The sequence below is a fragment of the Heyndrickxia camelliae genome (genome assembly GCF_002844575.1).
GTDB classification, from domain to species: Bacteria; Bacillota; Bacilli; order Bacillales; family Bacillaceae_C; genus Margalitia; species Margalitia camelliae.
In genome coordinates this window covers 173,014-288,356 of sequence record NZ_PIQO01000001.1, presented here as the reverse complement: position 1 = coordinate 288,356, position 115,343 = coordinate 173,014, and the positions used below count along the sequence as shown (strand labels likewise).

General features: G+C 36.2%; 114 protein-coding genes, 1 pseudogene and 1 riboswitch (1 of these 116 running past the window's edge). Of the genes and pseudogenes, 41 read left to right on the top strand and 74 right to left on the bottom strand.

The annotated features are described in order from the left end of the window. The first annotated feature begins 68 nt into the window (after positions 1 to 68). Together CWO92_RS25185 and CWO92_RS01400 are read left to right on the top strand one after the other, a co-directional pair. Positions 69 to 224 (top strand): hypothetical protein, encoded by a 156-nt coding sequence (locus CWO92_RS25185; protein ID WP_165786588.1) that lies wholly within the window; start codon positions 69 to 71, stop codon positions 222 to 224. Beyond that, complete coding sequence (locus CWO92_RS01400; protein WP_101352394.1) at positions 224 to 403, top strand: DUF3813 domain-containing protein; 180 nt, start codon at positions 224 to 226, stop codon at positions 401 to 403. The genes CWO92_RS25185 and CWO92_RS01400 overlap by 1 nt, the downstream gene beginning before the upstream one ends. A 16-nt stretch (positions 404 to 419) precedes the next feature. On the opposite strand, the gene CWO92_RS01395 is transcribed toward CWO92_RS01400, so the two are convergent. After that, complete coding sequence (locus CWO92_RS01395; protein ID WP_101352393.1) at positions 420 to 1,136, bottom strand: BsuPI-related putative proteinase inhibitor; 717 nt, start codon at positions 1,134 to 1,136, stop codon at positions 420 to 422. A 63-nt stretch (positions 1,137 to 1,199) separates the two neighbouring features. Then, positions 1,200 to 2,054, bottom strand: a complete 855-nt coding sequence (locus tag CWO92_RS01390) for a YitT family protein (protein WP_101352392.1) — start codon at positions 2,052 to 2,054, stop codon at positions 1,200 to 1,202. A gap of 130 nt (positions 2,055 to 2,184) precedes the next feature. On the opposite strand from CWO92_RS01390, the gene CWO92_RS01385 reads away from it, so the two are divergent. From CWO92_RS01385 to CWO92_RS01370, 4 genes are all read left to right on the top strand, one after another. Next, a complete protein-coding gene (locus tag CWO92_RS01385) occupies positions 2,185 to 3,045 on the top strand; it encodes a DegV family protein (protein WP_101352391.1) in 861 nt (286 codons plus the stop codon). 61 nt (positions 3,046 to 3,106) lie between these two features. Further along, positions 3,107 to 3,238, top strand: coding sequence for a DUF3941 domain-containing protein (locus CWO92_RS01380; protein WP_101352390.1), 132 nt, complete (start codon positions 3,107 to 3,109; stop codon positions 3,236 to 3,238). A gap of 314 nt (positions 3,239 to 3,552) precedes the next feature. Next, positions 3,553 to 4,044, top strand: a complete 492-nt coding sequence (locus CWO92_RS01375) for a YajQ family cyclic di-GMP-binding protein (RefSeq protein ID WP_101352389.1) — start codon at positions 3,553 to 3,555, stop codon at positions 4,042 to 4,044. Between the two features lie 104 nt (positions 4,045 to 4,148). After that, entirely contained in the window at positions 4,149 to 5,021 is an 873-nt protein-coding gene (locus CWO92_RS01370; protein WP_101352388.1) for an SDR family oxidoreductase, read from the top strand. A 96-nt stretch (positions 5,022 to 5,117) separates the two neighbouring features. On the opposite strand, the gene CWO92_RS01365 is transcribed toward CWO92_RS01370, so the two are convergent. Together CWO92_RS01365 and CWO92_RS01360 are read right to left on the bottom strand one after the other, a co-directional pair. Then, complete coding sequence (locus CWO92_RS01365) at positions 5,118 to 5,819, bottom strand: ABC transporter ATP-binding protein (RefSeq protein ID WP_101352387.1); 702 nt, start codon at positions 5,817 to 5,819, stop codon at positions 5,118 to 5,120. A 149-nt stretch (positions 5,820 to 5,968) separates the two neighbouring features. Beyond that, entirely contained in the window at positions 5,969 to 7,459 is a 1,491-nt protein-coding gene (locus CWO92_RS01360; RefSeq protein WP_101352386.1) for an alpha-amylase family glycosyl hydrolase, read from the bottom strand. Positions 7,460 to 7,672: 213 nt separating this feature from the next. On the opposite strand from CWO92_RS01360, the gene CWO92_RS01355 reads away from it, so the two are divergent. After that, positions 7,673 to 8,239 carry a DUF2777 family protein gene (locus tag CWO92_RS01355; protein WP_101352385.1) on the top strand — a complete coding sequence of 189 codons (567 nt, stop codon included), beginning with the start codon at positions 7,673 to 7,675 and terminating at the stop codon, positions 8,237 to 8,239. Positions 8,240 to 8,275: 36 nt separating this feature from the next. On the opposite strand, the gene CWO92_RS01350 is transcribed toward CWO92_RS01355, so the two are convergent. From CWO92_RS01350 to CWO92_RS01335, 4 genes are all read right to left on the bottom strand, one after another. Then, positions 8,276 to 11,173 (bottom strand): EAL domain-containing protein, encoded by a 2,898-nt coding sequence (locus CWO92_RS01350; RefSeq protein ID WP_101352384.1) that lies wholly within the window; start codon positions 11,171 to 11,173, stop codon positions 8,276 to 8,278. A 126-nt stretch (positions 11,174 to 11,299) separates the two neighbouring features. Then, on the bottom strand, positions 11,300 to 11,674 hold the full coding sequence (locus tag CWO92_RS01345; protein WP_101352383.1) for a YisL family protein: 375 nt from the start codon (positions 11,672 to 11,674) through the stop codon (positions 11,300 to 11,302). Positions 11,675 to 11,764: 90 nt separating this feature from the next. Further along, entirely contained in the window at positions 11,765 to 12,652 is an 888-nt protein-coding gene (locus CWO92_RS01340; protein ID WP_101352382.1) for a fumarylacetoacetate hydrolase family protein, read from the bottom strand. A gap of 30 nt (positions 12,653 to 12,682) precedes the next feature. After that, on the bottom strand, positions 12,683 to 13,879 hold the full coding sequence (locus tag CWO92_RS01335; protein WP_101352381.1) for a DUF418 domain-containing protein: 1,197 nt from the start codon (positions 13,877 to 13,879) through the stop codon (positions 12,683 to 12,685). Positions 13,880 to 14,041: 162 nt separating this feature from the next. Here CWO92_RS01335 and CWO92_RS01330 point away from each other — a divergent pair, with 162 nt between their 5' ends. The 6 genes from CWO92_RS01330 to CWO92_RS01305 all read left to right on the top strand — a co-directional run bounded on the left by CWO92_RS01330 (position 14,042) and on the right by CWO92_RS01305 (position 16,136). Continuing rightward, a complete protein-coding gene (locus tag CWO92_RS01330) occupies positions 14,042 to 14,263 on the top strand; it encodes a spore germination protein (RefSeq protein ID WP_101352380.1) in 222 nt (73 codons plus the stop codon). A gap of 92 nt (positions 14,264 to 14,355) precedes the next feature. Further along, complete coding sequence (locus CWO92_RS01325; protein WP_101352379.1) at positions 14,356 to 14,583, top strand: spore germination protein GerPB; 228 nt, start codon at positions 14,356 to 14,358, stop codon at positions 14,581 to 14,583. 96 nt (positions 14,584 to 14,679) lie between these two features. Then, positions 14,680 to 15,300: a spore germination protein GerPC gene (gene gerPC, locus CWO92_RS01320; protein WP_101352378.1), complete on the top strand. Its 621-nt coding sequence runs from the start codon at positions 14,680 to 14,682 to the stop codon at positions 15,298 to 15,300. Next, on the top strand, positions 15,290 to 15,469 hold the full coding sequence (locus tag CWO92_RS01315) for a spore germination protein GerPD (protein WP_101352377.1): 180 nt from the start codon (positions 15,290 to 15,292) through the stop codon (positions 15,467 to 15,469). Before gerPC ends, CWO92_RS01315 begins: the two co-directional genes overlap by 11 nt. A 3-nt stretch (positions 15,470 to 15,472) precedes the next feature. After that, positions 15,473 to 15,853 carry a spore germination protein GerPE gene (locus CWO92_RS01310; RefSeq protein ID WP_101352376.1) on the top strand — a complete coding sequence of 127 codons (381 nt, stop codon included), beginning with the start codon at positions 15,473 to 15,475 and terminating at the stop codon, positions 15,851 to 15,853. A 64-nt stretch (positions 15,854 to 15,917) separates the two neighbouring features. Continuing rightward, positions 15,918 to 16,136 (top strand): spore germination protein, encoded by a 219-nt coding sequence (locus CWO92_RS01305; RefSeq protein ID WP_101352375.1) that lies wholly within the window; start codon positions 15,918 to 15,920, stop codon positions 16,134 to 16,136. 271 nt (positions 16,137 to 16,407) lie between these two features. Here CWO92_RS01305 and addA read toward each other — a convergent pair whose 3' ends face one another. From addA to CWO92_RS01270, 7 genes are all read right to left on the bottom strand, one after another. Continuing rightward, complete coding sequence (gene addA / locus CWO92_RS01300; RefSeq protein ID WP_235851544.1) at positions 16,408 to 20,157, bottom strand: helicase-exonuclease AddAB subunit AddA; 3,750 nt, start codon at positions 20,155 to 20,157, stop codon at positions 16,408 to 16,410. Continuing rightward, positions 20,123 to 23,623 (bottom strand): helicase-exonuclease AddAB subunit AddB, encoded by a 3,501-nt coding sequence (gene addB / locus CWO92_RS01295; RefSeq protein ID WP_101352374.1) that lies wholly within the window; start codon positions 23,621 to 23,623, stop codon positions 20,123 to 20,125. Before addB ends, addA begins: the two co-directional genes overlap by 35 nt. 386 nt (positions 23,624 to 24,009) lie before the next feature. Beyond that, positions 24,010 to 25,434 carry a sigma-54 interaction domain-containing protein gene (locus CWO92_RS01290; protein WP_101352373.1) on the bottom strand — a complete coding sequence of 475 codons (1,425 nt, stop codon included), beginning with the start codon at positions 25,432 to 25,434 and terminating at the stop codon, positions 24,010 to 24,012. 75 nt (positions 25,435 to 25,509) lie between these two features. Next, positions 25,510 to 26,295, bottom strand: coding sequence for a 3-hydroxybutyrate dehydrogenase (locus tag CWO92_RS01285; RefSeq protein WP_101352372.1), 786 nt, complete (start codon positions 26,293 to 26,295; stop codon positions 25,510 to 25,512). Between the two features lie 43 nt (positions 26,296 to 26,338). After that, positions 26,339 to 27,787 carry a GntP family permease gene (locus tag CWO92_RS01280; RefSeq protein WP_101352371.1) on the bottom strand — a complete coding sequence of 483 codons (1,449 nt, stop codon included), beginning with the start codon at positions 27,785 to 27,787 and terminating at the stop codon, positions 26,339 to 26,341. Positions 27,788 to 28,084: 297 nt separating this feature from the next. Then, entirely contained in the window at positions 28,085 to 28,873 is a 789-nt protein-coding gene (locus CWO92_RS01275) for a TIGR00266 family protein (RefSeq protein WP_101352370.1), read from the bottom strand. 156 nt (positions 28,874 to 29,029) lie between these two features. Continuing rightward, a complete protein-coding gene (locus tag CWO92_RS01270) occupies positions 29,030 to 30,523 on the bottom strand; it encodes an acyl-CoA synthetase (protein WP_268877572.1) in 1,494 nt (497 codons plus the stop codon). 359 nt (positions 30,524 to 30,882) lie between these two features. Here CWO92_RS01270 and CWO92_RS01265 point away from each other — a divergent pair, with 359 nt between their 5' ends. Next, the gene (locus CWO92_RS01265; protein WP_101352369.1) at positions 30,883 to 31,347 is read left to right on the top strand and encodes an NUDIX hydrolase; all 465 of its coding nucleotides are present in this window, start codon (positions 30,883 to 30,885) and stop codon (positions 31,345 to 31,347) included. Positions 31,348 to 31,601: 254 nt separating this feature from the next. On the opposite strand, the gene fabG is transcribed toward CWO92_RS01265, so the two are convergent. The 12 genes from fabG to CWO92_RS01205 all read right to left on the bottom strand — a co-directional run bounded on the left by fabG (position 31,602) and on the right by CWO92_RS01205 (position 45,393). Further along, complete coding sequence (fabG, locus tag CWO92_RS01260; RefSeq protein ID WP_101352368.1) at positions 31,602 to 32,342, bottom strand: 3-oxoacyl-ACP reductase FabG; 741 nt, start codon at positions 32,340 to 32,342, stop codon at positions 31,602 to 31,604. Positions 32,343 to 32,353: 11 nt separating this feature from the next. Continuing rightward, complete coding sequence (phaZ, locus tag CWO92_RS01255; protein WP_101352367.1) at positions 32,354 to 33,247, bottom strand: intracellular short-chain-length polyhydroxyalkanoate depolymerase; 894 nt, start codon at positions 33,245 to 33,247, stop codon at positions 32,354 to 32,356. Positions 33,248 to 33,259: 12 nt separating this feature from the next. Then, entirely contained in the window at positions 33,260 to 34,276 is a 1,017-nt protein-coding gene (locus CWO92_RS01250; protein ID WP_101352366.1) for a 3-oxoacyl-ACP synthase, read from the bottom strand. Between the two features lie 14 nt (positions 34,277 to 34,290). Further along, positions 34,291 to 35,235, bottom strand: coding sequence for a branched-chain amino acid ABC transporter permease (locus CWO92_RS01245; protein ID WP_101352771.1), 945 nt, complete (start codon positions 35,233 to 35,235; stop codon positions 34,291 to 34,293). Between the two features lie 63 nt (positions 35,236 to 35,298). Beyond that, positions 35,299 to 36,159, bottom strand: coding sequence for a branched-chain amino acid ABC transporter permease (locus tag CWO92_RS01240; RefSeq protein WP_101352365.1), 861 nt, complete (start codon positions 36,157 to 36,159; stop codon positions 35,299 to 35,301). A 17-nt stretch (positions 36,160 to 36,176) separates the two neighbouring features. Beyond that, positions 36,177 to 36,884, bottom strand: a complete 708-nt coding sequence (locus tag CWO92_RS01235; protein ID WP_101352364.1) for an ABC transporter ATP-binding protein — start codon at positions 36,882 to 36,884, stop codon at positions 36,177 to 36,179. Next, positions 36,868 to 37,635, bottom strand: a complete 768-nt coding sequence (locus CWO92_RS01230) for an ABC transporter ATP-binding protein (protein WP_101352363.1) — start codon at positions 37,633 to 37,635, stop codon at positions 36,868 to 36,870. Before CWO92_RS01230 ends, CWO92_RS01235 begins: the two co-directional genes overlap by 17 nt. 239 nt (positions 37,636 to 37,874) lie before the next feature. Next, a complete protein-coding gene (locus CWO92_RS01225; RefSeq protein WP_437177493.1) occupies positions 37,875 to 39,092 on the bottom strand; it encodes a substrate-binding domain-containing protein in 1,218 nt (405 codons plus the stop codon). Positions 39,093 to 39,269: 177 nt separating this feature from the next. Beyond that, complete coding sequence (locus CWO92_RS01220) at positions 39,270 to 41,354, bottom strand: AfsR/SARP family transcriptional regulator (RefSeq protein WP_101352361.1); 2,085 nt, start codon at positions 41,352 to 41,354, stop codon at positions 39,270 to 39,272. A 24-nt stretch (positions 41,355 to 41,378) separates the two neighbouring features. After that, entirely contained in the window at positions 41,379 to 42,509 is a 1,131-nt protein-coding gene (locus tag CWO92_RS01215; RefSeq protein ID WP_101352360.1) for a winged helix-turn-helix domain-containing protein, read from the bottom strand. Positions 42,510 to 42,630: 121 nt separating this feature from the next. Then, positions 42,631 to 43,248, bottom strand: coding sequence for a TVP38/TMEM64 family protein (locus CWO92_RS01210; protein ID WP_101352359.1), 618 nt, complete (start codon positions 43,246 to 43,248; stop codon positions 42,631 to 42,633). A gap of 159 nt (positions 43,249 to 43,407) precedes the next feature. After that, positions 43,408 to 45,393 (bottom strand): S9 family peptidase, encoded by a 1,986-nt coding sequence (locus CWO92_RS01205; RefSeq protein ID WP_101352358.1) that lies wholly within the window; start codon positions 45,391 to 45,393, stop codon positions 43,408 to 43,410. A gap of 354 nt (positions 45,394 to 45,747) precedes the next feature. Here CWO92_RS01205 and CWO92_RS01200 point away from each other — a divergent pair, with 354 nt between their 5' ends. Next, a complete protein-coding gene (locus tag CWO92_RS01200) occupies positions 45,748 to 46,137 on the top strand; it encodes a YhjD family protein (protein WP_101352357.1) in 390 nt (129 codons plus the stop codon). A 31-nt stretch (positions 46,138 to 46,168) separates the two neighbouring features. Here CWO92_RS01200 and CWO92_RS01195 read toward each other — a convergent pair whose 3' ends face one another. After that, the gene (locus CWO92_RS01195) at positions 46,169 to 46,747 is read right to left on the bottom strand and encodes a competence protein ComK (protein ID WP_233269824.1); all 579 of its coding nucleotides are present in this window, start codon (positions 46,745 to 46,747) and stop codon (positions 46,169 to 46,171) included. A 237-nt stretch (positions 46,748 to 46,984) separates the two neighbouring features. Here CWO92_RS01195 and CWO92_RS01190 point away from each other — a divergent pair, with 237 nt between their 5' ends. Then, a complete protein-coding gene (locus CWO92_RS01190) occupies positions 46,985 to 47,221 on the top strand; it encodes an IDEAL domain-containing protein (protein ID WP_101352355.1) in 237 nt (78 codons plus the stop codon). 82 nt (positions 47,222 to 47,303) lie between these two features. On the opposite strand, the gene CWO92_RS01185 is transcribed toward CWO92_RS01190, so the two are convergent. The 5 genes from CWO92_RS01185 to CWO92_RS01165 all read right to left on the bottom strand — a co-directional run bounded on the left by CWO92_RS01185 (position 47,304) and on the right by CWO92_RS01165 (position 51,425). Then, on the bottom strand, positions 47,304 to 48,572 hold the full coding sequence (locus CWO92_RS01185; protein ID WP_101352354.1) for a M48 family metallopeptidase: 1,269 nt from the start codon (positions 48,570 to 48,572) through the stop codon (positions 47,304 to 47,306). Positions 48,573 to 48,739: 167 nt separating this feature from the next. After that, positions 48,740 to 49,399 (bottom strand): GDSL-type esterase/lipase family protein, encoded by a 660-nt coding sequence (locus tag CWO92_RS01180; RefSeq protein ID WP_101352353.1) that lies wholly within the window; start codon positions 49,397 to 49,399, stop codon positions 48,740 to 48,742. Positions 49,400 to 49,467: 68 nt separating this feature from the next. After that, positions 49,468 to 49,773: an AzlD domain-containing protein gene (locus CWO92_RS01175; RefSeq protein ID WP_101352352.1), complete on the bottom strand. Its 306-nt coding sequence runs from the start codon at positions 49,771 to 49,773 to the stop codon at positions 49,468 to 49,470. Next, positions 49,766 to 50,488, bottom strand: a complete 723-nt coding sequence (locus tag CWO92_RS01170) for an AzlC family ABC transporter permease (RefSeq protein ID WP_101352351.1) — start codon at positions 50,486 to 50,488, stop codon at positions 49,766 to 49,768. Before CWO92_RS01170 ends, CWO92_RS01175 begins: the two co-directional genes overlap by 8 nt. Positions 50,489 to 50,648: 160 nt before the next feature. Continuing rightward, positions 50,649 to 51,425 carry an enoyl-CoA hydratase-related protein gene (locus tag CWO92_RS01165; protein ID WP_101352350.1) on the bottom strand — a complete coding sequence of 259 codons (777 nt, stop codon included), beginning with the start codon at positions 51,423 to 51,425 and terminating at the stop codon, positions 50,649 to 50,651. Positions 51,426 to 51,575: 150 nt separating this feature from the next. Between CWO92_RS01165 and CWO92_RS01160 the strand changes: the two genes are divergently transcribed. Further along, positions 51,576 to 51,875 (top strand): hypothetical protein, encoded by a 300-nt coding sequence (locus tag CWO92_RS01160; RefSeq protein ID WP_235851543.1) that lies wholly within the window; start codon positions 51,576 to 51,578, stop codon positions 51,873 to 51,875. 57 nt (positions 51,876 to 51,932) lie between these two features. Here the strand turns inward: CWO92_RS01160 and CWO92_RS01155 are convergent, their stop codons facing one another. The 8 genes from CWO92_RS01155 to CWO92_RS01120 form a co-directional block, all read right to left on the bottom strand. Further along, entirely contained in the window at positions 51,933 to 53,471 is a 1,539-nt protein-coding gene (locus tag CWO92_RS01155) for a fatty acid--CoA ligase family protein (RefSeq protein ID WP_101352349.1), read from the bottom strand. A gap of 617 nt (positions 53,472 to 54,088) precedes the next feature. Then, entirely contained in the window at positions 54,089 to 55,990 is a 1,902-nt protein-coding gene (locus CWO92_RS01150; RefSeq protein ID WP_101352348.1) for an ABC transporter permease, read from the bottom strand. Continuing rightward, complete coding sequence (locus CWO92_RS01145) at positions 55,965 to 56,735, bottom strand: ABC transporter ATP-binding protein (RefSeq protein WP_101352347.1); 771 nt, start codon at positions 56,733 to 56,735, stop codon at positions 55,965 to 55,967. The genes CWO92_RS01150 and CWO92_RS01145 overlap by 26 nt, the downstream gene beginning before the upstream one ends. 145 nt (positions 56,736 to 56,880) lie before the next feature. Continuing rightward, positions 56,881 to 57,852 (bottom strand): sensor histidine kinase, encoded by a 972-nt coding sequence (locus CWO92_RS01140; protein WP_101352346.1) that lies wholly within the window; start codon positions 57,850 to 57,852, stop codon positions 56,881 to 56,883. After that, a complete protein-coding gene (locus CWO92_RS01135) occupies positions 57,849 to 58,550 on the bottom strand; it encodes a response regulator transcription factor (protein ID WP_101352345.1) in 702 nt (233 codons plus the stop codon). The genes CWO92_RS01140 and CWO92_RS01135 overlap by 4 nt, the downstream gene beginning before the upstream one ends. A 220-nt stretch (positions 58,551 to 58,770) precedes the next feature. After that, a complete protein-coding gene (gene lplA / locus CWO92_RS01130) occupies positions 58,771 to 59,760 on the bottom strand; it encodes a lipoate--protein ligase (protein ID WP_101352344.1) in 990 nt (329 codons plus the stop codon). Between the two features lie 29 nt (positions 59,761 to 59,789). Continuing rightward, entirely contained in the window at positions 59,790 to 60,524 is a 735-nt protein-coding gene (locus tag CWO92_RS01125) for an MBL fold metallo-hydrolase (RefSeq protein ID WP_101352343.1), read from the bottom strand. Between the two features lie 152 nt (positions 60,525 to 60,676). Beyond that, the gene (locus CWO92_RS01120) at positions 60,677 to 61,078 is read right to left on the bottom strand and encodes a FixH family protein (protein ID WP_165786587.1); all 402 of its coding nucleotides are present in this window, start codon (positions 61,076 to 61,078) and stop codon (positions 60,677 to 60,679) included. A 216-nt stretch (positions 61,079 to 61,294) separates the two neighbouring features. On the opposite strand from CWO92_RS01120, the gene CWO92_RS01115 reads away from it, so the two are divergent. Next, positions 61,295 to 61,873 carry an SCO family protein gene (locus CWO92_RS01115; RefSeq protein ID WP_233269818.1) on the top strand — a complete coding sequence of 193 codons (579 nt, stop codon included), beginning with the start codon at positions 61,295 to 61,297 and terminating at the stop codon, positions 61,871 to 61,873. A gap of 32 nt (positions 61,874 to 61,905) precedes the next feature. Here the strand turns inward: CWO92_RS01115 and CWO92_RS01110 are convergent, their stop codons facing one another. The 4 genes from CWO92_RS01110 to hemE all read right to left on the bottom strand — a co-directional run bounded on the left by CWO92_RS01110 (position 61,906) and on the right by hemE (position 66,891). Next, positions 61,906 to 64,101: a YhgE/Pip domain-containing protein gene (locus CWO92_RS01110; protein WP_101352341.1), complete on the bottom strand. Its 2,196-nt coding sequence runs from the start codon at positions 64,099 to 64,101 to the stop codon at positions 61,906 to 61,908. A 78-nt stretch (positions 64,102 to 64,179) separates the two neighbouring features. Then, positions 64,180 to 64,752, bottom strand: coding sequence for a TetR/AcrR family transcriptional regulator (locus tag CWO92_RS01105; protein ID WP_101352340.1), 573 nt, complete (start codon positions 64,750 to 64,752; stop codon positions 64,180 to 64,182). Positions 64,753 to 64,903: 151 nt separating this feature from the next. Then, the gene (gene hemH / locus CWO92_RS01100) at positions 64,904 to 65,833 is read right to left on the bottom strand and encodes a ferrochelatase (protein WP_101352339.1); all 930 of its coding nucleotides are present in this window, start codon (positions 65,831 to 65,833) and stop codon (positions 64,904 to 64,906) included. Positions 65,834 to 65,838: 5 nt separating this feature from the next. Beyond that, entirely contained in the window at positions 65,839 to 66,891 is a 1,053-nt protein-coding gene (gene hemE / locus CWO92_RS01095; RefSeq protein ID WP_101352338.1) for a uroporphyrinogen decarboxylase, read from the bottom strand. 298 nt (positions 66,892 to 67,189) lie between these two features. Here hemE and CWO92_RS01090 point away from each other — a divergent pair, with 298 nt between their 5' ends. Next, positions 67,190 to 67,687, top strand: coding sequence for an antibiotic biosynthesis monooxygenase family protein (locus CWO92_RS01090; protein ID WP_101352337.1), 498 nt, complete (start codon positions 67,190 to 67,192; stop codon positions 67,685 to 67,687). Between the two features lie 35 nt (positions 67,688 to 67,722). Here CWO92_RS01090 and CWO92_RS01085 read toward each other — a convergent pair whose 3' ends face one another. The 3 genes from CWO92_RS01085 to liaF all read right to left on the bottom strand — a co-directional run bounded on the left by CWO92_RS01085 (position 67,723) and on the right by liaF (position 70,302). Next, on the bottom strand, positions 67,723 to 68,367 hold the full coding sequence (locus CWO92_RS01085; protein WP_101352336.1) for a response regulator: 645 nt from the start codon (positions 68,365 to 68,367) through the stop codon (positions 67,723 to 67,725). 119 nt (positions 68,368 to 68,486) lie between these two features. Then, complete coding sequence (locus CWO92_RS01080; protein ID WP_233269816.1) at positions 68,487 to 69,515, bottom strand: sensor histidine kinase; 1,029 nt, start codon at positions 69,513 to 69,515, stop codon at positions 68,487 to 68,489. Between the two features lie 16 nt (positions 69,516 to 69,531). Continuing rightward, a complete protein-coding gene (liaF, locus tag CWO92_RS01075) occupies positions 69,532 to 70,302 on the bottom strand; it encodes a cell wall-active antibiotics response protein LiaF (RefSeq protein WP_101352335.1) in 771 nt (256 codons plus the stop codon). A gap of 292 nt (positions 70,303 to 70,594) precedes the next feature. On the opposite strand from liaF, the gene CWO92_RS01070 reads away from it, so the two are divergent. The 3 genes from CWO92_RS01070 (at position 70,595) to CWO92_RS01060 (ending at position 73,677) form a co-directional block, all read left to right on the top strand. Further along, on the top strand, positions 70,595 to 71,989 hold the full coding sequence (locus tag CWO92_RS01070) for a hypothetical protein (RefSeq protein WP_101352334.1): 1,395 nt from the start codon (positions 70,595 to 70,597) through the stop codon (positions 71,987 to 71,989). Between the two features lie 220 nt (positions 71,990 to 72,209). Further along, the gene (locus tag CWO92_RS01065; RefSeq protein ID WP_101352767.1) at positions 72,210 to 73,376 is read left to right on the top strand and encodes a M20 metallopeptidase family protein; all 1,167 of its coding nucleotides are present in this window, start codon (positions 72,210 to 72,212) and stop codon (positions 73,374 to 73,376) included. A gap of 124 nt (positions 73,377 to 73,500) precedes the next feature. Next, positions 73,501 to 73,677, top strand: a complete 177-nt coding sequence (locus CWO92_RS01060) for a sporulation YhaL family protein (protein ID WP_101352333.1) — start codon at positions 73,501 to 73,503, stop codon at positions 73,675 to 73,677. A 63-nt stretch (positions 73,678 to 73,740) separates the two neighbouring features. Here the strand turns inward: CWO92_RS01060 and CWO92_RS01055 are convergent, their stop codons facing one another. Beyond that, positions 73,741 to 74,637, bottom strand: a complete 897-nt coding sequence (locus CWO92_RS01055; RefSeq protein ID WP_101352332.1) for a peptidylprolyl isomerase — start codon at positions 74,635 to 74,637, stop codon at positions 73,741 to 73,743. Positions 74,638 to 75,054: 417 nt separating this feature from the next. On the opposite strand from CWO92_RS01055, the gene CWO92_RS01050 reads away from it, so the two are divergent. After that, positions 75,055 to 75,138, top strand: coding sequence for a YjcZ family sporulation protein (locus CWO92_RS01050; protein WP_101352331.1), 84 nt, complete (start codon positions 75,055 to 75,057; stop codon positions 75,136 to 75,138). A gap of 82 nt (positions 75,139 to 75,220) precedes the next feature. Then, positions 75,221 to 75,310 carry a YjcZ family sporulation protein gene (locus tag CWO92_RS01045; protein WP_101352766.1) on the top strand — a complete coding sequence of 30 codons (90 nt, stop codon included), beginning with the start codon at positions 75,221 to 75,223 and terminating at the stop codon, positions 75,308 to 75,310. 107 nt (positions 75,311 to 75,417) lie between these two features. Here the strand turns inward: CWO92_RS01045 and CWO92_RS01040 are convergent, their stop codons facing one another. After that, on the bottom strand, positions 75,418 to 75,597 hold the full coding sequence (locus CWO92_RS01040) for a hypothetical protein (protein ID WP_101352330.1): 180 nt from the start codon (positions 75,595 to 75,597) through the stop codon (positions 75,418 to 75,420). Between the two features lie 271 nt (positions 75,598 to 75,868). On the opposite strand from CWO92_RS01040, the gene CWO92_RS01035 reads away from it, so the two are divergent. Then, entirely contained in the window at positions 75,869 to 76,201 is a 333-nt protein-coding gene (locus tag CWO92_RS01035) for a DUF1878 family protein (RefSeq protein ID WP_101352329.1), read from the top strand. Here the strand turns inward: CWO92_RS01035 and CWO92_RS01030 are convergent. Together CWO92_RS01030 and CWO92_RS01025 are read right to left on the bottom strand one after the other, a co-directional pair. Continuing rightward, complete coding sequence (locus CWO92_RS01030; RefSeq protein WP_101352328.1) at positions 76,198 to 76,770, bottom strand: HTH-type transcriptional regulator Hpr; 573 nt, start codon at positions 76,768 to 76,770, stop codon at positions 76,198 to 76,200. The two genes, CWO92_RS01035 and CWO92_RS01030, sit on opposite strands and share 4 nt — an antisense overlap. 126 nt (positions 76,771 to 76,896) lie before the next feature. Beyond that, complete coding sequence (locus CWO92_RS01025; protein ID WP_101352327.1) at positions 76,897 to 77,256, bottom strand: YtxH domain-containing protein; 360 nt, start codon at positions 77,254 to 77,256, stop codon at positions 76,897 to 76,899. A 195-nt stretch (positions 77,257 to 77,451) separates the two neighbouring features. On the opposite strand from CWO92_RS01025, the gene yhzF reads away from it, so the two are divergent. Next, entirely contained in the window at positions 77,452 to 77,646 is a 195-nt protein-coding gene (gene yhzF, locus CWO92_RS25815) for a membrane protein YhzF (RefSeq protein WP_101352326.1), read from the top strand. 35 nt (positions 77,647 to 77,681) lie between these two features. On the opposite strand, the gene CWO92_RS01015 is transcribed toward yhzF, so the two are convergent. Continuing rightward, the gene (locus tag CWO92_RS01015; RefSeq protein ID WP_101352325.1) at positions 77,682 to 78,197 is read right to left on the bottom strand and encodes a tryptophan transporter; all 516 of its coding nucleotides are present in this window, start codon (positions 78,195 to 78,197) and stop codon (positions 77,682 to 77,684) included. Positions 78,198 to 78,402: 205 nt separating this feature from the next. After that, a complete protein-coding gene (locus CWO92_RS01010) occupies positions 78,403 to 78,825 on the bottom strand; it encodes an HIT family protein (RefSeq protein ID WP_101352324.1) in 423 nt (140 codons plus the stop codon). Between the two features lie 558 nt (positions 78,826 to 79,383). Here CWO92_RS01010 and CWO92_RS01005 point away from each other — a divergent pair. The 3 genes from CWO92_RS01005 to CWO92_RS00995 are packed head-to-tail and all read left to right on the top strand — an operon-like array spanning position 79,384 to position 82,098. Next, the gene (locus CWO92_RS01005) at positions 79,384 to 80,130 is read left to right on the top strand and encodes an ABC transporter ATP-binding protein (RefSeq protein ID WP_101352323.1); all 747 of its coding nucleotides are present in this window, start codon (positions 79,384 to 79,386) and stop codon (positions 80,128 to 80,130) included. Continuing rightward, complete coding sequence (locus CWO92_RS01000) at positions 80,117 to 81,346, top strand: ABC transporter permease (protein ID WP_101352322.1); 1,230 nt, start codon at positions 80,117 to 80,119, stop codon at positions 81,344 to 81,346. Before CWO92_RS01005 ends, CWO92_RS01000 begins: the two co-directional genes overlap by 14 nt. A 20-nt stretch (positions 81,347 to 81,366) precedes the next feature. Next, the gene (locus tag CWO92_RS00995) at positions 81,367 to 82,098 is read left to right on the top strand and encodes an EcsC family protein (RefSeq protein WP_101352321.1); all 732 of its coding nucleotides are present in this window, start codon (positions 81,367 to 81,369) and stop codon (positions 82,096 to 82,098) included. Between the two features lie 154 nt (positions 82,099 to 82,252). On the opposite strand, the gene yhaM is transcribed toward CWO92_RS00995, so the two are convergent. The 3 genes from yhaM to CWO92_RS00980 form a co-directional block, all read right to left on the bottom strand. Beyond that, positions 82,253 to 83,197, bottom strand: a complete 945-nt coding sequence (gene yhaM, locus CWO92_RS00990) for a 3'-5' exoribonuclease YhaM (protein WP_101352320.1) — start codon at positions 83,195 to 83,197, stop codon at positions 82,253 to 82,255. Positions 83,198 to 83,272: 75 nt separating this feature from the next. Beyond that, positions 83,273 to 86,230, bottom strand: coding sequence for an ATP-binding protein (locus CWO92_RS00985; RefSeq protein ID WP_101352319.1), 2,958 nt, complete (start codon positions 86,228 to 86,230; stop codon positions 83,273 to 83,275). A gap of 15 nt (positions 86,231 to 86,245) precedes the next feature. Further along, positions 86,246 to 87,481: a metallophosphoesterase family protein gene (locus tag CWO92_RS00980; RefSeq protein WP_165786586.1), complete on the bottom strand. Its 1,236-nt coding sequence runs from the start codon at positions 87,479 to 87,481 to the stop codon at positions 86,246 to 86,248. Between the two features lie 180 nt (positions 87,482 to 87,661). Between CWO92_RS00980 and CWO92_RS00975 the strand changes: the two genes are divergently transcribed. Beyond that, positions 87,662 to 87,847, top strand: coding sequence for a YhzD family protein (locus tag CWO92_RS00975; RefSeq protein ID WP_101352318.1), 186 nt, complete (start codon positions 87,662 to 87,664; stop codon positions 87,845 to 87,847). A gap of 22 nt (positions 87,848 to 87,869) precedes the next feature. Here CWO92_RS00975 and CWO92_RS00970 read toward each other — a convergent pair whose 3' ends face one another. From CWO92_RS00970 to CWO92_RS00960, 3 genes are all read right to left on the bottom strand, one after another. Further along, positions 87,870 to 88,652, bottom strand: coding sequence for an enoyl-CoA hydratase (locus CWO92_RS00970; RefSeq protein WP_101352317.1), 783 nt, complete (start codon positions 88,650 to 88,652; stop codon positions 87,870 to 87,872). A gap of 446 nt (positions 88,653 to 89,098) precedes the next feature. Further along, a complete protein-coding gene (locus tag CWO92_RS00965) occupies positions 89,099 to 89,965 on the bottom strand; it encodes a Cof-type HAD-IIB family hydrolase (protein WP_101352316.1) in 867 nt (288 codons plus the stop codon). 197 nt (positions 89,966 to 90,162) lie between these two features. Further along, positions 90,163 to 90,516 (bottom strand): YlbF/YmcA family competence regulator, encoded by a 354-nt coding sequence (locus CWO92_RS00960; protein ID WP_101352315.1) that lies wholly within the window; start codon positions 90,514 to 90,516, stop codon positions 90,163 to 90,165. 277 nt (positions 90,517 to 90,793) lie between these two features. Here CWO92_RS00960 and CWO92_RS00955 point away from each other — a divergent pair, with 277 nt between their 5' ends. From CWO92_RS00955 to CWO92_RS00920, 8 genes are all read left to right on the top strand, one after another. Beyond that, the gene (locus CWO92_RS00955) at positions 90,794 to 92,185 is read left to right on the top strand and encodes a YheC/YheD family endospore coat-associated protein (RefSeq protein ID WP_158175797.1); all 1,392 of its coding nucleotides are present in this window, start codon (positions 90,794 to 90,796) and stop codon (positions 92,183 to 92,185) included. Beyond that, entirely contained in the window at positions 92,148 to 93,233 is a 1,086-nt protein-coding gene (locus CWO92_RS00950) for a YheC/YheD family endospore coat-associated protein (RefSeq protein ID WP_235851542.1), read from the top strand. Before CWO92_RS00955 ends, CWO92_RS00950 begins: the two co-directional genes overlap by 38 nt. A gap of 11 nt (positions 93,234 to 93,244) precedes the next feature. After that, positions 93,245 to 94,606 carry a YheC/YheD family endospore coat-associated protein gene (locus tag CWO92_RS00945; protein ID WP_101352312.1) on the top strand — a complete coding sequence of 454 codons (1,362 nt, stop codon included), beginning with the start codon at positions 93,245 to 93,247 and terminating at the stop codon, positions 94,604 to 94,606. Then, a complete protein-coding gene (locus CWO92_RS00940) occupies positions 94,603 to 95,787 on the top strand; it encodes a YheC/YheD family endospore coat-associated protein (protein ID WP_101352311.1) in 1,185 nt (394 codons plus the stop codon). Before CWO92_RS00945 ends, CWO92_RS00940 begins: the two co-directional genes overlap by 4 nt. Before the next feature lie 46 nt (positions 95,788 to 95,833). Next, positions 95,834 to 96,046: a YheE family protein gene (locus CWO92_RS00935; RefSeq protein ID WP_101352310.1), complete on the top strand. Its 213-nt coding sequence runs from the start codon at positions 95,834 to 95,836 to the stop codon at positions 96,044 to 96,046. Between the two features lie 135 nt (positions 96,047 to 96,181). Next, positions 96,182 to 96,370 carry a hypothetical protein gene (locus tag CWO92_RS00930; protein ID WP_437177491.1) on the top strand — a complete coding sequence of 63 codons (189 nt, stop codon included), beginning with the start codon at positions 96,182 to 96,184 and terminating at the stop codon, positions 96,368 to 96,370. Between the two features lie 119 nt (positions 96,371 to 96,489). Next, entirely contained in the window at positions 96,490 to 97,425 is a 936-nt protein-coding gene (locus CWO92_RS00925) for a PucR family transcriptional regulator (protein WP_101352309.1), read from the top strand. A gap of 83 nt (positions 97,426 to 97,508) precedes the next feature. After that, positions 97,509 to 98,609 (top strand): ABC transporter ATP-binding protein, encoded by a 1,101-nt coding sequence (locus CWO92_RS00920; RefSeq protein WP_101352308.1) that lies wholly within the window; start codon positions 97,509 to 97,511, stop codon positions 98,607 to 98,609. Positions 98,610 to 98,682: 73 nt separating this feature from the next. Here the strand turns inward: CWO92_RS00920 and CWO92_RS00915 are convergent, their stop codons facing one another. Further along, the gene (locus tag CWO92_RS00915) at positions 98,683 to 98,934 is read right to left on the bottom strand and encodes a hypothetical protein (protein WP_101352307.1); all 252 of its coding nucleotides are present in this window, start codon (positions 98,932 to 98,934) and stop codon (positions 98,683 to 98,685) included. A gap of 281 nt (positions 98,935 to 99,215) precedes the next feature. Between CWO92_RS00915 and CWO92_RS00910 the strand changes: the two genes are divergently transcribed. After that, the gene (locus CWO92_RS00910) at positions 99,216 to 99,422 is read left to right on the top strand and encodes an alpha/beta-type small acid-soluble spore protein (RefSeq protein ID WP_101352306.1); all 207 of its coding nucleotides are present in this window, start codon (positions 99,216 to 99,218) and stop codon (positions 99,420 to 99,422) included. A gap of 102 nt (positions 99,423 to 99,524) precedes the next feature. On the opposite strand, the gene fumC is transcribed toward CWO92_RS00910, so the two are convergent. The 4 genes from fumC to thiT all read right to left on the bottom strand — a co-directional run bounded on the left by fumC (position 99,525) and on the right by thiT (position 105,682). Beyond that, a complete protein-coding gene (gene fumC / locus CWO92_RS00905; protein WP_101352305.1) occupies positions 99,525 to 100,910 on the bottom strand; it encodes a class II fumarate hydratase in 1,386 nt (461 codons plus the stop codon). 444 nt (positions 100,911 to 101,354) lie between these two features. Beyond that, positions 101,355 to 102,626, bottom strand: a complete 1,272-nt coding sequence (locus tag CWO92_RS00900; RefSeq protein ID WP_101352304.1) for an MFS transporter — start codon at positions 102,624 to 102,626, stop codon at positions 101,355 to 101,357. 205 nt (positions 102,627 to 102,831) lie between these two features. Then, a complete protein-coding gene (locus CWO92_RS00895; RefSeq protein ID WP_101352303.1) occupies positions 102,832 to 104,898 on the bottom strand; it encodes a transglycosylase domain-containing protein in 2,067 nt (688 codons plus the stop codon). 208 nt (positions 104,899 to 105,106) lie between these two features. Further along, positions 105,107 to 105,682: an energy-coupled thiamine transporter ThiT gene (gene thiT / locus CWO92_RS00890; protein WP_101352302.1), complete on the bottom strand. Its 576-nt coding sequence runs from the start codon at positions 105,680 to 105,682 to the stop codon at positions 105,107 to 105,109. A 130-nt stretch (positions 105,683 to 105,812) separates the two neighbouring features. Then, positions 105,813 to 105,917, bottom strand: a riboswitch (TPP riboswitch). Positions 105,918 to 106,087: 170 nt separating this feature from the next. Here thiT and CWO92_RS00885 point away from each other — a divergent pair. Next, positions 106,088 to 107,197: a histidine kinase N-terminal domain-containing protein gene (locus tag CWO92_RS00885; protein ID WP_101352301.1), complete on the top strand. Its 1,110-nt coding sequence runs from the start codon at positions 106,088 to 106,090 to the stop codon at positions 107,195 to 107,197. A 78-nt stretch (positions 107,198 to 107,275) separates the two neighbouring features. Here CWO92_RS00885 and CWO92_RS00880 read toward each other — a convergent pair whose 3' ends face one another. The 8 genes and pseudogenes from CWO92_RS00880 to CWO92_RS00845 form a co-directional block, all read right to left on the bottom strand. Continuing rightward, a complete protein-coding gene (locus CWO92_RS00880; protein WP_437177501.1) occupies positions 107,276 to 107,530 on the bottom strand; it encodes a hypothetical protein in 255 nt (84 codons plus the stop codon). A 195-nt stretch (positions 107,531 to 107,725) separates the two neighbouring features. Next, a pseudogene (locus tag CWO92_RS26665) lies at positions 107,726 to 107,803 on the bottom strand (YjcZ family sporulation protein); the annotation flags it as partial. 165 nt (positions 107,804 to 107,968) lie between these two features. Then, entirely contained in the window at positions 107,969 to 108,619 is a 651-nt protein-coding gene (locus tag CWO92_RS00870) for an SGNH/GDSL hydrolase family protein (protein WP_101352298.1), read from the bottom strand. A gap of 376 nt (positions 108,620 to 108,995) precedes the next feature. Continuing rightward, the gene (locus tag CWO92_RS00865) at positions 108,996 to 109,964 is read right to left on the bottom strand and encodes an ABC transporter ATP-binding protein (protein ID WP_101352297.1); all 969 of its coding nucleotides are present in this window, start codon (positions 109,962 to 109,964) and stop codon (positions 108,996 to 108,998) included. Next, positions 109,964 to 110,983 (bottom strand): ABC transporter ATP-binding protein, encoded by a 1,020-nt coding sequence (locus tag CWO92_RS00860; RefSeq protein ID WP_101352296.1) that lies wholly within the window; start codon positions 110,981 to 110,983, stop codon positions 109,964 to 109,966. Before CWO92_RS00860 ends, CWO92_RS00865 begins: the two co-directional genes overlap by 1 nt. Positions 110,984 to 110,996: 13 nt before the next feature. Then, positions 110,997 to 112,064 carry an oligopeptide ABC transporter permease gene (gene opp3C / locus CWO92_RS00855; RefSeq protein WP_101352295.1) on the bottom strand — a complete coding sequence of 356 codons (1,068 nt, stop codon included), beginning with the start codon at positions 112,062 to 112,064 and terminating at the stop codon, positions 110,997 to 110,999. After that, positions 112,061 to 112,993 carry an oligopeptide ABC transporter permease gene (opp3b, locus tag CWO92_RS00850; protein ID WP_101352294.1) on the bottom strand — a complete coding sequence of 311 codons (933 nt, stop codon included), beginning with the start codon at positions 112,991 to 112,993 and terminating at the stop codon, positions 112,061 to 112,063. The genes opp3C and opp3b overlap by 4 nt, the downstream gene beginning before the upstream one ends. A gap of 94 nt (positions 112,994 to 113,087) precedes the next feature. After that, positions 113,088 to 114,734 carry a peptide ABC transporter substrate-binding protein gene (locus tag CWO92_RS00845; RefSeq protein WP_101352293.1) on the bottom strand — a complete coding sequence of 549 codons (1,647 nt, stop codon included), beginning with the start codon at positions 114,732 to 114,734 and terminating at the stop codon, positions 113,088 to 113,090. 137 nt (positions 114,735 to 114,871) lie between these two features. On the opposite strand from CWO92_RS00845, the gene CWO92_RS26475 reads away from it, so the two are divergent. Next, positions 114,872 to 115,252, top strand: a complete 381-nt coding sequence (locus CWO92_RS26475) for a DUF3899 domain-containing protein (protein ID WP_101352292.1) — start codon at positions 114,872 to 114,874, stop codon at positions 115,250 to 115,252. Here the strand turns inward: CWO92_RS26475 and CWO92_RS00835 are convergent. After that, positions 115,237 to 115,343, bottom strand: the final stretch of a protein-coding gene (locus CWO92_RS00835) for a dipeptidase (RefSeq protein WP_101352291.1). 823 nt of this gene lie beyond the right edge of the window; 107 of the gene's 930 nt are visible here — the last part of the coding sequence; its start codon lies off the right edge, out of view — the gene reads right to left on this strand; its stop codon occupies positions 115,237 to 115,239. The genes CWO92_RS26475 and CWO92_RS00835 overlap by 16 nt on opposite strands.

Genomic DNA, 115,343 nt, shown 5'->3' with positions numbered 1-115,343 from the left:
GAGGGAAGTTCATACTAAATAAAGAACGAATCTCATTCGTTTAATTCTAGCCAAGGGCGGTGTTTCGTTTGGGTAAAAGAAACAAATCGAAACGTTTTGTTCAGCAGGGAAAAGATGCAGTATCAAAACATGATGAGCGCTTTCCATACCGTTCCACATATGCTGAAGCAGAAGAACGTCAGCTAGAGTTTATGAAGGACTCGTCATTAGGAGGACTAGAATAATGACAAATAGGTTATTTCAACAAGCAAAATTCTTTGTTGAAAGAGCTAAAGGCTCTCCTAATGATGAACAAACTATTCAAAAGGCAAAGAATGCACTTTCCTCTGCATTTGCAAACTCTACCATTGCCGAGCAAAATCAATTAAATAAAATGCAGGATGAGTTAGAACAATTGAAATAGCTGCCGTTTTTGGCAGCTATTTCTTTAAATTTTGGATAAAAATTGGTTCATCCTTTGCATTAAAAATTGTAAATATGACCGACTTGTTTTGGGTAACTATATCATTCGGAAGATGAAATGAAATGTGGAATGCATTCCTTTCAATTGGAATGGCCTTTCTTGCTATTAGGAGATTATGACCGTCATCTACTGAGTAGTAATAATTTTCACTTGAATAATCTGCATCTCCGGAAACTGTATAATTTCCTGCTTTTCCTTCGGTATGAATACCATGCAGTGCAGGAACTTCGAATTCTTGTTTTGTCACCCATTGCTGTGGACTAATGACCCCATTTAATTTACTAGGCAACAATCTTGCTATCAGGGTATACTTTCCAGAAGAAAGTCTTTTTTGATTACTTTTATAATCCCAATTAATGGTCCAGCTTTTTTCTTCCCCGCTTTGAAGTTTAACATATTGAAATGCTTGTAGATAATACTTTCCTTTGCTAAAACGGAAAACCTCTCTCTTTCCATCCAGTATAGAGAAATCATACAATTTACTTGTTGGAAATTCCAACTGGACATTTTGTTCCGAATTATTTCGAACGATTAAATTTATTTCCAGATGATCAGCATATGGTCTAAGTTGAGCATTCCAGGATACCATCGATCCAACATCCTTCCCGGTCGCATTCGCTAATTTAGGAACCAAAAGAATCATCAAACAAAGAAAAATGAGTATTTTTTTCATCGGTGCACTTCCTTCCAAAAATGGAAAAACCTCACCGTTTAGTATGTTCTATCTACTTCGAAATTAATCTTTTCTAAAGAAACCATAAACCGCTGCTGTTTGCACTACATTTGTAAATGCATTAGGGTCTACCTCTTTTATAATACGCTCCATTGCATATAATTCATATCGAGTAATTACAATCATAAGCATTTCTCTATCCTCATTTGAAAATGCCCCTTTAGCAGGGATTAGCGTAATTCCGCGCACTAATCTCGCATGAATTGCCTTCTTCATTTCCGATGGCATTTTCGTAATAATCATGACCGTTAATTTTTGATGACGTGTATGAATGGCATCGATGACTCTTGTTGATGCATATAAGGAAACAAGCGTGTACAATGCCTTATCCCAACCATATACATATCCTGCCGTGATAATAATAATTGCATTTAACACAAAATAGTAAATTCCTACCGGTTTATCCTGAATTCGGGATAAAACCATGGCAATAATATCTAAGCCGCCGGTAGAAGCACCAAATTTTAACGTAATTCCAACTCCAATCGCAGCAATTACACCACCGAATACAGCATATAAGAGAATATCACCTGAAGCTTTATGAACAGGTATAATTTCCAAAAACACAGACATCAAAACGACGGACACAAAACTATACAACGTAAATAGCTTTCCAACCTTTAACCATCCAAGAATGGCAACTGGAATATTTAACACGAGTAAAAGTAATCCCATCGAAATATGTATAGGGGTATACTGGTTAAAAATATTGGACAAAAGCTGTGCTGCCCCAGTAAATCCGCTGGAATAAACATTGGCAGGCTTTAAAAAGTAGTTTATAGCAATGGCATTTAAAAAGGCACCAACTAAAACAACAATGATTTTTTTTACATGTTCGATGATAAGTTCCTTTTTCATAAAAATATCCTCCTCATTCATACTATTCTCTATAACCTAAATACAGGTACTTCATACCAAAAGGATTGTGAAATTTAAGTAAAATAGATAGAATAAAAGGAAATATGAATCGAAAGTATAGGTGAAAAGGATGACTGCTATAAAGTTATTTGCAGATAGTGCGTGTGACCTACCTTTAGAATTTTTTGATAAAAATGATGTAACTTTAATTCCGCTAAACGTTTACTTGGATGAAAAGGAATATCTTGATATTAAAACAATCAATCCAAAACAAGTTTTTGATGGAATTCGTTCCGGAAAAGTACCGAAAACTTCCCAGCCTTCTCCGGAGGTTTTTGAAGAAACCTTTGTTGAGCTTGCTAAATCAAAACAATCCGGAATATATATTGCTTTCTCTTCTGCTTTATCAGGAACGTATCAAACAGCTGAAATGGTACGCGGGCAAGTATTAGAGGAGTATCCGGATTTAGATCTTACCATCATTGATACTAAATGTGCTTCTGTTGGTTATGGTCTAGTTGTGAAAAATGCGGTTAGCCAGTTGAAGGCCAATGCATCTAGAGAAGAAATTATTAAAACAGCGATTTTTAATAGCCAGCATATGGAGCATTTATTTACGGTGGATGACTTAGATTATTTAGCAAAAGGCGGAAGATTATCGAAAGCCTCTGCATTTTTGGGCGGACTATTAAATATCAAACCGCTTCTTCATGTCGAGGACGGAAAGCTGGTTCCTCTTGAAAAAATAAGAGGAAAGAAAAAATTACTTCAACGTATGCTTGATTTAATGGCAGAAAGAGGCGATTCACTCCAAGAGCAATGTATCGGAATTTGCCATGGAGATGACGAAGAAGCTGCCTTGAATTTAAAAAAATTAATTGAAGAACGTTTTGGTGTAAAAGATTTTTATATCAATATTATTGGGTCCGCAGTGGGATCCCATGCTGGTCCTGGCACATTAGCAGTATTCTTTTTGAATCAACGTCAATAATTCATAATTTCCCCCCTCAATGGTGATATTAAGGAGGAACAATTTGAAGGGGGATTATCACATGTCACATACATCTGATAATGATAAGAAAGCAAGAGACAATAATGCTTTAAGACATGAAAAAAATATGATTCGTGAAAAGAATCGCAAGGCTGGAAAACATCAATATTCCAAGAAAACCGATCATTTATAAGACAGGGAAAAGTTCCTTGTCTTTTTTCTATTTATACTATTTGTAAACGGCAATGAACCGAATTTACTTAGCGTTGTTCTATATACACCATGCTAGGGACATGTTGACAGAGATTTTACTTGCGAAATGCCGTCTTATTCCACTATTCTATATTAGGAATAGATTAGTTTCGTTATTTTCAAAACTTGATCAGCTGTTTTTTTATAAGAATTCTGCAGGAATATATTTTATATATTTCAAAATATAAAAAGGTTGTTTCCCTTCATTCGTTTGACTATAATATTGGTAATATTACGTAACGGTGGAGGTTCATGATGGCAAAAGAAAGTTCGTTTGATATTGTGTCACAAGTTGATTTTTCTGAAGTAACCAATGCGATTACCCAAGCGATGAAGGAAATCCAAACCAGATACGATTTTAAAGGAAGCAAAAGCGATATTAAATTGGACAAAGAAGAACTTGTTCTGGTTTCGGATGATGAGTATAAATTGAGTCAAGTGAAGGATGTATTGTTCAGTAAATTGATTAAACGCGGTGTTCCTGTAAAAAATCTAGATTACGGGAAAGTGGAAAATGCTTCAGGCGGTACAGTAAGACAACGCGCAAAGTTAATTCAAGGTATCGATAAGGAAAACGCTAAGAAAATTAATAATATCATTAAAAACAGCGGTGTAAAGGTAAAAAGCCAAGTACAGGATGATCAAGTCCGTGTAACTGGAAAAAGCCGTGATGATTTGCAAAAGATTATCGCAGCAATAAGAGAAGCAGATTTGACTATTGACGTACAATTTGTAAATTACCGTTAAACACAGGTGGATACCACCTGTGTTTTTTGTTCTTCGAAATCACTCATAACATTTTCTAAGATGCAAAGAATAATGGAAGATTATATCTTGGATGGAGTGAAATTATGAGTTCTCAGCAAAATCAACCGAAAAAGACAATGCCGAAGCAGCATCAAAATACACAACCAGGTATCGAATCAAAGATGAATCCATTGCCAAAATCTATTGATCCCGGATATAAAGCAAGCGGAAAATTAACTGGAAAGACAGCCATTATTACTGGTGGAGACAGCGGAATTGGCAAAGCTGTTGCACATTATTTTGCTATGGAAGGTGCTAATGTTGCTATTTGTTATTTAAACGAACATGATGATGCAAATGAAACATTATCGCTTATTCAAAAAGAAAATCGGGAATGTCTCCTTATCCCCGGGGATATCGGTGATGAACAGCATTGTAAGGATGCGGTAAAAAAGGTGGTTGATCAGTTTGGAAAAGTTGACATTCTAGTGAACAATGCTGCTGAACAACACCCTCAACAAAGTATATTAAATATTACAGCTGATCAATTACAAAGAACCTTCCAAACGAATATTTTTTCGTTCTTTTACATGACCAAAGCTGTCCTTCCTCATTTTTCAAAGGGAAGTGTCATCATTAATACTGCCTCCGTTACAGCATATCAAGGAAATGAGCAGCTTCTCGACTATTCCGCTACAAAAGGGGCAGTAGTAACCTTTACTCGTTCCCTAGCTCTATCTTTAGCAAAACAAGGAATTCGTGTGAACGGAGTGGCACCTGGACCTGTATGGACTCCGCTTATTCCTTCAACATTTCCTGAGGACCAGGTAGAAACATTTGGTGGAAATGTGCCTTTTGGTAGACCTGGACAGCCATATGAGCTCGCGCCTGCTTACGTTTATCTAGCTTCGGATGATTCCAGCTATGTGTCAGGGCAGATGATTCATGTTAATGGTGGGTCGATAGTGAATGGTTAATTTTAATAGTAATGGGTGTCGAAAAAATAGATATCCATTACTATATTTTTCATGACAATATTAGTAACCTAGAAGGAAAATTGGTACAAATTATCATTAATTATAACCTATGGATTCCCCTTTTCTATCCGATAATACACTTCCATCTTTCATTGTAATGATTCGATCTGCTTTTGCAGCAAGCTTAGGGTCGTGAGTAACAAAAAAGACCCCGCATCCTTCTTGTTCATTTAACTGCTTCATCAATTCAAATATTCGGTCTCCCGTTTCTGAATCAAGATTTCCGGTAGGTTCATCAGCAAGAAGCCAATCTGGCTTATGGACAATCGCACGTGCAATGGCAATCCTTTGTTGTTGCCCGCCTGATAATTGAGATGGTAATGAATTTTCTTTATCCGCAAGACCCACCTGTTCCAATACTTCCCTTGCTCTTTCTACTTTATTATAAGAAACTTTTCGAGAAAATAAGGGTGAGAGAACATTTTCAAGAGCTGTTAGTGTAGGTAACAAATGGAATTGTTGAAAAATAAATCCTATATTTTCAAAACGAAAATCTGAAATCATTTTTTTACTTTTTTTCATTATTTCTTCGCCATCATATAAAATTTTTCCTGATGTCGGGGAATCCAATGTCCCTAATAAACTAAGCAATGTTGATTTGCCTGAACCCGATGGTCCAACGATAGAGGTAAACTCACCTTTAATAAAAGATAGATTTATATTTGTTACTGCATTTGTACTTACTCCATCCCCATGAAAAGCCCTTCCTACTTGTATGCATTCTATTTTTCCAGTCATTGGTTCTCCTCTCCCCTTTTTTCTGTTTATTCCTAATTTTACCACAAATATTTCATGTATCGTAAACTATAAATTTAAATTGAATTTGTTTTAAATAAAAAACAGCCCAGTAATTTAAAATCAAAAAATACTGGACTGTTTATCAAAACCTATTTATTTTTCTTCGCCTTTCTCTTGGCAGCAAAAATAAATGCAAAGAAAAGTACCCAAACCATAACTAATATGGCAATGAAACCAAAGTTAATTCCAGTTTTATCTACCACTCTGTATATTTCAGAGGATTCCCTTTCTAAAACTAGCTTATATTTACCTTGGTCAGCACGGATAATTCCGCCTTCTAATAGTCCATGGAGTTCTTTATCACCATCGAACTCAGAGACATCTAACGAAACAGCGTGAGTAGCACTTGTGTTATTGATGGCAACGATATTGATATCGCCTTTATATTCTCTCTTATATACCGTCATTCCCTCTTTATTATAAATCGGAATCAGGGAACCGCTTACCAGAGCTTGATTTTTCGCTCTTATTTCGGATATTTGCGTCATATAATCCATAAGATCTTTATCCGCACGAAAATTCATCATTTTGCGATTTTCCGGTGCATTTCCTCCATCAACTGCGATTTCGGATCCGTAATAGATAACCGGTATCTCTGGCTGAGTATAAAAATAGGTTAACGCAAGTTTCCACCTTGTTCCTGGATATTTATTCGCATTCACCATGTCACGTGTAAAACGTGTCGCATATGGATTATCAAAATAAACCGCATTTACTGTAGATGAATTATATGTATGTTTATTCTTTTTGACTATATCAAGCAAAGCCGTTGCAGACTGGTCAATATCGGAAAATGCTTTCCGTAATGGCTGATTTTGCGGACGATCATAAAACCCATCAAATCCAGCCTGCTCATAGTTTTTGATCATATTGGCATTATCTGAATGTACATCGCCAAGCAAATAGAAATCTTTGTCCACTGATTTAACAGCAGAATTGAAATCCTTCCAAAAGTTTATCGGTGCATCTTCAACATCACTTAAGTAGTAACCGTCAATACCTGTTTTTTGAACCCACCATTTTCCCATCTTCATAAAATATTGTTTTACCGCTGGGTTAGTTTGATTTACTTCAACTAATCCATCTTTTGTTTTTCCTTTTAACCATTCGCTCTTTGTCGTATCTTTTACCCATGGATGTTCAGGACTCACTTGATTCGTTTTAAACTGGATTATCACCTTGATATGTTTTTTATGAGCTTCCTTCACAAGCTGTTGAAACTTTTTCAAAGAACCGTAATGTTCGTCAGGCTTGTAGAAGTCCGTTATACGATCACCTGCATACCCCTTTGAATCATTATCAAAAATAGGATTAAGTAAAATAGCTGTAAATCCTAAATCTTTTATGTAGTCCAGTCTGTCGATAATTCCTTGAAAGTCACCGCCTTGAAAACGTAAATCATTTTTTGTATTGATGTTGATATCATTGGAATTATCCCCATTATTGAAACGATCGACGATTAAATAATACACATTTTGACTCCGCCAATCTCGTTGCTCTTTTCCCGCAGCATTCGCTTGCACTGCACAAAAAACGAGCAACGGAATGATGCAACAAAGTGCAAAAACTCTTTTAAGCATTCTCCGTTCCTCCTAAAATTAACCTATGAAATAAGATTATCCCTTCTATACAATGATAGTCAAACAATTCTCACATAAATAGCAAAAGTTCCGCTACATTCTTTGTCTTTTATTTGTCGATTGACAATACGGCAAAAAATTACAGGTATGAAACAAGCTCCCATTGTCAACAAAGAATATATAGATTATGGCCTGCGAATTGGAGGGTAATCGATGGACCAGCAACAAAGAAATCAACTAATCAAAAACCAAAATCGTGCCTTTATTACCGGGAGTATCGAAAACATCAATGATCAATGGGTCTTCTTTGATGACGAAACTGATGAGGCATTCATGTTAGAACAATATTCTATGCAAGAGATAGAAGTCTTCCATAGAAATCAATGGTTAAAGGGCATATTAGAGGATGATGGTAAAATCGCTTTGCAAACTTCCATTCTTTTCCTTCAAGATCAAATGAAAATGAGAATACGCAAACAAATTGCCTTTGCATTGGAAATATTATTAAATGAGCTTATAGATGATGTACTATTCTACTTTATTCATAATCTAAACCAACTAGAATTCTCTATTTATGATTGTTTATATTGTCACAATCAATTATCTTACCTCAGTGAAAGCGAAAATCAATTTGGGGTAAATTTTTTAATATTTGATAATGGAGAAAACATTTGTGCGGTTCAACATCATTTTAAATATGAACAAGAGCATCAGGATCGCTTTGAATTTACCTTAAGTACTGGAAAAAGATTAATCGTTGAGAAAGTCTCTAAAATATAGCAAGAGAAACGTCTATCACTGATGATAGACGTTTTCTTACTGTTGACCAATAAAACGTTTATTTTCTAACCATTCTTTCATGCGAACAGAGTCCATAGGCTTTTCAATTAAATAGCCTTGAATATAATTGCAATTCATACTTTTTAAGATAGCAAACTGTTCATTCGTTTCCACACCTTCCGCAATTACCTCGAGTCCAAGACCTTTCCCCATCGTCATAATCGAATGGACAATAGCATAGTCAGGTGTTTGAACATCTAAGTTTTGGATAAATGATTTATCTATTTTTAATATATGAATCGGCAAATGACGCAAATAGCTAAGGGATGAGTACCCCGTACCAAAATCATCGATGGATATTTTGACTCCAATATTTCTCAAGGCATGCATGGTTTCAATCGTTTTGATAGAATCGTTCAGCATAACCGTCTCCGTCAGTTCTAAATGCAGAAACGTGGAATCCAAATTTGAATAGGCAAGAGCGTTTTTTACCTCTTCAATAAACCATCTATTTTGAAATTGAGAGGCTGAAACATTAATAGAAATACTAGCATCCGTTAAGCCCTCGTCATGCCAAACTTTCATTTGCTTGCAGGCATTCTTTAGAACCCACTTTCCTATTGAATGAATAAGTCCTGTTTCCTCCGCCAAAGGGATAAACTCAAAAGGAGGGATAATTCCTCGTTCTGGGTGCATCCACCTTATTAAAGCTTCACAGGATTTCATTTTACGGTTGGAACTATCAATAATTGGTTGATACATAAGAAATAATTCATTATTTTTTATGGCTCTTCTTAATTGGCTTTCCATCTCCACACGATTAAGTGTTTCCTCATTCATCTCATCAGAAAAAAAGATCATCCCGTTTCCACCTTGTAATTTTACACGGTTAAGAGCTAAGTCAGCATTTTTTAACAGATCCTCACTCTGATCTCCATCATAAGGATACATGCTTACTCCAATACTTGCACTGAGGAAAAATTCTTTCTTCTGGTAAGAGAATGGCTTTTCTATTATTTTTAATAATTGTTTTCCAAACTGAATAATACTCTCAGGATCTGCTTCCTTCGTTAATAAGATACTAAATTTATCACTTGTAAACCTTCCTAAATAAGCGCCTTTGGAAAGGGCATTCTTCATTCTATTTGCAAGTTCTTTTAGCATTAAGTCTCCCGCATAATGTCCTAATGTATCATTGACCATTTTAAATCGATCAATATCTATAAACAATACAGCAAGAGCACGTCGTTTCTTTTTTGCTCTCCTTAGCATTTCCTCTAAAATTTCATTAAATTTTGTCCGGTTCGGCAATCCGGTGCCTTCATCATAATGTGCTAGCTGAGTAATTTTTTCTTCAAACTTAATATTCTCGCTAATATCTCTACCAATTCCCAATACTCCCATACATTTACCATCTACCATCACCGGTATATTTTTGATATGAAAAGACTCTATACTACCATCCTTTGTTTTGATATTCATATTATAATATTGAATTTTTCCATTGATTGATTTGCGAAAATGTCGTTGTGCCTTAGGAATATCATGATCCATCACGAGCTTTAATGAGCTTTTTCCTTTTAATTCATTCAAGGTATACCCAATAGCTTTTACAAATGAGTGATTAACGCTAGTAAAGTTTCCTTTTAAATCCAATGTATAAACGACATCGATATTATTTTCATATAGAGAATGGTAGTAAGCACTTGACTGTCTTATATTTTCTCTAAGAGCATTAACTTCTTTTGCTGCTTCATTTGCCATAGTTGTTAATGCTGATATGAAATGGGAGGGAGCGGGTAATGTACAGTTTTTTTCTGAAACTAGTTTATTCCCTTCTGCTGATTCAGAAAGGGTTATATAGATAGAGGATGGTGATAAAGATTTTGATTGTTTTTTGGAACGACAACTAATTTCACCAAAGCAATTAAAATCTATGATTGGTGTTTGCTGTTCTTCCTCATATTGAAAATAATTGTTTAAACTTTCTTTAATAAATGCACAGTGAAAAGCAAAAATGGTTTCAATATTCTTACTTTTTTGTCTTTTTAAACCTTTTTGGGACAAGGATAATAGCTTCTCCTTATTTGGGATAGCAAGTGATAAAACATCCCCATTTATGACTGGAGCCGATAATTCAAGTGAACTGCCTTCATGAATATCCCGGATAAAGGCTATTTCCTTTCTTTTCTCTCGATGAATGATAAAAGGAATTTGAAAACTAGATTTTGGCAAATATTGAATAAATTCATTACCTAGGAATTGTTTCATAATATGTATAGGCTTCTTTCCATTTAACCCCATTAGTATATTTTCTTTTGCTTTTGAAACGGTAAATGGTAATCCGAGTTCGGACCAGCTGTTATTTTCCATCGTCTCTATAACCATATCTTGATTATCAAATAATATAAGGGCAATTCCATTTTCAACAATTCCTCTTTCTGTAAAAACATAATGAGGACTATCCTTAATGGAGTCTAAAGAATTACATCCTAAAATGACTACATCTGAGTTCCGTTTGTGAAAGCCATCCAATATGGGATTCATATCACCAATTCTTAGATTAGAAAATAACTGAATCATTTTTGTATCAGATGTTACATAGTCTAAAGCTATTGTCTCCCCTAATGTAACTAGATCTTCTGTATTTTCTACGTTAATCATTTCAGAAAATACTTTTGTTTTCTCAAAGGTGACAAAATCAATGAGAGTCTTTTTCCCTATTAACCTGTTCTCTGAAGAGCTACTTCCAACTATTACTACTTGCGGAAGAAGATTCTTTAAAAAGGTTATTAAATTCGTTATTTCTGCTAATTCCATTAGTCCAGCACAAATATAAACACTTAAGGCAGGATATTGAGGAAGTTCGTTTTCTTCAATAAAAGATTGGAGCCGAGATTGACTATCAAATAATGTACGGAACGATTTTATCAAGCTGGTCACCGCCTTGCGTTGCCAATAATTAAAATATTCATACTATAAACAGTGTAATATATTTGTAATATAATGTCGATATTTATCAAAAAAAATTAAGCCACTCATTATGAGCAGCTTAATTTTTTAATCAAATGGATGCCAAGGTCCCAGCGGCAATTTTAATCCAATATAAAGAGCAGCGAGGAATAAAATAATAAACAACAACCATAAAAATCCTGTACCTTTTTTATTAACCGTTCTTACTAGTATCATTTCCATCAATACTACAACAAGAAGGCCTACAAGTAATTTAACTCCGTATAAACCTGGATTTATGGATTGATTACTGAAGAACAATAAAGCCCCAGTAACAATGACTAAGATGTAGAATAAGCGAACAATCATATGAACGATTTTTGCAGCCTTTTCTCTTCCAGCCTTATGTAATAACAGTGCCACGATAAACAAAATAATCGCAATTACCCAAGTAGTAATATGTGCATCTGTACGATGTAACATTATTTAACCCCCTAACCAATTTATAAAACTAACATTTTGTAGCTCATCCCATATTATCATAATGTCCGATCAATAGATATGGTTTGAAGATTATTTTACCACATTTGTCAAAGTTCCTATTCCTTCTACTGTTATATCGATTCTATCTCCAGATACTAGAAATTTTGGCGGATTGAATCCATTTCCTACTCCTGCAGGCGTTCCAGTAGCAATTATATCACCAGGCTCAAGCGTCATTCCCTTAGATAGAACTGAAATAATTTCTTCTATTGGGAAGATAAAGTATTGTGTATTGGAATTTTGACGAATTTCATCATTTACCATTGTTACAACATCTAAATGATTTGGGTCCTCGATTGCAGAATGGTGCACAATCCAAGGTCCCATTGGACATGATCCATCTAAACTTTTACCAATAAAATATTGTTTATGACGTTTTTGAATATCACGAGCGGTAATATCATTTATGATGGTGTAGCCAAAAACATAATCAAGCGCTTCTTCCTTGCTAATATTTTTTCCTTTCTTGCCAATAATTAATGCAAGCTCTCCTTCGTAATCTAGTTGATTCGTAATTTCCGAGTGAGATTCAACCTCTGATAAATGTCCCTTAACTGTAGTAGGTGCTTTCGTAAAGACAATGAGATCTTTAGGAATATCTGCCTCACTGCCCATTTCAATTGCATGATCACGATAGTTTTTCCCCACACACATTATATTCTTTCGAGGTTTCGTAATAGGAGAAAGCCACTCAATCAAATCGATATTTTCATAGAAGGCAGTAAGATCTTCCTTTTCTATTAACTTTTTCATTTCTTCAATAAAGGAATTGCCTGTATCAATTGCTTCAAGCATGGTTGATGGCAAGGATGGATGACCTGCTAATGCAAGTTTTGTAACATTTACGATATCTCCTGTGTTCTCATTTAGGACCCCTAATTGTTCTTTATTATCTTTTGCAAATGATAATAATTTCATCCTACGTTCACCTCTACTATTAGTATACACTTACGTATTCTGTTTTTTTGCAGGAATTCCTCTTTTATTTTTTCCGTATGTCACTATTCTCCACACTTTCTCCAATGGACCATATTGAAACTTCATAAACCAAATTTCCGCTAAAACAACTTGAATAATATATATAAATACACCGATTAAGACACAGGACAGCAAGGTAAGCCCTCCATAAAGTCCTAAACCATAGTGATAGAAAATAAGGGATCCGACAATGGACTGAACTAAATAAATCGTAAGGGACATCCGTCCAGCCGTTGCGATGGGTTTTAAAAGTTTTTCAAAAATACGATTAGTCATTAGCAGTACAATCAATGACACAATCGCAAAGCTAAAAATAGTTCCACCGATTGTTTGTTGAACCAGCTTAAACGCAAGATTAGAATCGATTAATAAAGACAAAGACTTTAAAAAGATTCCTATTACAAATGTAGCAATAAAAAGGACCAGCCATTTTTTCTTATGGATGTTAGCATTTTGTAACCATTTCATTTTAGAAGCTCCTGCTCCTACCATCATTAATGGCAAAATAGAAAATACAGAGAAAAAGAGATTCATTGAACCATTTACTGCAATCCAATCTGTTATTCTTTGCGTTGTTATTTCCAAGTAGCTTCCTGTGGAATAAGCGTTAAATGCTTTATTCACATTCGCGATATCCGCATACATTAATGTCGTATTTGGATCGATAATCGCATTTACCAGTATGTATAATATAAAACATAAATTAGGAATCAGAAAAAGCATAATACCACTAATCAAAAGTACTTCCCCTGATAATTCAAGTAGCACCATTAATAGCATTCCATATATTGCGTAATTTACTAATATATCACCTGACCATATAAAAAAGGCATGAATGAATCCTATCACTAACAAGAATAATAACCTTCTTACATATATATTAGTAAAGGACAACCCCCTATTCCTTATCCTCTCACGTAAAATAACACTCCCATACCCAAACATCAGCGCAAAGATTGGGTAAAAGCTTGATTGAAAAATAAGTTCTACCCACTTATAAACTTCGGCATCGCTATCCTTCCACCATTCATATGGATTATAGTATAGAACAGGTGCATTAAACGAAATCATATTTACAATGACAATGCCTAATAAACTTATCCCTCTTACTACATCTAAAGTAGAAATTCTATTTTCCTTAAGTATAGGTTCCATTCGTAGCTTCATATAAATACCTCATGCACTTAATATTTATTCACCATTCCATTTTACAACGTCAGAGAGATTTAGGCTAATTAATCACATTTTTATTCTTCCCTCATATGATATTGCAGATAAGTGAAATGCCTATTTAAACCATTAATTTTATTCCAAAGGATGTGAACGGTAATGCCTGGATTTGTCGGTGCCGTTCAAATTATGAATATTGGATCGAGCGGTGTATTTAATATTGGTGATGTATTTCAAATTATACCAAATGCATCTGTAAAAACCTTTGCTGGCGCCGGATCGTTTAACACCGGAGAAACATTATCCATACGAAATGAACAATCTTCGACTAATACATTTGATATGGATGGAGTGGATCAAGGTAACTTCTTAAATTTCTAATGATAAAAATAGACTACTTGCCCATTGGTTTACTAATTCTACTATTTTAAATACGAAAATGTTCTTATTCTCTGTACAAAAGGTGGAACCCCATGAAAATTTATTTGCAACAGACCATTCAAATTCGGATGATTAAAATAGGTGGTATTTCCAATTCATCGGTTTTTCAAATAGGTAGTGCCGGAATTATTAAACCCGCCTCCTATTTATATAATACTGGAGGATTTATCAGACCTGCGCCGCGTGTAGGGGCAACGACGGGTGCTGAATCGCAAACAGCATTTCTTGTACCTTTTCAAACATCCCCAGGTCCTAGATAAATCATTGCTTCGAGTCGCACAGCTTCCATCCAATATATTGGATTTTTTAACCATTGCACATAAGGATCTATATTGATAAAAAGAGAGGTTTTTATAATGGTAGATATTCATGCATATATTCAACAACTTTATCAATATATCCATCAACAAGAAAAAAGAATAACAAAATTTGAAAAAATGGTGAAGGAATTAAAAACAGAGGTTGATTCTTTGAAAGAAAAGCCTCCAATAAATGTGGAAAGATTGGAATATAAATTTGATCAATTAAAGATTGAAAGATTGGATGGAACTTTAAACATCGGATTAAACCCTGCAGACTTGTCAGAAAAGATAGAAGATATGGAGATTCCCAATAACAATACTAACTCAGCATCGATGGTTTCAGAACCGGCTTTCAAACAGGAATTAATAAACAGATTAAATCATTATGTTGGAAATGATATTCACACAGTGATATCTGATACAGAACAACAATTGGGAATTACTCTTGATCAACAATATAGGGATTTTATTATGGATGATCTTCATAAACAAATACCTCAAAGAGTTGATCATTATCTTAATATTTTGGCTGGGCAAAATCTCGGAAATATGTCAAAAGAAGAATTATTAAACCAAGTTTATCAAAAGATGAAGACTGATATTGATCAAGCTATCTTCATGTTTATTTCAAAGCTTCCAAACAATATAAACGGAGGAAATACAAATGGAACTTAATGTTATAAATCGGGAATTACATGTTGAAAATATCGAAATAATTGGTATTGCCAGTTCTGCCTTATTTATGATTGGGGACGCAGAAACTATACAGCAGGCATCTACATTTGATACCCCTGCCGAGTCCCTTATTATCGGCCCATTTGTACCATTTGTACCGAGAGGATAAAGAATGGATGGGGTCAGAAATTCAGTCGTTCAAGAAATAAGTATTAACGATGTAGTATTTGGCTCAAATGTTCGAATTGGGGATACCACTCATATTAAGGCTTATTCTAGAGCATTTGCCGTTCAACGTGAGGAAGAATTATATTTTGGATTTGAAGTTTCTTTTGATGACTTTCCCATCTTTAGCGAAGTAATTCCCCTTCCTCCCATTACGGTGAATATTCAATTTCATCGTTATAATCTAGATCCAGTAATAAGAGTAGATCACATTAATATTATAGGGATATCCTCCAGTTCGATTTTTCACGTAGGTTCGATAAAGGATGCTTATCTAGAATCAAGAGTACATCACGTTCGTCAACTAAAAAGTAGGCCAGAGGTATGAACGTCCAGAAAGATTTGTGCATAGAATGTGGAACAAGAAGAATAAATGATAAAGGATGTTTTTTATGCCTGCAATTATTGGGCCATTACAGATTGTAAATATGGGAGGCGGTGTCATGCAGTTTGGCGATTCCGCCTTTACATCACCAAAAACAAGTACAAAAGTCTCATCAGGTGCAGGAGCATTTACAACTGCAGGAATAGTACTGAACAATAATTTTCTTAGCCTAAATAACACATTTAATTACTCCTTAGTTGACCAGCCGACCATTGCGAATAATTAAGAAAAACACTTGCGCGTTGCCCGTCGGCTTGTGGATGAATGAAATTGGAAATGTACTTTTACAAGTAAAAATATTACTTCCATTTTCACCTGATGTTGACTTATCGGAGAGAATAGACGTAGAAATTCGCTAGCCGGAAGCAAGACATAGATTTAAATATTTATGTTATAATAGAACTTTATTATTTTAAAGGCATTGATCCTGCACGAGATCAATGCCTTACTATTTTCTTAAGAATAGTTTTTAGGAAAAGGGACCTGTCCCTTATCCCTCACAACTGTAAGAGATGGCCGCCGTCAAAGAAATAGAGATATTTGCCTTTGACAGGTTTCTGTATAATATCTTGGAGAGCTCTTTCGTAAAAATCGAGCTGCGTTTTATATCTTTTTTCCAAAACGGGCTTCGCTTCTTCAAATCCACCCTTGTAGCGGTCGTGAATTCCATCCGTTTTGTAATCAAGCAAAATAATATGATCCTTCTCTTCTATCAAACAATCGATAACCCCTTGAATCAGGATAGACTCGTCTGTTAATGAATCCTCTTGATACATTTCAGTGGCTGGTATTGCTAAACTGAAAGGTACCTCCCTTTTTACGGCTTTCGATTTTAACATTAACTGTCCTAATTCTGTCTCAAAAAATCGAATAATATTTTCCGGTTGGACCACACTAATTTGCTCACTTGTAAGAAGCTCTTTCTTTACCATATCTTCCAATAATGTTTCAATGCAATCTACTGTTGGCAATTCATTTAGTGGCACATGCTGCATTACCATATGCAAGACTGTTCCCTTTTCGGCGGGAGTTAATTTCTTCTCACTCATAAATCTCGGACGTCCTGATATAGGCTTTTCAAATGCTTTCATTATTTCAGAACTAGAAGCCTCATCTCTTACTTCATACATCCGTTTCACCTCGGAAACAGATTGTTTTGAACGTCTTATTGTAGAAGCCTTATGAGAATAGGACCAATTTAACCATTCAGCTATTTGTCCGTTATTTTCTGTTTCAACGTTCATCACATTACCAGATTTAACCATTTCCTTCCAATTCATTTTTTCCTTCTGAATGTTTTCCATTTGGATAAAATCATTTTTAGAATGAATTTGAATATCCCATTTTGACGGATGGTTCCAAATTTCTTCGGCTATATATTCCCGCCCTTCTGCAAAAGGTGAATCAATGTGGCGAACTAATGCCGGCCCTATCCAATCTATATAGGATGTAGCTCTTGCACGTACGTCATCCCTTAATAACCATTCAAGATGCGAATGATTTTTTTCCCACTTTGCAATCGACTTTTGAACACTTTTTAAAGTACTGACCAAATACAATTTTTCTTTTGCCCTCGTTAATGCAACATAAAGGACACGCATTTCCTCGGACAATGTCTCCAACTTTTTCTTTCTTTTAAAGGCAAGCTGTGGTAATGAAGGATACGTAATTCTTTTGTCCACATTCATATACCTGCATGCAAAACCTAATTCCTTATCAAATAAGTACGAATGCTGAACATCCATCATATTAAATTTTCGCGATAATCCTGCAACAAATACGATTGGAAATTCCAAACCTTTACTAGAGTGAATGGTCATCATCCGCACCACATCTTCTTGTTCACTTATCGCACGCGCTGCACCAAGATCTTTGCCCTTCTCTTGCATTCTTTCAATAAATCGCAAAAAGCGGAATAATCCTCTAAAAGAGGTAGACTCATATTGTCTGGCGCGATCGTATAAAGCCCTCAGATTTGCTTGTCTCTGTTTCCCACCTGGCAAGCCCCCTACAAAGTCATAAAAATGGGTGTCCCGATATATTTGCCATAGTAGTTCTGATAACGCACCTACACGTGCATTATCCCTCCAACTATTTAACTTTTCTGTAAAACACCTTAATTTTTCATATAATTCTTCTTTTTCAGCTGTTGGGCGCTCCTGCAAAAATGAGACTAGAGCTTCGTAAAATGTTCCTTGCTTGTTTTGAATTCGAACGATTGCCAACTGTTCTTCATCCAATCCAACAATTGGGGATCTTAACACCCCTGCAAGCGGGATGTCTTGATATGGATTATCAATGACTTTTAATAAAGACATAATAATATTGACTTCCGTTGCTTCAAAATAGCCGGTTGAAAGGTTGGCATATATAGGAATACCTGCTAATTTAAATTCCTCCATAATTTCCGGAGCCCACGCCATGGAACGAAGTAAAATAACAATATCACGATATTGAATTGGTCTATATGTGCCGGTTTTAGGATTAAATACTTCCTTCTGCTCATTTATTAGTTTTTTTATTTTCTTGGCTATGAAACGTGCTTCAAGCTGTGATTTTTCCAGATCCACTTTATCAAATTGATCATTCAGATCCATACTTTCATCTGTTTCATCGCCTTTTGATTCCTCTAAATCAATGAAAGCTACTTCAATTGGATAAGGTGTGTCTTCTGGATATGACGCGCCTTTCACAAGCTCAGCCTGCGGATCATAATTAATTTCGCCGACCTTTTCACCCATGATTTGTTTAAAGAGGAAGTTCGTTCCCGAAAGTACCTCATGCCGACTTCTAAAGTTCTTTGATAAATCAATCCTTAATCCTGTATTTTCTCCAAGCGGTGAAAATCGGTTATATTTATTTAGGAATAGGTTTGGTTCTGCCAAACGAAAGCGGTAGATCGATTGTTTTACATCTCCAACCATAAATAGATTGCCATTTTCATCGCCATCATGTGTGACAAGTTTTAAAATGGTTTCCTGTACCATATTTGTATCCTGGTACTCGTCCACTAACACTTCTCTAAATTGTTTTCGATAATCAAGTGCGGCCTCAGATGGTTTCATTGTAATACCATCCTCTTTTATTATTCCTAATATGCCAAGACAGTAATGCTCGATATCGGTAAAGTCTACCAAACCTTTTTCCATTTTTATTTGCTCGAACTTTTTGCCAAATTCTTTTACAGTCAACACAAGAGTATCAATAACATCTCTCATTTCACGCATATCTTTTAAGAAATAAGAAGGTTTACGTGAGAAAAGTTCTTCACGTATTTTTTCCAGTGTTTCTTTCGCTTTTTTCCTTAGGGCATCCGCTGCTTTCACTAGATCTTTATTATATTCGTCACCTTTGCATGGCTTAGCCCGACCGAACGTCCAATTATTCATTGCCTCATAAAGTTGATCCCATGGACCGTTAACTTGTTTTAGGACTGTACTAACAACTTCCATATCATCCAGATAGTTTTCCGCTCGTGGTGCCGGTCCTCCTGGCAGTTTTGTCATTTCATATGCTTCTTCCAACAAGCTTTTAGCACCTTCCAGTTGTTGAGAAATATCAAACCTCAGTACATCCATAAACGGCAGTTGATCAATATCCATGTCTTCTGTAACATTGTACATTTCTACCAATTGATCAAGCCATTTATCGGGATTTGGATGGGATCTTGAAAAATCATATAATTTGCTAACTAATTCTTGTAGTGCTGTATCACTGCGGTCATTCGTAAATGTATCTACCAATCGGAAGAAAGCCTCATTATTTTCTTTTCCATATTCCGTTTCAAATAGGTCGTCTAAACACTCATCCAAAAGCACTTCTCTTTCCGTCTCATCTGCAATTCGAAATCCCGGATCAATATCTATTAAATAATAGTATTTACGGATTACTTCCAAACAGAATGAATGAAGGGTAGAAATAGATGCTTTATTTAACAATGTTAGCTGCTTTCTCAGCCTACCTGATGAAGGGTTCATTTCAATTTCTTTTTCTAATGCTTCCCCAATGCGATGACGCATTTCTGCAGCAGATGCGTTAGTAAAAGTTACTACCAATAATTGATCGACATCTATTGGATCGTCTTTAGAAATGATTTTTTGAATAATCCTTTCCACAAGTACAGCAGTTTTTCCTGATCCGGCTGCTGCTGCAACCAATATATTTTGATCCTTTGCCATAATTGCTTTCCATTGATCATCTGTCCATGTGGAATCAGCCGGCTTCATTGGAATGATTGTCTTCACCATTCAAGACCTCCTCTCGTATTAAATTCAGTAAATCGCTTGGCTTCTCTTGTGATAAAATTCTATATTGATTATCTTCTAATGATTGATCAAATTGACAAACCGATTTAAACGAACAAAACTCACATGGGGTGCGTTTTTTCAATTGATATGGATTAATATCTACAATACCAGATGAAATGGCATTCCCTGATTCTTTATAAAGGTTCCGAACGTAACGGTGAAGGATTTTAAAATCCTCCTTCCCGGCAACTTGTGAACGTGCCGATAATGTTCCATCTTTTTTTAACTCCGCTGATACAATTTTAGATGTGCCTGTTTCTAATGACTCATCCATTAATTTAACCACTTGCGCATCGTCTAACATTAATCCCTTCATTTTAAAGCTCTTAAAAATTTCTTCCTCAATTTCTTCCAACGTTAAAATTTTATTGCTCTTGACGATCGGATTATGGAGGTGGAAATATAAGACTCCTGCTGGAACTCCTTCGGTGCCTATTAAAGTTTGAGAATTAGTCACGACAATATCTAAGTAGGTAAGCATTTGTAATGCCAAGCCATAATACACTTCTGTCAAGTCCAAGGTTCTCGCACTAGACTTATAGTCTATCACTCTTAAATAAACACCATTTTCATCCTGTGCCTTATCAACACGGTCAATTCGTCCTTGCAGTTCCATCTTTGTTCCATTCCTCAATGTAAAAGTAAGAGGAGGCAATGCGGACTTGGCTCCGAAATCAAGCTCCATCCCAATGGGTGTAAAACCGCTTTGTTTCGCCTGTTGACTTAACACAAGAGAAGCACGCCCGATTACTTGTTCAAGCTTTCGTCTAATATAATGATGACGATTAGAGCTAAGAAGAATTTGATGCTGCAATTTTGGAGCCAAAAACGCCACTGCCTCTTTCGCTAATGCATTACATTGATCTTTTGTTAAAGACTTCCAAGATAATCCGTGCTTTCCAATTTCATCGGAAATCCATTTTAGTGCACCATGAAATAAATCACCGATATCGGGTGCTTCTAATTTAAATGTCTGTCTTTCTCTTAATTTTAGTCCATGAGATGCAAAGTGTGAAAATGGACAACCATGGAATAGCTCCATCCGGGATACACTTGCCAAGATTTTATCTCCGTATAATTCCGCACTTGTTTCTTCCGTTAACTGTTTTGCTTTATTTTGATAAAAGAGACTTGATAAAATATGAACAGTTTGCTGCTTCCAGTTAGGACTCTTAATATAATAATTATAAACATCCCACCAAAAGTCCGGTACTGGATACCCACGTTTCTTTTGCTGAAGTTGTGAAGTTAAAAAGGCAATCGCTGTATTTGGATGGGAAACATACTCAAGTTGTTCAAGAAAATTTATTTCAGATGGATCGTTTACTACCGTTTTTTCCAATACATTTGGAAATATCTCTCTTATTCTTTTTAAATATGGTGAAGGTAATAATGCCTTCCCTTCTTCATTTGCTAAAGGATAAGACAAGAATAAATGATGGGAAGGTGTTGTAAATGCTTTATATGCAAGAAACTCTTCGTCGAGCAGCCTTGCTTTGCTGCTTGGAGCGATTTTTATTCCGTTTTGTAGCAAGCTTTCTCGATCGGAATCTGCTAATATTCCTTCTTCATTCATTCTTGCTGGCATGATCCCATCATTTAGACCAATCACAAATGCTACTTTGATATCTGAAAGACGCGATAATTCAAGATTTGCAACTAGAACTTGGTCCATTGCGGGCGGAACAAGAGAAAACTTCATTGCCTCTAATCCAGAATCTATTATGAGAGCAAATTCCTTCAAGGATATGATTTCTTGTCCAAATATATCAACAAATTGATCGATTAAATCAATTACAGCGTTCCATGCTTGGTCATGCTCCCTAGCCGAGACGAGATCACCTTTTTCTTCCGCAGAAAGACATAATCTTTCTAATTTTGCAGGGATATCAAGCTCTTCAAGGTAGAGATATAAGGCTTCACAGAGCTCCTGTCCATTTTTAGCATTTTTCAATCGTCGCGATAACCGATTTACAGGAGCAGAGATGAATAGTCGCAATTCATTCAGTTCATGTTCAATTTGTTTTTCTGCATCTGTTTGCGGAAGATTTTCTAATTCTAGGCCTCTAATTCGTCGGTATGTCCATCTTTCCTTATTCACCCACTTATTACCTTTAATTCCATATGCTAATACATAGTTCTCCAGCCGGTCCATTTTCTCGCGGAGCTCATGGCGATTACTATCTAGTGGGAATAGTAAATCTGTTTTTACTGCACGAAACACGGACTCATAACGCCAGTTGCTATTGATAATTTCTAAGGAAGAACGTATTAATTCTATTAAAGGATGATGAAACATTGGCCTTTTCTGGTCAATGAAATAAGGAATTTCATAATCAAAGAATACTGTTTCCATCACATCCTGATAATCCTGCCCGTTTCGAACTAAAATAGCAAAATCCAAATAGCGATAGTTATTTGTCCTGACAAGCCTGCGGATTTCACGTGCAATACCTTCCATTTCTGCTCGGCGGTTAGCAGAATGGAGAATGTTGATGTCCGTTTCCTCCTTGTATGAAGGTACCGGCCGTTTATCAAATACTGACTCTAAGTATTGAATACCCTTATTTTCATACCGATGTGCTTGGGTAAGAATGACGTCGTCCTCTATTACCGCTTGAATATTAACTGCCATCTCATATAAGGTATTATATGTCTCTCCAGTCATCCGAAATAAATGCAATTCATCTGGTGCAGATTCACGAAAAGGTTGATCAAGTGTTAAGGCAATAGAGACCCGTTTACATGATTTCATCAATTGGGCAATTACCATATATTCCTGTGGTGTAAAACTATGAAAACCATCAATAAAAATCTCCGCATTTTGCAAATATGTAGATTTTGCGATTGATTCAGCTAATAGCCTCATATAATCGTCTGTATCTAAATATTTTCCAAACAATGTTTCTTCAAAATGATGAAAAATCAATTCTAAATCATGTAATTTATCCTGCAAGGAATTAGGGGCATCCATGTTTTCCAGCAACAGTTCTTCAGGCTTGATGCAATAACGTTTAAATTCAGTTAACATCTTTTCCATTTGGTCAATGAAACCTGTTTTGTCGGCTGCTCGTCCAAAAATTTTCAAATGGTCTTTTTTATCCTTAATTATTTTGCGAATAAGCATATTAAGGCCAGCACTAGAAATATGCTTTCTGCTTATACCACCTGTCTCTTGTAATATACGCCAGGCTAACCTTGTTAAACTGAATACCTGGGCACGAATCATCCCTTTTAATCCTGGGGTATTGATGAGGCGATATTCAGATAAAAATGTCATCTGATCTGGGACTAAATAAATAAGCGAATCACCGCTAGGAGATTCTTTCAGTTTTTCCGTTATTTCATCAATAAAAAGCTTTGACTTTCCTGTCCCCGTGCGCCCAATTACAAAACGTACAGACATATTCTTCATCTCCTCTCTAAACAAGACCGATCTTTCCATATGTATCTATTATAATATAATCATCCGCAGATTTTCTTATAAAAAAACTGGATATAACAAAAGCTCATCCGCGCAGCTCTTACCGAACGAATTTCGGAGTCTTCGAATGGAGATAATGGAAACCATGCTGAAGCAGTTCATGAACTAGTGAATTGTTGCTTCAATTTCACGGAGGAACCGGAGAAATCCAATAGGGTCTGAAGCTGGTAAGTGACTATATTCAGTAATAATTTATACCTTCTTATTCTCCAAAAATAAGAACATATATTCTTGTTATATACAATACTATTTTCCTTCTAAAATCGCAATTACTAATAAGGTGAAAAGAAAAAAGCAGCACATCTATGCTACTTAATTTGATACAATTTACATTTATCGTATAATTTTGTTTTTCCAATGCCCAATAATTTTGCAGCTTGCTGTTTATTACCGTTTGATATTTTTAAAGCATTCATTATAGCTTGTTTTTCTACAAATGCCAGTGTTTCCTTTAATGGCCGGACTGTGTCTGCCTTATCTATAGTATGTGGATTATTTTCTTTATGTAAAACCTGGTATCCATTCATATAAATCTCATCGTCTTGTAAATATAATGGTAGATGTTTCATTTCTATTTTGCCTGTACCGTCTAACACATTTATTGCACGTTCTAGTACATTTTCTAATTCGCGAATATTACCTGGCCATTTATGATTCATCAATTTATTTAAAACTTCAAAAGACATTTCGATCCCTTGTCTATGGAACTTACTTTCGAGTTTCTTCAAAAGGTTTGCAGCAATGGCAGGAATATCTTCCTTGCGATTTTTCAAAGGAGGAATTTCAATTTTTATCACATTTAACCGATAATATAAATCTTGACGAAATTTACCTTCCTCAACCATTTTTTCTAAATTTCGATGAGTTGCAGCAATAATTCTTACATCAATGAATATTGGAGTTTGGCCTCCTACCCGTTCTATTTCTTTTTCTTGCAGTACTCGCAGAAGTTTACTTTGCATAGCTAAAGGCATATCCCCTATTTCATCTAAAAAAATCGTCCCATGGTTTGCTAGTTCGAACTTCCCCTTTTTTCCTCCTCTCTTCGCGCCAGTAAATGCCCCTTCCTCATATCCAAATAATTCGGACTCCAAGAGATGTTCTGGTATCGATGCACAATTGATTCGGACTAAAGGGAAATGCTGTCTGGGACTATTTTGGTGAATAGCATGGGCAAATAATTCCTTTCCGGTTCCTGATTCTCCTATTAATAATACAGCCGAGTGATGGACAGATATTTTTTCAGCAAGCATTTTAGATTTGACAAATTCAGGGCTTGAACCAATTAAATCTGCGAATGTGTATTTACTAGTTAAACCCTTCTCAAAGTTATTTTTATAATAGTTTAACTCCTCAAGGAGTGGCTGCACTTTCTTCGAATACTCCCACCACTCTTGAGGATTTTTAAACATGACAGTACCAACTGCTCCAACTAATTCTTCCTCTATATAGAGAGGATAGCGATTAGCAATCATTTCACTATTATTAATAGGTTGAATAGCAGCAAGTTCCGCTTGTCCTGTTTTCGCTACAATATGCATTCTCGAGTTTTCGATAATATCCTGCACCGGTTGATCGGTTGCTTTCTCAACCGTAGTGCCAAGAAACTCGCAGTATGCTGGATTGATATAACGAATAATACCATCACGATCCACCACAACAATTCTTTCTGCTGCTAGATTGACAATTTCATCTAACCACTTGAATGGAAGTCTGCCGATTCCTAAATTCATCGTATTTCTCCCCATCTGTTCTAGTTTTTTATCTTTATTATATCAGAGCAGGAGAGAATTTTTTTACTTTTCAAATTACTGTGCAGTATAGCCCCCATCCAGTACAACTGCTTGACCTGTTACGCCTTTTGCTTTTTCGCTTGCTAAGAAAGTTGCATAATCAGCAATTTCCGCAACCTCCAATAATCTTTTTTGCGGCACTAGTGGATAAATGACTTCTTCCATTACTTTTTCAAAAGGAACATTTCTTGTTCTGGCTAAATCCTGCAGCTGATTGCGAACCAACGGTGTATCTACATATCCAGGACACAAGGCATTTACAGTAATTCCATATTCAGCCCCTTCCAAAGCTGCAACCTTTGTAAGTCCAATAACACCATGCTTAGCACTATTGTATGCAGCTTTGCCAGCAAACCCAATTAATCCATTTATCGATGCCATGTTAAGGATTCGTCCGTATTTTTGTTTCTTCATAATTGGAAATACATGTTTAATCGCTGTAAATGGAGCAGTTAACATTATTTTTATCATTAATTCAAATTTTTCGGTTGAAAATTCTTCTATCGGTGATACGTGCTGCAAGCCGGCATTATTGACGAGAATGTCGATTCTTCCAAATTCCTGTACGGTTTCATCAAGTACGGCAGTTAAGTCCTGTTCATTCGTAACGTCACATGGATGGGAGGTAGCTGTATACCCAATTTCTCTTAGTTGGTTAACGGCTATTTCGCTTTTTTGTTCGTTTAAATCCGAAATAACAACTTTAGCACCTTCGCTTGCAAAGGTCTTGGCAATCTCTAAACCAATTCCACTAGCCGAACCAGTAATAAAAGCAACTTTTTCAGATAAATTATTTCCCATAGTAGCTCCTCCTTTAGATGAATTAATTTATTTGAACTATATATTAAACAAGACCTGTAATACTATAAAGTGCGATAATGAAAAATACTGCAAGTGTTTTAATAATCGTAATCGCAAAAATGTCTCGGTACGATTGTTTATGGGTAAGACCTGTAACAGCCAGCAATGTAATTACTGCCCCATTGTGAGGAAGTGTATCCATACCGCCTGATGCCATTGCGATGACACGGTGCATTACTTCTGGGGGAATATGGAACTGGGCAATGGCAGCATTGTATTTATCGGCCATCGCACTTAACGCAATTCCCATTCCTCCTGAGGCAGATCCTGTGATACCTGCTAATGTAGTAGTCGTAACAGCACCATTTACTAAAGGATTCGTAAAGGTATGTGATATTCCGTTACTGATTAAAGTAAACCCTGGTAAAGCTGCAATAATACCTCCAAACCCATACTCTGCACCAGTGTTCATTGTTGCTAATAATGCACCGCCAATGCTGGTGTTAAGCCCTTCTTTAAAATTTGTTTTTACTCTGTTCCAATCGTATAAGATAGTCGTGATAATCCCTACAATGAGAGCCATCTCGACTGCCCATATAGCTGCAACAGACGAAATATCAACTGTTCCAAACGCCTTCAAGCCAATGGTTGAAAAGTCAAATCCATTTGGATACCATTTTGGAATAAAAATCGTAAACACTTTATTCATTACTCCCACAAGTACCAGCGGAACAAAGGCTAGAATTTGACGTGCTACAGAGGTGCTTGAATGTAAATCTGGTAAGGTACTTGTATCGGTTTTTAATAAAGATCCTGAATCATTTGCTGCAGACAATTCTTCATTCTTAAATCCAAAATATCCTTCTCCAGCTTTTTCCGCTTTTTTTCTTCTCGATTCCAAATAGAATAGTCCAAGAACTATGACAAAAATAGATCCGATAATACCAAGGGTTGGAGCAGCATATATATCCGTTTTAAAGAAAGAGGTAGGAATAACATTTTGAATTTGCGGTGTCCCTGGCAATGCATCCATTGTAAAAGCAAACGATCCAAGCGCAATCGTTCCAGGAATTAATCGTTTTGGTATATTTGCTTCCCGGAATAAATGTGCTGCAAATGGATAGATAGCAAAAACCGCAACAAATAGACTAACTCCGCTAAAAGTCAATATAGCTCCTAATAGAACAATCGCAAAGATTGCCCTTTTTGCTCCGACAATCTTGACAATTGTTTTCGCAATAGACTCCGCAAGTCCGGACATTTCGACTACTTTTCCAAAGATAGCGCCAAGTAAAAAGACCGGAAAATAGTTTTTAATAAACCCAACCATTTTTTCCATAAAGACATTGGAAAAGAAAGGAAGAACATGACTAGGATCGGTTAACAATACTGCAAACAGTGCACAAATAGGAGCAAATAAAATAACCGAAAAGCCTCGATACGCAACAAACATTAAAAGGCCGAGTGCCAAAAGAATAATAATAATTTCCATAGATATCCCCTTTTTTGATTGTGATTTCTCCCTAAAACTCCGTTTATTACCTAAAAAGTAAGCGATTGCATTTTTATGTTAATTCCACCTCCTCTGTTAGCTCGCTTCACATTTTACTTTTGCAATTTTTATGCCAACACAGAAATCAAGGAAAAGGATGGAAGGTGCATAATCTTAGAGAAAGAGATATGCGAGTAATTCCGTATATATGGAAAATACCAAAAGAAAATTCCGTAAATCCGGAATTTTTCCAGACTTACGGAATATATAATAATTGGTTCTGACTATTCGTCTTTATCAATCACCATCAAATAAATTAAATAATCCCTTTGCGACACTTCCCTCATCTTTAGATCCCCCTACTTGAGGCATCGCAGCAAATACTCTGCTCGCTAGGCGGCTGAACGGAAGTGATTGTACCCAAACTGTACCTGGTCCTCTTAATGTTGCAAAAAATAAACCTTCTCCACCAAATAAAGCAGTTTTTACCCCTTTTACAAACTCAATGCTGTAATCCACATCCTTCGTCATTGCGACTAAGCATCCTGTATCCACTCGCAGTGATTGACCAGGAGCAAGTTCTTTTTTATGAATTGTGCCTCCTGCGTGAATAAATGCCAAGCCATCACCTTCGAGCTTTTGCATAATGAATCCTTCTCCACCGAAGAATCCAGTTCCAATCTTTTTCTGAAATTCAATTCCTACCGAAACCCCTTTTGCTGCGGCTAAGAAGGCATCCTTTTGACAAACGATTTTCCCGCCTAATTCACTTAAATCCATCGGGATGATTTTTCCCGGATACGGGGCAGCAAATGATACATGTTTTTTATCATAACCTTCGTTTGTAAAGGTGGTCATGAACAAGCTTTCACCTGTAAGCATTCGTTTACCGGCATTTAATAATTTCCCCATAAAGCCGCCTGAACTGCTGGATCCATCACCAAATATCGTTTCCATTTGAATATTATCTTCCATCATCATCAAACTACCGGCTTCTGCAACCACTGTTTCCTGTGGATCCAGTTCCACTTCAACAAATTGCATGTCGTCACCGTAAATTTTGTAATCAATATCGTGGTTGTTCATTGTATACATTACCTCCATCTTTCTCTGGTATATGATAATTTTAATGTACATGGGATAATTAATGTTTATTTTATTAACTATTTATGTGACGGAATTGTTTCATTTTTTTCTATAAAGAAGGAAATAATTTATTTAGATTAAAAAGAACGCATCCATTTATGCGTTCTCCCACCTTGACTCATATTGTTCCCTTAATCGCTTTTTATCAATTTTTCCAATATGTGTTTTTGGCAATTCTTTTAAGAACACAAACTGCTTGGGAATTTTGTATTTTGCTAGTTTATGTGAGCAGTGTATTTTTAACTCTTCCTCCATCCCTATTCGGTCTGATTTAAGGACAATAAATGCGGTCACCCGCTCCCCCCATTTTTCATCTGCAAGACCAACAACACTGGCTTCCTCTACATCCGAGTGCTCACATAACCAATGCTCGATTTCAAGGGGATATACATTCTCTCCCCCAGTGATAATCATATCTTTTTTTCGGCCAACGATGTAATAATATCCATCTTTATCTTTTTTTCCTAAATCTCCTGAACAAAGCCAGCCATCCTTCCATGTAATTGCTGTCTCCACCGGATTATTCCAATATTCCTTAAAGGAGTGTTTCCCTTTAATGAGAATTTCACCAACCTCATCAATATCTGCTTCCGTGCCGTCCGCCTTCACAAGCTTAATTTGATTGAAAACCATTGGTTTTCCGACAGAACCCATTTTCGATGTTGCTTCCTCAGGAGAAATGAAGAAATTATTTGGGCCCGCTTCCGTTAACCCATAACCTTCTTTAAATGGCAACCTCTTCGCAAGAAATTTTTCATAAATAGATAAAGGACATGGTGCAGCACCAGAAAGGAATACTCTCATACTTGGGAATGTTGATGTTTGAAATTCCTTGGTACTGACCATCATATGGTACATAGTAGGTACAAATAAAGCGATAGTACACTTATATTTGTTCAAGTAATAGACAGCCTCATGAGCCTGAAACTGATCACCAATCACTACTGTCCCACCATTCATTAAAATAGGGACAGATAAGGCATTAATACCTCCAGTATGGAACAAAGGAAGATAATTAAGAGTTACCTCATCATTTGATAACCCCCAGCTAATAATCGTATTAATGGCATTCCAGATAATCGATTGATGAGTTAAAATAACTCCTTTAGGTTTACCTGTTGTTCCACCAGTATATATCATCAGCCATGGATCCGTTTCTGTAAGGGAAATAGCATATTGCCGATTCCGCTTTTCTTCCAGCTGATTAGAATCATTTAGTGCTAATTTTTTTGATTCACTTTTTAAATGCAAAATCGTTTCTGAAAATCTTTCGTTGTAAATTAATAGCTTGGGGTTACAATCCTCCAGAATATAATTTAATTCATTTATGGATAATCTCCAATTTAAAGGCACAAAAATGGTTCCGAGCTTGCCGCATGCAAACATTATCTCAAAAACTTCTTTTTGATTAGCAGCAAGCAACGCAACTCTGTCCCCTTTTTCAATCTTTTTTTCTATAAAGAGAGATGCCCACTTTTGCGATTGCTCATTTAATTCGCTATATGTTAATGATGTATTATTCGTCACATCCATTAATGCAACTTTTGTAGGTGTTAATCGTGCACGACTTGAAATCCAATCCAACTCCACCGCTGACTCTCCCTTCTTTCTTTCTTATAATTTTAATTAGAAGCGTTACAAAGTAGTTACAACATGAGATACTAAAACAAATGCGCAAGCGCTGCGTACTAGCGTATGGATGAGTGAAATTGGAAGTGTATTTTTTATCATGAATAGTATTTGTCTACAGGTAAAGGAAACCGTGCAGTGGTAATTCACAAACTAGTGAAAATAGCAGTTTCATTTTTATCTGATATTGACTTATTCTAGAGAGGATACGCAGAAATCTACGAGCCGATAGCACGCTGTAGCTAGATGTAGACGTTTTTTCAAGGTTATCCAATGGGCTTATGAATCATTTCCAAAACAGAAAATAAGGAGAATTCAAGATGGGTTATATTGAAGATTTACGAGCTATTGTTGGTCATCGACCCCTTATATTTGTTGGTGCAGTAGTGATTATTTTGGACGAGCAAAAAAGAATTTTACTGCAGCAGCGTACATTTCCTAATGGGGTATGGGGACTTCCGGGAGGATTAATGGAGCTGGCAGAGTCCGTGGAAGAGACTGCTAGCAGAGAGGTATTCGAAGAAACCGGCTTAAAGGTGCATGATTTAAATCTTATTAATGTTTATTCTGGAGCAAACCACTTTGCTGTGGCACAAAATGGTGATGAATTTTATGTAGTGACAGTTGCATATTTTACAAATAAAGTAGAGGGAGATATAACAGTCGATAAAACGGAATCTATTCAGCTTCAATATTTTGTGCCAGATCAATTTCCGGCTCAAATGGTTGGAAGCCATAGAGAAATATTGAAGGAATTTATAGAAAAACATTATAAAAATATTTAAAATGTAGAAAGGCAAATACATTTTCTTATCAGGACACTGCATCCACTATTCTTATTAAATTACCTGAATTTAATAGCTAAGCTGGCAATGATTTCTCTATATGAAAAAAACACTGAGAAATCACTTTTTTTGGCAGTATAAAGGATTCTGAGTTCGCAAAAGACGATTTAGAGCATATAGCGGAACTGGAGTCCGTTACAATCAATAAAATGCAAAGACCAAATCGTAAAACGACTTGGTCCGCTCAAAATTGCTTACATCATAATCCCACCATCGACATGCAGAACCGTACCATGAACATAATCCGATTCATCCGATGCTAAATAAAGATATGCATTAGCGATATCTTCCGGTTTTCCTAGACGCTGTAAGGGAATCATTGCTTTCATGGAATCAATGACTTTGTCCGGTACAGTTGCAACCATATTGGTCTCTGTAAATCCAGGAGCAACTGCATTCACATTGATTCCTTTGCGGCCAAGTTCTTTTGCCCATGACTTTGTCATCCCGATAATGGCAGCTTTTGCAGCGGCATAATTGGTTTGACCAATATTTCCATACACACCACTTACAGAAGATGTGCTGATAATTTTTCCTTTGCCTTGTTCCACCATAGAAGGAACAACCGCTTGCGTACAATTGAAAACACCTGTTAAATTAACATCCAGTACTTTTTGAAAATCTTCTTGTTTCATTTTAACTAGCATTGAATCTCTTGTAATACCTGCGTTATTTATTAAGATATCCACTTTTCCGTATGTTTCTAACACAGTTGATACCATTTGATTGACACTATCACGATTGGATACATCTACCTGAATAAACTGTACATCATATCCACTTGCCTTTAATTCTTCCACTCTGGCATATCCTTCTGCCTCATTAAAGTCAGCAATAACTACTTTTGCCCCTTCTTTTGCAAACCTTTGTGCAGCAGCAAATCCAATTCCACCCGCTGCACCTGTAATAATGGCTACTTTGTCTTTTAAACGCATGATCATTCCCCCTACTCTTGTAAAAACTTGCCTACGATATCCGTTAATAACTCTAAGTTATCCATTAACGGTGAATGCCCACAATCTTTTAATTCTACAAACCGGCCATTTTCCCCTATGTCCTGAATGATTTCCTTTGTCATTTTTTCACTTACTACATAATCCCTTTCTCCTCTTAAAATCAGCACAGGAATTTGTATGTTTCTCGCCTGATCGGTTCCCTCGTTAACTCCATTATGGAAAGGACTAATATTAAATGTATTTAGGGCTTGATATACGTCCGCTAAATTTCTTTGGGTTCTCATATCATCTACATATTCTTCATACAACGATGGATCCGGTTGATTTTTCGTATAGATCAACATATTCCAAAGTGTTTTTAAAAACTCTCGATCATTGTTATCATAGGCCGCTTGAACCGGAATTGTTTTTCCCGTATCACGCTCAACTTCTTCAATCGTCATTACTCTTCTCTCCAAATCAGGACTGCCATCCTCCTTGCTTCCAAAAAACGGATAGCCGCGTGTAGACGCTGATGCTAACAAAACAAGCTTTTGACAATCATTAGGATAGTCCGCAACATACTGCATCCCAACTGCACCACCTGTTGACCACCCCATTATTGCAAAATCTTTCAGTCCTAATGCATCAACAAATTGCTTGATATCCTCAGAGAAATCCTTAATTCCAGTGATTCGTTTATGATAAGTAGAATCTCCAAACCCCCTAAGATCGACTGCTATAAGTTTATAGCAGGGATCCATTTTATCGATAAACACATCCCAATGCTTAGAAGAGGTCATATTTCCATGAATCAATAAAACTATTTGCTCGCCACCTAAGCGTTCCCGGTAACTTAATGTTTCGCCATTAGGCAATTCAACCTTTTTCATTACAACGGTCATAATTTACTCCCCCTAATTTTGACTATTTCCCCACCTTATTACGTTTGCTCCCCAGGCATAACCAATTCCTGCACTTACGAGAACAACTATATCTCCATCGTGAAGTTTTCCCTCTAATTCCGCTAGTTCTAAAGATAATATTTGATCGATTTGCCCAATATGTCCATAATTCTCAAGATAAATAGATTGCTCCTCTGACAATCCAAGTTCTTTTAATACATTTTGATGGGCAGACCTCTTCATATGGAGCATTGCAACGTATTTTATATCTTTTTCTGTGTATCCGCTTTTATAAAGTGCTGAACGAATTACCTTTAGAAAATTATCCATGGACTTTTGTTCAAGTCTTCGTTTCATCCCTTGTGGATCGAGAACATCAAGTCTATACAAGCCTTTTTCTAGCACTTCATGAGTAATTGGCTGCTTTGTTCCTCCAGCAGTAACAACTACATCTTCCGAAAAGGTACCGTCTGTCATAATCTCAGACTCTAATAAAATATTTTTCTTTAATCCTTTTTGTAACAGGATTGCCCCACCGCCAGCACCTAAATTAAACATAAATCTAGTTCTTTCATTTTCGTAATCTATAAAGTCCCCATTTCGATAGCCACCTGCCAAGAGTACCGTTTGAATAGAAGGATCCGCGATCATCATACTTTTTGCTACTTTCATTGCCATTATGGTTGTTCCACAGCGCAGAGCAACGTCAAAAGCCCACGCATGATAAGCCCCTAACTCCTCCTGCATTTTAATAGCCGCTGTCCATAAAGGATATTCCTTATGTTCTTCACCAATATAGATAATGAGATTAATATCTTTCGGATCAATGCCAGCTCTTTCGATTGCCTGCTTTGCTGCAATAATTCCCATTTGACATGTATGATCCTCGTTACTAGGGACAGGCTTCCTTTTAATTCCCATCTTCATTTCCACAATTTCAAGAGGAATTCCTGCCTTTATAGCAATCTCTTTACCTGTTATAAATTGTTTCGGTATATAAATTCCTGTACTCAGAATACCAATATTCATCTTTATACCTCGCTTTAGCCAGCAATTTTCTTCTCATGTTTTACTTTTACTGCCTTTTTCAACTTCTTACCAGCTTTCCAACCTTGTATAGATCCAACAATCCCTTTTGGAAAAAACATAACGGCTAAAATATAAATAATTCCAAAGAAGATAATCCATCTTTCAAATAATGGATATTTCTCAGCAAGTCCGCTTAACCAATGATGAGCAAATTCAATTAAACCTGCGCCAATTACTGGCCCGAGCAATGTTCCAACTCCGCCGATAATGGTCATCAATAAGGCATCTAGAGTAGTATCCATCGTAAACACACTCGTATTAACAAATCGTAATGAAGCCGCATATAAAGAACCCGCTAGGCAAGCTGTTGCCCCTGCAATAATGCTTGCGATTATCTTATAATGAAGTACCTTATACCCTAGAGATTCAGCCCGCTGTTCATTTTCTCGGATCGCAATTAAAACACTTCCCATGGGTGATTGTGTAAAGCGCTGCAACATAAAATAGAGGATGACCATTAGAATTAGACAAATAAGATAAAAAGTTGACCGGTCAATCAATATTTCTGGAATCCTAAAGGTAAAACCGTCATTCCCGGATGTCAGAGAACGCCACTTTTCAGAAGCAACTTGAAATAGACTGGCAAAAGCCAAGGTTAGCATGGCGTAAAAATGGCTTTTCAGTCGCAATGTCATTAACCCTACGATGTAACTTACTATAACCGATATTATAATCCCAACGATGATGGATAAGATAAAAATGCCCATTGTCGGTTCTTGTCGCTGTAGTAAGATCCCGGTTGTATAGGCACCGATACCGAAAAACATGGCATGACCGAATGAAACGATTCCTGTATATCCCAGCAGTATGTCGTAGCTCATTGCAAAAATAGCAAAAATGAAAATTTGCGTTAGAAGAATGAGGGTACTTCTTGATTCATAGACAAATGGAATCACCATTAAACAAACGGCAATGATGATAAGAGAAATTTGTGAAATACATCCTAGTCTTTTCAATGCTTTTCACCCCCTTGAAATAAATAAGCCTTGTGGCCGGAATATTAAGACAATCGCCATCAATAGCATATTTACAGCTAGAGACAGATCCGGAATAAAATAAGCCATGAATGAACCAGATAATCCAACTAATATAGCTGCAAATAAAGATCCTGAAAAACTTCCCATACCGCCTATAACAACGACGATAAAAGCCAAAATCGCATATTCCATTCCCATCTCTGCATAAACAACCCCAGAGTAAGGAGCGATTAAAGCACCGCCAAGTGCTGCCATGGCTGAACCTACGATAAATACAAACATAAATACTTTTTTGATATTAATGCCCAGTGCCTGCACCATTTCTTTATCCATAACACCTGCTCGTACGATTAACCCTATTTTGGTTTTTTTTAAAGCAATCTGAACCATTGAATATACAATTAAAGCAATAATGATGATAAATACACGATATTTAATAAGGATGACATTTCCCAGTTCCCAACTACCGGTTAAAAATTCCGGGGTTTTTGCGGCCATTTGATTCGGTCCCCAGACTACCTTAATAAATTCTGTTAGAACGAGCATGAACCCTAATGTAATTAAAATTTGTTGAATATGGTTTCCGTAAACAGGTTTAATGATGATTTTTTCCGTAAAAATTCCTAACATAATTCCCGTAGCAATTGCACCTATTATTGCCACAAAAAAGCTTCCGGATAGGGAATAAAGCCAAACAGCACTAAAAGCTCCCCATGCAAAGAAACCGCCATGAGCAAAATTTAATACATCCATTAAACCAAAAATCAACGTCAATCCTGCAGCCAGTAAAAATACAAGCATACCAGTAGCTAGACCATTAATAATCAAATTTAACATTAATTCCATGAATAGAGCCCCCCCTACTATGCAATACCCAAGTATTTTCGCTTCAATTGTTCATCCTCTTTCAATGTAGACATACGTCCTGAATATACAGTTCTACCATCATCGATAATATAAAATTGGTTACCAATCGTACTTGCCATCATAAAATTTTGCTCGACCAATATAATAGTGGTTTCCTTCTTCATTTCTAATATTGAATCCATCACCTTTTCTACCATAATCGGTGCGAGGCCCTTACTCGGTTCATCTATTAACAACAGTTGGATATTATTTAGATACGCCCTTGCAATCGATAACATCTGCTTTTGTCCGCCACTTAATAATCCTCCTGGCTTTTTCCAGAACTTTTTTAAGTCAGGAAATAGTTGAAGTATCCATTCAAGCCTATCTATTGTTTCTGCGTCCTGTTTTTTCATTGCTACTTTCATATTTTCTTCTACGGTTAAATCCTTGAATATTCCTTGGTCCTCCGGAACATACCCAATTCCGAGGTTCGCTATTTTATAGGTTGGCAACCCTTCTATACTTACATTTTGATAATATATTTTTCCTTGTGATGGTGGATTCAAACCCATGATACTTCGCAATGTTGTTGTTTTCCCGGCACCATTTCGCCCCAGCAAAACGGTTACTTCCCCTTTTTTCACCTGAAAGGAAATCCCTTGTAAAATATGATATTGTCCGATATAAGTTTGGAGATTCTCAACCTTAAGCATTGTGTCCATTGTGCAATCCTCCTAAATATGCTGTTTGAACGGTCTCGTTATCCATTATTTCTTTTGGAGTACCATCCGCTAGCAATGTACCATTAAAGAGAACCGTTACTGAATCTGATAAATCAAGGATCATATCCATTTTGTGTTCAATAAGGATGACTGTCCTTTTCCCTTCCCTCTTAATATTGCGAATGACTTCCAAAATGGCTGGAACCTCTTCTAATGACATGCCTGCCGTTGGCTCATCCAGCAGCAATATTTCCGTTTCGAGCGCTAATAACATGGCAATCTCCAGCTTTCTTTTCTCCCCGTGCGCTAAATTTTTTGCCAATGAATTCGCCTTTTCCTCTAAAAAAACTAGTTTAAGCAATTCATATGACTTGTCTAGCACCTTTTTATACTTGTTAAAAGGAAACAGCATTTGGTAGCGTATGGCCATCTGCGATTGAACCGCTAGTCTCACATTCTCTAACACGGTTAAATTGGGGAATACATTCGTAATTTGAAAGGATCTTCCTATCCCTTTTCTTGTTCTCAGCGATGAAGAAAGCGCAGTAATATCTATTCCTTTTAGAAGAATGCATCCTTTTGTTGGGGTTAACTGACCACTAAGTAAATTAAAAAAGGTTGTTTTCCCTGCACCATTTGGCCCAATAATGGATTTAAATTCCTTTTCTTTTACTTTAAAATCAACCTCGTTCACGGCCAGATGCCCTCCAAATTGAATAGTTAACTGCTTTGTTTCTAATATGTTCGTCATTTTTTCACCGTCCTATCTTAAAAGAAGGAACTCCGGATGCCTTTACCCGAAGTTCATTTCATTTTTTAAAAAAAGTATACATTTTATATCATTTTAAGTATTTCATGAGATTAGTTTGTCTGGTGCAAAAGAATTATCCGTTCCTATATCTCGTAAACTACCTCGGTACGGTTTCCTTTATCGAACTCTAAGTCTACGAATATGAGAGTTCACGTCAAATTTCACTCATTGCTTTCTTATTACTTTTTAACCATAATGGGAGGGGCTGTTTCATCAGGTGATAGTTCACGTATTAAGACTGGAACAGGATATGATACCCCATCCTTCTTCTCTAGCTTTATAGCGTACATGCTTTGCAATGCTTGATGATCCTCTTTACGGAACGTCATTTTCCCTTTTGGTGTGTCAAAGCTCATGCCTTCCATTGTTTTGATGAGTTTGTTAGCATCGGTATTTCCGTCTGTTTTCTTTAATGCCTCCACGATGGAAATGGCGGCACTCATTCCTCCAGGTGTGAATAAATCCGGAACTTCTCCGTTAAATCGTTTTTTATTTTCCGCAACAAGCCAGTCATTTATCTTATTATGTGGAAGATCATAGTAATAAACCGAGAACCCTTCCATTCCGACAAGCGGTTCCATTGTAGATAATGCAGCAATATCCGGCGCACCAGTGGAAATCTTGATTCCTTTATCCTGAACCTTCATATCAGCAATTTGCTTCCACGGCGAATTTGCACCTGACCAAATAACAAATAAATAATCCGGTTTGGCATTAATGATTTTTTGAATATTTGAGGTGAAATCTGTTGCCGCTGGATCTGCATATTCTTCATGAATTATTTTTGCACCAAGCTTTTCTGCTGCTTCCTTAAAGGCAGCAACACCATCACGGCCAAAGGCATAATCCGGTGCAAGTGTTGCGACTTTTACACCTTGTTTTGCTATGGCAGCTGCCCCTGCTACGGCATCTTGAGAAGAGTTTCTTGCAGTCCGAAAAATATACTTATTAAAATCAGCACCTGTAATACTATCTGCAACGGCAGGTTCCACAATCATAATTTTTTTATATTCTTCCGCTAAAGGCACAACTGCCAATGTATCTGCCGAGCTGGATGATCCAACTAGAAAATCTACATTATCTTCTTCTAATAGTTTTGTAGCTTTTTTCACGGCCACCTCCGGCTTTGTTTCGGTGTCCTCATACACTACTTTAATCTTCTTACCATTAATCTCTCGCTTCCCATCCGTTGCATAATCAAGACCCATTTCAAATCCATTCTTCGTTTGCTTTCCATAGGATTCCAGTGCACCTGTGAGCGAGGCAAGAACCCCTATCTTAATTATTCCTTTATCCTCCTTTCCACCGCTTGCTTTATTGGAACTGCATGCAGTGGTTAATAATAAGGCAGCTATAACTACACTTATTAAAGCTGAAAATCTTTTTGACCTTCTCAAAATTCTCCCCCCGTTTTAAGAAAAGTAATCATCTTGCGTGTATTGATCGTATATGAAAGGGGTTACAAGACAGTTACAACTATTTGGACTAAGAATTAATAACTGGGACATGGGACCTGTCCCTTCATCCCAGACATAGAAAAACCAGTTGCCTAAATTAGCAACTGGTTTTTCGTTTTATAGTGATGGTATTTCAGATTCCGATAAAATCATTTCATACATCTTTTTGGTTGGCTCCATTGGGGCAACACCTAATTCATGCATTAGTTTTCTCTCACACTTCTTATACCACTTGATCGCTTGCGGCCGATTGTTCTTTTGATAGTAGCAAAACATCATGAGTCGATATGCTTCCTCCCATGTCGAATCGATTTTCAATATCCGCTCACACCATACAATTGCCTCATTAGAATCGTTATTCTGCACACATAATTGCGCCATTTTTTCCGCGCCTCGCAAGAAAATAGTTAATAACCTTTCCCGTTCTGCAGCGAACCATACATCCCGCCTTTCTGATAAAAAATCCCCCTTATAAAGCTCTAACCCTTTTTTCAATATATTTCTTGCCTTTTCAGGATTCTTTTCATCCAGTCCTGCATATATCCATTCTTCAAATTGAATGAAGTCCACATCTATAACAGCTTTGGGATTTAAACTGTATGTGTTATTTTGCCGTTTTATAAAAAAAGGGCTCACTCTTGCCTTGCGATTTGGTTCTAACGCACGATTTAATGCATTTAGGAGCACTTTAAATTCTTGGTCAACGCTTTTTTCATCCGCATCTGGCCAAATCATTTGGTAAATTTCTTCCTTACTCCACCATTTTTGCCGGTGAATTAAAAAGAATTGGAATAACTCCTTCGATTTTTCGCGCTGCCAATCTTTCCCCTCTATTAATCTATCTCCTAACCATACTTTAAACATTCCGAGCGTCTCTACTTTGAGTGTATAGCCAGGATGCGAGTCTAATTCCTCATATCCCATTTCTCTTAATACTCTATACGTAAACGCAGAATGAACTTCCAGTTCCTTTGCTTTTATTAGTAAAGGCATAATAGATTGCAAGTCTTTTGGGCTAAATGGAGCCTGTCTAAAAAAAATAAATTCATAATTTCCAAGTTGCACTTCCTTAAGAAAAGAAGAAATTGCAGTTAAAAACTGGTTGTCATCATTTGTTTCATAAAATAAAAACGCATTCCATAATTCCGTTAGCATTAATCCATATGGATCTCCGCACTGCCTAAAGTTTTCCTTTGCATCTTTTGAAATACTTCTTGCCTCTTCTAGCTCTTTATTGTAAAGGAATGCAATTCCCATGCACAGCTGAATAAAGGATGACAGCCATAAATCATATACCTTTTCTGTCTCCTCTAAGGCCAATTTCCCGAATTCCTTTGCCTTCTCGTATTCACCTATTCGGCTGTATAAAACACATAATCCCATATACGGTTCAGCTTTTCCGCGAGAGATTTTCACTTCCTCCATCATGTGTAAAGAGGTCATATAACATTGTTCCGCTAGCCGCATTTCGTATTGATCAAGTATTTGTACCGCATTACCCATTCTCATCCAACCGCATGCCTCAACAAAGGAGTTTTTATAGCGGATACCCCTTTCAATTCCTCGTTGGGCTAATTCTTTTGCTTTTTCCCCGTTTCCCATACATGCCTCGATAAAAGAAAGCAATATATCCGTTTCCCGATGGGATTTTGGCAAAGTACTCACTTCCGAGCTTAGGCGACCGGAAAGCACTCGATTTGCCATTTCCAGCTTTCCTGTTCGCAAATACAAACGTGCATCTAAATTTCCTTCATGGAGCAGTTTGTTTTTCATTTTTCCTTTCTCATACCACTTCTCTGCTTTTACAGCTTGACCAGAATTGACAAAGTTTTCGGCCATTAGGAAGTATAACTGTTGCTTTTCTGATTCGTCTGCATCAGGATCAGATTCCGTAGCCTCAATGGCTAGTTGCAGAAATCTCTCTGCCTTACCAGGCTGTATCGTATCCAAATAAATTTGGGCAATCCCTGCATACGCTTTTCCAATTAAGTTTAATCGTTCTTGTCCTTGTCCCACATCATCAATTAGATGCTGATAACATCTCTCTGCTTTCTCATAAAAGGATTGATATCTAAGCACCTCTCCTTCGTAAAACCATAATATTTTATACCGATCTTTCATTTCGTCCGGTATTTTTTTCAACTTTTCATATAAGCTTTCTAAGCGTCCGCTTTGCAGCATGTCAATTGCGTTTTTTTCCAACAGATAGCCAATAGGCTCATATTGTTAAATTTGTTCATAATGATAAATAGCCTGTTCCCAGAAATTCTTTTTCTCGTAATACCTCGCACATTGTTCATGGAGCTTCCGATGCAAGGATCCTTGTTCTACTTTTAATTTTTTTTGCAGGGATGCTTTAAACAAAGCATGGAAACGATATTGTTTGCTTCCCCAAATTTTATGGAGAAAAGCATTTCGTTCTGCAAGTTGTTCCAGCATTAATTCTGAGCCTTGGATTCCAAGGATTTCATCACAAACTTGAGGTGTAATATCTTCAAAGATGGAGGCTTGTTCAAGGAAGCTTTGTATAATGGGAGATTGTTTCGAAAATACCTCTATCGCTAAATAGTGAAACAATTCTTCCATAGAAGAATGATGATAGTTTAAAATAGATTGGATAGATGTTCCTTTTTCTATTTGCTCAGCAATCATACTTAATGCAATTGCCCAGCCTTCCGTTAATTGAAAAATAGATTGAAGCTGCGTTTGCTCTAGTTTCAATCCATAAAAATCTTGAAAAAGCAATTCAACCTCTTCCGTGTCCAAGGTTAAATCCTCTTCCAAAATCTCCAATACTTTTCCTGAAACTTTCCACTTAGTTAATAGATTCCATTTAGGTTTGTTTCGAGTAGAAATCACGATATGCAATATTTCCGGTAAATGTTCAATAACCCTTTCTAGCCATTGATTAATGGTAAAAGAATGATCCACTAAATGAAAATCATCGAGGATCATAATTATTTCATCTTGAATGTGGGATATTTCATTAATAAACAATGCACAAAGAGTATATATTTCTTCTTCACGAATGTACTTACCCATTGAGTTCATATATTCCAATAATTCAGCACCAAAAAAAGGATTGCGCTTTCTTAAAGAAAAAACAATATATGTTACAAAAGGAATAATATCATCATCATTGTTTGATATAGTATACCAGCAGAAATTGTGCCTGACATCGTGGATGAACAAACTTAAAGCAGTGCTTTTCCCATAACCAGCACCTGAATGAACAATAGTTAATGGATAATTCACTGCTGTTTTCAACTTTCTCATAAGGCTCGCCCTACGAATATGATTGTTTTTAATCAATGGTGGCATCAATTTTGTATCTACAATGGTAAGTTTCGTATTCAATGTCCTCCCCTCTTTCATCATGGAACCTGCAAAAAGATCTTAGAACGTCTTAATAACAGACTTTTTAAAATATTTTATCACAAATTAGGTTCCATAGGGAGACTGCCTAAAAATTATGATGTTATGCCTGTGTATGTTTCTTTTCCGTTTTTTTGGCCAATTTTTTTTCGAGTCTTTTTCCAATAAACCATAAAAAAAACATAGCAACCAGAACAATAGCGGTTCTTACTGGTTTTTTCACTAATGAGAAAATATCATATCCGACATAACTGATAAAGAATACCATTACCATTTTTCCAGCTAATACAGCTAATATGTATTGAAATACACTTATTCTCGATAAACCCGCTACAATATTGACAACTGCTGAAGGTGTAAACGGAAAACAAATCATTAAAAATATGGGACCGAATCCATGTCTTTCTATCCAGCTCATCACTTTTTGCACTTGACGATTTCTGTATAGAAAAGCAAGTGCTTTGGTTTTTCCGAATTTACGAAGAACTAAAAATACGAGAATCGCCCCTAGACTGCATCCTATCCATGAAATAAGAAAGCCTAACCAAAGGCCGAAAGCATTAGCATTTGCCAGAACGATTAAAAACAAGGGTATAAAGGGGAAAAATGCCTCAAGAACAATTAAAAGAATGCCTGGTAATGGACCTAGTGTACGATATTGTTCCATTAAATGCATAATATTGTCTACTGTTAACCAATCTTTTATAGTATGAAAATCCATCTGATTTCCCCTATCTTTATATATCAGAATATTTTCCTATGTGAAGTATAGCATATTTAATAGGATGGAGTTTAGTTGTAATGTTGAATATTTCCATAGAAAAAAGCAACCTCTTGTAAAAATGAGGTTACTTTTTAGAATCGGTTAAAACCTATTTTTTTAAACGTATTGCAAGAACCAATCTCTGATGTATTCTAGTCGGTTTATACGTAATTGTGGTTTTCCGCTTCTTGAAAGCTCATGATTCGATTCAGGGAAACGAATAAACTTCGTTGTTTTTTCCTGACGTTTTAATGCAATAAATAATTGTTCCCCTTGCTCTATTGGACAACGATAATCCTTTTCACTATGGATGATAAGTAGCGGAGTGTTAATATCTTTTGCATATGCTAATGGTGAATGCTTCCATAATGTTTCGATATCATTTAAATCTGCAAGGATTTGCCACTCAGAAAAGTAATAGCCTATATCACTTACTCCGTAAAAGCTGATCCAGTTGGAAATAGACCGCTGTGTAACAGCTGCTTTAAAGCGATCTGTATGACCTACAATCCAGTTCGTCATAAATCCGCCGTAGCTCCCACCTGTTACACCTAGTCGTTCTTTATCGATGAAATCATATGTTTCCAATACATAATCTACAGCTGCCATTAAATCATTATAATCATTACCGCCATAATCACCACGTACTGCATCGACAAACTTTTGTCCATATCCATGGCTTCCGCGTGGATTCACAAATAAAACGGCAAATCCTTGAGCAGCTAATACTTGGAACTCATTAAAGTACGTATTCGCATACATAGCATGTGGCCCACCGTGGACTTCCAGGACTAATGGATACTTCTTACCTTCTTCAAACCCAACAGGTTTCATCAACCAGCCATGAACTTTCCATCCTTCTGCACTTTCATATTCAATTGGCTCTGCATCAGATAGTTCTCTTTCTTTTAAGAATTCATCATTTGTAAAGGTCAGCTGTTCCAATTCTCCTGTTTGCAAATTAACAAAGAATAGTTCACCAGGAAGCGTCAGTTTACTAATTGCTACTACTGCCTGATGTGTTTTTTTATTTAAACTAAATCCATAGACGTGCTGTTTTTCATGCAAAGCAGGGTAAATTTCTCCTGAAAGATTTCCAAAATAGACATGTGTACTTCCATGATCGGAAACAATGAAGTAAAAGCTTTCATTATCATCCCCCCATTGGACTCCTGGAAGTGTTGCGCCTTGCTGAAAATCACCTGCCACATAGTCGCCAACCGGTGCATCAAGATCACTAGTAACACAATTTAGACTCTTTTCTTCTAAATCATAGATCCAAACTTTTGAATGTGTTGCATTTTTAAATTCCTGTTCACTCCCAAGGAAGGATAGATATCGGCTGTTTGGAGACCAAGAGGTTTGCCAAAATCCACCCGTGCTATTTGTTACCTGCTGCGTCTCTTTTGTCTCGAGATTATATAAAAAGATATCAGAGTTAAAGGAAAAATCCGTGTCCTCCGCTAAATCAGCTGTATATGTAATAAATTTTCCATTTGGCGACCATGAACTTAAGTGGTAGTCTTGATCTCCTGATGTGATTTGTTCCACATCCCCTGTTTTTACATTTACGATACCGATATGTGAATGCTGCTCTAAATCTAAAAATCCGCTTGCATCGGATTTATACTTCATTTTTTCAACAACTAACGGTTTTAACTCTGTCTTTTCCTTTTCTTCTTTTGGATGGTCTTGAATCGTTTCATCCTTGCCAAGCGTAACAGAGAACGCTAATTTTTCCCCACAGGGTGACCAAACCGGATTTCTTGCTCCATTTTTAAGGAACGTTACTTGCTTAGCTTCCCCGCCATTTTTCGGTAAAACATAGATTTGCGGCTTACCATCACGATTCGAAACAAACGCAAGCTTATTACCATCTGGTGACCATCTCGGCGAATTAGTGCGATGATTTCCAAATGTCCATTGGACGGGCTGTTTTTCCTCTACATTTACATAATATAAATTGGAAACATATTCATTTTTTTCTCGGTCCATATGTGTTTGAGTATAAACAACATCTTTTCCATTGGAAGAAAGCTGTGGATCGGTTACTGATTTTAATTCATATAAATCTTCCGTTTGAATTCCTTGTTTCTTCTCCATGCTTTATCACCCTTCACTATAAAATATCGCCGATAAATAATCGGCAAATGTTTTCACTATATTATTTATTTCGACACCCAAAACATTTTCCCTTCAAAAATTTAAAATATTTCTATAATACTGCATAACTATTTTATATTGACTCAAAATAAGTAAAGCTCACCTTATTCATTCACTTACCAACTGACGCTATAGCTAGACTGAGACTTCAGTGGTTAAGAAAGCATACTAATAAATAATTTATTTTTTTTCCTGTTCTTCAACTTAGAATTACTTGAATTCCATCCTGTACATAAGTAATATATATATATATATACGAACAAATGTTCCTAAACAGAAAAGAGGGATTCTTATATGACAAAGATACCTGATCAAGATCGTGATATAATTGAACAGGCAATTTATTTACCAATGGTTTTGACCGTTTTAAATCGTGACTTAACCATTATTGATAAAAGTCCATTTAAATTAAAAAAACCATATCTTGAATGGATTGATGAAACTATGAGACACATCCAAAAAGAACTCGCGGAAGTTAAACGATACATGAGAAAGCATCAAATTAAGGTAGAACGACTGCAATCAGATGATACCTTTACCATGTATATGTTTTTGTACAAAGGATATGAGGAGCATCATAACTATTTTAATCCCCGACTTAGAAATCGCACGGAAGAATTATTAAGATACTACCTTTTTCAACGTTTTTTAACCCCTCCAATAAATACACCAAAAGAGGCTTAAGGAGCAATCTTTACCTGATTGCTCCTTAAGCCTATAAAATAGGATCATTTTTCATTTCATAATTTTGCTTTCTTTCAGATGCTTCCAGTTGCATAATGAAGCTTTGGGTTTGTCCAATCCTTTTCTCCATATGCTGTATGTGTTGGTTAAATCTGATGCGTAAAAGGGAAGTTCTGTATAATTGGTTTTCAAACGAACTAATAGATACTGGGATTGTTAATGTTTGCTTATTACGGAAAGTAACCACTGTAGAATTAGAACTTGCCCTTTTCTGATTGATAACATGGTCATGCGAAATCCAAATACAATGTGGGTTTTTCGGTGATGTCGTAGGGAATAGATAAATGGATGTATGAGGGTCAACAATGATGGGTGCTTTATGTGTAATACCTATAAGACGTTTGGTCCCTTCTTTTCTTCCCAAGTATGACGCCCCAAAGTATTCGCAACTCTTCTTTACAATGTCAATCGGTCTAAATGGTGAGATAAAACGATCCTGCGCTTCCAAAACTTCAGTGTACATTCGCGATCCATATTGTGTAGGAATAATCGCCATCGTATACGGATTAATTTCATATTCTTCTATTAATGAGCTTTTCTCTGCCAACATTCCTCTTCCTTTCTACAATATTTTCCATATTCATCCCTATAATAGCATGTACTTCCATTTTTGTCATTATTTTTTCGAAAAAATCTGAACTTTTAAGGAAGAAATGAAGAAATGAATCGAAACATGTCAATTGTTTTTCGACAATTTCAATAGATTTTATCAGAAAATTACAATTGTTCCGTTGATTAGTGGACTCTTTTCTGCTATAATGTTTAAAAGCAGAAGAGGTGATCATCGATGGAAAAAAAGAAATCTTACACAGAATTGATGAAGGATTATGCGATGACACAGCTACAAAATGAAAAATGGATGTTGCATATTTACTCCGATATGATTTTAAACGAATTAATTTTGAAAAGGCAAAGGGAACAAATCCTTCGCGAAATTGATAACGCATTAGATATAAAAGATAAAAAACAATTTATGAAACTAACAAATGAACTAAAAAATCTTGAAGAGCGATTCGGCTCGTAAAAAAAATTTTTTGAAGTTACCGGTCCACAGATACAAGAAGAAAGACCCCTCTGACGTATTGTCTGAGGGGTCTTTCTTCTGTTTATGGTTTCTTTTTAAACTTATAATCTTCAATCATCTTCATCCGTTCCAACATGGTTGGATGATCATAACGGAAAATTTTCACTAATAATGGTGGATTTACTTGGCTTAATCCTGATTTGGTCAGATCCTGAAACGCTTGGATAGCCGCCTTTTGATTATGTGTCATTTCAATTCCATAACGGTCTGCTCGTGTTTCTTCATAGCGTGAAACCCAATTTGTTAAAGGGCTAGAAGCAAAAAGTAAGACAGATATGATAAGCAGAAACAGAGGCAACGAGCTTAACTCAGAAACCCCGTTTATTTTTAATGTCCGGCCCTTCCTATTTACTATAATGTCCATCAGGATTGAGGTCAGCCATAGCCCCAGTAATGATAATAGTAGATATCCGGCTATTCCAAAATAGATATGTTTTTCAACATAGTGCCCCATCTCGTGAGCCATGATAAAGAGAATTTCTTTGTCATTTAATTGATTAAGGGTTGTATCCCATAAAACAATCCGTGCGTTTGAACCAATTCCGGTCACATACGCATTAAGCGAGCTTGTTTTTTCTGACATATTCACTTCATAAACATGCTTAGCCGGAATATTCGCTTTATCTGCCAGACCCAGTATTTTTGTCTCTAATGCCTTATCTTTAAGTGGGTAAAAGTCGTTATACAGAGGATCAATGACAACGGGCTGAATGAACATCATAAACAGTGTAAAGGGTATCGATAAAAGCCATGCCGGAAGCCACCATCTCTTCTTAAACTTTTTCATTAAGGCATAGAGGACTGTTACCATAATAAACATGATGGCTAGATTCACCCAAAAATCAATAACCTCATCCCTCATCCATCCTGTAAAGGTTTGAGTAGAAATATGGTACATTCTCGAAAACTTATACGAAATAAACTCAAGCGGAAACGTGACTAGATATGCCGATAAGTAGAGTAAAAACAAAAACACTGCAGATTGGATAATATGAAATCTAGATGTATTCTTTGCCCATCTTTCAAATCCCCTTGAAACCCCAAATATTAGTACAAGAAAGTAAAAGAGCCATTCATATGGAGTGGAAAGAAAAAATAACAAATTTCTAATCTTAGAGTATTCTTCGCTTAGCATTAATTCCCTGCTATTTAAAAATGTAGATGGGTCCACGCTTGTCCCTTTTAAATCCGCGGGAATGTTGGTATTTGCTATATAAAATAGATACACATACATCAATATTCCAAAAAGCAAATAAGCAATGACGGCACGAAATGCCCACTTTCTTAACATTATAGCTACTCCTCCCTTCTGTCCTCTAATATAAATGTAGAAAAAATAGCCTCGGAATAGAACAGCTTTTTAAGAAGTTTTTATATCTTACTAAAAATATACCCAATATTTGCCGGATTAATGGGGATATTCTTTAAAATAAAAAAGGAGCAAGATATTTCTTGCCCTTATAATGGATCAACACCAAGTTCAAAAAACGCATCAGCGATAACTTCATATCCTTTGTTATTAGGGTGAACATGATCAATTGCCAATAATTCTTTTGTCTTGCCTTTAAAGCGATCATGAACATTAGCCACCTTTATCATTGGAGGCGAGGAGAGTCGTTCAATCCCCTGATTATACGCTTCTACCCATTTATCGGTCCCGGGGATATTCTCAAACGGATCGTACAGATTCATCATCCGAATAATAAATGGCTCCCCGCCTTTTTTCATGTTTAATATCCTATCCATGATGGATGCAAGGTTCTTTTTCCCTTGATCCACCGCGAGGAAAAAGTCCTTTTCATTTTTATTTTTCAGAAAGAGTTGTGCCGAGTCAATAAGATCATTCCCGCCTGCAGTCAGCGTAATAATACTGGAGCGAATAATCCCTTCCTTTACAAATGGATTGTTCAACATTTTTAAAATATCGGCTGTTGTCGCACCGCTTTTCCCGTAAATATACGGAACTATTGGCTTATTCAGTGATCTTCTTAATAACCACAAATACTTAGTAATAAACCCTTTTACAAAATAGGTGGACCCTATCCCCACTGTTAAAGAATCCCCGATTGCACAATACCTTACTAATTCATTTGATTGGATAAATATAGAAGTATTCATTTGTTCACCCTCAGGATAAAAATGTCATACTTCTTTATATTCAAAACTTCTTCATCTGAGACTTTAATTTAAAATAATAGCGAATAAAGACTTAAAACTCCAATGGATCCAAGTACCACAACAATCACATTTGCTCCTATAAATGCTAAAATTAATGCAGCTATAGCTCCGGTTATTCCAAACCAAATATCATCCTGAATGAGAAATATTTTTGGGAAAATAAGGGCACCTAAAATAGCATAAGGAACATTCCGTAATACCCCTTCTAAAAATGGAGGCATTGACTTTCCACTGAATAATGCAAGCGGCAGCATCCTCGGTATGTATGTTACAATTCCCATCCCTATGATGATTAAAATGATGGAACTACTCATCGCTTATTCCCCTCTTCCTGCGCTTCATCGTCTCTACAAACTCGATAATAACAGCAGACAAAATCGTGGAGGTTACAATTGCCCAACCGTCCTCTAAAGTTTTAGAAAATAAGAAAATACTATTAAAAACAGCAGCTAATATCGCTAGATATACAACTTTCATACTCTTTTTCATAGAAGGCACTAAGAGTCCAATAAACATGGCATACAGCGCAACTGTCATGCTTTCTTGTAAAACTTGGGGCAAACTAGCACCTATTGCAAAACCGATACCGGAACTGATGACCCAACTAGCATATGAAATGCCGACGACTCCAAATGCAAATCCCGTACTGACAGAACCGGCTTTTGTAGCCATAACGGAAAACGTCTCATCTGTTATACCAAACGCATATAAACTTTTAATCAAAGATTTTTCCGGCTCGACCTTTTCACTTAGAGATGCCGACATTAAGAAATGGCGAATATTTACTACAAATGTGGTAAAGATTATGACAAATGCTCCAGCACCTGAAGCAATTAAACTAAGAGACATATATTGACTGGCCCCTGCAAAAACTACTAAACTCATCAATACCGTTTCAAATAATGTTAATCCAGTCGTCTTTGACAGCAGTCCAAAAGCAATCGCAATAGGAAAATATCCGATCGCAATACTAAGTCCTGATTGTATCCCTTCACGAAAACTTGATGCTTTTTCTATAGACGCCTCCAACACACATCACCTCGGAAAAATTTGAAAATAAGGAGCCCTGCTTAAAACAGACAATTTTCAAAATAATATTTCTATTATATATACTCTTATTTCTAATCACAAGAGCAAAATCTTAAGTAATAAAAATACGATACTACCGAAATAGTATCGTATGGATAAATTATTTCCCTTTAAAGTTTGGTTTCCGTTTTTCTGAAAAGGCTCGTAATGCCTCTACGCGATCTTCAGTGGGGATGGTAATTTCATATGCCTTTCTTTCAATTTCTAAGCCGGTTTGAAGGTCTGTATTCATTCCATTTTTAATCGCAAATTTCGCTTGTTGGACCGCAATTGGACCATTAGCGAGAATGTTGGCAGCAAAATCATTAACAGCTTGAGAAAAATATTCCCTTTCTACTGTTTGGGTTACAACACCATACTCGCGAGCTTCATCAGCCGACATTCGTTTCGCTGTTAGAATAAGTTCCATGGCTTTCGCCTCACCAATTAAACGCGGGAGTCTTTGTGTCCCTCCAGCACCAGGGATAATAGCCAGACTTGTTTCCGTTAACCCCATGACTGCCTCTCTGACTGCAATCCGGAAATCACAGGCAAGGGCTAGTTCCATCCCACCGCCGAATGCATAGCCGTTCATGGCAGCAATTGTAGGCTGTGGCAGCCTTTCAATTGCGGAAAAAACTTCCCCGATTTTATATACATTCCTGCGCACATCTTGCTCGGATAGTGTTTTTCTTTCTTTTAAATCTGCCCCGACACTAAATGCTTTATCACCAGCACCTCGAAAAACTACCACACGTATATCAGAATTCGTTCTAATAGACTCTACTACACTGGCAAGTTCGCATAACGTTTCATAATTAAAAGCATTCATGGCTTCTTCCCTATTAAGGGTTACGTATCCAATATTATCTTGCACGCTTAATTCAATATTACTCATTGTTACACCCCTTTTTTAATTCTATAAATGTATTTCAACATATCTGATAAAAAACCTTTTTAATTAAGCTATTTTCTTTTAAATCGTTTGATTTATAGAACCTTGGACATAATGGAAAATGGTAAAGATTAAGATAGGAGGTACACTTAATTGACAAATGAAAACCAATTTAATCATTTTGTAAGTGATCCAACAGTTCAATCAAAAATGGAGAGGGTGTGGGTAGATACATGTGGCTCTTGGCAGAATTGTACCGAAGAAACCATTCAAGCATTCTTAGCTGCTTGTGAGGAATATAGTATCGATCCCCAGTATTGCATGAGTTGGGTGGAGCAGCACCAGGCTCAAATTCCTAATTGGACTAATGTTTCACAACGTTCACTCGATTGGATTAATCAGCATACTTCTACTAGTTCGCCAATATCGAGAAATAACGAAAACCTTCAATAAGAGAACCCATGATAATTGTATGAAAAAATGCAGAATCTTTATTCTGCATTTTTTCACTTATTTCGTTGGAAGTTGGTCCTTTAAAACTCTTCTTAAAATTTTGCCAGTAGTATTTTTCGGAAGTTCCTCAATAAATTCAATAAATTTTGGAAGCTTATATTTTGCTAATCTTTCTTTGCAATAAACCATTAAAGCTTCTTCCGTTAACTCTTTATTTTTTGCTACCACATAACATTTTATTGCTTCTCCTTGTTCCGGATCAGGTATGCCAATTACAGCAGCTTCTACCACGTCTGGATGATCATATAATACCTCTTCTACTTCCCGAGGATAAACATTAAATCCGCCCACTATCACCATATCTTTTTTACGGTCGACAATATAAAAATAACCGTCCTCGTCCATTTTTGCTAAATCCCCAGTATAAAGCCAGCCATCCCGAATCGTTGCAGCAGTTTCCTCCGGCATTTTATAATACCCTTTCATGACGTTTGGTCCCTGTACTATTAGCTCACCTACTTCACCGACTGGAACTTCTTCCCCTAATACGTCTACTACTTTATTTTTCACATTTAAAATGGAAGTGCCGATAGATCCTGGCTTTCTCGGACGATCAAGAGGATTAAAGGCTGTGACTGGAGATGCCTCAGATAAACCATATCCTTCCGATATAAACACATTAAATTTCTTTTCAAAGTTTTTCAGCAGTGCAACCGGAAGTGATGCTCCACCTGAAATACATAGGCGTAAAGATGAAAAATCCTTTGGGTCTCCTTCAGGATATTGGAATAAGAAATTATACATGGTTGGTACTCCTGCAAAAATGGTGGCTTTATATTTTTTGGCAAGCCTAAAAATATCTTTTGGACTGAACTTTGGAGCGATTAATAGAGTTGCCCCGCTAATTAGTGGAGCATTAACTACGACTGTAAGGCTGAAGACATGAAACATTGGTAAGGTAGTAATAACACGATCATCATTGTTCATTTTTAAATACATGCCAGTATCACTTGCATTAGAATACAGATTTTTGTGAGTAAGCATAGCACCCTTTGGTTTGCCCGTTGTTCCAGATGTATAAAGAATGACAGCAACATCATCCTCTGATAGTTGCGGTCCTTGGAAGCTTAGATTTCCTGATGCCACAACCTCTGTAAACGATTTCAATTTATTGTTTGCAGGAAGCTCCACTTTTTTAGTAGGATCCGATTCACAAATAATATAATGTTCGACCTTAGGCAGCATTGCCTCCATTTTTTCAGCTAATGGCATTAGAAGGTCAAGTGCTACTACTGCCTTCACATCCCCGTTCATTAAAATATAGCCTATTTCTTCCGGCGTATAGATTGGATTTACCGGAATAACCGTCACGCCAAGTCTCATTGCACCATAAAGGGCAATAATGAAATGCGGCGAATTTCCAAGAAGAAGTGCGATATGGTCCCCCTTTTTCAACCCCAATTGTTCCAAACCGCTTGCAAATTTTGTCACTGCCGCATCTAACTCAGAGTATGTAGTTGGTTGATCCATAAAATAATAGGCAATCTTGTTAGCGCTCTCTTTTGAAGTGTTGTGAAGTCGTGTTGTTAAATCCATATTCCCTCCCCTTTCTGAATGAATAATCATTCATTTTAATTTTCTAAATATATTATATAAAAAGAATTTTGGGGATACAAGATGTCTGAAGCAAATATCATAAAAAACTTAACACTCTATGGCCAATAAATTAGCGAAAAGATAAAAACTAACCGTACAGGTTCCGTTATCAGTGACAAAAAGGGCATTTGGGAGTACAACGGACTCCGCTATTAAAGCAAAAGACTGTTACTATTAGGGATTTTTATAAGATAGCGGTAGGTAGTTATAAAGACGTTTTGTTTTAAATACCTGCTTCCGCTATAAATTTTTGGCGGACACTAGATTGTTAACTATGACAAAATGCTTGTTTTTAGGCAATGATCGGATCCTCGTTCCGTGATTTACTATATTCTTTGGTAATTTCCACCAAATAACGGAATGGCTGTCCCCCAAAAACGATGAAATATGATTTATTACGGGAATAACGGAAATTCTGTCCTTTAACATTATTTGTCAACGTATCTGATTTCTTTTACGTCTCCGTATGAAGCAAAAAACCGGAATGATCGGCATTCCGGTTTCCATTTAATGATTCATACATTTCAATCTAATTCCAAAAAATTTGATTGAAAGTACTAAATTAAAGATTTCTTTAAGTTTCGCAAATAACGATAACGAATAAGGAAGAAGTATATCAATTGAGCAATAAGGAAGCTTACCAGGACAATAATCATCTCTGATGCAATCGATAATGAGTAATAGCTTTGCAATGCCATGAAAGCAAATGCACTATGAACAAATGCTACGACAATCGGAACAAAGAATAGCAAGGCGAGCTGCCGGGTAACAATTTTATTTAATTCCTGGTCTGTTAGTCCAACCTTTTTAATCGTTAAGTATTGACGTCTGTCATATTCAAGGTCTGCATACAGGCGGAAATATAGGAAACTTCCTGCTGCTATAAAGAAGACCGCACCAATTAGCAATGCGACGAAGAGCATCATCTTGAACATATTCATTTGATTTATATACATCGTACCGCTGACTTGTATTTCATAATGATGATTTTCAGAAGCGTAAGAACTTCCTTCTGGTGCAAGTTTTTTAGCAATTCCTGCTGTTTTCTCAAAGTCTTTTGCAAAGAATCCTGTATAAGTATTCGTTTTTACGGGTTTTAGTTTTTGATAGAGTTCATCACTGACTATTAGGCCGGATCTAAATGGGATTGCAACATTTTTAGATTGCTTTTTTGCCTCTAGTTTAATATTATCCTGTTTTAATATATAAGTTACAGGTTTAAATTCCATTTGAAAATGGGTGGATAACATTGCCATTGCTTCATTTCCGTTTAATGGTTTTTCCGGAACATCAAATCCTGCACTTTTTGCGATGTTTTGATAGTCGGAGAATGAAATAATATCAATATCCTTTATTGGATAACGATAGCCTGTATTTTCCGAAGAAACTTCCACATTTTTGATCACAGCGGTTGATATCGTATAGGGAATGCCTTTCTTGTTTAATTCTGTTTTAATTTCTTGCAAGTTTTGCTGCTGTACTGGTTGATTATCCATTGCTGTGTAGCTTATAGCTGCAGGATAGTCTTCCTCAAATTGCTTGTTCATTACATTCATCGAAGCAAGTGTTCCTACCGCACAGAAGGCAACCGTAGAAACAATGGTAACCATGAAAAACATGCGTGCATTATCCTTTAAGCGATAAGCAAGGCTTGAAATCGTTATGATATTTGTTTTTCTCCAAAAGAGAAAACGATTCTTTTGCATTATTTTTATCACAAAAATCGATAGCTGCGTATAGAAAAAATATGTTCCTACAATGGTCATTCCAATGACTGGAAGAATCCTAATTAAAATGTTCTGCATTGTCGTTGTAGCAGCCAAGTAATAGCTTGCTATAAGTAAAACAGCCGCAAGCAGTGATAAAAGCACCGAGGCCTTCGGTTCTTTCTTAGGTTTTTCACCAGCTTGAAATAAATCTATCAATTTATTTACTCTTAAAAGAATAGTCGTAAACAATGAAATACAAAAGAATAGAATTAAAAACGCACATATTGTTAGCAATAATGCTTTTAGAGAAAGATAAAAGGAAAGTGAGTCAATTCCAATCATCTTTGATCCGATCATTAAAAATAATTTGCCTGTGATAATACCCAATCCAATTCCAACAATAATTGCTCCAATGCCTATTAGCATATTTTCCAAAAAGACCATACGATTCAATTGGCCCCTAGTCATGCCGTGCATCATTAAAATTCCAAATTCACGTTTCCTTGATTTTAGGAAGGTACTGACAGAGTACAGCACGAATAGAAAGGAAAATACGTACATAATTACCTCCGCAGCGGTCATTAGCTGGACTGCAACCGAAGAAGTAACACCTTGTTTGATATCCGGGTGAAAAATAAATAGTGCATATACAAAGAAAATCAACACAGAGAACGCACTGCTTAGAAAATAGGCCGAGTATGTCCGTTTATTACGAACGACATTTCTATACACGAACTGTGGAAAGGTCACTGCTGTCTCCTCCTAGCAAAGCAAGCATATCAATAATCTTTTGGAAGAATGCTTGGCGGTTATCCCCGCGATAAATTTCGTTGTATAGATTTCCATCCTTAATAAAGATCACTCTATGACAGTAGCTTGCTGCAACTGCATCGTGCGTTACCATTAAGGCAGTTGCGCCATCTTCTTGATTTATAGCGGTTAAAGTCTCCATTACATCCTTTGCAGATTTCGAATCTAAGTTACCAGTTGGCTCGTCCGCTAAAATAAGCGATGGGTTGTGAATGATGGCACGTGCAATTGCAGTTCGCTGCATTTGTCCACCAGATATCTCATAGGTTCTTTTCTTTAGGATTTGGTCAATCCCCAGCTTCTTCGTAACATTTTGCAGCTTTTTGTTCATTTCTCTAACACTTTCCCCATCCAATGTAAGAGGAAGCACAATGTTTTCTTCCACCGTTAAAGTATCCAGTAAATTAAAGTGCTGGAACACAAAGCCCAGTTCATGTCGTCTGAACAGTGCAGTTTCTTTTCTGTTTAATACATGTGGATTTTTGCCGTTTATCTTAATCTCACCGGATGTCGGGCGGTCAATGGTGGCAATTAAGTTAAGTAGCGTTGTTTTACCGCTCCCGGATGGACCCATGATCCCGACAAACTCACCTTTTTCAATGGAAAAATTGATATCGTTTAGTGCTTTATGAGCAACTTTTCCCTCATAAATCTTTTCTAAATGTCTGACCTCTAGAATCGACATTATCATCACTCCCTGTTTCATTTGTATCTTCATTTTATCTGGAACTCATCCATACAACCATTTCGCTAGCTTACAGTTATCTTACAAAATTGTAAGGTACAAATTCGACAGGAAGTTTGTTGTCTAGGTGGTGCCAGGCACCCTTTTAAAAGATAATCCGTACTATGGTTCCCTTGTTAATGGTAGATTCTATTTCGATGCGGTGTCCAAGTTTTTCACAAATTTGTTTTGTCAGATATAGACCCATCCCTGTTGATTCCTGAAAATGGCGGCCATTTTCACCAGTAAAATAAGGATCAAAGACACGAGGCAAATCACTTTTCGGGATGCCTACGCCTTCATCTTGTATTTCAAGAACAGAATGTATCCCGCGTGTAAACCCACGAAAATAGATTTTGCGATTTTCATGAATAGTGTAGCGAATTGCATTTGTAATGAGCTGAGTAAGGACAAATGATAGCCATTTTTCATCTGATGTTACTTGAAGATTCTCCGGCACTTCAATCATTGGAAATACATGCTTTCGTATAAATAATCGTTTTTGCGCAGAAGAAACCGATCGAACAATTTTTTCAAGCGATAATGTTTCAACATAAAAATCCCGATCAAAAGTATTCAGTCGCGAAATATAAAGGACCATTTCTAAACCTTTCCTCAACCTCTCCAACTCATCTCCAATTTCCGTATAAGGAGATTCATCCTTATCTTGTATCATTAAATGTATAACCGATATAGGAGTTTTCATTTGATGAACCCACTGATTAATAAATTGAATATGGCCATCAAGTTTCCGACTATAATCTTGCAAGTCAGTTTTGTAATGTCTAAATTGACTTGTTAATAGTTCGTGAAGACTTACAGCTAATGGAGTACTGTGGTCAACATTCATAAATTCATCCATACTGGATAGAGGATTTTCTAAGCGCTTGTAGAAGCTGCGATTTGTTATGTAACGAAAAACTAGATAGCTTATAAGCAAACAGCTGCTAAGTAATGCAGCATATAATGAGATGGTTAAATGTCTATAGCCATCCAGCCAATAAACAATGGTGATGATAAAAAGTTGGACAATATAAAAAAGAATGAGGGGAAACTGTTCTCGTAAGAAAAGCTTCATTCCACATCCCCCCAATTCGGATTAAGCCGATAACCTTGGCCGCGAATAGTTTCAATCGCATCTTCAATTTGTAACGATGCTAATTTCTTTCTTACACGAGTAATATAAACATTTAATGTATTGTCATCTACAAATGCTTGGTCATCCCATATTTTTTCAAGTAAACGGTCACGACTTACCACACATTCCTGTTTCTTCATTAATTCATCTAATATTTTTGCTTCTGTATGACTAAGATCGACCATATTGTCCCTTAAGGAAAGTAAAAGACGCTCAACATCGAGCTTTAATCCATTCACATCCACAGACCGCTCATTGGGAGAACCAGAGTAATCCCCATATGCACGGCGCAGCTGGCTATTAATCTTCGCGATTACAATTTCATAGTCAAATGGTTTTGTGATATAGTCATCTCCTCCATTTTCCAATGCCATTACATGATCCATTTTTCCATCACGGGCCGAAATAAAAAGTATAGGACAAGTGGAGATGTTTCGAATTTGTCTGCACCAATAGTATCCGTCATATTTAGGTAGGTTCACATCCAGTAAAACAAGATGTGGTGAATATTGTTCAAACTCAGACCGTATTGATTCAAAATTTACTACAGATTTAGTATCAAAGCCAAATTTATGTAAATGCTCCTGCAAGAGTTTTACTAACTGTCTATCGTCTTCTATTATGAATATCTTAAACATCCCTATTCCCCTTTACACTTTCTCTTTCATTGATTTTAACAAATATTTCTTTTTTTAATAACTTTAGGTGCAAAAATTCTTTCTGTTTTAACGATAGTTCTGATTCTCCTCCTATTCGTTAGTACCCATTTTTGGCACTCCTCTTGTAGGTGTACTTGCTTTAAAGAGCTCCTATCAAACGAACAAAAAACCCTTTCAATAAGTGAAAGGGTCCCAAAAATTAATAGATTAAGTTTACTAGCTCGTCCCTTGTAATGTTACCGAAGTAGTGTTTTACATCGACATCTTCGAGTGCTTTTTCAATTTCATGACGTTCATAACGAACTCCGGTGAGTTTGTTCTCAATGTCTTCCACATCACCGACACCGAAGAAATCGCCGTATATTTTACACGTTTCAATCAGACCTTTATTGACATCTAAGCGAACGTCAATGCTTCCGACAGGGAAACGATGGGAATGTTGAAGATTGAATTTTGGTGATTTTCCGTAATTCCAATCCCAATTTTGATATCTTTCTTTAGAAAGCTTGTGGATTTTCTCCCAGTCTTCATCGGTAAGCTTATATTCTGGAATTGGATTCTGCCCTTCAAAAATTGATTCTAAAAGAAGCTGACGGAATTCCTCAATAGTAATTTTTTTATCTAGAAACTCTGAAATGTTAGCAACTCGACTTCGAACTGATTTAATGCCTTTTGATTCAATTTTGTCTTTCTTTACTTTCAATGCGGATGCCACATTTTCAAGTTCAGAATTGAGCATTAATGTACCATGGCTGAACATGCGTCCTCTTGTTGAAAATTGAGCATTACCGGAAATTTTCCGTTCGCCTACTTGAATATCGTTGCGGCCACTGAGTTCAGCGTCTACTCCTAATTTTTTCAATGCTTTAATCACTGGCTCCGTAAACTTCAAGAAATTGTGGAAGCTCTCCCCATCATCCTTTGTAATAAAGCTAAAATTTAGGTTTCCAAGGTCGTGGTAAACAGCACCACCGCCAGATAAGCGACGAACAACAATGATTCCATTTTTATCTACATATTCTGTATTAATTTCCTCTATCGTATTCTGATTCTTACCGATGATGATAGATGGTTGGTTAATGTAAAATAAAAGATATGTTTCATTTGGGTCAAGGTTTTTTAATGCGTATTCCTCAATCGCTAAGTTAATTTGAGGATCATGAATACCTTTATTATCAATAAATAACATTTGTCTCACTCCAAATTCAAAAAATCTAATTACAGCTGAATGCCCATTCCATAATAGGCAAGCATCACTTCTCCTGAAAACTTCTCGGCTGCCTCTGATTTTAATTGTTCCAGATCGCCGTATTGTGGGAGATGGGTTAGGACTAAGCGTTTTGCCCCTGCAATATGCGCAAGATTTCCCGCATCATAGCTATTCATATGTCCAGCACCGGAACCATCCATATCTCCATAAAAATTACATTCACAAAGCAGTACATCCGCTCCTTTAGCAAATTCATTAAGAGATTCTATATAGGATGTATCTGCAGTATAGACAATTACCTGATTCTCCGCTTCAATTCTCATGGCATAGCATGGAACAGGATGCTTGGTTTTTAAAAAGGTAATAGAAAATGGTCCAATTTGCAGAGTTTCGCTAGGATTATACGGTACAGCTTTGGTCACATCCTGGAAATTCAGAGATTGAAATCCACTCTCATCTTCTTGATGCCCATAAATAGAAAGCGTTTGAATATTTTTATCCATGTATTTACCAATAATCAAAGCATGCTGCAACACACCAATATCAGCTACATGATCTGGATGATAATGAGAAATGATCACGGCATTTAAATCTTCCGGTTGTACAAAATTTTGCATCTTCGACAAAACGGCACTCCCGCAGTCAATTAATAATTTATATGTTCCATGTTCTAGTAAGTATCCGGTACTTGCTTCATTTACTTTTGGGTAGCCACCCCATTGCCCTATTACAGTTAGTTTCATATGTATCCTCCTAAAATTATAGTTCAATAGACATTTCATATCAATTTTTAGTATACTCCATTTTACCTAAATTCTAATGAGTAAGACATATTATCATGTAGAAAGCTGTCTCAAAAGGTGCCTGGCACCATTCGAGACAGCTATGCTTGTCCTTATTTTTCACTTACTGTGATTTTCGTTTTTGGCATTACATGCTGATCTCTTGCTTCCACATGAACTTGTACTTGATAAGTTCCAGCATGGTCAAAAACAAAACTGGCAGAATAATTACCATTCTTATCATTTTTTGCCTTGATGAATTTACTATCGTTTGTGTTGTCGCCTTCCCATACTTGATATTTCACATCATCGGCATCTTTAACCTTTTCTTTACCTTGTGTTACTAATGCTTGTAAAGCTACTTTTTCGTTAACACTTGCATTATTCGGCACTTTTAAAGCTACCTTTAACTCCACCGGCGCTTTTTTTTCATATGTATTGGAATGGCTTCCACAAGCAGATAAGGCGAAAACTGTAATACATGTAAAGAATAGCATAAGTATTTTACGAGACATCATCATACCTCCATCGTACTTTATATTTTTTATGTTAACATTAAATCAAGATAAGAAATGCCTGTTTTGTTAATAAGTGTTGACATTTTTTATCATCCAAAAACATGTCGATAAATTTGAGCATTTCATGAATATTTGACCATAAACCAATTTTTACTTTATATTTCATCTATAATGAAGGCAAATACATATAATATATTTTTGGAGGGTAACATATTGAAAAATTTACGTATACCTCTTTTGCTATTATTGGTTTTTTCTATAATTAGTCTTAGCGCATGCAGTTCCTTAAGCAACAAAAAAGGCGAACCAGTTGGAAACTTTACTTATACCGATGAAAACGGTAAATCTTTCGGTATGAAGGACTTAAAAGGAAAAGTTTGGGTAGCAAATTTTATTTTCACAAGCTGTACCACTATCTGCCCACAATTGACTTACCAAATGAGTGAACTCCAGAAAAAGGCAAAGAAGGAGGGGCTAAAAGATGTACACTTTGTTTCTTTTAGCGTAGACCCTGAAGTGGATACCCCGAAGCGCATGAAAGATTATGCTTCTCATTTTCAGCCGGATTTTTCCACATGGCATTTATTAACGGGATATGCACAAAAGGATATCGAAAAGCTAGCATTGGATAAATTTAAAGAACTTGTGAAGAAGCCTGAAAATGATACACAAGTTGTTCATGGCACAAGTTTCTACCTAATCAATAAAAAAGGTGAAATTATTAAGGACTATTCTGGAGGCAAGAACTTTAAGCCTGAGGAAATTATAAAAGACTTAAAGGCTTTAGATTAAAAAAAGTTAGGGCATCTGCCCTAACTTTTTTCTTATGCTGCTTGCTCTGTTTGCATTGTATGTGATTTTTTGTATTTTATTGTAAAATACACAATCGTGATTATTACAAAAGCAATCAAGTAAATTAGCATTAATCCTAAGTTATGCCATACAACACCAAAATCACCAGTCGAGATGGCTGCTTTAAATGCATTAAGCGAAAATGTCATAGGCAGTACATTATGAACTGGATGCAATGCAGGTGGCAATAACTCAAGTGGGAAAGTTCCTGCACTGCTAGTTAATTGTAAAATTAAGATGATGATCGCTAAGAAACGTCCAGGATCACCTAATAAGGCAGTTAAACATAATATTAATGCCATATAAGTTAAGCTTGTTACGATTTCTGTACAAATAAATACAGGTATACTTTTTACATCTAGACCAATTCCGCCAATGGCAATAGCAGCAGCAATAAGAGACTGAATAATACCAACTATCGCCATAATACCGAATTTACTAGTAAACATGAGGAATCCATTCTTAGGTGTAATAACAGGATTTTTTACATTAAACACTATCGTTAACAATAAAGCTCCGACGAATAATCCTAAGGATAAGAAATATGGTGCCAAACCTGTTCCGTAATTAGGAACTTTGTTGACTTCTTCTTTATCAACCTTAACAGGATTTCCCATCATATCATATGTTTTTTGATTTGCGTGTACGGAACTGGATTTATCAGCAGCATCACTCAATTTATTCTTTAATTCTTTGGATCCATCCGTTAATTTATTTGTTCCACTGTTTAAATCTTTGGATCCATCTGCTAATTGTGAAGTACCTTCACTAATCTTGCCAGATCCATCTGCTAATTTACCTATCCCGGTATTTAACTGCTCACTACCTGATGCCAATTTACTTGCTCCGCTATTAGCGTCTGCTAACTTTTGATTAAATACGGTCATACCTTGAAGCAGCTCCGTTTGGCCAGCATTTAATTTGTTAGCACCAGCTGTTAATTTTTGTGAGCCAGCTAATAGAGCATCTAATCCATTTTGTAATGGTTTAATCCCTTGTTGGTTTAACTGATTTACAGAATCAGATAGAGTACTTGCTCCAGCTTGAAGCTTGCTGGTTGATGTGCTAAGTTGACCAGCACCATTCGCAACATCATTGCTTCCTTTTTCTAATTGATCCAACGTTGCTTGCAAGACTGCTTTTTGTTGAGCTGGCAATGTACCCATTAAAGGTTCTAATTGATCTTTAAGTGCAGCGATTCCATCATGAACTTGTTTTGCGCCGTCTGCTGTTTTCGATGTACCATTTTCTAGGGCACCAAGATTGTCTGTTAAAGATTGTGCACCTTGGTGAATTTTATTTGTATTCGCTACAAGTTGTTTGGCACCACTGTCCGCATCTTGTAAGCCAATTGTTAATTCTTTGCTTCCATCGGCCAAATCAGCAGAACCTTTGCTTGCACTTTTTACCCCTGTTAGGAGCTGGTCATTACCATTTTTTAGTTGACTAAGGCCATTTGCAAGTTCTGATGCTCCGCTCGCTACTTCACTGGAACCACTTGCGGCTGAATTTACACCATTTTGAAATTCAACGGATTTTGATGCTAATGTTTCAAGATTTTCTTTGATTGTCTTAGATCCGCTGTCTAGTTTTTTGGCTCCATCGTATAAAGTAGATGCACCATCACTTGCTTGAGCGTATCCTTTTCCCATTTCCTTTATTTTGCTAAACATTTGTTCCGCATAAGTTGCTGTTACTTCTTTTGAAACAGATGCCTTTATTTCCTTCATAGCTGAATCGCCTATTTTTGAGGAGAGATAGTTGGCACCCTCATTTGGAATATAGTTAAGCTCTAATTTTTTAGGCTTATCATCCATTAAAGTAGTAGCATTTTTAGAAAAGTTTTGTGGTATCTCAATTAAAAGGTAATATTTCTGATTTTTAAGATCTTTGAGTCCTTTCTTATTATCCACGATATGAAAATCAAAATCTTTACTATCTTTTAAGTTATCCGCAAGCTCTTTTCCAAGCTTTAAATGATCTCCGTCCAATACAGCACCTTTGTCGTTATTCACTACCGCGACAGGTAAGCGATCTAAGTGTCCATATGGATCCCAAAAGGACCATATAAACATTCCTGCATACATAATTGGCACAAACGTAATAGCTAATGTTGATATTAACAACATTGGATGACGGAGGATTTTCTTTAATTCTGCGAGAAACATGACGTTTTTACCTCCATTAATAGATTTTAATGACCGTTTTATTCATTTGGTCAATTCATTCCAAAAAATGTAGGACCATCAAGTTGATAATCCCTGGAATAAATAAAGTTTAAACAATTTAGAGATTTCTTCTTTTTTCAGTGGTTCATGATGCTTTTCCCAATCAAAAATTAAGGAGATATATAATTTTAAAATAACAAAAGCAGTTATCTCCGGTTCGCACTCTTTAATTTCGCCATTTTGAATTGCCTCCAAAATAATATTTTTAATATAGTTTAGGATGGATTCTTCAATTCGAAGCATTACTTCTTGAACTTCCGGCGTTCCAATATCACTTTCTTCTTGAAAAAGCTTGATGTATAATTGGTGTTCCTTTCGAAATTCCAGTAGCTTATAGAGCGTGCGGTCAACCTTTTCATGAAAAGGCAGATCAGAGTGCATAAATTGTTCGGCAGCCTCTTTCATTTCTTTTAACAAGGAAGTAATGATTTCATAAAATAGATCTTCTTTGTTTTTGAAGAAAGTATAAATAGTTCCTTTTCCTACATTCGCAAGCTTTGCTATTTGATCCATAGTAGTGGCTTTGTATCCAAATAAGGAGAAAGATTTAGTTGCTGCTTCGATAATTAATTTCCTGCGATCAATAGCCAATAATGATTTCACCACTTTTCCGAAATGACCAAAATACCAAAACGGTCAATTAGTTTCACAAGGTATAATATAGCATAACCATTATAGAGAATCAAGGGAATAAAATAGTTTTTTCAATAAAAAAATCCGCCCCGAAAAGGAGCGAACATTTTCATTGCAAATGCTTTAAAATTACCGTTGCCAATACATCAATAAATTCGGGTCTTGCATTTGGCATTGGAGGACGATAATAGCTTGCACCAATTTCTTCCGTTACCGTTTTACATTCATAGTCGTTATCATAAAGAACTTCCAAATGCTCTGCCACAAATCCAACCGGAATATAAACAAATGCCTTATACCCTTTTTCCTTATAAAGATCACGAGTTAAATCTTGAACATCTGGACCTAGCCATGGATCGGGTGTATTGCCGGCACTTTGCCATCCAAGAGCATATTCCGTAATACCAGCTTTTTCCGTAATTAGTTCTGCTGTTTCCTTCAGTTGTTCAGGATATGGATCCCCGTATTGAAGAATTTTTTCCGGCAAACTATGTGCAGAAACAATCAGACAAGCGGAATGTCTTTCCTCTTCACTCATGCTTTGATAAGTATCTTTGACCTTATCTACCCAATACTGAATAAACTTTGGTTCCTTGTACCAGCTTTCTACAGATGTAATGCTTGGTCCACCAAGTTTTTCAGCAGTTTCCTTCGCTCTTTCATTATAAGATTTCACACTAAAAGTAGAAAAATGAGGTGCTAGAACAAGGGACACTGCCTCCTCTATTCCATCATCGTGCATTTGCTTCACTGCATCTTCAATAAATGGTTCAATATGTTTTAAGCCTATGTACGCTTTAAATTCAATCTCATCCTGCACTTCATTCAAGCGATTTTGTAAACCGTATGCTTGTTCTTCTGTTATTTTAGCCAACGGAGAAATTCCCCCAATAGCTTCGTACCGACTTCGTAAATCCTCCAGCATTTCGGGGGTTGGTTTTCTACCATGACGGATATGTGTATAGTAACGCTCAATATCTTCTTCTTTGTATGGCGTACCATATGCCATGACAAGAAGTCCCATTTTCTTTTTTGCCATCCTTCTTACCTCATTTCACTTAATTTCATTGCACTATATTCATGTATAAAAGCTGTTAATCGTTTTAGGACATCGGGATCAACTTGCGGGAATACTCCGTGCCCGAGATTAAAGATATAACTAGGAAGCTCGATTCCTTGGTCCAAGATGCTTTTAACCCTTTCCTCTAAAACGTCCCATGGCGCTAATAATACAGCTGGATCTAAATTACCTTGAACCGCCTTATTCACTCCCTTAGTACGAGCTTCACGAATTGGTAAACGCCAGTCTAGTCCAACCACGTCCAAAGGAAGATCATTCCATTCTAAAGCAAGATGACTTGCCCCAACTCCAAACATAATAAGAGGAACATTCTCTTTTCTCAGTTCAGAAAAAATTCTTGTCATTACAGGCTTAATGAAAGTTCGATAGTCATCCACATTTAAAGCCCCGACCCATGAATCAAAGATTTGAATCGCACTAGCTCCTGCTTTAATTTGTGATCGTACATATGTAATGGTCATATCTGCCAGCTTGTCCATTAGCATAAACCAAGCCTTCGGTTCTGTATACATAAATGCTTTTGTTTTTTTATAATCTTTAGAAGGTCCACCTTCAATCATGTAGCTGGATACAGTGAATGGAGCTCCTGCAAAACCTATTAATGGAACGGTTAATTGTTCTTTAGTTAACAGCTTGATTGTATCTAAAACATATGGAACATCCTCTTCCGGATGTATTTCTCCAAGCTTTTCAACATCCGCAACGGTTCTAATCGGATTATTAATAACAGGTCCAATACCGGATTTAATTTCTACATCTACACCGATGGAAGGAAGGGGTGACATGATATCTTTATAGAGAATTGCGGCATCGACATCATATTGTTCAACAGGTAATCTTGTTACATAAGCACATAATTCTGGCTGATGTGTGATTTCAAATAAGGAATATTTCTCCTTCAGAGCACGGTATTCTGGCTGTGAACGTCCTGCTTGACGCATATACCAAACAGGCACGTGATTGGTTTTTTCACCTCTCGCCGCTTTAATGAGAGTATCATTTATTAATTTAGTCATCTGCAAAATGGCCACCTTTCAAGCAGTACAATCTCTTGTATATATACAAATAGTATCCGTTTATAGTCAGTTTTTACTATAGACGTTTTACAGCTAAAAGTATAGTAAAGCAAATTAATTGTCATAAATTCTTACTTTTTATCAGATAGTGGAGACGCTTTGACCGTTAGACGCTAGACTCGACAATAAGAATCTATTACCATTTTACAAACAATATATGCCTTTGTTTATACTTTTTCTCAAAGGGAATGGATATAATATAGAAAATAAGGTGAAGTTCATAGGATGGGGTGATTATATGTATGTTTATATAACAACAGGTACTTATGATTTTCTAGAAAAAATAAAAAAAAAGTATGCTAACGAAAATATGATTTTAATGCAGAACGGCCAAAATTCGCTGCTGTTACATGAAACAACTAAAAAGTCAGTATTTGAGGTACCTCGAAAATATCAAGTTGTAGAAGGATCGGGAGAACTTGACTGCAAAGGACTAGCTGTTTTTAACCATGTACCGGTAACTGACGAAGGAAGACCAGTATTTGAATATCGATTCAAGGAAAGAATTCCAGCCATTACGCAAGTCTCTGGGTTTAAGGCTATAAGATTACTGCGTCCCTTAAAAGGAGATACCTATATAGGTTTTAGCCTATGGGAAAATGAAAAAGCATATTCTGATTGGAAACACTCCAACTCATTTGAAGAAGCTCATAAAGCCAATACCGAAGCAGAGTTCAAAAGTATATTTTCCGGGCCTGCCTATTTTACACAATATGTAATTCCAGAGGAAGGGTAATTTATATAAATAATAATAAAAGAGCCGATTGGCTCTTATTTTCTTTCTAGTATGATATTATGGCGATTAGCATAGATAGCTGCCTGAGTACGATCAGAAACACCTAATTTACTTAAAATATTGCTGACATGCGTTTTTACTGTTTTGACACCGATAAAAAGGAAATCACTAATTTCCTGATTAGTCATGCCATCACCTAAGCATTTCAGCACTTCTATCTCTCTTTCAGTTAATTCATCATGAGGCTGTTTAACTGGACCCCTAAAACGATTCATCATCTTATGCGCTACTTTCGGTTCGATGACAGACTCCCCTCTGATAGCTTTATAGATTGCAGCAGTAACCTCATCTGCCCGAGAAGTTTTTAATAGATAACTATGTGCACCAGCTTCAATCGCTGGAAAAACCTGCTCATCATCATAATAACTTGTGAGGATGATAATTTTACAGTCAGGATGAAAAGCTAGAATTTGCTTTGTGGCATCAATCCCTGTTCCATCCTCCATTAATAAATCCATTAAGATGACTTCTGGCATATGTTTTTTTGCCAAGATTGCAGCTTCCTGCCCAGAACTTGCTTCTGCCACTAAATCGATTTTTTCCTCCGTAAGTAGGTAGGAACGAATTCCGAGCCTAACCATTTCATGATCATCCACAATCATTACTTTCACTTTCTCCATGTCTTTCCTCCTCCCCTACAAAATGCTCTGTTCTCAAACTATCCCAATTTAATTAGAATTAGTTATCATTTAGAAAGATACCCTAATACCATAGTCTATTAATTTCCCACGAAAACTCCCTATAAAGGTATTCGTATATTAATATATGTACCCTCATTTTCTTTTGAGCGAATTTGGAACACCCCGCCAAGCTCTTCACATCTTTCACGCATTGTCTGCAAACCGTATGAAGTGATAGCCTTCTTTTCCAAACTAAATCCATTTCCATTATCGCTAATGTATAAATGCAGATGATCCTTTAGTACTTCCAAATTAATCCTTACTTTTGTCGCATGTGCATGTCTTAAAATATTGGAAAGTGCCTCCTGTACAATCCGAAATACATGCTCTTCAATTGCCTTTGATAAATGATCTATTTCCTTAATTGAACTCTCAATATCAAGATTTGTTTTTTCCTTTAATTCCTTTACTAATTTATAGATTCCTTCTTCAAGAGTATCCCCTTTTAAATCAATAGGCCGCAAATGCAAAAGAAGTGCTCTCATTTCTCCTTGGGCCTTGGCAGAAATGCCAGCTATTTGTTTCAACATATTCTCGGCTTGGGAAGGATCCTTCGAAACGATTCTTAACGCTGCCGATGATAACATTCCTAGTGCGAACAGTTGTTGACTTACAGAATCATGTAAATCTCTTGCTAGTCTTTGGCGTTCCTCCATGACAGCTGCCTGATGCGCCTGATCGACTAACTCTGTTTTTTCATCTGCGAGCCGCTGTAAGGAGCGCACCTGGTCTTGTATATAAGCGGCGAGCTGGTTCATTTCATCTAAAATCAAGCCAATTTCATCCTGCTCATAATTTTCAACACGTGCTGAATATTTTCCACTCCGCAAAATAGACACAAATGATAATACATCATCTAATTTTCGAAGAAACAACCTCCCGCTTCGATACCCGAAGTAAATACTCAATATTGAAAATATTAAAAACATAAACAAGGAAAGAAAGAGAATTTTCTTTGTATCAAGAACACTCTCGTGATTAATTAACAAATAAAATTGCAGACCGACAAAATAAACTAAGCTACATATAACCGCCATCGTCAAGAAGTTCTGGATAAACCAAAATCGAATGCTTAAAAACCTTCTCACTATTCTCCCCCCTTCCCTACACACGGTCAATTCTTATGTCACCAATTCCAACTTCAATTAAAATATCGATTTTTTTAGTGGAATCATGATAATTGGGAGATTCAAACGCTAGCTGTGGTTTTGTACCGGAAGAATTCATATCAAATAAACGTATATCCCCCATTTTAATTTTCGATACAATCCGAACCGGAATATCTTCCGGTATCAGCATTTTCACATCCCCAATCCGACTTTTTATCGTGATTTTCGTCTCCTCTTCAGGTATAAATGCTTTATTAAAATCAAAATAATAATCACCTATTAAATTATGCAAATCCATTGACTTCAATGGCCAATTCTGTCTTTTAAACTCCATATCCCCTATAAGGGTAAAGCTTTTCTTATATTTCTTCTTATATTTATTTTTGTAGTTCTTTATCACTTCTATATCCTTATCGTCAAAATCTGCTTCTATAGAAAATTTCACTTTTTCCTTAAAAAATATTTTCTTAATAGCTAAATAGATAAAGAAAATTGGCCATAGCCTCCACCAATCCCGGTAGGCAAAATGAATCATACCATAATGATTTAGTTCCAAGAAAGAACCATATAATAAGAAAAATAAAGCAAGAAAAATGGATCCGGAAGATCTCCTGCGAATGCTCTGAATAAAATACAATAATCCGGCAAAAACAAACAGAATCGGGATAAACATGACAAATAGTTCTTTCATTTCCAAGGAAATGACACCGATATTTATTAAAAGAAGGGCAATTCCAATCACAAGTAATATCGCAGAAAATATCAAAATACTTCGCCGCCTTTTCAATCTCACTCTATAAATTTCGAGAAAAAAGGGTAAAATCCTTTATTTCTCTTTACAATTATTATATTCCTTTAAAATTTGCCTTTTAAGGTCCAAGCGATATATCCCATCTCCGTCTCTAGTCGGATTTTTGAAATTTGAAATATATTCCATTTTATCCAAAAACCTATTGAAAATATTTAAATTTAGCCTCTGCACCTATTGGGCATTCCATCATATCTTGAAAATAGGCGTAGGGCTATCGCCCACCAAATCAATATGGGAGGCGTCACGAATGAATATAGATTTAACTTCGGTTCATTGGATATACTTGGCTTTTATCGTGCTTATCATCCTATTTATGGTTTTTAAACGCGACACAACCTTTGTTTGTATTACTGGTATTTTCCTTATTGCTTTAACAGCAACAGGATCGCTTACAGCCTCAATCAGCAGTGTTTTTAACAGCTTTATTTATGCTATTACGGAACTACTTTCCATTATACTTGTCATCTCTATTATAGTCTCCATGAGTAAAAGTCTGATGGAAACAGGAATTAATGATGTAATGATTTATCCGTTTACAAAATTAGTTAAGTCACCATCACTTGCCTATTGGATTATTGGGATTGTGATGCTGATTATTTCTTTGTTTTTCTGGCCCTCACCCGCAGTTGCATTGATAGGAGCTGTGCTGTTGCCAGTTGCCTTACGTGCTGGTTTACCGGCCCTTGGTGTTGCCGTAGCCATGAATTTATTCGGACACGGGATCGCGCTATCAGGTGACTATATCATCCAAGGAGCTCCAAAGCTTGCAGCAGATGGTGCAGGTATCCCTGTTTCGGAAGTCGTTCATGCAAGCATTCCTCTTGTTATTATAATGGGTGTCGTAACAACTATTACAGCATTTATTCTATTAAAACGCGATATGAAAAAAGGAATACTGAAATCCGAAACTTCAGCGATAATAAGTGAAAAAAATGAGCTATTTAATCCAAATTTATTATCGGTTTTTTATAGACGTCTATTTGCCTTTCTGGTCCCCATTCTGTTTGCCCTCGATATCATAGCAATGGTTGTATTTAACCTCCAAGGCGGAGATGCAACTGCATTAGTTGGTGGTACCGCTATCCTTATCCTGCTTCTGATAACTGCAGCCGGCCATAAAAAGCAAGCATTAGAAAAAACTACTAAATATTTAATAGAGGGCTTGCAATTTGGCTTTAAGGTATTCGGACCCGTTATTCCTATTGCAGCTTTCTTCTATTTAGGAGATGCCGGTTTCAAAACGATAATCGGGGATTTTTTACCTAAAACCTCTCAAGGAATTGTGAACGATTTAGGTGGTTCCTTAGCAAATATCGTTCCATTATCAAAGGAAGTAGGAGCCATCACTTCCACAATTGGCGGTGTAATTACCGGTTTGGATGGTTCAGGATTCTCTGGTCTTTCTTTAAATGGATCGATTGCTGCCCTTTTTGGTCATGCCATAGGGTCAGGTGTTGCTACGTTAACCGCACTAGGCCAAATAACTGCCATTTGGGTTGGTGGTGGAACAATCATTCCGTGGGCACTCATCCCTGCCGCAGCTATTTGTAATGTCGATCCTTTCGATCTGGCAAGAAGAAACCTTTTACCTGTGGTTATCGGGTTAGTTATAACCACCATAGTTGCTATATTTCTACTATAGTTTTCGTAATAAAGGTGTCCTGTACAAAAGTCAGAAAACCTTTTTTTGCTATGATTCTATTTCTATTATATAAATATTCGAATATACTTTTAACTTAAAATTTTCGAATATAGAATATTTGTATTTGCGTGATATAATAATAGAAATACTTAAAAAGGGGCTGTTATTTTTGACTACGTTAGAAAACCTTTTTACAAAATTAGATGAATCCTTTCATGAAATGGTTGAAATTAGAAGGTACTTGCATCAACATCCTGAACTATCCTTTCAAGAGGTTAACACCGCAAAATACATCGCAGATTTTTATAAAAATTTAGGGATTGAAGTGAGAGAAAATGTTGGTGGAAATGGTGTGGTTGCTAGAATTAAAGGTACTAAACCAGGAAGTACTGTAGCATTACGTGCAGATTTCGATGCACTTCCTATTCAGGAAGAGAATGATGTACCATATAAATCACTTGTACCAGGCGTCATGCATGCATGTGGACATGATGGTCATACTGCTACTCTTCTAGTTCTAGCAAAAGTATTGAACGAAATAAAAGACGAACTTTCCGGAGAATTCGTTATGATTCACCAACACGCAGAAGAATATGCTCCCGGTGGTGCCATTGCCATGATTAAGGATGGTTGCCTCGAGGGTGTCGATGTAATCTTTGGAACACATTTATGGTCCCCTGTCCCTTACGGAGTAATCACTTATCGCAAAGGTCCGATTATGGCAGCAGCTGATCGCTTTGAAGTAACGATTCAAGGGTTTGGCGGACATGGTGCACAACCTCATAAAACAAAGGATGCCATAGTAGTTGCTTCTCAGTTAGTTTTAAACCTGCAGCAAATTGTCAGTCGACGAGTAAATCCTATTGATTCTGCTGTTATATCTGTTGGATCCTTTGTTTCCAATAATGCATTTAATGTGATTGCGGATTCTGCAAAAATCATCGGCACGGTTCGTACCTTTAATGAAGAGGTACGTGACTTTATAGAAGAGGAAATCGAAAAAGTTGTTAAGGGCACTTGTTATAGTTCTGATTGTACCTATGAATATCTTTATGATCGTGGCTACCCAGCGGTTGTTAATCATGATGATGAAACAGATTTTCTTGTATCAAGTGCAAAACTTGTTAAGGATATTGAATCAATTCAAGAAGCAGAACCAGAAATGGGTGGGGAAGATTTTGCTTATTACCTACAACATGTAAAAGGATCTTTCTTCTTTACTGGCGCAAAACCAGATGGTGTAGATACTCCATATCCCCACCATCATCCTAAATTTGATATAAACGAAAAGGCCTTACTTGTAGCAGCTAAAACTCTAGGTTCCGCTGCTATAAATTATCAAAAAGCAGCTGTGAATCAAGAATACTCAAAATCTGCTACTAAATAAAGAGCTATGCTTCTTATAAAAAAAAATCTCCCCTGTCAGGGAGTTTTTTTTACGCTTTTATCATAAAAGAATAATGGATTCATATAATGTAGCAATGGACAAACAGTAGGAAGGAGAATAGCACATGTCATTGCCAATTTGGATTTACTTTGTTATAGCAGGAATTGTAATTAGTGCTTTCATGGCTGTAAAAACAGCAAAAGAAGATCGAGATCAAGAAATGGAATGGATTGAAAAAGAAGGCGAAGAATATATCGAAAGAATGAAAGAAGAAAAAGAACGACGTAAACAACTTGGATGATGGTCACATCTATTATTAAAAATAAGAAAAGGACAAGGTATGATTCCTTGTCCTTCTTTATATTTATTTAGATGAAGCTCCAGTACTGGATGTGCTAGCATTTAATACATTATCTAATGTATTTTTTAAATCCTTATCTTGGATTTTAACCTTTGCATCTTTAATTTCTGATTGCATTGTTTTTGCAATTTTTGAATTGTCCACTTTAGAAGCTTTTACTTCTTTTTCAATTTCAGGCTTCATTTTTGCAAAGGATTCTTTTTTCTTTTTACCTGTTAATTGAATGATATGGTATCCATAATCAGATTTAACTGGCTTACTTATTTCATTCAGTTTTAATGCGTATGCAGCATTTTCAAATGCAGGCAGCATCTTACCTGGGCCAAACCATCCAAGATCTCCACCTTTTGATGCTGAACCCGTATCTTTTGAATATTTCTTCGCTAGATCTTCAAACTTTTCACCAGCTTTTAATTTAGCTTCAATTTCATTAGCTGTTTTTAAATCTTTTACTAAGATATGACGAGCTTTAATATCTGGTTTCACGTTTTTATCATAATAATCTTTTAGTTCTTTATCTGTAACTTTCACATCTTTTGTTGCAGCTTCTTGTTCAAGAAGTCCAACTTTAATGGTATTACGGAAATCTTTCTCATCCTTGTAACCATATTGTTGAAGAGCAGATTCAAACTGTGAACCAAGTTGATCCTTTGCTTCTTGAACTTGCTTATCTACATCCTTAGAGGATACTTTATATTTTTTTGATAATACTTTTTCAAAAATAAGCTGTTGAAGAACTTGTTCACCATATTTGTCTTTTAGAGCCGTGTACAGTTCATCCTGTGTAATATTACCAGCTTTTGTTTTAACTACTACGTCACTACCACTGCCACTATTACCGCAAGCTGCTAGTCCAACCATACTTGCTGCAAGTGTCAAGGACAGTACCCATTTCTTCATTCATAAACAACTCCCAACTGTGATTATCTTCTGTATACAACTAATAAGGGGTTAAGAACCTCTTCCCAACCATTATACCAATGAAGGAATCTTGTGCTTTAGATGGATCCATAATATGCATACAATGCGTAATACCATCTATGATACATACCAATTCTTAAAAAAGAATTAATAGCTTATCCACTTTTCCCTCATAAATCTACAAAACATACTATAACACAAATCTTGTCAGAAAAGAAACATATTATCAGATTTCTCATGGAATTCTAATGTTCATTATTTTTTTGATCGAAAGAACTTTGTATGCTGTCATTCACAAAATGTAGACTTTCTCCCATTCCATATAGGCATTTGCTCTACACCATTTGGTCAAATACACATAACATAAAGGGAAAGAAAAAAAGGAGGTATTCATATATGAATTTTGCAGGTGGCGGTTTTGCTTTAATTGTCGTGCTTTTTATCCTTTTAATCATAGTCGGTGCAGCTTACCTTTGTTAGAAATAGCCGTCAATTAGAGAATGCCTTAACGAATGAAATGTGAAGAAATATAAATAGTCTGATTTAGAGGAGGTGTTGAATGATGTCCGGTGGCGCTTACGGAGCTGGCTTTGCACTCTTGGTCGTGCTATTCATTCTGCTCATCATTATCGGTGCAGCTTGGGTGTACTAAAATAAATGGTAAAAGGGTCAGGCTTCTTATTCAAGCCTGACTTTCTATGTACACAAATAATTTAAAATAATTATGTCTGTTTAAAGTAACCTACTTCCGTACTGTATTTAGGCAGTAATAATTTCTACATAGGAAGATAGCAATAAAATAGTGATGAGAATATTAATGGTCATAAACACTTTGGGCTGACGGTCTTCCGGTATTTCTTTTTGAATACAAAGCGAGTTGGTCAAGCTATTAAAGGAATATAAAATAACAACAGCAAAAATAATAAAAATGGAGATCATCCATAACCCCTCCCCATATCTCCTATAAATTAGGATATCAAAAGTTTGTTAAAAAAGATAGATGAAAATGGTGTTACAAAAAAATGAAGATGAATGCACTTATCTTCCGTGCATTCAAAAACCAGGATTAATTAATATTTCAAGAATGAAAGAAAATTTTAGGTCAAATAGACAGAAAAACAAGGAAAAATTTGTTGTAAAGTATGGTATAAAAGTATATATTTACTGGATAAAGAACTAACAACAATTAGAGATTAAATGAGGTTGCAATATGGAAAATTTCGAAGATCGATTGAAAAGAATGGAATATTACCAATCATTGCTTTTACAAATGTCGCAAAAAGAAGGCTTTGCTTTCTATCATTTAATCATTGAAAATCAATTAACAGAGGAAGAAGTTGCAAAATTCTACGAGCTTTGTGAGAGCTTATGCAAGGAGTATGAAGATTTAAAAGCGGAAAAATTCGTCTTCTATTCTCCGCTTTTTATCAAATTTAAAGAAAGGTTAAATCCTAAACTGGATCCTAAAGAAGTAATTATGGCATGTATCGATCAAAAAATATTTCCTGAATTAATGCAAACCTTAAAGAAAAATATTTCTTAAGAATGCTCATTTTGCAAAGATATTTTTTTGATTTTGCCATTGTCCTCCGTAAAATCTGTATCAATATTGTGAAAGGATTTTTCAAATATTTTCACAAAATCCTCTCCGTAAATATTGCGAACAAGCGCCATAAGTTCGATAAATTCAGGAAATTTACCGTAAATATTTCGAATTGGCATCGCACCTTTTGTAATGGTATTGCCTGCCGGGTTGAAGGATTCCATTAAATTTAATAGTATCTCTTCCCCTTCTTTCGTAATTTCAATATAGGTATTTCTTTTATCATTTTCCTTTTTGGAGAATTGAAGCAATCCTCTTTCCTCTAACTTTTTGGAAAAATTAAAAGCGGTCGAAACATGCATTACTCCAAATTTTGCTACATCAGAAATGGAAGCACCTTTAAGATGATAAGCTATCCACAAAATGTGGTGCTCATTTATATTCAAATCATAGGGCTTAATCCATTGCTGCCAATCTTTTTCTATCGTCTTCCATAACGCCTTGCTTAGCTGAGCAATTCTTTGGCTGAAAAGCAAAGCCTCTTTAATTGAATATTGATCCCCTGTCATCATTTCACCCACTTTATCTCTTTAATAACATTATGCCAATAAAACAAAAATTAATAAAGATGTAAATTGGCAAAATTTTTTGAAACAGAGAAAAATAATTAAAAAACTCCATTTACACGGAGTTTTTTAGGCATTTTTATTCGTCTTTAATTCTAATTCTTCAATGGTTTTTTGAATTTCCTTTAATTCATTGAAAAGTGATTGCTTGGCTGGCTCAATATCCTTCTGCCATTCATTTATAGATGTTTTTATATCATGAATAATTTCTATGGCTATTTCCTTGCCTTCCCCAGTTAATTTAGAAAATGAATTTTTTAAACGAGTAAGATTCAATCGAATGTCTTTTAAATTTTCCGCAAATTCATCAGTTGCTTCCTTTATTTGATACCGGAGCTCTTTCCCGGAAGTCGGAGCTGCAAGTATAGCGGTTATGGCGCCTGCAATACTGCCAAAAAGAAATCCATAAGTTAAAGTCCTTTTATTCATTCTATTCACCTCTATTTGTTCTACTCTTTATATTATAACAGATACAAAAAAACATCGAAAATTTTCTCTTATTATTCAAAATGTTTAATAGAAAGAAAAATATATCACTCTCAATCTTGTAATATAATTCATGACAAGTAATGGAGCAGCATATTGTAAAGATAGGGCTTTCTTATGGTAAATACGAGGAAGGGGATGGGGGCAATCACATTTTTCTTCTTTATCTTTAGTATTATTTTATTGGCTGGAGCAGTCTTTAATGTTTTAAAGTATTTGCAACCTGGTTTCTACCCGCCTAAAAGGGTATTAAAAAACAGAATTAAGTGGATGGGATTTGGTGGAGTAGTTTTAGGTCTAGTAGGTTTTATATGTATGTGGATTTTCAAGTAAAATGGCCCCATAAATTGGGGCCATTCATTTCTATATTAAGCGTTTTTGATGACATGCGTTCTTCTTAAAATCGTCTGTACGATTGGATACAGAATTGCCATGGCAACCGCATTTAGCAATGCACCCACTAAAACCGTTACATACATTACTGCAAAAGGACCAGGCAGGCCAACTAGAAGTAATGCGGATGTTAAAAATACTGTACCTGAAATAATGGTTCCAATAACCGTTAAGACAATTGATTTAATAACAGAATAGGATTTTTTGGATAATACCAGATAAATTCCAAAGAAAACAAAGGATGTTATGAATTTATCAATGATATTTGGGACGAGTCCTCCAGGAAAACTTGATGTCAAGCCTGAAATTATCCCTGTCAATACACCTAATAAAAGGACATTTTTCTTTTCAGGAAATAACATAATCCCTAAGAACATCATGGTTAACATCATATCCGGCTTCATATCAAAGATAATGCCAGGAATAATAGTGTGCAGCACAGTGCCTATCCCAATAAGCAGGGCCATGCTAACAAGATTCTTCGTATTCATTTTTCTCATCTCTCCTCATACTATCTCATCTATTCCTCTCCTGCTGTGCACTCATTGCCAGCAGCGAAAGTTTATACTATTCTAACACAGATCTTTTCATTAATAAACGGAAAAAATTGGGTTTGGCTGAATTATCTTCGGGTTTGGCTGAATTATCTTCGGGTAATCAAAAAATCCTGCATTTCAGCAGGATTTTTTGATTTTATTATTGAATATGATTAGAGATTTCACCTGCAATTTTTTGAAGATCCTCTGAACTGTACTGGTCCTGATGGGATTTCCAAACTGCGCCAAATCCATCTCCTTTGCCATATCGAGGAATTAGGTGTATATGGAAGTGGAAAACGGACTGGCCAGCGAATTCACCATTGTTCTGCAATAAATTCATACCAATTGGTTCGTATGCAGCATTAAGTGCATTCGCAATTTTCGGCACTCTTTCGAACAGATGTCCCGCAATTTCAGGAGTTAATTCAAATACATTTTTTTTATGTACTTTCGGAATAATAAGTGTATGTCCTTTTGTTACTTGACTTAAATCAAGAAAAGCAAAAACATGCTCGTCCTCATACACTTTTGCACTTGGAAGTTCTCCGTTAATAATTTTACAAAAAATACAATCCGTCACAGCTACTCCACCTTTCTACTTTTTCTTTATTATACAGGGAAACGGCGGGAGTTGGAAGTTAGAAAAATGCAAGCAGGCACCTTGCTCATCTGCATACCGATGAGTGCAATTAGCGCTTCGAATCGGGTATTTAAAGATTTAGGTTATCGTCTAATCAGCCTTTGATAAACACCTCATTTTTTCGATGAATGTGTTACAAAGCTAGTGGAGTAAATGACCTTTGTTCAACGTGATCATCCCCTTATTGTTTAAAAGTCATAAATATGCTTTTAAAACAGTAAGCGATCTTCGACAAACACCTCATTTTATAAGTTGGTGTAAATCCGTTGTCGTCATTTGAAGACTTCTTCCTAATCAGCTTATATTACGGATATCGGTCTTTAACAACCACCCCGTTATAAGTTTTTGTAAATCCCCTTCGATAATATAATGCGCAGTTTTCAGAGAGATATACAATTTTTTTCATTTTAGTGAACAGCGCAGTTCTTTTTTAACTATGGTCACGGTTAATGTTACAATACCTATAAGAATAAAGTTATGAAGGAAAGGACGTTTCACATGTCTCTGCTTGAAGTAAAGAACTTAACTGGCGGTTACACAAAAAAGCCAGTTTTAAAGGATATCTCATTTTCCATTAACCATAAAGAAATTATTGGTCTTATCGGATTAAATGGAGCTGGGAAAAGTACAACCATTAAACATATCATCGGGTTGATGGAACCAAAAAAAGGGTCGATTCAAATTAATGGAAAATCCCTTCATGATCAGCCAGACGAATACAGAAAGGAATTCTCATTTATTCCTGAAACTCCAATACTTTACGATGAATTAACATTGGATGAACATTTAAAAATCACCGCCATGGCCTATGGAATTGATGAAAATACATATAGTCAACGCATTACACCATTACTAAAGGAATTTCGCCTTGATAAAAAATTAAATTGGTTCCCCGCGCATTTTTCAAAAGGTATGAAGCAAAAAGTGATGATTATGTGCGCCTTTTTAGTTGAACCTGATTTATATATTATTGATGAACCATTTCTGGGGCTCGATCCACTCGGTATTCAATCCTTGCTCGATTTAATGAAGAAAATGAAAGAAAACGGTGCAGGCATCTTAATGTCTACTCATATATTAGCAACTGCTGAACGTTATTGTGATGGATTCATCATTCTGCATAATGGGATTATCCGCGCAAAAGGTTCACTTGAAGAATTAAGAGAGCAATTTAATATGCCGGGAGCATCATTGGATGATATTTATATTCAGTTAACAAAGGAAGATTCAGATGAAGAAAATTGACAACCTTTGGAAAGAAAGGCTGCAGCTATATACCATCGAAATGCGCAAGTATTTAAAATACATTTTTAATGACCATCTATTGTTTGTTGCGATTTTCGCCTTAAGCGGAGGGGCATATTATTACAGTACATGGGTAAAAACGCTTAATCAGGATTTTCCCATCGGTTGGGTTATGGGTCTTATTTTAGGACTTTTCTTGACGATTAGTCCAATCTACACTTTGCTTAAAAACGCGGATAAAGTCTTCTTATTGCCTCTTGAGACTAAGCTGCATACATACTTTCGTAATGCGTTAACACTAAGTTTTGTTATTCAGGCATATATTTTATTAATGGTGCTTGCCGTTTTAATGCCAATGTATGTGCACGCAACCGGAGGCAGTTTCCGAACCTTTTTCTTCTATTTAATCATCTTGTGGATTATAAAATATTGGAACCTTCACATGCATTGGGATGTACTGAAATTTAGAGAGCGACAAGTAGAATTTTTTGATTGGATTATTCGCTTTATTTTAAACACTATATTTGTTCTTCTATTGGTTGAAAAAGCACCTTTTTGGTATCTTGCGGTCGTTATATTGATCTATATAGCTGTATATCTATACTTCCAGCGAATGGCAAAGAAAAAAACAATCAAGTGGGATTTGTTAATTGATAAGGAAGAAAAACGATTGACGGGATTTTATCGCTTTGCGAATTTGTTTACGGATGTTCCCCATTTGAAAGGGCAAGTAAAGCGCCGTAAATGGTTAGACCCTATTCTTAATAGGGTAAAATATGGGCAGCAAAATACGTATCGTTATTTATTTGCGAGAACCTTTGCCAGAACAAATGAATATTTTGGATTGTTCGCTCGCTTAACCATCATCGGCGGACTAATCTTGCTATTCAGTGATCAGCGCTATTTAATGATCGGGGTAGCCGTCGTGTTTTTATATTTAACCGGATTTCAGCTTATCCCAATGGTACGTTACCATGAATTGAAAATATGGCTAAACCTCTACCCGGTTTCAAAAGAACTGAAAAATGGCGCTTTTATAAGGGTTATTTCAGTTGTCCTAATGCTTCAAGCAGTTGTTTTTGGTGTTCTTGCTTTGATTAGCAGTTCTTGGGTAAATGGAATACTTGTCCTGCTCATCAGCGTTGTGTTTGTATTGCTATTAGTTAAAGTTTATATACCATCACGGTTGAAAAAATTTGATATGCATTCATATTAGCTTCTAAAGGGGAATCACTTATGGATTACGAAACAAAGGTACGTTCAGAAGTAGAAATTTGGAAGCGGAAATTAATAAAGAGATCAAGTATGGTAAAACGCTTGACCGAAAAAGCGCAAGGTAAGTTGAATCAGTTTATTCCGGAAAAAGCCCACCAATTGATTACGGAAAGTATAAAAAAAATGATTCAAACAACACTTTTCGGTTCGGATTTTTTAACAAAAAAACGTGACACTACCGCTTTATCTTTAGAAGAAAAAGAAAAGCTGATTAATGAAAAACTAGGAGTATACAAAAGAGCAGCAGCTGTGGAAGGCGCAGGCACAGGCGCCGGTGGTATTTTACTCGGCCTTGCTGATTTTCCATTACTGCTTTCTATCAAAATGAAATTTTTATTTGAAGCAGCTGCTATTCATGGTTATGATACATCCAAATATGAAGAAAGATTATTTATCTTAAATATATTTCAATTGGCATTTTCAAGTGATGAACACCGCAGAAACGTGCTATCGATCATTGAAAATTGGGAACAAGAAAAAGTCCATTTAATGGATGTGGATTGGCGGATTTTACAGGAAGAGTATCGTGATCATATAGATTTCATAAAAATGCTGCAGCTAGTGCCAGGAATTGGAGCGGTAGTTGGGGCATATGCAAACTATAATTTATTAGATCAGTTAGGAGAAACTGCTCTTAATGCCTATAGAATCAGGATTTTGGATAATTCGACTAAAAGAATTGAAAATGAGTAATTGGCGTTGAACGGTTTCCCATTCCGTTGTCTGTGACAATTCGAAGTAATTTCGGATTTATTTACGGATTCTGGTTCCATTATTTTGATTACCACTGTTATTCAAATAGAAACCGAGTAAATAAGAGTTTACTCGGTTTCTATTTGAAAATTATTTAGTTATGAAAAGTAGGTTTATAGAAAGAACGATTTTCCAAGGCGAATATTCTTTCGGAAAATTCTCCAGGTTTCACATGTCTTAGTGCGCGGTCCAACATATTCATCTTTGCATCAACATTATCAATATAGTGCAGAATCTCCGCTTCTTTGATCATCGGAGTCTTAGCACTTCCCCATTCCAATTTTCCATGATGACTTAATACTAAATGCTGGAGCACCATCACCTCTTCTCCATGGATATCAAGCTCGTCTGCCGCTTTCCCGATTTCATTCACCATTATCGTAATGTGACCTAATAGATTTCCTTCTACTGTATAAGTAGTCGAAATTGGACCTGATAACTCTATTACTTTTCCAAGATCATGAAGGATGATGCCGGAATATAATAAGTCCTTATCCAATGAAGGGTATAAATTCGCAATTGCTTTTGCTAGATTTAACATGGATACAACATGGTATGCAAGTCCTGAAACAAATTCGTGATGGTTTTTCGTTGCTGCAGGATAGACCAGGAATCCATTACTATATTTTTTTAATAAATGTCTCGTAATTCTTTGGAGATTCGGGTTTTTCATTTCGAAAATATATTGTGTTATTTGACTCATCATCTCATCTTGACTAAGCGGTGCCGTTTCTACGAAGTCTGAGATTTGAACATTTTCCTGTGGATATGCAGGACGAATTTGCCGTATTCGTAATTGCAGACGACCACGATAATTTTGGACATCTCCGTTCACCTTCACAATAGTTTCTGCCTTATAAGTCTGCTCATCCTGTTCAGATGTATCCCATAGTTTTGCTTCAATATCTCCAGAACGGTCCTGCAAGACTAGTGATAAAAAGGGTTTCCCATTGCTTGCAATGCCCTTTGTGCATGTTTTCACCAACAAAAACATTTCTATTTGTTCTCCGACTTCAAATTCCATAAGTCCTTTGGTCATCTTTATACCCCCGCTTCTCTTCTTTTGATTTACAACGAGTATACCATATATTGTATAGCTAGTATGGTTAAAAAATTATCCAATCGCCTCCACTTTATGCAGGGAAGCCTTTAAATCTATTACTGTATCCTGAGAAAATTCTTGTAAGAGATGCTGATGGCAGGTAAAAAACAGCACCTGATTCGTATTGCTTATTTCCTTTAATAATTCTATCACTTTGTTGGTTCGCTTTTGATCAAAGTTTACAAAGCTGTCATCTATGATGATGGGAAAAGGATATTCCTCTTTTAGTATGTAAACAAGGGCAAACCTTATAGCGACATATAATTGCTCTGCCGTTGCCTGACTTAATTCTTCCGGAGCAAAGATGACACGATCTCTTCTTTCTACCATAAATTTTCCGTCTTCTTGCAAATGTATATGAATGTATTCTTTATTTGTTAGCAATTGAACGTATTCTTCCGCCTTTTCCATCACTTTTGGAAAACGATCCTTTTTTAAGCGATCCATCGTTAGTTTTAACATCTGCTTTGCTATCGCTACTTTTGCCCATTGTCTTGCTTTTTGATTAAAGAGCTCCTTTGTCTGGTAAAATTCGTGGAGTCTTTGCGTATAGGTTCCGCCTTCTTCCAATATGGCAATTTCATAATTTACTTGTGCGAACTCCTTATGAAGGGTTTTTAGTCTTTTGGAGTCTGCTTGAACAAGTTCCACAAATTTTTGCCTTTCTATTTCAAGTTCATCCTTAGAATCTTTTTTCAAATCGGTGAATGCATTTGAATTTATTTTTTTCTCTAGCATTGCAAGATTGGATTGAAGTTCCAGAAATTCCCTATATTCTTTCGCTTTCTTGCGGAAATCCTCTTTATCTTTCACATTAGCGTCCTGCAGCAATTCTTCCATTGCTTGACTTAATGCTGCTTTTTCATTAGACCATTTTCGTTCATCATTTTTTAATTCATCAAGCTTTACGGAAATTTCTCTGTATTTTGCTCGGCTTTCTTTTGCTCTGTTCCATTCATTTTTTATCCGTATAACCGCTTCACTAATTGGTAACGAGGACTCTAATTCATTTTTTGCCAGTTCCTCTGCCTTATTAACCCATTCCTCATATTTAGCTTTTACGATACTAAAATTTCTATTTTTTTGCTCTTTACTTAGGAGGGTCTTTGAAAGTTCTTTTAAAATATCATAGGCCTCCGGCAGTTGTTCAGATGAAAAATGACTAGGCAACCGCAGGTCTTTTTTGATATTGCTAAGAATTTCATCTTTTTCTCTACATTCTAATTTCCAATGTTCTAAAGCGGAATGAATACTTTCCACACGGTTTTGCTGCATTTCAAACTGAAGAAGCAGCTCCTTCCATTCCTGTCTTAAATCTAATTGTTCGTTATATATTTCCGATTGTTCCGCATTTTTTTCTAGCTCTCCCAATTGTTCCAATATATTCTTTTCTCTTTCCATTAATTTTGAAAGCTCATTGGAAGAATTCTTTCGCTTTCCTTTCTCTAACCAAGAAGAAACGGAGAGAAAGATAATGCCTATTAAAGAGAAAATCACAAGAATGTTTTGTTTGGACAGGAAACTATATACCATTAAGCAAGATAAAAGAAGAATAGATAATATAAGACGGAATCCATAGATGAACGATTGCTTATTCCCGTTTGTCCATTTCAACATCTGGATTTGTTCCTTCACATGTTGGTATTCCGGTTCCAAACGATTATATTTTTTTTGTTTTTCTGAAAGCCTGCGAAACTCGTCTTCTGGAATAAGCTTATTTTCAATGGATTCCACTTTCCATTCAATCTCTTCTAACCTCTTTTCCTCTGTCTCCTTTTGCTTTAATAATTCCTTTTCACGAGTGGCTAGTGCTAGATAATCTTTCGATGCTAGTTTTATACGATCTTTCATACCAATTCCTAAATCAATGGAGCTAAGATGATGAATATCGATATCGGTAAAATGAAGATCCCTAGCCAGCCTTTTCATCTGGTCATCCATTTTTTCTATTTCAAATTCTAATCTTTGCATTTGTTCTTGCCACGCTTGTGCTTGCGGCCAAGCTTCTACGATGAGCTGAATGTCAGATTCATTTTCTAATATTTTTAGATTAGGGTTGACTGCTGCAAGTTGATTTTCAAGCACCTTCTTCCGTTCCTGAATGGTGTTTAAATAACTGGTGACGGATCGCAATTGGTCTTCTAAATGCTCTAATCTGCTTAATCCATCCATTGGAAAAGTGATTTCCCCTATTTCCTGCAAACGCTGTTTGATTTGTATTCTTTCCTGATAAAGTGGCCAATCCTGAATAAGCTGGTTCAAGGATTGAATATTTTCTTGATAGTTATGTATTTGCCCCTGCAACCTTTCTATCTCTTGTTGCAGTTGCCAAGCTTGCTGTTTTAAAAGGGTATAGGATTCATTCTGTTTCTTCCCTTTTTTCAATTCCCCATCCTTTTGCTTTAACTGGTCCAGCAATTGATTTAGTTCAGGTTTGCGGCCATTCGGTTTAAAAAGTGCATCCTGCTCCTTTTGCAAATGCTGCTCCACATTCATTAAAGTATCCGTTCCGAACGTTCCAGCAGCCAATAAATATTTGCTAATATCCTCGCCTTTCATTCGCCCAACATCTTGAATCCCATGGATATTGAAAGAAAATATAGACTGGTACATGCGTCTATCCATCCCATTTAGGAGTTCATTTAAAAGCTCATCACTTCCAACCGTACCATTCGCGAAGGTAACCGTTACATCTCCTGCTGCTCTACCTCTAATTCGTTCAATCGTAATTTCTCCATGTTTCGTATCCAACACTAGTTTTCCGCCATATTTCCCGCTATTTTTCGGTTCGTAGCGGAGCTCTGATTGCTGTTTTGTCGGGAACCCAAACAATATGCTATGAATGAAGGACATTAGCGTTGATTTACCAGCTTCATTTTCTCCATATATCACTTGCAAGGAGGTACCAGACGGAAAATGAAAATCATTTAACTTCCCATAACCATATATATAGATTTCTTTCAACTTCATCTTCTTCACCTCCTGCTATGATTTTGAACTTAATAACTGTGACAGCATTTGACCTGCATCTATTAGAAGCTCTGTCTTCTCTTCAGCAGAAAAACGGTCTAAATACCTGCTGCTTTTGATATGTGAATACAATTCACCGACCGCTTCTTCGAAAATATCATTATCACTTAATAAAGCTAACGTACTATCTAATTCGTTTTTAAACGATTGGTATTCACTTAAAAAATTTCCATCCTTCATGGTTCTATCATGTTTTAAATCATAAGTCCAAACAAAATTTTCTTCCTGTTCTTCTCCATCCTGAAGACTTTCTGTTAATTCGCCGTTTGAAATTTTTTCGATTGCTTTTATTTCTAAATTCGCCGCATCCACTATTTCCAAGCGGAGTAGAACTGCCTGATTCTGTTTGCGAATGTTTTCCATCATCTCTTTACATTTTAAAAACAATTCATGAAAATAAGTGTATTTTTTCGCCGAAACAGTAACGGATTCCCAAACAATATCAGAGGTTTCAATAAATTCTAATTTAGTTTCATGTTTGGACAAGGTAACAGCAAAACATCCCTTCACAGATTGTTCCTTAGAATTTCTACCTTGAATATTTCCAGGATACACAATGTAAGGGTCCTGATGTAAAATTTGCCGCTTATGAATATGGCCAAGTGCCCAATAATCCATTTCCTTTTCTAGTAAATTCCCGATTGAAAACGGAGCATAGGGTTGATGGTATGTACTTCCCCCCTCACAATGCCCATGAAGAATACCAATATGAAAATCCGCTCCAGGTGTTTTGTTATACTGGTCCATTTTGCTCTCTCTTACATGTCTTTCCGGATAACTAAAGCCATATAAGTGGACCTTCACACCTTTATTTGTTATGTACTCGAATGTCTCTACATCAGAAGAAAACACATGGACATTTTCGGGCATCTCAATGGTTGTCCATCCCCCGCCCAAGTGATCGTGGTTTCCATGTATAACGAAAATATCAATATTTTCCATTTGAAGTCTTTCCATTTGTTTGCGCAATCTAGCTTGTGCTTTGATACTGCGGTCTTCCCCATCATATAAGTCACCGCTAATGATAACAAAATCAACCTGCTTCGAAATGGCTGCGTCCACTACCTTGGTAAAAGCACGGAAAGTACTTTCTTGTATTCTTTTAAAAATTTCCTTCGGCATATATTGCAAGCCAACAAATGGACTGTCCAAATGAAGATCTGCACAATGAATAAATGTTATATTCTCCAAAAGAACGCACCTCCTTCGAATATATGTTCTCTATTTTATTATAAACAAATTTTTGGATTATAAAAGAAATTACTAGAAAAATGAAGGTCCAATTTCTTTTTTAAACAGGATATTTAAAAGCGATTTTACATAAAATTTATGTTAAAATGTAGAAAACGTTTCCAACAAGGAGGAACATACATGCCAATTTACAAGTTAACAGCATTCGAAGCTAATGGAGAAAAAATATTGGATGAAAGTTTTGAGGCAGAAAATGATAACGAAGCTAAGAAACTCGGAGAATCGCTTTTAAAAGAAAAAGGCGCACTCGAAAAAACACATCGATGCACCTCACCAGCCGGCAAATTATTATTATTTCATCGCTAAATCGGCCCACATGGTCGATTTATTATTTTCCTAGAAATTGAGGCTTTCTTTTTTCCACAAATGCTTTTATACCTTCTTGATGATCATATGTCTGTCTCATTTTCCACTGCGCATTTGTTTCCAGTTGTAAAATGGTAGAGAGTCTATCCTTATTTAAGGTTGTGAAGATATTTTTTGTTTCAATCATGGATAGGATTGGCTTCGTTTTCCAGATATTAATTTGCTTCTGAACCGCAGCGTATATATCATCTACTACTTCATCTACGATGCCAACTTCCATCGCTTCCTTGCCATTTAATATCTTTCCTTCCCAAATTAATTGCTTGGCCTTTTCTTCCCCTATCCGTCTTTTCAAATGAAAGTGACCACCACCGTCAGGAACAAGACCTATCCCGATAAAATTCATTGCTAGTTTACTATCATCCTGACAAATCACATAATCTGCTGCTAAGGCTAAGCTTAAGCCAAGACCTGCCGCTGCACCATTCACCGCTGCAATCGTAAGCTTGGGCATTGTGTAAAAAGTTGTAACAAGACTATTTATTTGCTCCATAATCGAGAAGAACTGGTCTTTGTCATTTAACTGCAGCATTTCTTTTATGTCTCCACCTGAAGAAAACGCACGCCCTTCTCCTTTTAACACTACGATTTTAATAGCTTCATTTAAGGATACTTCCTGTAAGGCTTGATTTAATTCCTTCATTAACACAGAATTTAAAGCATTCAATGCATCCGGACGATTCAATGTAACCGTTGCAATATCTTCATTCAAATTCACAACCACTGTTTCATACACTGCATTCATGTTTATCCCCCCTATGAATAGGATAACTGAATGAATACTCATTCGTAAATGTTATTTTTTTAAAATTCCATCATTATTTCATTATTACGGGTAATACTTTGGGTGATTCAATAAAGTTGGGGGGCTTATGTTATTTACTAAGGACAATGGACTGGCTATTTCACGCTCTCTTGGCCTTTTGACGCTGTCTAAAGGACACTTGTCTGGCTTTTCCGCGCTCTCTTGGCCTTTTGACGCTGTCTAAAGGACATTTGTCTGGCTTTTTCGCACTCTTTTGGGCTTTAGATACTATCTAAAGGACATTTGTCTGGCTTTCCCACGTTCTCTTGGCCTTTAGAGACTTTCAGAATAAAATTCAAACAAAACCAACATTAACTTGTGCCCTATGTTTCGTTTACATAATTAAAGACAGGTCCTCTGACTAGTACCTGTCTTCTACAAATCTATTATTTAATAACATTCATTTTCTTCAAGAACTCAATTGGCGGTTGTTTTCGAAAATGCTCCTTGACCATGTACGAAACTCCATTTTGATTATTAGAGCGGGTTATCCAGTCAGCAGATTTTTTTAGTTCAGAAGAAGCATTTCCCATTGCAACGCCTAGACCAGCCCATTCTATCAATGGTTTATCATCATAGCCGGAACCAATGGCTACCACTTCTTCACGGCCAATATTTAAATGATCACATACATATAACAACCCTTTAAGCTTCGATGAACCGGCAGGAACAATATCCATCTCTGTATCATCTTTTACTATACAGTCTACTTCATGAAACATTTCCGAAATTGCTTTCCTTGCATCATGTAAATCCTCGAGATCATTGAAGATTACTTCTATTTTTGGAGCGGTTACTGGCGATTCCTTCAATTTTTCCACTAAGGAATCAACATATTGTTCTGAGTAGGAATATCGGTTTGAGGATTGGAAGACAATTTTGCCCATTAAATTGCTGGGCACTTTTCGCTTGTTCCCAAGGGTAAAGTCTTCATGAACTAAGCGAATTTGACAATGAAAGGCTTCTAAAAAACGGACCAGGTCCATGGTTGTGTTCTCACTTATTTTTTTCACAAGAATGGGATTTCTCTTTTCACCAGCAATAAATGCACCTTGATGGGTGACTAATGGTGCATTTACTTTCAATGCATTCCCTAGTCTACTTGCTGTAGAAAAATTTTTTGAAGTAACAATTGATACGTATATTCCTTTTTCAACCGCATATTCAATTGCTTCCTTCGTTGCTTTATTTAAACGCCCATTGCTGTTCAACAAAGTATTATCGATATTCAGCGCAAGTAGTTTATAAATCATAGATGTTCCCCCTCTTCGTTTGCAGCATATCCACCACTTATGTCTAACACTTGTTTGTATAAACTTATGTGTTTTTGGAAGAGGATAGAACTTTTTTGAAATGGATTAGTTTTGATATAGGGATGGGGCAGAAAAGAATAGTAACCAAAAAATCAAAATTTAATGGTTACTATTCTTAGCTACTCTTGCTTAGGTTTTTACTGACTCATTTTCCCGTACAGTTCGTCGAGCGGTTTCATGATGATTTTATTTATTTCATTAATCGCAATACTCATTTGTTGTTCCGCGTCCATTAGTTGAACGATTTTTTGATTTTGTTGTACCATTGCTGCAACTCTTTGGGCTTCTTCCACTTCATTTTGTAAAATGTTTTGTCCCGTCATTTGCTTTTCCTGAAGCTTCATTTGGATATTACGAAATTGATCAAATAGCTTTTTGGCAGCTGGATCTATTCTAGTTTCCTCATATTTAGCTTGTAATGTTGCATATTCCTGACTATTCTTTAATGCTTTTTCTAATTCATAGGCGATATCATAAATATTTGATGCCATGTAAAAACCTCCTCCAGTTTCTGTTATCACTATATCAAAGTATGGGCGTTCTATCCAATCTGCTACCCAAATTTAGAAAGTACTATAGAAATGGCAACATGAAAAACATTAAAAACTCGCATTCATACACAGAATTAAACATGCTTAGTCGAAAAGCATTTCTTGATGAACAAAAAAGAAATGAACCATTTTTGAAATCTATTCATACGATATCAGCAAGAGCCCAAATAATTGAAAATAGCGGGTAAACTGTATTAATTATAATGAGGTAATGCCTATGACATTACAAGTTACCGTGCAAGAATCACATCAATTCGAGGAACATACACCTATGATCCAAATGCCTTTATATACGATGCAGTATCTTCATATTCCTATCGAAAAAACAATACGAATTCGGATCGGAGAGAAATGTATTACAGCTGACTTAATATTGTCTAAGGAAGAAGCTACAGAACAAATTCTAATTATGAACCAAAAACTTTATCAAGATTTAGCACTTCCTCCTACAACATTTACCATACAGGCATTATATATCAAAGATGAACTTTGTTTAGGTCCCTTTATCGCTGTTTTAACAGAAATAAAAGGGAAAAACGATCAGCCTCCTTTTTTTGGAACCATTCATGAATTTTGCAGGGAGCTTCACCATTATGGAAATCAAGTCGGTACTGTTATTTTCGTTACCTCTCTTTCTAAAAGCAGAAACAATAAGGGCTATTATTTACTGGAAAATAATTGGGTAGAAGCTACAATACCGCGCCCTGATTTTATCTATAATCGTATTCATTCAAAAAGAGCAGAAAAAGGGAAGTTATTTAAACAAAGCTTAATGAAATGGGATAAAAATCATTCGATTCTTTTTAATTCCCGCTTTATTTCAAAATGGGAAATTCATGAGAAACTACAAATTGCCACACAGCTTCAAGCTTTTTTACCTAGTACCACATTATATGAACACTCCACTTTTCTTGAATGGCTGGATAAATATAAAGATCTATTTATTAAGCCAGTCAATGGCAGCCAAGGGCGGGGAATCATCCATGCCTATCATCAATACAATGAGATTCTGATAGAACGAACCAATTCATCTCATCAAATAAAACTGCAATACACATCAGCAAAAGAAGCTGCCTCCGACATACGAAAATGGGTTAAAGGAAAGTCATTTATCATACAAGAAACTCTGCCATTAATTCAACTCGAGAATAGAAAGATAGATTTTCGCTTTTTATGCCATAAGATGAATGCTGTTGATTGGACAATTACATCTGTTGTTGGCCGAATGTCAGGGGATGATCAATTTGTATCCAATATCGCTCAAGGTGGGAACTTATTACGCCCAATGGAGCTTTTAATTCAGTGCTTTCCCGGTAAAAAGGCTGCTCTCACCTACCAGCTAATGAAAGATTTAGCACTTGAAGTTTCAAAGGTAGTAGAAATTTCCTTTGAAGAATCATTTGTTGAATTAGGAATTGATATCGGAGTAGATTCAGAAGGAAATCCATGGCTAATTGAAGTAAATGCAAAACCATCTAAAAAATTGGATACGGACAAAAATCAAATTCGCCCTTCTGCAAAAGCCATTATTCGTTATTGTCATAACATTTGGAAGGAAAGGAGTCATCATGATGATAACATTAGGAATCTTAACACTGATTCCACATGAAAATAATGCTTATTTCGATGAAATAGCAAAACATGCAAATCAATATAAAATCAAAGTATATCTATTTTCTCCTTTAGCCATTAATCCCAATACATTACTAGTAAACGGTCTACAGTATGATAACGAACTGCAAAAATGGATTAATTCAGATTACCCTATTCCAGAATTTCTTTATGATCGCTGCTTCTATGGGGAGGATCGCAAGTCTACCGAAGCTGGAGCAATTGTTTCCTGGTTAAAGGCTAGAAAAGATATTACCTTTCTTGGCTATGGTTTGCCTAACAAATGGAGAATATATGAAACCCTTATAAAATGCCCGGAAATAGCTCCTTATTTGCCAATTACTAAAAAAGCCTCCAGTCCGGAAAAGGTAATTGCTGAATTAAGGCAGCATAATGAGATTATTTTGAAGCCCATTAACGGGGCACATGGATATGCTGTGTATGGATTGAAGCTAGTCGATAACACCATAAAAATTCAAACAACCAAGCAAAAAAATTTAATTGAGAAAACATTCACTAATCATGAGCAAGCAAAAATTTGGCTTGAGAAGTTACTTACGAAGCAAATTTTCCTGATCCAGCCTAGGTTAGATAACATCAATAAGGATGGATCACCCTTTGATTTACGTCTTTTATTACAAAAAGATGAAAATGGAAATTGGTGTGAAAGAGGCCGTGCGATTAGAACTGGATGCAAAGATGGTTTATTAACAAATATTTCTGCTGGGGCAAGTGTGAGTTCCTATGAATCATGGTGCTCTGAAGCTACTCATTTTAACCATTACTATTTAAAAAGTGAAATTCTAGATCTTTTATCCATCCTTCCCACACAGTTAGAATCCATGTTCCATCCGCTATTTGAGCTTGGTATTGATATTATCATTGCCAAAGATCAATCCATATGGATATTAGATATTAATTCTAAGCCAGGCAGAAAAATCATTAGTTTAACAAATCCCGATGATATGGAAGCTCTATATGAAGCACCTCTTGCATATTGTCAGTATTTATCAACAAAAATCAAAACACCTATTGAAGATTTTTAGGAGGAATGACGATGCCTGCCCGCTATAACATAGAGTTTTTTGATGTATCAAGTTTAAAGCTTTATTTACCTGTGAGCATGAAAAGGCAAAACCCTGTACAAAGAATTTCATTTGGCTCCAATATCATTGAAGCCAAATGTGAGTTGCAGCCCAATGGCCGAAATATTATTTCCATGAGTAAAGGATTAGCACGAAAACTTGAACTCCCGGAATTTATTAATTCTATCTATCTTTTCGAGCAAGAGGATCTTCTCGTTATTGGACCACTCGTTGGCATCTTTTCTTCCGGCTTTACACCTTATCAAATAAAACCAATTGGAGAGAGAACCCCTATTTTTGAAAAGCTTCTGTCCGTACAATCTTCCGTTGGGGTCATCCCATTCTTGTTTGGCGAACAACATATCAACTGGGAGCAAGGTAAGATTGAAGGGTATTTCTTTACGAAAAATGGTTGGGAGACAAGAAAAGTTCCTTTCCCAAATGTCACATATGACCGACTGCCAAATCGAAGGAGCGAAAGACTACAGTCTTCCAGAAAGGTAAAGGAAAGGATGAGTCAAGATTATCTAATCCCTTGGTATAATCCGGGCTTCTTCAATAAATTGGATGTATATGAAAGATTATTACAAAGCGATATTGCTGAAAAATATTTACCGGAGACATTCCCTTTTTCTTCTTTTGCGCAAATCGAACAGATGCTATCGAAATATGGGCATGTCTATATAAAGCCGATGAATGGCAGTTTAGGCTTAGGAGTACATCAACTTTTATATCATCGGGAAGAGCAAGCCTATTATTGCCGATATCATGATCAAACCAATCATTTAATGAAATTCAAATCATTAGAGGCACTAATGAAAAAAATATTTGGAAAGAAAAATTTAGAAAGAATGGTAGTTCAGCAAGGTATTACTTTAATGCGGTTTAATAATCATCCGGTTGACTTTAGGGTTCATGTTAATAAAAACAAGGATGGACAGTGGGAAGTAAGTGCACTAGCAGCTAAAGTAGCTGGCAAAGGAAGTCCTACAACACATATTAAAAATGGTGGTAGTGTCAAAACAATGGAAGAAGTATTCGACCATGAAGAGGAATACCAATTATATAAACAAAAACTCGAAAAAGCTGCACTTGATTTAGCGTCTGTTATTGAGGAACAAATGGAAGGAATTATCGGAGAAATTGGATATGATTTTGGAATCGACACAAATGGAGAAATATGGCTATTTGAGGCAAATTCAAAGCCTGGAAGATCTATTTTTAAACATCCGGATTTAAAGGAATTTGATGTTTTAACAAGGAAGTTATCTTTATCCTTTGCCGTTTTTTTAACAGAAAAAGCAATGAAAACACCTGAGGAATTGTTTTTATGAAAATTTATTTTCATCCCAAAAAGAACACTTTCATTCATACAGATAAAAAGAATGGACCATATTTTTGGGGGAAAAATGATGAATTACTTCCTTGTCTGGATGAAGATGTCACACCTTTCCATCTTTTTAAAATGAAAACAAATAAAATGAGGATTGGTCCACTGATAGGCATATTAATAAGTCGAAACAGACGTTCTGAGGTAATCGGGGACAGTGAGCTTTATATCGGTATTCAAAAAGAATTACAAAAACAAGGCGGAATTTCCTTTCTTTATAGCCTTGATGATTGTGAAAAGGATTATATCAATGGAATCTGTTATTGTACAGAAAAAGAGATATGGATTCAAGCTGCTTTTCCCTATCCACAGTTAGTTTATAATCGTATTTCATTCAGAAAACAAGAAATGGAAGAAGCTTTTATACAACATGTTCAATGGATTAAAAATAACGATATTATCCTCTTTAACCCAGGATTTATAGATAAATTTTTAATGCACCAAATTTTCTCCCAACATGATCAACTAAAATCTTTATTACCAGAAACCATCCTTATCGAAAAAGACAGCAGTGCCTTTAGGGAATTTTTACAATCACACAAAAGACTATATTTAAAACCTACCAAAAGTTCTCAAGGGAATGGTATTAAATTATTAACTCGTGTAAGAGATAATAAATTTCAAATTCGCACGAATGCAAAAATTGAATATCTAACAACCTATCCAATGCTTCTTCGCTACTTAGAAAATCATTGTTTGAATCAGGCATATATTGCACAAAAAGCAATCGACAGTGATTTAATCAACGGAAAAAAGTATGATTTTCGTATCCTTTCCCATTTTGAGAATGGCCAGTATAAAATCACAGGCATTGGGGTCAGAATGGCTAGTAAAGACGGTATTACAACCCATGTTTCTAAGGGAGGAGAAATCTTTCCTTTCCATATTAGTACACATAGACGACTAGTGCATGATTTTAAAAGCATTGTAGAAGAATGCGGAAAGTCTCTTTCCCATCATCTAGGTTTTTTTGGAGAATTTTCAATAGATGTTGGTATGGATACGGATGGAAAGCTTTGGATATTCGAGGTGAATGCAAAACCAATGAAATTTGATGAATCAGAAATTGAAAGAAAAAAAATGACAAAACTAATTCAGCTATTTTACGAGCTCACCAATTCTTAATATACGATATAATGGATATAACAAGATTCAAGGGGGGCTAGTATTATTGATCCAACATTTCCAATACAAATCCTTATATTCAAATGATAACTTGCCAGGTTGGTCCTTCTCCTTTTATTATCAGAAACAAATAATTACTGGAGTGTATCACCCAGATGGAAAAATTGAGTGGAAAACAGAAAGATTTAATCCAGAAAATGAAGACGAAATAAAAAAACAAATCCACGAGATTATGCTTTATCACGTATATGACAAATAGAAAAGCGGAACACGGCAAGTAGCATCAAGGATTTCAATCTCAAACACACAAGATTCAGGATTTATTTACCAAGTTAAAACATGAATGCAACTATCCCCTCCATGTTTAAACTAAACACGAAAGGAGATGGTTGCAATGTCAATGTTCAAGGATCCGGAGTTCTTACCGGACACACATTATGAAGGAAAAGACAAAGCTTATTTAGATGTAGATAGAATAGTTAATGAAGGGTTGTCCGGCGGTTCTGTTCATATGCGCCAAGACTCCACCAATATTGAAGAAGCAATTGATTTATTCGAGGAAGATCCTCCAACCGAAGTGTAGTTAGAGTATTCAAAACAATCCTGATAGCGGGGTTGTTTTTTTGTGTGCACAAAATTTTTTGAAAGGTTCTTTTATTTTTAATACAATAATTCATAAGAAATACAAAACGAGGTATTGATATGATAAAACAATTGAAAGAGCATTATCCAAATGCCGTTGTACAGCCTACACAGCTGCAGCTCCCCCATTATTATTGTTTTTATATTGAAACAGAAAATAGCTATATAGCAATTCCCGAAGCAGATATTTCAAAGCCGGAATTAGAGCTAATGAGCTGTCTCTTCCCTGTTAACTCTAATTCGACGCAATTAAATCAGGGAAAACGAGCTCAGGAATGGTATAATTTCTTAAATAGTTCTGAAGCTGAAATACCAAATGAATCCAGTAAAGTGGAATATCGGATTATTCAATATACGATTTCAGGATATAAAGAAGATTTTGAACTAAAGGATATTGAGGAAGCTTTTCATAACATATTTTCACACCCCGTCATTCCAATTTTCATTTCCCAGAAAGAAGGAATGATCATTGAAAGTAAACATCCTCTCGCACTTACTGTCCAAGAGCTCTATTCTGCTATTCAAGCTTTTGAAGGAGATTTTTACTTTAACATTCATTTTTTCATCGGGCAATTCCGTCCGTTAGATTATCAACTTAAAAGACTTTACCAGTTAGAAAAAAATTTATTTGACTTCGCTCTTTTAGAAAAGACAAAGGAAAGAATTTATACATTCGAGAATGTCCTTCCTCTTTTCGCACTTAAAAAGGTGGATATCTCTTTCAGGAAGCTTTTGTTTGCCCAAATTTACCAAGCCTTTGATGAAGATAAAGATTTGTGGAATACAATTAAACTTTACTTAGAGAATCATTCCAATACGAGTCAAACGGCCAAGCAGCTTTTTATGCACCGGAACAGCTTGCAGTATAAGATTGATAAATTTATTGAAAGAACTGGAATCGATATAAGAAGCTTTCTTGGTGCTTTGACCACCTACCTTGCTTGCCTTGATTACGGTGGAGTGGAAAATGAAAGCAAAAAAGTGCCGAAAAACTAGTCGGAATTTTTGTGCAGAGTGTACATACCTAAATGAAAAGGCTTTCCTTACTATAGAGATAAATAAAGTGAGGGGGAATAAAAGTGGCAGAATTAAAATTAGAACACGTTTATAAAGTTTACGACAATAAAGTAACAGCAGTTAAGGATTTTAATCTACATATTAAAGATAAGGAATTTATCGTGTTCGTTGGTCCTTCTGGCTGCGGAAAATCTACTACACTTCGTATGATTGCAGGACTGGAGGAAATTTCTGACGGTGACTTTTACATTGATGACAAACGTGTCAATGATGTAGCACCGAAAGATCGTGATATTGCCATGGTATTCCAAAATTATGCGCTCTATCCACATATGAGTGTATATGATAATATGGCATTTGGTCTTAAACTAAGAAAGGTTCCAAAAGCTGAAATAGATCGGAGAGTAAAGGAAGCTGCAAGTATTCTTGGTCTTGAAGAATATTTAAATCGCAAGCCTAAAGCATTGTCAGGCGGTCAGCGCCAACGTGTTGCCTTAGGACGTGCCATTGTACGTGATGCAAAGGTCTTTCTTATGGATGAACCACTTTCCAACTTAGATGCAAAATTAAGGGTTCAAATGCGTGCTGAACTTGTAAAATTACACCAAAGATTAAACACTACTACTATTTATGTAACACATGACCAAACGGAAGCAATGACAATGGCAACTAGGATTGTCATTATGAAAGACGGAGTAATCCAACAAGTCGGATCTCCAAAAGAAGTATATGACAACCCAGTTAATATGTTTGTTGCCGGATTCATCGGCTCTCCTGCTATGAACTTCTTTAAAGGCAAATTGGAAGACGGAAACTTTATCCTATCAAATAACGTGAAAGTTGCGGTTCCAGACGGTAAAATGAAAACTCTTCGTGAAAAAGGCTATGTAGGCAAAAATATCGTACTCGGAATTCGCCCGGAAGATATTCATGACGAACCTATTTTCCTTGATGCATCACCAGGTTCTAAAATTAAAGCTACTATAGAAGTTTCTGAATTAACAGGTGCTGAAACAATGCTATATTCCCAAATTGAAGGACAAGAATTTATTTCCAGAGTTGATTCACGTACCGAAATCCGTATCGGAGATAAAGTAGATTTAGCATTTGATATGAACAAAGCGCATTTCTTTGATACAGAAACAGAATTGAATGTAGGTTAATTATACAATTGCAAGTATACCTTTACTTACTAAATATGTTTTTAGCAATCGGTTTTTTCCGATTGCTTTTTTATTAATTTGAATGGTACTCAATGGTTTTTTTATAATCAAAGCCGCATTCTCTGCATTTAAACAAATGTACACATTCAGGTCGTTTTGAACTAGTTGGGTCACCATCTTCTAATTTTATTATATCAATTTCCATATAAGGACTATAGTCATCATAATAATCATATATACGCCCTTGATCCTCCATCTCTTCGCCACATTGTATACAAGGAATCGTCCAATCCGAAACACCGTTACATAATTCGCACCACTGCATAAGAATCACCCTTTTTCAAAATACTATTTACATTTATGGTGTGTATTCTTTCAATAAATCATTCTGTAATGGAGTGAAATCGCGGAATAATTTTCCTATTTATTTTCTTGTATATTTTATTTAGAAAAAAACATAATACTAGTACAAGCAGCAAACAGCCACACATCAAGCATAAACAAACATTGGGTTATACCATAGATGGTCACAAGTTTATTTGTGTGCTGGTGCAAATCCAGCTAACCCAACCAACCAAAAAATTTCAACGAGGAGATGACAGAATTATGGCACGTAGCAACAATTCTAACAACTTACTAGCTCCTGGAGCAGAACAAGCAATTGATCAAATGAAGTATGAAATTGCTTCAGAATTCGGTGTAAACCTTGGTGCAGACACAACTTCTCGCGCTAACGGATCTGTTGGAGGAGAAATCACAAAACGCCTTGTTCAAATGGCTGAGCAACAATTAGGCGGTAGCTTCCGTCAATAATTGAAAATAAAATATAATAATGGCTTGGGAGACACTTATGAGTGTCTCCCCTCTATTTTTATTTAGCGCTAACAGCCTAAGCAAGATGTACGCTCTTCTATCTTATTTTAAATTAACCATTTTGCTCGGATCAATCCACTGATCATATTGTTCTTCGGTTAAATATCCTGTTTTAATTGCAGCTTCTTTTAACGTAGTACCTTCTTTAAACGCTAATTTTGCAATTTCAGCTGCCTTTTCATAGCCAATATGAGGGTTCAGAGCTGTCACTAACATTAAGGAACGGTTGACATTTTGAGTGATAACCTCTTTATTTGGCTCAATTCCCACTGCACATCTTTCATCAAATGATTTCATACTGTCTGCAAGAAGATGTAAGGATTGCAGAAAATTATAGATGATAACTGGTTTGAACACGTTTAATTCAAAGTTTCCTTGGCTGGCTGCAAATCCAATTGCTGCATCATTTCCAAATACTTGAACCGCCACCATTGTAAGCGCCTCACTTTGTGTTGGATTCACTTTACCAGGCATAATGGAGCTTCCTGGTTCATTCGCAGGGATGGAGATTTCGCCGATGCCGCTTCTTGGTCCGCTTGCTAACCATCTAACATCATTAGCAATTTTCATTAAATCTGCAGCTAATCCTTTTAAAGCACCATGTACATGCACTAATTCATCATGACTAGTTAAGGCATGGAATTTGTTATTAGATGAACGAAATGAATAGCCCATTTGCTCGTTTAATTGTTTTGCTACTTCCTCCCCAAATTTAGGGTCTGCATTTATTCCTGTACCTACTGCGGTTCCTCCAATTGCCAAGTTTAAAATATGGTCCGAACTTTCTTTAATCATTTGCTCACTTTTTTCCAGCATGGCTCTCCAACCGCTAATCTCTTGTCCAAGCGTAAGTGGAGTAGCATCCTGAAGATGTGTGCGTCCGATTTTAATAATATCCATGAATGCCTGTTCTTTTTGCAATAAAGTGTTTTTAAGCTGCTCTAATGACGGTAATAATCTTGTCTGCAATTCGTGAAAAGCAGCAATATGCATGGCAGTTGGGAATGTATCATTAGAACTTTGCGACATATTAATATCATCATTTGGATGAATTTTCTCTTCACTATTATTCTCTTTCAAGATTTCATTTGCTCTTCTAGCAACAACTTCATTTACATTCATATTAGATTGTGTACCGCTTCCTGTTTGCCAAACAACAAGTGGGAAATGGTCATCAAATTTTCCTTCTAATACTTCATCACAAGCCTTCACAATTGCATCTCTTTTTGTTGCGGAAAGCTTTCCGAGTTTTTGATTAGCAATCGCTGCGGCTTTTTTCAACTGCGCAAACGCACGAACAACTTCCATTGGCATTTTCTCCGAACCAATCGGGAAATTTTCTTTACTTCTTTGGGTTTGGGCACCCCAATATTTATCTGCCGGAACTTTCATTTCTCCTAAGGTATCTCTTTCAATGCGATATTCCATTATACATTCCTCCTTAACGTCATACACTATACATTTGTTTCCTATTTATTCCGTTTTCATGTTTATTTTCTCATAATTATTTTTAAAGTTCATGCGGAATGCTTATACGAAAAGCGCAAGCCCCTTGGTTATCGGCGTATGGATGAGTGAAATTAGCTCTTCAAATTTCAACTTCGGAGTCTTTGACTGAGATAAAGGAAACACAGCGAGGTAGTTCACGAGCTGATGTTGACTTATCGACGGAGAAATTCACTAGGCGATAGGCGCTGAATCTAGACATCAATAACAGTGCAAGCCCCTTCCCCATCCGCATCGGGGAAAAGGAAAATTACTTCTATTATCAATCATGTTTCGGAAGGTATGCCGCATGGTTACATTTAATAAATTTCAAAGATAACTAAAAAAGCAACTTCAAAAAGAGAGTTGCTTTTTTTAACATATAAATTACATAGCAGGAGATTTTTCCGTCGTAACAGTACTGCCTTTTACTAATTTCGGCAAAACAATTATATAATAGACTGCTGGTAACATTAAGGCAGCACCAACAATGCAGAATAACGCCTCAATACTAAGAAACTTTTGAAATGCGATTCCGATAAATGCTAAGGTAATGGTTTGAGATAACATCATCAATGGATCAATCCAACCTTGGACCCTTCCCATCAGCGTAGGATCTACAATGCTCGGCAACCATCCACCAATTGATACATTTATAACAGGCAACGCAAGTGCTGAGATAAATGTTAGACTTAAAAACACAGGGATAGATGTTGCAAATCCAGCTAGAGCAACAAACCCTCCAGAAATAAGCAACCCAATAATAATTAAGTGATGGAACTTATATTTTTGAACGAGAATAGAGCTAATCACACTGCCGATTAAAACTCCGCACCCGAATATAATTCCAATTAACACCGAATATTCTTCATAGGTGTTTGGCGCGAGTTTATATTTCAAAATAAAAATTGGAATTACGGAAAAGCCTCCGTTTGCTACCCCAAAAACAATAAAACCAACTATCAAGGAGCGTAACAGCTTATGGTTCAGAATATACCGAGCACCGGATTTAAAATCCTTAAACACTAGGGAAATATTCATATCCTTCCATGTATGCCTTCCATTAGGCATCCTCACCTTCTCTTCAAAACGATTCGCTTTTATTAGAATAGCACTGATGAAAAACGAAATTGCATCAATAATAACAGCTCCGTATACTCCGGTAAGCTTATAGGCAATGACTCCGAGACCGCTTCCGAAAAGCATAAAAATACTAGATACCATTTGGTTTAGACCTGCAGCTGTTGCATAATCATCTTTATCCAATATCCCTTGTAGAATGGCTGATTCAGCTGGTGCAAAAAATTTACGAACACCGCTTCTTAAGAAGAGGACGGCAAATACTAATGGCATCCAACCAATATAAATGGCACCGAATAATGCAATTGTGAGAAAAATACTGATTGTATCGCAATAATAAGCAACCTTTTGGCGATCCATGCGGTCCGCAATAACCCCTACTATGAAAAAGATAGCCAATGTTGGCAGCGAATACATCATTTCTGCAGTGGATGCATAGCCCGGCTGATTAGAAAAACGGTCAAGCAAGTAAAAAGTAAATGCTGTCATTCCAATTACAGACCCCATTTGTGATGTGAAGTTAGCAAAAAATAATTTTGTAAAACTGTGATTTTTAAATAAGCCAATAAATTTTTTCATTCTCCCATACCTCATTCTTTTAAGTTACTCTAATTATATTGTGGAGATGGCGGTTTCGGGAGCATCTCATGAATGGTTTTATCTCCGTCTCAGGACGGAAAAAAGAACGAAAAGCGGAATCGCCTTAATCAGCGAGGGATAGATCTCAGTATCTTGTTGCAAGATAGAAAAAGACCCCAAACATTGTTTGGAGTCTAATACAAAATTAATGTCCTCTTATTTCATTCCATTTTTCCTTTAATTGATTCGTTAGATCCTTCCACTTGCTTTTATGCTCTTCAATTTTATCTTTGAGTTTTTTGGCACTTTCTTTCAGTTTTTCATCAATTTCCTGTGCTTTATCAACGAGAGAATGATTATCCTTCTTGCCAGCTAGTATGGCGTTAACGGACTGGACGTCAAACTGACCTGGTTTTGTGTATTTCAGTGTATTTTGCATGACAGCTTGGAAAATTGGCACAACCCCTTGGGAACTTAATCCACTTAAATAATGCTGAGAATCAGTTTTATCATAGCCCAACCATACAGCACCAACAAGATTTGGAGTGTATCCTACGAACCACTGATCCGTTGTTCCATTTGAGCTATAAGAAGATTGGGTAGAGCCAGACTTTCCGGCAATCGTATAACCTGGAACGTTAATCCCTTTACCCGTTCCTGTTTCAACCACATTTAATAGCATCGAAGTCATTTCATTTGCGACTTTTTTACTTGTTACATCTGTTTCTTTAGGTTTTCTTTCTGCAATGACATTTCCAGTTGGTCCTACAATCTTTGTGATTATATGGGCATCGTATCTTTTCCCTTCATTGGCAAAAGCAGAAAATGCATCCGCCATTTGCAGAGGAGATACCCCTTTATGCAATCCACCCAGTGCCAGTCCTAAATTTCTATCCTCTTTTGTCAAAGGAATGCCAAACCGTTTTACAGCATCCATTCCTTTATCAATCCCTATTTTATTTAATAGCCACACTGCCGGTAAATTAATTGACTCTTCTACCGCTTTATACATTGGGACTTCACCAAGATATTGTCCATTATAATTTTTAGGAGCATAATTTCCAAGGGTCATTTGCTCATCTTTCAAGGAGGAATTTGCCGTGTACCCTTGTTCTAGTGCTGGAGTATACACGGCTAAAGGTTTCATTGTTGACCCAGGCTGTCTTTGCAATTGAGTAGCCCGATTAAATCCTCGGAATACCTTCTCACCTCTTCCGCCAACAAGTGCCCTTACACCACCCGATTTTGGATCGAGCAAAATGCCACCACTTTGAACTAAATCGCCGTCACGTCCATAAGGAAATAACGAGTCATTCTCGTATACATGTTCAAGTCCGGATTGAATGTTTTGATCCATTTCTGTGTAAATACGATATCCTCTTGTTAAAATCTCATCTTGTGTCAGTCCATAGCGATTGATAGCTTCATCTAATACTGCATCCACATAATAAGGATATTTTCCTTTTAAGGGATCTCCTCCTGTATCTTTTAGTACTAATTTCTCATTAACAGCTTTATTATATTGATCTTCCGTAATATAACCATACTTTTTCATGGCACCTAATACAACATTTCGGCGATCAATGGCACGGTCCATATGATTATATGGGTCAAGTGCTGAGGGTGCATTAATAATTCCCGCTAATGTAGCTGCTTCACTTAAATCAACATTTTGAACATCTTTACCAAAGTATTTCCTAGATGCATTTTCAACACCCCAAGCACCATGTCCAAAATAGATTTGGTTTAAATACATTTGTAAAATATCATCTTTGGAATAATATTTTTCAATTTTAACAGCTAAAAAAAGCTCTTCAATCTTTCGTCTGTATGTTCTTTCCGGTGAAAGCAAAGCATTCTTTGTTAGCTGTTGAGTAATAGTGCTTCCGCCCGCAGTAACACCGCCTGCAGCGATGTTTTTAAAAAATGCGCTTGTCATTCCACGAATATCGAAACCACCATGTTCATAAAAACGATGGTCCTCGATTGCAACAACAGCATTTTTCAAATTATCCGGAACTTGTTTGATGGAAACTCCCTCTGTCCGGTTCGCAGAAATCTTACTTGCCATGTCTCCATCTTTGTCATATATAGCAGTAGATTGTGATAGTCCTTTTTTTAATGAGCCGATATTAACCGTACTGGCAGTATAGGTAAAAAAGCCCAGAACACCCAACACAACTAGTGATAGGGCCAGCAAGATTATTTGAGTCATATGTGCTTTCTTCCATAACCGTTTTACAGCCACCCAAACTCGCTGTAACTGCTCCATGTTATTCCCTGCTTTCCTCATTCATTTGGAATCTAAATATCGCATTCCAATATTTACAAAATAGAGTTATCTCTATTCTATGCTAAAGAATAGTATGGAACATGAAAAAAAGCAATGAAAATTTTATAAAGAGATAGAAGCTTGCTTAGTAGCCAAAAATTAAAAAAGAAAGGGATCGTTCCGTTCCCTTTCCTTTCCATAATTCTATTTATTTTTTCCGCATAACAAGTCTTGGTGATATTATAAGTATGAATAATACCAGGATTACGCTGAGAATAAAACTTGGCAACATATATCCGCCATTATATAGGAATGAATAAAGTACTACTGGCTGTCCCGCTGGCGCATAGGTGCCAAAAAAGACAATACCTGTATAAAAGTGAACTATATATCTTAATAAACTACCAATTAATATTCCAATTATAGAATATGTAATCCATGTTCCTTTTTTGGAGCTTTCTAATGCATTTCTAATTTTGTTAGCAAATAAACCAGCAAAACCAATAACCGTAAATGCAACAAAATAATCTAATATTCCTTGAGTTAGAGTATAGATTTTCGCAAAGCCTGTAATAAATTGTAATAACCCTAGAATAAAGCCTGTTAATAAACCGCCTTTAACTCCCCAGCGAAATGCCATGATAAAAACTGGAATCATAGCTAATGTAACGGAACCTCCCTCAGGCCAAATTGCTTGACAGATGATTCCTGAAACTAAGTCTAATAAATATGCAAGTGCTCCCAAAACAGCAACTTCCACTAGAAATAAAGTTTTTGTCTTCATTTTTTCCTCCCCATTTCCCTAATGTATTTTCAACTGACTACCCTATTAGGGACCGGGATAAAGAAAACACTGTATTGCTGAAATAAAAAAAGCAATACAGGACGGTTTTTTGGAAGTCCTAATATTGCTTCATTCCATTAAACCACAGTCCCTGCGCTAGCATTATCTAACAGGTTCATAGGGTCAGAACTCAAACGTTCACTCTCAGCCATTTTCGGCTCCCCTTGTGGGAATATTCATTTTCCATATTGAATATACTACGAAACTATTCATTTGACAATATTTTTTCTTGAATTTGAGAAAAGGATAAAATAATGAAAATTCCTTGGAAAGTTTTTGATAATTTTGATATATTTAAAGAAAAATATTTTTGTTCTCTAGAGTACCGTATTGGGGGTGACAAAAATGATTCCGTTAAAAGATATGGTAATAGGTTTTTTGATCGATTACCGTGAACAAATATTATCCCAATGGAATAATCAAATATTAATAAGTGAAAAAGATCCTTTTAAAGAGAATGTCCAATTTAATGGCCAACTTATGTACGATATTATACTGGAAGCAGTTTCCTTGCCAAAAAGTCAAATTGATCAACTATTAAAACCATTATCAGAGAAACTTGCGGATGAAAGAAGAAAAGCAAATATTAATATTGGTGAATTTGTTTACAATGTTAATTTGGGACGCTCCATTATTTTTAAGGATTTATTTAGCATACATACCGACTGGAAAGAACTTCATCCTGCCATTGATAAAATAAATTATACCTTTGATCAATTTCTTTACTATGCCGTTTCTAAATATTCCGAAACACAGGATATGATCATTAAGGAAAAAAGCGATATTATTACGACAACCCACCAAGACCGATTAACACTTTTAGGTCAAATGACTTCCAGTTTTGTTCATGAATTCCGTAACCCATTAACATCTATACATGGTTTTGTTCAATTATTAAGGGCCGATTATCCTACACTCCCTTACTTGGATATTATTTCTAATGAGCTTGAACAATTAAAGTTTAGTATTTCCCAATTTTTAATGCTATCAAAAAAGGAAATTATTGAGAATAACAAAACATTGATATCACTTAATGATTTAATAGAACAAGTTTTGTCCTTTTTATATCCTCGTATTTTAGAAGTTAATGTAGATATACAAAAAGATTACAAAGAAAATTATACCATTCAAGGTTATCAAGATGAAATTAAACAAGTACTTGTAAATATTATTTTTAATGCGATCGATGTGTTATTAAATATAGAGCATCCAATCATTCGAATTAAATTAGACAAACAAGAAGAAAATGTGACATTAGAAATTGCAAATAATGGACCTAAAATCCCTGAAAGCTTAATAGACCATATTTTTGAACCATTTGTTTCACAAAAGGAAAGCGGAACTGGATTAGGTCTATATGTATGCAAAAATACAATTGAAAAGCATGGTGGATTGTTAACATGTCAATCAACTGATGATTGGACTGTATTTAAGATTCTTCTTCCCCTAACATAAAATCAGAGAATCCAAGTACATAAAAAAGAACTCTCCCGAAATTGGAAGAGTTCCTTTGTCTATATTTCTCTGAATATATTACCAGAAGAAGAAAGGCAAAAAGGCCAAAGTTCCAATTGCACCTAATGCTATACCAAAACCGAGGCCCCATCCCCAGCCTCCCCAGTAAGGATAACCATAACCACTATAAAAAGGATATGCATACCCTCTATTTCCACCAGGAAGAGGTCTTAAATATACCATCCGATTATCTACTCGATGAATAATACCCCGATGAATTCTTCCATTTTTTGTGCGAATTTCAACTGGTCTTCCGATCCCACGCTGACACATATGATAGTAATTCAATTGTGTTCACCTCCATTGGTTTCCTACACTTTTAGTTTATGGATATTAACTTTTTTGGAGTGGACAATCGTACAGGGCTATCGTTTCATTTTCTTATGTACTTAATTGAAAAAGCCATGAACCTTTCCAAAAAAAATATATCCCCCCCGCTAAAAGTGGAAAAGGGATATATTTTTTTAATTAGTAAACATATGCTGCACCAACAATAATTAAAAGAATAAACAGGACAACGATTAGCGCAAAGCCACCTCCGGCGCCAAAGCCACCGTAACCATATCCAGGATATCCATATCCATATCCTCCGCATCCACACATAAAGTATCACCTCCTTAAAAAGGTGCTCAATAATGGTTTCTTATAACATACACTATTCATCATTGAACAAATTTGTTATGGGCGTATGTTTATTTTATAGACATTACATTAATGATTGGCAGGTGCTTCTTCTTGTATTTCTGTATATCCAATTTCATGGATTTTTCTTGCAAGCTCCCGATGCCCTTCATTATTGGGATAAAGTAAATCTCTTGTACACCACTTCTCTTCATTACCTTTAAATAATGAGTGTAAGTTTAATGCATAAACAGGAGGTTTTCGTCCTAAGAATTCCATATACCGATTAAAGTTTTTGATCCATTTCTCCTTCGTTTCATCGTCATGATAAGGATTATGCAAGCCCAAAATAACTAACATATACTTGTCATTTTGCGCCGATTTCATATCCTTTATCTTTTGAACAATATCGTCGATGCTACTTTTACAAGTTTTTAATAATTGAAAGAACTCCGTCTCATTGTTATTTTCCTTAAACCTATTCACTGCATCGATATAATCCTGATGTCCTGCGGAAAGTACAATGATACCACTATCTTTAATTGCATCTTTAACCCTGGTTTCCTCTAAAAGTTCATATATATCGCTGGAACGATAAGTGGAGCGAGCAATACTAGTTACATAAACTCTCTCCCTCAATATTTCTTCCATCATTCTTGCATGTCTTTGAGTAAAACCTGGTGACAAAAACGAGGCCCCTATCCCAGCACATAAACCATCACCTATTGCCAGATACCTCATCGTTACCCCCCCATCAAAACTAAGTTAAATATCCTTATTCATTTGTATTCATTTCTCAGTGAGTGGTCACTAGCATAGATAAAAATAGGCGGGTTAATCAAAACGCAAAAAAATGATAAAAAGGAGGAACCACAAATGGGTTTCTCCTTTTTATCATTTTTTATAGAAATTACTTAACAAATGTAAATCTACCTTATTTTAGGACCTATGAGATACTATACGTAACATCAGGTAAAATTATCCTTCAAATTTACTTGCTGAAATTTGAAAAGCCATTTCCCTAGCTCATGAACTACCTCAGCATGTTTTCCTTTATTTCGCCGGTCACTTCGAAATCCATATACCGATTGGTAAGGTTATTGTCACTTTTCTGTTATTATTGATATAAATGGCATGCCACAAAATGGTTTGATTTTGCCTCCAACCATGTCGGTGTTTTTAAAGAGCAAATATCCATTGCTTTAGGACATCTTGTACTAAACCTACATCCAGTGGGAGGATTTATTGGATTGGGCACATCCCCTTTCAGAATAATTCGCTCCCTTTTCCTTTCCACTTTAGGATCAGGTATAGGAATTGCAGATAAAAGAGCCTGAGTGTAGGGATGCAGAGGATTACTATACAATTCTTCACTTTCCGCAAGCTCCATTATATGTCCTAAATACATAACTGCAATTCTATCACTAATATGTTTTACCATAGATAAATCATGAGCAATAAATAAGTAGGTTAATTCTTTTTCTTCTTGCAGCTTCTTTAGTAAATTTACAATCTGGGCTTGGATGGAAACATCCAATGCAGCGATGGGTTCATCGGCTACAATGAATGTTGGATCTACTGCTAACGCTCTAGCAATTCCAACACGCTGTCTTTGTCCGCCGCTAAATTCATGTGGATAACGGTTAGCATGGTATTGGTTAAGTCCAACAAGTTCTAATAACTCCAGTACTCGATTTCTTCTTTCCTTTTGGCTCATATTGGGGTAATGTATTACCAATCCCTCAGAAATTATTTCTAAAACAGTCATTCTCGGATTTAAAGACGAATATGGATCTTGATAAATCATTTGGATGTTTTTTGCTATACTTCTTTTACTAGTTTCCCCCCTAGTTCCACCTAATTCTTCACCGGCATATTTCACCTTGCCGGAAGTTGGTGTGTATAGCTGAATTAGGGTTCTACCAACAGTTGACTTTCCGCATCCAGATTCTCCAACTAACCCCAATGTCTCCCCTTTATAGATGGTGAAACTAATATTATCAACAGCTTGTAACGTTTTGTTCTTTCCAATGGAAAAATGTTTTGTTAAATTCTCTACTTCAATTAATGGTTTTATATCCTGCATTATATTGTACCTCCAATACCAATAGGCTGCAGTTCTTTCGGTGTCCTATTATCTTGGAGCCAACAAGAAACAGAGTGACCGTCTAATATTTCCTTTTTAACAGGAGGAAAGTAATGGCAAACTTTCATCGTATACGGACATCTTGGAGCAAACGGGCATCCTGTTCCTATACTTGCCAAATCAGGTGGTGAACCGGGAATTGGAATTAACGGTTTGTTTCGATTTTCATGAAGCTTTGGCATAGATTGCAATAAGCCTAAGGTATATGGATGCTGAGGATTATAGAAGATTTCATCTACCGACCCCATCTCAACGATTTCCCCTGCATACATAACTGCTACTCTATCCGCCATATTTGCAACAACACCGAGATCATGCGTAATAATAATAATGGAAGTACCTGTTTTTGCTTGCAGGTCTTTCATTAACTCTAATATTTGAGCTTGAATGGTCACATCTAGTGCTGTTGTCGGCTCATCCGCTATTAGTATTTTAGGATTGCATGCTAATGCCATAGCAATTACGACCCTTTGCCTCATTCCCCCTGAATATTGGTGCGGATAAGAATCAAGTCGATCTTCTGCGTTTGGAATACCAACTAATTTAAGCATGTTAATGGCTTTTATTTTTGCTTCTTTGCTACTAAGATTTTGGTGCTTTTTAAGCCCCTCTATAATTTGCCTTCCAATTTTCATTGTAGGGTTTAAAGCGGTCATCGGATCTTGAAATACCATTGAAATTTGTGATCCTCTAATCTGTTGAATCTTCTTCAGCGGCATTTCTAATAAATCATTTTTCTCGTAGTTAACTTTCCCGGAAGTTATTCTCGCATTTTGTTTTGGCAACAGTCTCATGATTGCCTTTGCTGTTACTGATTTACCAGAACCTGATTCGCCAACAATTGCCAAAGTTTCTCCTTTATTTAATGTAAAATCCACACCTCTAACAGCCTTTACCACTCCATTTTGTGTATGGAAATTTACATGTAAATTCTTTACCTCTAAGATCTCATCATTCAAGGATAACCCTCCTTTATTTTCTCATCTTCGGATCTAGTGCATCTCTAAGACCGTCTCCTAAAAGATTAAAGCTAATCATAATTGCACTTATCACTACTGCGGGGAAGATAAGTTTATACGTAAAAAACCGCATTCCTTTATACCCATCTTCAATTAGCACACCAAGAGAGGCTAAAGGTGCTTGTAATCCAAGACCGATGAAACTTAAAAATGCCTCAAAGAAAATAGCTGTTGGAATGGTGAACATCAAGGTCACAATAATTGGGCCCATTACATTTGGAAGCAAGTGTTTTCCTATCAATCTTCGATTCGAAGCTCCTAATGTTCGAGAGGCCAATACAAATTCTTGTCCTTTTAATTGTAGTATTTGCCCTCGAACCACCCTAGCCATGCTTACCCAGCCAGTTACAATCATAGCTAGAATAATAGACGTAATACCTGGTTCAAGTATCAAAATAAAGAGAATAATAACAATTAGGTTTGGAATTCCTACTAATATCTCAATTATTCTTTGCATGACATTATCAACTTTACCGCCATAAAAGGCTGATATCCCTCCGTATAATACACCTATAAAAAGGTCTAACAACGCTGCTACCAATGCAATAAATAATGAAATTTGTGTTCCTTTCCAAACTCTAGTCCATAAATCTCTTCCGAATTCATCGGTACCAAACCAATAATTTTCTTTAATGTTTCTTTTTTTATACTGATCGATGCCGTGTACATCCTTGCCATCGAAGCCAAGCCACTCCAACCCTGATATTTTTGGCGGTAAATTCGTGTGCACAATATTTTGTTGTCTATAAGTATGCCCGCTTATTTGGGGACCAACCAGAGCCAGAAAAATCATGAATACTAAAAGGATGATAGAGATAATTGATCCCTTATTTTTCAAAAGCCTGCCTATTGCTTCCCTCCAAAACGTAACAGGAGGAGAAGCTATTTCATCCTGTTTATTAATATCAATTGGTGCCGCAACAAATAGATCGTCCGTAATTTCTGTTGGAATATCTTGTATTTCCAATGGTTCGTTATTATTAATTTGGAGGGCTTTATTATTATTTATTTCTAGATTCATATTTCCGCACCTCTCTTAAAATTAATGCGGGGATCGAGAATTCCATATAAAATATCAACGACAAATACGACAAAAATAAATAATGCGCTATAGAAAATCGTAATTCCCATTATGACACTGTAATCGTTTACTAATATAGATAAGGTGAATTGTTCTCCTAAACCCGGAACAGCAAATATTTTCTCAATAACCAAGGTACCAGTCATAATTCCGACCGCTAGAGGGCCAAGCATCGTTACAACCGGAATTAACGCATTTCGCAAAACATGTTTCGAAATTACGTTTGACTCTGAAAGTCCCTTTGCCCGTGCAGTAATAATATAATCATGTCCTAATACCTCCAGCATCTCCGTACGAATAAAGCGCGAAACTGTTGCTATTACACTTACTGAAAGAGCAAAAGACGGGAGCAATGTGTATCTATAACTTTCCCATAAAGCAGGTGGAAGCCACCCCAGTTTAACACCAATAAAATATTGAAGTAATGCTGCAAATACGAAAGAAGGAATCGACATTCCCAAGACAGCCAGCGTAACAGAACCATAATCTAATAGAGTATTATGTCTTAGGGCTGAAATGACTCCTAGTAATAAACCGATAATACTCCCAAATACCATCGCCTGTAATCCAATTATTGCGGAGGGACCTATACGGTCGATAATCATACTATCTACTGTCCTTCCTTGATATTGAAAGGACATACCCAAATCCCCATGTATAAGGTTTCCCAAATAGCGAATGTATTGCAACGCGACGGGTTCATCCAATCCATATTTCGCATTTAATATTTTTAATTGCTTGTCCGATAGTTTCTCTGGATTATTGAATGGTGTTCCAGGTAATAGATGCATTAAAAAAAAGGTAAAGGTGACAATAACAAAAAGGGTAACAAGCATATAAACGAGTCTTTTTAGAATGTACGTTTTCACTTAAACACCTCAATTCGGTTGGATTGCAAAAATTCAAGAAAAGAAAGAGGATGCACCAATTGATACATCCCTCATCATGATAAGCAGCTTATTTCTATTTTATATAGGTCCATTTATAGCTATAGTCTGCACCACTTGGATGTTCTACAAGATCTTTAATATTGTTATGTTGCAATACGGCTTCCCCGTTTTGATATAATGGGGCGATTGCGACATCGTCTTCCAACAGTATTTTTTCAAGCTGTAAAAGCATTTCATATCTTTTAGCCTTATCAGTTTCAAGACGCGCTTTCTCCACTAAAGCATCATATTTTGGATTGGAATAATCCTCACGATTCGATGAACTTCCTGTTACCCACATATCCAAATAGGTCATTGGATCACTGTAATCTGGTCCCCATGTTGATAAGGAAATATCGTACTTAATGGATTTTTCAATTTCCAGTCTTTGTTCAAATGGTACTGCCTTTATTTCTAATTTAAACCCTGGAAGATTGGTCTCTAATTGAGATTGTATAAACTCTGCCATTTGCTTACTGGATTCAGCGTCTGAAATATTAATAGATAATTTAACAGATTTTGTACCTGTTTCTTTTAAGCCTTCTTGCCAGTATTTCTTAGCCTCTTCTTTTGTACCCTTTAATAAATCACCATTTAACTCCCGGAAGTCCTTTTTATCAGGAGAGAAATAGTAATTTTTCGGCACAATTCCATATAACGGCACTGCACCATTATTTAAAGCAATATCTGTTAATCCTTTTTTATCAATGGCAAAATTAATAGCTTTTCTGATATTTTTATTTTTTAATACCGGGTTATTTAGATTGAATCGCAAAAATCCAATGCCCGCCAATGTATTGGTTTTAAATTCTTTATTATCTCGGTAATTATCTACGCTGGCAGCTGTTAAGCCGACTCTATCGATTTTATTACTTTCGTAAAGGTTCAAGCCTGTTGCATCATCTTTTACAACGTATACATTAACTTCATCCAACTTGACGCTCTTTGCATCCCAATAGGTTGGATTTTTTACATATTTCCAACTTGATTCATGCTTCCACTCCGCCAATTTAAAAGGTCCATTAGATAATAAATTATCTGCCTCCAATGCATACTTATCTCCCATTTTCTCTACAAATTTTTGATTTTGCGGAAGAAATGTTCCAAAGGTAAGCAATGTCTCCAATAATGGATTAGGGTTTTCTAATGTAACTTGCAGTGTTTTATCATCCAACGCCTTCACACCCAGCTCATCCGCAGACTTTTTGCCGTCAATAATGGCCTGGGCATTTTTAATACCTGCAGTTACAAACATATAATTGTATGGGCCTGCTTCCTTTAATACCCTTTTCCATGCAAACTCGAAATCATGAGCCGTAACGGGGTCACCATTGCTCCATTTTGCATCCCGAATGGTATAGGTATGTACGAGGCCGTCAGCACTTACATCGTCTTTTTCCGCCATAGCCAAAACTGGTTGATTATTTTGGTCTTGGCGATAAAGGCCTTCATTTGTATTATTTAATACGGTGAATGCGACTGCGTCATGAGCTTTTGTGGAATCCATAGTTGGAATTTCTGCGGTAGCGGTTACATTTAATACTTGTTTTTTACTTCCGTTATTACCTTTTTCCGCTTCTTTAGATCCTGTCTCCTTATTAGCGCCAAAGCCACATCCCGAAAGTGATAGTGCAGCAACAATCAAAAAGATAATAAAAGGTATTACTTTTTTTCTCTTCATATGCTTCCCCCTTATTATTTAAATTTTTTCTATTTACGAAATAGTCTATCTCTTTTTTAGATTAATTTCAACATTAATTTAAATATTGAAAAAATACTAAATATGATAAACTATAGTTACTACGCAAGGAAGGTTGAATGAATATGAAAAAAGTATATTTAAGTGGCGGTATTTCATTTGTCTTATCTTTCCTATATATATTTTTCGTTTTTCATCATTGGAACTTCCTGTTATGGACAAATGCTTTATTCTATTTGGGCCTCATCTATTTATTAACAGGCTGTATTATCCTCATTTGGTCCAGTCACTTCTTTTCCGCCTTTATACATAGTTTCAAGCATTTTATTAGGATATTAAGTAAGAAGGAGCAAATAATCCAAGAAATTGAGGGAATGAAGACCGGATTATATTCAGCCCCCAAAAGGTTAGTTCCCTCAAAGCCTTGGATATATATTGGATTATGTTTTTGTTTGCTTAGCATTATTTTATCGGTGCAAATTGTTTATTTTGGAAGGTGATTTAAAAAGTTCTGATGTGCAAATCCTTTTACTTGATCTTCAGAGTAATATTTTAATAGTTCATTAATTAGATTTTGGTATTGAGACGAAT

What these genes read in the sequence shown, in the direction of transcription:
- CWO92_RS01400 (WP_101352394.1), top strand. Translation starts at nt 224, where the DNA reads ATGACAAATAGGTTATTTCAACAAGCAAAATTCTTTGTTGAAAGAGCT.
- CWO92_RS01395 (WP_101352393.1), bottom strand. Translation starts at nt 1,136, where the DNA reads ATGAAAAAAATACTCATTTTTCTTTGTTTGATGATTCTTTTGGTTCCT.
- CWO92_RS01390 (WP_101352392.1), bottom strand. Translation starts at nt 2,054, where the DNA reads ATGAAAAAGGAACTTATCATCGAACATGTAAAAAAAATCATTGTTGTT.
- CWO92_RS01385 (WP_101352391.1), top strand. Translation starts at nt 2,185, where the DNA reads ATGACTGCTATAAAGTTATTTGCAGATAGTGCGTGTGACCTACCTTTA.
- CWO92_RS01380 (WP_101352390.1), top strand. Translation starts at nt 3,107, where the DNA reads ATGTCACATACATCTGATAATGATAAGAAAGCAAGAGACAATAATGCT.
- CWO92_RS01375 (WP_101352389.1), top strand. Translation starts at nt 3,553, where the DNA reads ATGGCAAAAGAAAGTTCGTTTGATATTGTGTCACAAGTTGATTTTTCT.
- CWO92_RS01370 (WP_101352388.1), top strand. Translation starts at nt 4,149, where the DNA reads ATGAGTTCTCAGCAAAATCAACCGAAAAAGACAATGCCGAAGCAGCAT.
- CWO92_RS01365 (WP_101352387.1), bottom strand. Translation starts at nt 5,819, where the DNA reads ATGACTGGAAAAATAGAATGCATACAAGTAGGAAGGGCTTTTCATGGG.
- CWO92_RS01360 (WP_101352386.1), bottom strand. Translation starts at nt 7,459, where the DNA reads ATGCTTAAAAGAGTTTTTGCACTTTGTTGCATCATTCCGTTGCTCGTT.
- CWO92_RS01355 (WP_101352385.1), top strand. Translation starts at nt 7,673, where the DNA reads ATGGACCAGCAACAAAGAAATCAACTAATCAAAAACCAAAATCGTGCC.
- CWO92_RS01345 (WP_101352383.1), bottom strand. Translation starts at nt 11,674, where the DNA reads ATGTTACATCGTACAGATGCACATATTACTACTTGGGTAATTGCGATT.
- CWO92_RS01340 (WP_101352382.1), bottom strand. Translation starts at nt 12,652, where the DNA reads ATGAAATTATTATCATTTGCAAAAGATAATAAAGAACAATTAGGGGTC.
- CWO92_RS01335 (WP_101352381.1), bottom strand. Translation starts at nt 13,879, where the DNA reads ATGAAGCTACGAATGGAACCTATACTTAAGGAAAATAGAATTTCTACT.
- CWO92_RS01330 (WP_101352380.1), top strand. Translation starts at nt 14,042, where the DNA reads ATGCCTGGATTTGTCGGTGCCGTTCAAATTATGAATATTGGATCGAGC.
- CWO92_RS01325 (WP_101352379.1), top strand. Translation starts at nt 14,356, where the DNA reads ATGAAAATTTATTTGCAACAGACCATTCAAATTCGGATGATTAAAATA.
- gerPC (WP_101352378.1), top strand. Translation starts at nt 14,680, where the DNA reads ATGGTAGATATTCATGCATATATTCAACAACTTTATCAATATATCCAT.
- CWO92_RS01315 (WP_101352377.1), top strand. Translation starts at nt 15,290, where the DNA reads ATGGAACTTAATGTTATAAATCGGGAATTACATGTTGAAAATATCGAA.
- CWO92_RS01310 (WP_101352376.1), top strand. Translation starts at nt 15,473, where the DNA reads ATGGATGGGGTCAGAAATTCAGTCGTTCAAGAAATAAGTATTAACGAT.
- CWO92_RS01305 (WP_101352375.1), top strand. Translation starts at nt 15,918, where the DNA reads ATGCCTGCAATTATTGGGCCATTACAGATTGTAAATATGGGAGGCGGT.
- addA (WP_235851544.1), bottom strand. Translation starts at nt 20,157, where the DNA reads ATGGTGAAGACAATCATTCCAATGAAGCCGGCTGATTCCACATGGACA.
- addB (WP_101352374.1), bottom strand. Translation starts at nt 23,623, where the DNA reads ATGTCTGTACGTTTTGTAATTGGGCGCACGGGGACAGGAAAGTCAAAG.
- CWO92_RS01290 (WP_101352373.1), bottom strand. Translation starts at nt 25,434, where the DNA reads ATGAATTTAGGAATCGGCAGACTTCCATTCAAGTGGTTAGATGAAATT.
- CWO92_RS01285 (WP_101352372.1), bottom strand. Translation starts at nt 26,295, where the DNA reads ATGGGAAATAATTTATCTGAAAAAGTTGCTTTTATTACTGGTTCGGCT.
- CWO92_RS01280 (WP_101352371.1), bottom strand. Translation starts at nt 27,787, where the DNA reads ATGGAAATTATTATTATTCTTTTGGCACTCGGCCTTTTAATGTTTGTT.
- CWO92_RS01275 (WP_101352370.1), bottom strand. Translation starts at nt 28,873, where the DNA reads ATGAACAACCACGATATTGATTACAAAATTTACGGTGACGACATGCAA.
- CWO92_RS01265 (WP_101352369.1), top strand. Translation starts at nt 30,883, where the DNA reads ATGGGTTATATTGAAGATTTACGAGCTATTGTTGGTCATCGACCCCTT.
- fabG (WP_101352368.1), bottom strand. Translation starts at nt 32,342, where the DNA reads ATGCGTTTAAAAGACAAAGTAGCCATTATTACAGGTGCAGCGGGTGGA.
- phaZ (WP_101352367.1), bottom strand. Translation starts at nt 33,247, where the DNA reads ATGACCGTTGTAATGAAAAAGGTTGAATTGCCTAATGGCGAAACATTA.
- CWO92_RS01250 (WP_101352366.1), bottom strand. Translation starts at nt 34,276, where the DNA reads ATGAATATTGGTATTCTGAGTACAGGAATTTATATACCGAAACAATTT.
- CWO92_RS01245 (WP_101352771.1), bottom strand. Translation starts at nt 35,235, where the DNA reads ATGGTGATTCCATTTGTCTATGAATCAAGAAGTACCCTCATTCTTCTA.
- CWO92_RS01240 (WP_101352365.1), bottom strand. Translation starts at nt 36,159, where the DNA reads ATGGAATTAATGTTAAATTTGATTATTAATGGTCTAGCTACTGGTATG.
- CWO92_RS01235 (WP_101352364.1), bottom strand. Translation starts at nt 36,884, where the DNA reads ATGGACACAATGCTTAAGGTTGAGAATCTCCAAACTTATATCGGACAA.
- CWO92_RS01230 (WP_101352363.1), bottom strand. Translation starts at nt 37,635, where the DNA reads ATGACGAACATATTAGAAACAAAGCAGTTAACTATTCAATTTGGAGGG.
- CWO92_RS01210 (WP_101352359.1), bottom strand. Translation starts at nt 43,248, where the DNA reads ATGGATTTTCATACTATAAAAGATTGGTTAACAGTAGACAATATTATG.
- CWO92_RS01205 (WP_101352358.1), bottom strand. Translation starts at nt 45,393, where the DNA reads ATGGAGAAGAAACAAGGAATTCAAACGGAAGATTTATATGAATTAAAA.
- CWO92_RS01200 (WP_101352357.1), top strand. Translation starts at nt 45,748, where the DNA reads ATGACAAAGATACCTGATCAAGATCGTGATATAATTGAACAGGCAATT.
- CWO92_RS01195 (WP_233269824.1), bottom strand. Translation starts at nt 46,747, where the DNA reads ATGTTGGCAGAGAAAAGCTCATTAATAGAAGAATATGAAATTAATCCG.
- CWO92_RS01190 (WP_101352355.1), top strand. Translation starts at nt 46,985, where the DNA reads ATGGAAAAAAAGAAATCTTACACAGAATTGATGAAGGATTATGCGATG.
- CWO92_RS01185 (WP_101352354.1), bottom strand. Translation starts at nt 48,572, where the DNA reads ATGTTAAGAAAGTGGGCATTTCGTGCCGTCATTGCTTATTTGCTTTTT.
- CWO92_RS01180 (WP_101352353.1), bottom strand. Translation starts at nt 49,399, where the DNA reads ATGAATACTTCTATATTTATCCAATCAAATGAATTAGTAAGGTATTGT.
- CWO92_RS01175 (WP_101352352.1), bottom strand. Translation starts at nt 49,773, where the DNA reads ATGAGTAGTTCCATCATTTTAATCATCATAGGGATGGGAATTGTAACA.
- CWO92_RS01165 (WP_101352350.1), bottom strand. Translation starts at nt 51,425, where the DNA reads ATGAGTAATATTGAATTAAGCGTGCAAGATAATATTGGATACGTAACC.
- CWO92_RS01155 (WP_101352349.1), bottom strand. Translation starts at nt 53,471, where the DNA reads ATGGATTTAACAACACGACTTCACAACACTTCAAAAGAGAGCGCTAAC.
- CWO92_RS01145 (WP_101352347.1), bottom strand. Translation starts at nt 56,735, where the DNA reads ATGTCGATTCTAGAGGTCAGACATTTAGAAAAGATTTATGAGGGAAAA.
- CWO92_RS01140 (WP_101352346.1), bottom strand. Translation starts at nt 57,852, where the DNA reads ATGAAGCTTTTCTTACGAGAACAGTTTCCCCTCATTCTTTTTTATATT.
- CWO92_RS01135 (WP_101352345.1), bottom strand. Translation starts at nt 58,550, where the DNA reads ATGTTTAAGATATTCATAATAGAAGACGATAGACAGTTAGTAAAACTC.
- lplA (WP_101352344.1), bottom strand. Translation starts at nt 59,760, where the DNA reads ATGTTATTTATTGATAATAAAGGTATTCATGATCCTCAAATTAACTTA.
- CWO92_RS01125 (WP_101352343.1), bottom strand. Translation starts at nt 60,524, where the DNA reads ATGAAACTAACTGTAATAGGGCAATGGGGTGGCTACCCAAAAGTAAAT.
- CWO92_RS01120 (WP_165786587.1), bottom strand. Translation starts at nt 61,078, where the DNA reads ATGTCTCGTAAAATACTTATGCTATTCTTTACATGTATTACAGTTTTC.
- CWO92_RS01110 (WP_101352341.1), bottom strand. Translation starts at nt 64,101, where the DNA reads ATGTTTCTCGCAGAATTAAAGAAAATCCTCCGTCATCCAATGTTGTTA.
- hemH (WP_101352339.1), bottom strand. Translation starts at nt 65,833, where the DNA reads ATGGCAAAAAAGAAAATGGGACTTCTTGTCATGGCATATGGTACGCCA.
- hemE (WP_101352338.1), bottom strand. Translation starts at nt 66,891, where the DNA reads ATGACTAAATTAATAAATGATACTCTCATTAAAGCGGCGAGAGGTGAA.
- CWO92_RS01090 (WP_101352337.1), top strand. Translation starts at nt 67,190, where the DNA reads ATGTATGTTTATATAACAACAGGTACTTATGATTTTCTAGAAAAAATA.
- CWO92_RS01085 (WP_101352336.1), bottom strand. Translation starts at nt 68,367, where the DNA reads ATGGAGAAAGTGAAAGTAATGATTGTGGATGATCATGAAATGGTTAGG.
- CWO92_RS01070 (WP_101352334.1), top strand. Translation starts at nt 70,595, where the DNA reads ATGAATATAGATTTAACTTCGGTTCATTGGATATACTTGGCTTTTATC.
- CWO92_RS01065 (WP_101352767.1), top strand. Translation starts at nt 72,210, where the DNA reads ATGGTTGAAATTAGAAGGTACTTGCATCAACATCCTGAACTATCCTTT.
- CWO92_RS01060 (WP_101352333.1), top strand. Translation starts at nt 73,501, where the DNA reads ATGTCATTGCCAATTTGGATTTACTTTGTTATAGCAGGAATTGTAATT.
- CWO92_RS01055 (WP_101352332.1), bottom strand. Translation starts at nt 74,637, where the DNA reads ATGAAGAAATGGGTACTGTCCTTGACACTTGCAGCAAGTATGGTTGGA.
- CWO92_RS01050 (WP_101352331.1), top strand. Translation starts at nt 75,055, where the DNA reads ATGAATTTTGCAGGTGGCGGTTTTGCTTTAATTGTCGTGCTTTTTATC.
- CWO92_RS01045 (WP_101352766.1), top strand. Translation starts at nt 75,221, where the DNA reads ATGTCCGGTGGCGCTTACGGAGCTGGCTTTGCACTCTTGGTCGTGCTA.
- CWO92_RS01040 (WP_101352330.1), bottom strand. Translation starts at nt 75,597, where the DNA reads ATGATCTCCATTTTTATTATTTTTGCTGTTGTTATTTTATATTCCTTT.
- CWO92_RS01035 (WP_101352329.1), top strand. Translation starts at nt 75,869, where the DNA reads ATGGAAAATTTCGAAGATCGATTGAAAAGAATGGAATATTACCAATCA.
- CWO92_RS01030 (WP_101352328.1), bottom strand. Translation starts at nt 76,770, where the DNA reads ATGACAGGGGATCAATATTCAATTAAAGAGGCTTTGCTTTTCAGCCAA.
- CWO92_RS01025 (WP_101352327.1), bottom strand. Translation starts at nt 77,256, where the DNA reads ATGAATAAAAGGACTTTAACTTATGGATTTCTTTTTGGCAGTATTGCA.
- yhzF (WP_101352326.1), top strand. Translation starts at nt 77,452, where the DNA reads ATGGGGGCAATCACATTTTTCTTCTTTATCTTTAGTATTATTTTATTG.
- CWO92_RS01015 (WP_101352325.1), bottom strand. Translation starts at nt 78,197, where the DNA reads ATGAATACGAAGAATCTTGTTAGCATGGCCCTGCTTATTGGGATAGGC.
- CWO92_RS01005 (WP_101352323.1), top strand. Translation starts at nt 79,384, where the DNA reads ATGTCTCTGCTTGAAGTAAAGAACTTAACTGGCGGTTACACAAAAAAG.
- CWO92_RS01000 (WP_101352322.1), top strand. Translation starts at nt 80,117, where the DNA reads ATGAAGAAAATTGACAACCTTTGGAAAGAAAGGCTGCAGCTATATACC.
- CWO92_RS00995 (WP_101352321.1), top strand. Translation starts at nt 81,367, where the DNA reads ATGGATTACGAAACAAAGGTACGTTCAGAAGTAGAAATTTGGAAGCGG.
- yhaM (WP_101352320.1), bottom strand. Translation starts at nt 83,197, where the DNA reads ATGACCAAAGGACTTATGGAATTTGAAGTCGGAGAACAAATAGAAATG.
- CWO92_RS00985 (WP_101352319.1), bottom strand. Translation starts at nt 86,230, where the DNA reads ATGAAGTTGAAAGAAATCTATATATATGGTTATGGGAAGTTAAATGAT.
- CWO92_RS00975 (WP_101352318.1), top strand. Translation starts at nt 87,662, where the DNA reads ATGCCAATTTACAAGTTAACAGCATTCGAAGCTAATGGAGAAAAAATA.
- CWO92_RS00970 (WP_101352317.1), bottom strand. Translation starts at nt 88,652, where the DNA reads ATGAATGCAGTGTATGAAACAGTGGTTGTGAATTTGAATGAAGATATT.
- CWO92_RS00965 (WP_101352316.1), bottom strand. Translation starts at nt 89,965, where the DNA reads ATGATTTATAAACTACTTGCGCTGAATATCGATAATACTTTGTTGAAC.
- CWO92_RS00960 (WP_101352315.1), bottom strand. Translation starts at nt 90,516, where the DNA reads ATGGCATCAAATATTTATGATATCGCCTATGAATTAGAAAAAGCATTA.
- CWO92_RS00955 (WP_158175797.1), top strand. Translation starts at nt 90,794, where the DNA reads ATGACATTACAAGTTACCGTGCAAGAATCACATCAATTCGAGGAACAT.
- CWO92_RS00950 (WP_235851542.1), top strand. Translation starts at nt 92,148, where the DNA reads ATGATAACATTAGGAATCTTAACACTGATTCCACATGAAAATAATGCT.
- CWO92_RS00945 (WP_101352312.1), top strand. Translation starts at nt 93,245, where the DNA reads ATGCCTGCCCGCTATAACATAGAGTTTTTTGATGTATCAAGTTTAAAG.
- CWO92_RS00940 (WP_101352311.1), top strand. Translation starts at nt 94,603, where the DNA reads ATGAAAATTTATTTTCATCCCAAAAAGAACACTTTCATTCATACAGAT.
- CWO92_RS00930 (WP_437177491.1), top strand. Translation starts at nt 96,182, where the DNA reads ATGTCAATGTTCAAGGATCCGGAGTTCTTACCGGACACACATTATGAA.
- CWO92_RS00925 (WP_101352309.1), top strand. Translation starts at nt 96,490, where the DNA reads ATGATAAAACAATTGAAAGAGCATTATCCAAATGCCGTTGTACAGCCT.
- CWO92_RS00915 (WP_101352307.1), bottom strand. Translation starts at nt 98,934, where the DNA reads ATGCAGTGGTGCGAATTATGTAACGGTGTTTCGGATTGGACGATTCCT.
- CWO92_RS00910 (WP_101352306.1), top strand. Translation starts at nt 99,216, where the DNA reads ATGGCACGTAGCAACAATTCTAACAACTTACTAGCTCCTGGAGCAGAA.
- fumC (WP_101352305.1), bottom strand. Translation starts at nt 100,910, where the DNA reads ATGGAATATCGCATTGAAAGAGATACCTTAGGAGAAATGAAAGTTCCG.
- CWO92_RS00900 (WP_101352304.1), bottom strand. Translation starts at nt 102,626, where the DNA reads ATGAAAAAATTTATTGGCTTATTTAAAAATCACAGTTTTACAAAATTA.
- CWO92_RS00895 (WP_101352303.1), bottom strand. Translation starts at nt 104,898, where the DNA reads ATGGAGCAGTTACAGCGAGTTTGGGTGGCTGTAAAACGGTTATGGAAG.
- thiT (WP_101352302.1), bottom strand. Translation starts at nt 105,682, where the DNA reads ATGAAGACAAAAACTTTATTTCTAGTGGAAGTTGCTGTTTTGGGAGCA.
- CWO92_RS00885 (WP_101352301.1), top strand. Translation starts at nt 106,088, where the DNA reads ATGATTCCGTTAAAAGATATGGTAATAGGTTTTTTGATCGATTACCGT.
- CWO92_RS00880 (WP_437177501.1), bottom strand. Translation starts at nt 107,530, where the DNA reads ATGTGTCAGCGTGGGATCGGAAGACCAGTTGAAATTCGCACAAAAAAT.
- CWO92_RS00870 (WP_101352298.1), bottom strand. Translation starts at nt 108,619, where the DNA reads ATGAGGTATCTGGCAATAGGTGATGGTTTATGTGCTGGGATAGGGGCC.
- CWO92_RS00865 (WP_101352297.1), bottom strand. Translation starts at nt 109,964, where the DNA reads ATGCAGGATATAAAACCATTAATTGAAGTAGAGAATTTAACAAAACAT.
- opp3C (WP_101352295.1), bottom strand. Translation starts at nt 112,064, where the DNA reads ATGAATCTAGAAATAAATAATAATAAAGCCCTCCAAATTAATAATAAC.
- CWO92_RS00845 (WP_101352293.1), bottom strand. Translation starts at nt 114,734, where the DNA reads ATGAAGAGAAAAAAAGTAATACCTTTTATTATCTTTTTGATTGTTGCT.
- CWO92_RS26475 (WP_101352292.1), top strand. Translation starts at nt 114,872, where the DNA reads ATGAATATGAAAAAAGTATATTTAAGTGGCGGTATTTCATTTGTCTTA.